The organism is Yoonia sp. KMU-150 (assembly GCF_056858355.1).
This window is the reverse complement of the sequence record NZ_JBXEQF010000001.1, coordinates 1247778-1358297: the sequence shown is the minus strand read 5'-3', so window position 1 is coordinate 1358297 and position 110520 is coordinate 1247778. Positions and strand designations below refer to the sequence as shown.

General features: G+C 63.0%; 121 protein-coding genes (2 of these 121 running past the window's edge). 54 read left to right on the top strand and 67 right to left on the bottom strand.

Annotation, left to right across the window (positions count from 1 at the left end; translation table 11 throughout):
* Positions 1-94, bottom strand: the beginning of a protein-coding gene (locus tag AC04PH_RS06620; RefSeq protein WP_483064952.1) for a GNAT family N-acetyltransferase. It extends 389 nt beyond the left edge of the window; 94 of the gene's 483 nt are visible here — the first part of the coding sequence; it begins with the start codon at positions 92-94; its stop codon lies off the left edge, out of view.
* Positions 95-175: 81 nt separating this feature from the next.
* Here AC04PH_RS06620 and AC04PH_RS06615 point away from each other — a divergent pair, with 81 nt between their 5' ends.
* Positions 176-367, top strand: coding sequence for a DUF6324 family protein (locus AC04PH_RS06615; protein ID WP_483064951.1), 192 nt, complete (start codon positions 176-178; stop codon positions 365-367).
* Positions 368-512: 145 nt separating this feature from the next.
* Here AC04PH_RS06615 and AC04PH_RS06610 read toward each other — a convergent pair whose 3' ends face one another.
* The gene (locus AC04PH_RS06610; protein WP_483066161.1) at positions 513-1010 is read right to left on the bottom strand and encodes a VOC family protein; all 498 of its coding nucleotides are present in this window, start codon (positions 1008-1010) and stop codon (positions 513-515) included.
* A gap of 91 nt (positions 1011-1101) precedes the next feature.
* A complete protein-coding gene (trpS, locus tag AC04PH_RS06605; RefSeq protein ID WP_483064950.1) occupies positions 1102-2121 on the bottom strand; it encodes a tryptophan--tRNA ligase in 1020 nt (339 codons plus the stop codon).
* A gap of 88 nt (positions 2122-2209) precedes the next feature.
* On the opposite strand from trpS, the gene AC04PH_RS06600 reads away from it, so the two are divergent.
* Entirely contained in the window at positions 2210-2905 is a 696-nt protein-coding gene (locus AC04PH_RS06600) for a rhomboid family intramembrane serine protease (RefSeq protein WP_483064949.1), read from the top strand.
* Here AC04PH_RS06600 and AC04PH_RS06595 read toward each other — a convergent pair.
* A complete protein-coding gene (locus AC04PH_RS06595) occupies positions 2899-3363 on the bottom strand; it encodes an MmcB family DNA repair protein (protein ID WP_483064948.1) in 465 nt (154 codons plus the stop codon). The two genes, AC04PH_RS06600 and AC04PH_RS06595, sit on opposite strands and share 7 nt — an antisense overlap.
* A gap of 201 nt (positions 3364-3564) precedes the next feature.
* Between AC04PH_RS06595 and AC04PH_RS06590 the strand changes: the two genes are divergently transcribed.
* Positions 3565-3705: a hypothetical protein gene (locus AC04PH_RS06590; protein WP_483064947.1), complete on the top strand. Its 141-nt coding sequence runs from the start codon at positions 3565-3567 to the stop codon at positions 3703-3705.
* 274 nt (positions 3706-3979) lie between these two features.
* Here AC04PH_RS06590 and AC04PH_RS06585 read toward each other — a convergent pair whose 3' ends face one another.
* The 7 genes from AC04PH_RS06585 to AC04PH_RS06555 form a co-directional block, all read right to left on the bottom strand.
* On the bottom strand, positions 3980-4264 hold the full coding sequence (locus tag AC04PH_RS06585; protein WP_483064946.1) for a hypothetical protein: 285 nt from the start codon (positions 4262-4264) through the stop codon (positions 3980-3982).
* A gap of 79 nt (positions 4265-4343) precedes the next feature.
* Positions 4344-4811, bottom strand: a complete 468-nt coding sequence (nusB, locus tag AC04PH_RS06580; RefSeq protein ID WP_483064945.1) for a transcription antitermination factor NusB — start codon at positions 4809-4811, stop codon at positions 4344-4346.
* Positions 4808-5341, bottom strand: a complete 534-nt coding sequence (locus AC04PH_RS06575) for a 6,7-dimethyl-8-ribityllumazine synthase (RefSeq protein WP_483064944.1) — start codon at positions 5339-5341, stop codon at positions 4808-4810. Before AC04PH_RS06575 ends, nusB begins: the two co-directional genes overlap by 4 nt.
* A complete protein-coding gene (gene ribB, locus AC04PH_RS06570) occupies positions 5341-6471 on the bottom strand; it encodes a 3,4-dihydroxy-2-butanone-4-phosphate synthase (RefSeq protein WP_483064943.1) in 1131 nt (376 codons plus the stop codon). Before ribB ends, AC04PH_RS06575 begins: the two co-directional genes overlap by 1 nt.
* Before the next feature lie 99 nt (positions 6472-6570).
* Positions 6571-7308 (bottom strand): hypothetical protein, encoded by a 738-nt coding sequence (locus tag AC04PH_RS06565; protein ID WP_483064942.1) that lies wholly within the window; start codon positions 7306-7308, stop codon positions 6571-6573.
* Positions 7309-7393: 85 nt separating this feature from the next.
* Complete coding sequence (locus AC04PH_RS06560; RefSeq protein ID WP_483064941.1) at positions 7394-7609, bottom strand: hypothetical protein; 216 nt, start codon at positions 7607-7609, stop codon at positions 7394-7396.
* Complete coding sequence (locus AC04PH_RS06555) at positions 7606-8211, bottom strand: riboflavin synthase (protein ID WP_483064940.1); 606 nt, start codon at positions 8209-8211, stop codon at positions 7606-7608. The genes AC04PH_RS06560 and AC04PH_RS06555 overlap by 4 nt, the downstream gene beginning before the upstream one ends.
* A 158-nt stretch (positions 8212-8369) precedes the next feature.
* Between AC04PH_RS06555 and AC04PH_RS06550 the strand changes: the two genes are divergently transcribed.
* Complete coding sequence (locus tag AC04PH_RS06550) at positions 8370-9656, top strand: capsule biosynthesis protein (protein ID WP_483064939.1); 1287 nt, start codon at positions 8370-8372, stop codon at positions 9654-9656.
* Here AC04PH_RS06550 and AC04PH_RS06545 read toward each other — a convergent pair.
* From AC04PH_RS06545 to AC04PH_RS06495, 11 genes are all read right to left on the bottom strand, one after another.
* Complete coding sequence (locus AC04PH_RS06545; protein WP_483064938.1) at positions 9653-10378, bottom strand: copper homeostasis protein CutC; 726 nt, start codon at positions 10376-10378, stop codon at positions 9653-9655. The two genes, AC04PH_RS06550 and AC04PH_RS06545, sit on opposite strands and share 4 nt — an antisense overlap.
* On the bottom strand, positions 10365-11504 hold the full coding sequence (gene nagA, locus AC04PH_RS06540) for an N-acetylglucosamine-6-phosphate deacetylase (protein WP_483064937.1): 1140 nt from the start codon (positions 11502-11504) through the stop codon (positions 10365-10367). The genes AC04PH_RS06545 and nagA overlap by 14 nt, the downstream gene beginning before the upstream one ends.
* A complete protein-coding gene (locus AC04PH_RS06535; RefSeq protein WP_483064936.1) occupies positions 11501-12730 on the bottom strand; it encodes a class II D-tagatose-bisphosphate aldolase non-catalytic subunit in 1230 nt (409 codons plus the stop codon). The genes nagA and AC04PH_RS06535 overlap by 4 nt, the downstream gene beginning before the upstream one ends.
* A complete protein-coding gene (locus tag AC04PH_RS06530) occupies positions 12723-13628 on the bottom strand; it encodes an ROK family protein (RefSeq protein WP_483064935.1) in 906 nt (301 codons plus the stop codon). The genes AC04PH_RS06535 and AC04PH_RS06530 overlap by 8 nt, the downstream gene beginning before the upstream one ends.
* Positions 13625-14677: an SIS domain-containing protein gene (locus AC04PH_RS06525; RefSeq protein ID WP_483064934.1), complete on the bottom strand. Its 1053-nt coding sequence runs from the start codon at positions 14675-14677 to the stop codon at positions 13625-13627. The genes AC04PH_RS06530 and AC04PH_RS06525 overlap by 4 nt, the downstream gene beginning before the upstream one ends.
* Entirely contained in the window at positions 14674-15678 is a 1005-nt protein-coding gene (locus AC04PH_RS06520; RefSeq protein ID WP_483064933.1) for an SIS domain-containing protein, read from the bottom strand. The genes AC04PH_RS06525 and AC04PH_RS06520 overlap by 4 nt, the downstream gene beginning before the upstream one ends.
* On the bottom strand, positions 15675-16811 hold the full coding sequence (locus tag AC04PH_RS06515; RefSeq protein WP_483064932.1) for a Gfo/Idh/MocA family protein: 1137 nt from the start codon (positions 16809-16811) through the stop codon (positions 15675-15677). The genes AC04PH_RS06520 and AC04PH_RS06515 overlap by 4 nt, the downstream gene beginning before the upstream one ends.
* On the bottom strand, positions 16808-17908 hold the full coding sequence (locus AC04PH_RS06510; protein ID WP_483064931.1) for an ABC transporter ATP-binding protein: 1101 nt from the start codon (positions 17906-17908) through the stop codon (positions 16808-16810). The genes AC04PH_RS06515 and AC04PH_RS06510 overlap by 4 nt, the downstream gene beginning before the upstream one ends.
* A gap of 84 nt (positions 17909-17992) precedes the next feature.
* The gene (locus AC04PH_RS06505) at positions 17993-19204 is read right to left on the bottom strand and encodes an ABC transporter substrate-binding protein (RefSeq protein WP_483064930.1); all 1212 of its coding nucleotides are present in this window, start codon (positions 19202-19204) and stop codon (positions 17993-17995) included.
* A gap of 26 nt (positions 19205-19230) precedes the next feature.
* Positions 19231-20073 (bottom strand): carbohydrate ABC transporter permease, encoded by an 843-nt coding sequence (locus AC04PH_RS06500; protein ID WP_483064929.1) that lies wholly within the window; start codon positions 20071-20073, stop codon positions 19231-19233.
* Positions 20070-21008, bottom strand: a complete 939-nt coding sequence (locus tag AC04PH_RS06495; RefSeq protein WP_483064928.1) for a carbohydrate ABC transporter permease — start codon at positions 21006-21008, stop codon at positions 20070-20072. The genes AC04PH_RS06500 and AC04PH_RS06495 overlap by 4 nt, the downstream gene beginning before the upstream one ends.
* Before the next feature lie 209 nt (positions 21009-21217).
* On the opposite strand from AC04PH_RS06495, the gene AC04PH_RS06490 reads away from it, so the two are divergent.
* The 4 genes from AC04PH_RS06490 to AC04PH_RS06475 all read left to right on the top strand — a co-directional run bounded on the left by AC04PH_RS06490 (position 21218) and on the right by AC04PH_RS06475 (position 27142).
* Positions 21218-21973, top strand: a complete 756-nt coding sequence (locus AC04PH_RS06490) for a GntR family transcriptional regulator (RefSeq protein ID WP_483064927.1) — start codon at positions 21218-21220, stop codon at positions 21971-21973.
* A 1-nt stretch (position 21974) separates the two neighbouring features.
* A complete protein-coding gene (locus AC04PH_RS06485) occupies positions 21975-23774 on the top strand; it encodes a beta-N-acetylhexosaminidase (protein ID WP_483064926.1) in 1800 nt (599 codons plus the stop codon).
* A 181-nt stretch (positions 23775-23955) separates the two neighbouring features.
* Complete coding sequence (locus AC04PH_RS06480) at positions 23956-25101, top strand: polysaccharide biosynthesis/export family protein (RefSeq protein WP_483064925.1); 1146 nt, start codon at positions 23956-23958, stop codon at positions 25099-25101.
* A 4-nt stretch (positions 25102-25105) separates the two neighbouring features.
* Positions 25106-27142, top strand: a complete 2037-nt coding sequence (locus tag AC04PH_RS06475; RefSeq protein WP_483064924.1) for a capsular polysaccharide biosynthesis protein — start codon at positions 25106-25108, stop codon at positions 27140-27142.
* Here AC04PH_RS06475 and ribD read toward each other — a convergent pair.
* Positions 27139-28224, bottom strand: coding sequence for a bifunctional diaminohydroxyphosphoribosylaminopyrimidine deaminase/5-amino-6-(5-phosphoribosylamino)uracil reductase RibD (gene ribD, locus AC04PH_RS06470; protein ID WP_483064923.1), 1086 nt, complete (start codon positions 28222-28224; stop codon positions 27139-27141). The genes AC04PH_RS06475 and ribD overlap by 4 nt on opposite strands.
* Positions 28221-28688: a transcriptional regulator NrdR gene (gene nrdR / locus AC04PH_RS06465; RefSeq protein WP_483064922.1), complete on the bottom strand. Its 468-nt coding sequence runs from the start codon at positions 28686-28688 to the stop codon at positions 28221-28223. Before nrdR ends, ribD begins: the two co-directional genes overlap by 4 nt.
* Positions 28689-28889: 201 nt before the next feature.
* Between nrdR and AC04PH_RS06460 the strand changes: the two genes are divergently transcribed.
* A complete protein-coding gene (locus AC04PH_RS06460) occupies positions 28890-30455 on the top strand; it encodes a tetratricopeptide repeat-containing sulfotransferase family protein (RefSeq protein ID WP_483064921.1) in 1566 nt (521 codons plus the stop codon).
* On the opposite strand, the gene AC04PH_RS06455 is transcribed toward AC04PH_RS06460, so the two are convergent.
* The 11 genes from AC04PH_RS06455 to AC04PH_RS06405 all read right to left on the bottom strand — a co-directional run bounded on the left by AC04PH_RS06455 (position 30433) and on the right by AC04PH_RS06405 (position 42126).
* A complete protein-coding gene (locus AC04PH_RS06455; RefSeq protein WP_483064920.1) occupies positions 30433-30846 on the bottom strand; it encodes a secondary thiamine-phosphate synthase enzyme YjbQ in 414 nt (137 codons plus the stop codon). The two genes, AC04PH_RS06460 and AC04PH_RS06455, sit on opposite strands and share 23 nt — an antisense overlap.
* A gap of 109 nt (positions 30847-30955) precedes the next feature.
* Positions 30956-31405, bottom strand: coding sequence for a hypothetical protein (locus AC04PH_RS06450; protein ID WP_483064919.1), 450 nt, complete (start codon positions 31403-31405; stop codon positions 30956-30958).
* 57 nt (positions 31406-31462) lie between these two features.
* Complete coding sequence (locus tag AC04PH_RS06445) at positions 31463-31744, bottom strand: HlyU family transcriptional regulator (protein ID WP_483064918.1); 282 nt, start codon at positions 31742-31744, stop codon at positions 31463-31465.
* A gap of 27 nt (positions 31745-31771) precedes the next feature.
* Entirely contained in the window at positions 31772-33754 is a 1983-nt protein-coding gene (gene rpoD / locus AC04PH_RS06440) for an RNA polymerase sigma factor RpoD (protein ID WP_483064917.1), read from the bottom strand.
* Positions 33755-33882: 128 nt separating this feature from the next.
* Positions 33883-35856: a DNA primase gene (gene dnaG / locus AC04PH_RS06435; protein ID WP_483064916.1), complete on the bottom strand. Its 1974-nt coding sequence runs from the start codon at positions 35854-35856 to the stop codon at positions 33883-33885.
* 179 nt (positions 35857-36035) lie between these two features.
* Positions 36036-36581: a sarcosine oxidase subunit gamma gene (locus tag AC04PH_RS06430; protein ID WP_483064915.1), complete on the bottom strand. Its 546-nt coding sequence runs from the start codon at positions 36579-36581 to the stop codon at positions 36036-36038.
* Complete coding sequence (locus tag AC04PH_RS06425) at positions 36574-39495, bottom strand: sarcosine oxidase subunit alpha family protein (protein ID WP_483064914.1); 2922 nt, start codon at positions 39493-39495, stop codon at positions 36574-36576. Before AC04PH_RS06425 ends, AC04PH_RS06430 begins: the two co-directional genes overlap by 8 nt.
* Positions 39492-39755, bottom strand: coding sequence for a sarcosine oxidase subunit delta (locus AC04PH_RS06420; protein ID WP_483064913.1), 264 nt, complete (start codon positions 39753-39755; stop codon positions 39492-39494). The genes AC04PH_RS06425 and AC04PH_RS06420 overlap by 4 nt, the downstream gene beginning before the upstream one ends.
* A gap of 3 nt (positions 39756-39758) precedes the next feature.
* On the bottom strand, positions 39759-40250 hold the full coding sequence (locus tag AC04PH_RS06415) for a hypothetical protein (RefSeq protein ID WP_483064912.1): 492 nt from the start codon (positions 40248-40250) through the stop codon (positions 39759-39761).
* Complete coding sequence (locus tag AC04PH_RS06410) at positions 40228-41481, bottom strand: sarcosine oxidase subunit beta family protein (RefSeq protein WP_483064911.1); 1254 nt, start codon at positions 41479-41481, stop codon at positions 40228-40230. Before AC04PH_RS06410 ends, AC04PH_RS06415 begins: the two co-directional genes overlap by 23 nt.
* A 132-nt stretch (positions 41482-41613) precedes the next feature.
* Positions 41614-42126 (bottom strand): YcxB family protein, encoded by a 513-nt coding sequence (locus AC04PH_RS06405; protein ID WP_483064910.1) that lies wholly within the window; start codon positions 42124-42126, stop codon positions 41614-41616.
* Between the two features lie 356 nt (positions 42127-42482).
* Between AC04PH_RS06405 and AC04PH_RS06400 the strand changes: the two genes are divergently transcribed.
* The 3 genes from AC04PH_RS06400 to AC04PH_RS06390 are packed head-to-tail and all read left to right on the top strand — an operon-like array spanning position 42483 to position 45120.
* Positions 42483-43985 (top strand): TadE/TadG family type IV pilus assembly protein, encoded by a 1503-nt coding sequence (locus tag AC04PH_RS06400; protein ID WP_483064909.1) that lies wholly within the window; start codon positions 42483-42485, stop codon positions 43983-43985.
* Positions 43982-44530 carry a TadE/TadG family type IV pilus assembly protein gene (locus AC04PH_RS06395; RefSeq protein WP_483064908.1) on the top strand — a complete coding sequence of 183 codons (549 nt, stop codon included), beginning with the start codon at positions 43982-43984 and terminating at the stop codon, positions 44528-44530. The genes AC04PH_RS06400 and AC04PH_RS06395 overlap by 4 nt, the downstream gene beginning before the upstream one ends.
* On the top strand, positions 44527-45120 hold the full coding sequence (locus tag AC04PH_RS06390) for a TadE/TadG family type IV pilus assembly protein (RefSeq protein ID WP_483064907.1): 594 nt from the start codon (positions 44527-44529) through the stop codon (positions 45118-45120). Before AC04PH_RS06395 ends, AC04PH_RS06390 begins: the two co-directional genes overlap by 4 nt.
* Before the next feature lie 84 nt (positions 45121-45204).
* Here AC04PH_RS06390 and AC04PH_RS06385 read toward each other — a convergent pair whose 3' ends face one another.
* A complete protein-coding gene (locus AC04PH_RS06385) occupies positions 45205-45693 on the bottom strand; it encodes a hypothetical protein (protein ID WP_483064906.1) in 489 nt (162 codons plus the stop codon).
* A 64-nt stretch (positions 45694-45757) separates the two neighbouring features.
* Entirely contained in the window at positions 45758-46702 is a 945-nt protein-coding gene (locus AC04PH_RS06380) for an NAD(P)-dependent oxidoreductase (protein WP_483064905.1), read from the bottom strand.
* A 144-nt stretch (positions 46703-46846) separates the two neighbouring features.
* Between AC04PH_RS06380 and AC04PH_RS06375 the strand changes: the two genes are divergently transcribed.
* On the top strand, positions 46847-47758 hold the full coding sequence (locus AC04PH_RS06375) for a pirin family protein (protein WP_483064904.1): 912 nt from the start codon (positions 46847-46849) through the stop codon (positions 47756-47758).
* Positions 47759-47850: 92 nt separating this feature from the next.
* Here AC04PH_RS06375 and AC04PH_RS06370 read toward each other — a convergent pair whose 3' ends face one another.
* Together AC04PH_RS06370 and AC04PH_RS06365 are read right to left on the bottom strand one after the other, a co-directional pair.
* Positions 47851-48084, bottom strand: a complete 234-nt coding sequence (locus tag AC04PH_RS06370) for a DUF2842 domain-containing protein (protein WP_483064903.1) — start codon at positions 48082-48084, stop codon at positions 47851-47853.
* A gap of 13 nt (positions 48085-48097) precedes the next feature.
* Positions 48098-49390 carry an adenylosuccinate synthase gene (locus AC04PH_RS06365; RefSeq protein WP_483064902.1) on the bottom strand — a complete coding sequence of 431 codons (1293 nt, stop codon included), beginning with the start codon at positions 49388-49390 and terminating at the stop codon, positions 48098-48100.
* A 142-nt stretch (positions 49391-49532) separates the two neighbouring features.
* On the opposite strand from AC04PH_RS06365, the gene AC04PH_RS06360 reads away from it, so the two are divergent.
* From AC04PH_RS06360 to AC04PH_RS06350, 3 genes are all read left to right on the top strand, one after another.
* On the top strand, positions 49533-49928 hold the full coding sequence (locus AC04PH_RS06360; protein WP_483066160.1) for a DUF6524 family protein: 396 nt from the start codon (positions 49533-49535) through the stop codon (positions 49926-49928).
* A 79-nt stretch (positions 49929-50007) separates the two neighbouring features.
* A complete protein-coding gene (gene secG / locus AC04PH_RS06355; RefSeq protein ID WP_483064901.1) occupies positions 50008-50367 on the top strand; it encodes a preprotein translocase subunit SecG in 360 nt (119 codons plus the stop codon).
* Positions 50368-50535: 168 nt separating this feature from the next.
* Positions 50536-52179, top strand: a complete 1644-nt coding sequence (locus tag AC04PH_RS06350; protein ID WP_483064900.1) for a CTP synthase — start codon at positions 50536-50538, stop codon at positions 52177-52179.
* A 59-nt stretch (positions 52180-52238) separates the two neighbouring features.
* On the opposite strand, the gene AC04PH_RS06345 is transcribed toward AC04PH_RS06350, so the two are convergent.
* The gene (locus AC04PH_RS06345) at positions 52239-52982 is read right to left on the bottom strand and encodes a MipA/OmpV family protein (RefSeq protein ID WP_483064899.1); all 744 of its coding nucleotides are present in this window, start codon (positions 52980-52982) and stop codon (positions 52239-52241) included.
* Positions 52983-53104: 122 nt separating this feature from the next.
* On the opposite strand from AC04PH_RS06345, the gene rlmJ reads away from it, so the two are divergent.
* The 15 genes from rlmJ to AC04PH_RS06270 all read left to right on the top strand — a co-directional run bounded on the left by rlmJ (position 53105) and on the right by AC04PH_RS06270 (position 66889).
* Positions 53105-53881: a 23S rRNA (adenine(2030)-N(6))-methyltransferase RlmJ gene (gene rlmJ, locus AC04PH_RS06340; protein ID WP_483064898.1), complete on the top strand. Its 777-nt coding sequence runs from the start codon at positions 53105-53107 to the stop codon at positions 53879-53881.
* A gap of 19 nt (positions 53882-53900) precedes the next feature.
* Positions 53901-54197, top strand: coding sequence for a DUF1330 domain-containing protein (locus AC04PH_RS06335; RefSeq protein WP_483064897.1), 297 nt, complete (start codon positions 53901-53903; stop codon positions 54195-54197).
* A 51-nt stretch (positions 54198-54248) separates the two neighbouring features.
* Complete coding sequence (locus tag AC04PH_RS06330; protein ID WP_483064896.1) at positions 54249-54683, top strand: tellurite resistance TerB family protein; 435 nt, start codon at positions 54249-54251, stop codon at positions 54681-54683.
* Positions 54680-55435 carry a PhnD/SsuA/transferrin family substrate-binding protein gene (locus AC04PH_RS06325; RefSeq protein ID WP_483064895.1) on the top strand — a complete coding sequence of 252 codons (756 nt, stop codon included), beginning with the start codon at positions 54680-54682 and terminating at the stop codon, positions 55433-55435. Before AC04PH_RS06330 ends, AC04PH_RS06325 begins: the two co-directional genes overlap by 4 nt.
* Positions 55436-55518: 83 nt before the next feature.
* Positions 55519-56295: an ABC transporter ATP-binding protein gene (locus AC04PH_RS06320; RefSeq protein ID WP_483064894.1), complete on the top strand. Its 777-nt coding sequence runs from the start codon at positions 55519-55521 to the stop codon at positions 56293-56295.
* 155 nt (positions 56296-56450) lie between these two features.
* Positions 56451-57041 carry a hypothetical protein gene (locus AC04PH_RS06315; RefSeq protein WP_483064893.1) on the top strand — a complete coding sequence of 197 codons (591 nt, stop codon included), beginning with the start codon at positions 56451-56453 and terminating at the stop codon, positions 57039-57041.
* Positions 57042-57175: 134 nt separating this feature from the next.
* On the top strand, positions 57176-57901 hold the full coding sequence (locus AC04PH_RS06310) for a transporter substrate-binding domain-containing protein (RefSeq protein WP_483064892.1): 726 nt from the start codon (positions 57176-57178) through the stop codon (positions 57899-57901).
* A gap of 74 nt (positions 57902-57975) precedes the next feature.
* On the top strand, positions 57976-58860 hold the full coding sequence (locus tag AC04PH_RS06305) for an ABC transporter permease (protein ID WP_483066159.1): 885 nt from the start codon (positions 57976-57978) through the stop codon (positions 58858-58860).
* A gap of 205 nt (positions 58861-59065) precedes the next feature.
* Complete coding sequence (locus tag AC04PH_RS06300; protein ID WP_483064891.1) at positions 59066-59872, top strand: ABC transporter permease; 807 nt, start codon at positions 59066-59068, stop codon at positions 59870-59872.
* A gap of 76 nt (positions 59873-59948) precedes the next feature.
* On the top strand, positions 59949-61280 hold the full coding sequence (locus AC04PH_RS06295) for a glutamine synthetase family protein (protein ID WP_483064890.1): 1332 nt from the start codon (positions 59949-59951) through the stop codon (positions 61278-61280).
* A 57-nt stretch (positions 61281-61337) separates the two neighbouring features.
* On the top strand, positions 61338-62021 hold the full coding sequence (locus tag AC04PH_RS06290; protein WP_483064889.1) for a type 1 glutamine amidotransferase: 684 nt from the start codon (positions 61338-61340) through the stop codon (positions 62019-62021).
* Positions 62018-63370 carry a glutamine synthetase family protein gene (locus tag AC04PH_RS06285; protein WP_483064888.1) on the top strand — a complete coding sequence of 451 codons (1353 nt, stop codon included), beginning with the start codon at positions 62018-62020 and terminating at the stop codon, positions 63368-63370. Before AC04PH_RS06290 ends, AC04PH_RS06285 begins: the two co-directional genes overlap by 4 nt.
* Before the next feature lies 1 nt (position 63371).
* Entirely contained in the window at positions 63372-64673 is a 1302-nt protein-coding gene (locus AC04PH_RS06280) for an NAD(P)/FAD-dependent oxidoreductase (protein WP_483064887.1), read from the top strand.
* An 81-nt stretch (positions 64674-64754) separates the two neighbouring features.
* On the top strand, positions 64755-65756 hold the full coding sequence (locus tag AC04PH_RS06275; RefSeq protein WP_483064886.1) for a hypothetical protein: 1002 nt from the start codon (positions 64755-64757) through the stop codon (positions 65754-65756).
* 119 nt (positions 65757-65875) lie between these two features.
* Positions 65876-66889: a hypothetical protein gene (locus AC04PH_RS06270; RefSeq protein WP_483064885.1), complete on the top strand. Its 1014-nt coding sequence runs from the start codon at positions 65876-65878 to the stop codon at positions 66887-66889.
* Between the two features lie 9 nt (positions 66890-66898).
* Here AC04PH_RS06270 and phaR read toward each other — a convergent pair whose 3' ends face one another.
* On the bottom strand, positions 66899-67453 hold the full coding sequence (phaR, locus tag AC04PH_RS06265) for a polyhydroxyalkanoate synthesis repressor PhaR (protein ID WP_483064884.1): 555 nt from the start codon (positions 67451-67453) through the stop codon (positions 66899-66901).
* 152 nt (positions 67454-67605) lie between these two features.
* Between phaR and AC04PH_RS06260 the strand changes: the two genes are divergently transcribed.
* Positions 67606-68640 carry an ester cyclase gene (locus tag AC04PH_RS06260; RefSeq protein WP_483064883.1) on the top strand — a complete coding sequence of 345 codons (1035 nt, stop codon included), beginning with the start codon at positions 67606-67608 and terminating at the stop codon, positions 68638-68640.
* A gap of 81 nt (positions 68641-68721) precedes the next feature.
* Here AC04PH_RS06260 and AC04PH_RS06255 read toward each other — a convergent pair whose 3' ends face one another.
* A complete protein-coding gene (locus tag AC04PH_RS06255) occupies positions 68722-69165 on the bottom strand; it encodes a phasin family protein (protein ID WP_483064882.1) in 444 nt (147 codons plus the stop codon).
* Positions 69166-69416: 251 nt separating this feature from the next.
* Between AC04PH_RS06255 and AC04PH_RS06250 the strand changes: the two genes are divergently transcribed.
* Positions 69417-69836: a GFA family protein gene (locus tag AC04PH_RS06250; RefSeq protein WP_483064881.1), complete on the top strand. Its 420-nt coding sequence runs from the start codon at positions 69417-69419 to the stop codon at positions 69834-69836.
* A gap of 7 nt (positions 69837-69843) precedes the next feature.
* Here the strand turns inward: AC04PH_RS06250 and AC04PH_RS06245 are convergent, their stop codons facing one another.
* A complete protein-coding gene (locus AC04PH_RS06245; RefSeq protein ID WP_483064880.1) occupies positions 69844-71649 on the bottom strand; it encodes a PHA/PHB synthase family protein in 1806 nt (601 codons plus the stop codon).
* A 74-nt stretch (positions 71650-71723) separates the two neighbouring features.
* Between AC04PH_RS06245 and phaZ the strand changes: the two genes are divergently transcribed.
* A complete protein-coding gene (gene phaZ / locus AC04PH_RS06240) occupies positions 71724-73046 on the top strand; it encodes a polyhydroxyalkanoate depolymerase (protein ID WP_483064879.1) in 1323 nt (440 codons plus the stop codon).
* A gap of 9 nt (positions 73047-73055) precedes the next feature.
* Here phaZ and AC04PH_RS06235 read toward each other — a convergent pair whose 3' ends face one another.
* The 7 genes from AC04PH_RS06235 to AC04PH_RS06205 all read right to left on the bottom strand — a co-directional run bounded on the left by AC04PH_RS06235 (position 73056) and on the right by AC04PH_RS06205 (position 79579).
* Positions 73056-73769: an alpha/beta fold hydrolase gene (locus AC04PH_RS06235; RefSeq protein ID WP_483064878.1), complete on the bottom strand. Its 714-nt coding sequence runs from the start codon at positions 73767-73769 to the stop codon at positions 73056-73058.
* Between the two features lie 93 nt (positions 73770-73862).
* Positions 73863-74717, bottom strand: coding sequence for an alpha/beta hydrolase (locus AC04PH_RS06230; protein ID WP_483064877.1), 855 nt, complete (start codon positions 74715-74717; stop codon positions 73863-73865).
* Complete coding sequence (locus tag AC04PH_RS06225; protein ID WP_483064876.1) at positions 74710-76047, bottom strand: MFS transporter; 1338 nt, start codon at positions 76045-76047, stop codon at positions 74710-74712. Before AC04PH_RS06225 ends, AC04PH_RS06230 begins: the two co-directional genes overlap by 8 nt.
* A 76-nt stretch (positions 76048-76123) precedes the next feature.
* Positions 76124-76879, bottom strand: a complete 756-nt coding sequence (locus AC04PH_RS06220) for an alpha/beta fold hydrolase (RefSeq protein WP_483064875.1) — start codon at positions 76877-76879, stop codon at positions 76124-76126.
* Positions 76876-78168, bottom strand: coding sequence for an MFS transporter (locus tag AC04PH_RS06215; RefSeq protein ID WP_483064874.1), 1293 nt, complete (start codon positions 78166-78168; stop codon positions 76876-76878). The genes AC04PH_RS06220 and AC04PH_RS06215 overlap by 4 nt, the downstream gene beginning before the upstream one ends.
* Before the next feature lie 50 nt (positions 78169-78218).
* A complete protein-coding gene (locus AC04PH_RS06210; protein WP_483064873.1) occupies positions 78219-78815 on the bottom strand; it encodes a hypothetical protein in 597 nt (198 codons plus the stop codon).
* Positions 78816-78949: 134 nt separating this feature from the next.
* Positions 78950-79579 (bottom strand): HupA family protein, encoded by a 630-nt coding sequence (locus AC04PH_RS06205; protein ID WP_483064872.1) that lies wholly within the window; start codon positions 79577-79579, stop codon positions 78950-78952.
* A gap of 183 nt (positions 79580-79762) precedes the next feature.
* On the opposite strand from AC04PH_RS06205, the gene thrS reads away from it, so the two are divergent.
* Positions 79763-81757, top strand: a complete 1995-nt coding sequence (gene thrS / locus AC04PH_RS06200; protein WP_483064871.1) for a threonine--tRNA ligase — start codon at positions 79763-79765, stop codon at positions 81755-81757.
* A 6-nt stretch (positions 81758-81763) separates the two neighbouring features.
* Here thrS and AC04PH_RS06195 read toward each other — a convergent pair whose 3' ends face one another.
* Positions 81764-82090 (bottom strand): arsenate reductase family protein, encoded by a 327-nt coding sequence (locus AC04PH_RS06195; protein WP_483064870.1) that lies wholly within the window; start codon positions 82088-82090, stop codon positions 81764-81766.
* Between the two features lie 127 nt (positions 82091-82217).
* Here AC04PH_RS06195 and AC04PH_RS06190 point away from each other — a divergent pair, with 127 nt between their 5' ends.
* Positions 82218-82424 (top strand): cold-shock protein, encoded by a 207-nt coding sequence (locus AC04PH_RS06190; RefSeq protein ID WP_483064869.1) that lies wholly within the window; start codon positions 82218-82220, stop codon positions 82422-82424.
* Positions 82425-82846: 422 nt separating this feature from the next.
* Positions 82847-83833, top strand: a complete 987-nt coding sequence (locus AC04PH_RS06185; protein WP_483064868.1) for a hypothetical protein — start codon at positions 82847-82849, stop codon at positions 83831-83833.
* Here AC04PH_RS06185 and thyX read toward each other — a convergent pair.
* On the bottom strand, positions 83823-84746 hold the full coding sequence (gene thyX / locus AC04PH_RS06180) for an FAD-dependent thymidylate synthase (protein WP_483064867.1): 924 nt from the start codon (positions 84744-84746) through the stop codon (positions 83823-83825). The two genes, AC04PH_RS06185 and thyX, sit on opposite strands and share 11 nt — an antisense overlap.
* A gap of 176 nt (positions 84747-84922) precedes the next feature.
* On the opposite strand from thyX, the gene AC04PH_RS06175 reads away from it, so the two are divergent.
* The 5 genes from AC04PH_RS06175 (at position 84923) to AC04PH_RS06155 (ending at position 89390) form a co-directional block, all read left to right on the top strand.
* Positions 84923-86053: a hypothetical protein gene (locus tag AC04PH_RS06175; RefSeq protein ID WP_483064866.1), complete on the top strand. Its 1131-nt coding sequence runs from the start codon at positions 84923-84925 to the stop codon at positions 86051-86053.
* 7 nt (positions 86054-86060) lie between these two features.
* Positions 86061-87458: a hypothetical protein gene (locus tag AC04PH_RS06170; protein ID WP_483064865.1), complete on the top strand. Its 1398-nt coding sequence runs from the start codon at positions 86061-86063 to the stop codon at positions 87456-87458.
* Between the two features lie 65 nt (positions 87459-87523).
* Positions 87524-87952, top strand: coding sequence for a VOC family protein (locus AC04PH_RS06165; RefSeq protein ID WP_483064864.1), 429 nt, complete (start codon positions 87524-87526; stop codon positions 87950-87952).
* A 5-nt stretch (positions 87953-87957) separates the two neighbouring features.
* Positions 87958-88668, top strand: a complete 711-nt coding sequence (locus AC04PH_RS06160) for a DUF1194 domain-containing protein (RefSeq protein WP_483064863.1) — start codon at positions 87958-87960, stop codon at positions 88666-88668.
* A complete protein-coding gene (locus AC04PH_RS06155; RefSeq protein WP_483064862.1) occupies positions 88665-89390 on the top strand; it encodes a DUF1194 domain-containing protein in 726 nt (241 codons plus the stop codon). Before AC04PH_RS06160 ends, AC04PH_RS06155 begins: the two co-directional genes overlap by 4 nt.
* On the opposite strand, the gene AC04PH_RS06150 is transcribed toward AC04PH_RS06155, so the two are convergent.
* From AC04PH_RS06150 to AC04PH_RS06140, 3 genes are all read right to left on the bottom strand, one after another.
* Positions 89384-89896 carry a MarR family winged helix-turn-helix transcriptional regulator gene (locus tag AC04PH_RS06150; protein WP_483064861.1) on the bottom strand — a complete coding sequence of 171 codons (513 nt, stop codon included), beginning with the start codon at positions 89894-89896 and terminating at the stop codon, positions 89384-89386. The two genes, AC04PH_RS06155 and AC04PH_RS06150, sit on opposite strands and share 7 nt — an antisense overlap.
* Before the next feature lie 97 nt (positions 89897-89993).
* Positions 89994-90263 carry an FAD assembly factor SdhE gene (locus AC04PH_RS06145; protein WP_483064860.1) on the bottom strand — a complete coding sequence of 90 codons (270 nt, stop codon included), beginning with the start codon at positions 90261-90263 and terminating at the stop codon, positions 89994-89996.
* Complete coding sequence (locus AC04PH_RS06140; RefSeq protein WP_483064859.1) at positions 90263-90652, bottom strand: helix-turn-helix domain-containing protein; 390 nt, start codon at positions 90650-90652, stop codon at positions 90263-90265. The genes AC04PH_RS06145 and AC04PH_RS06140 overlap by 1 nt, the downstream gene beginning before the upstream one ends.
* 80 nt (positions 90653-90732) lie before the next feature.
* Between AC04PH_RS06140 and AC04PH_RS06135 the strand changes: the two genes are divergently transcribed.
* Positions 90733-91935 carry a pyridoxal phosphate-dependent aminotransferase gene (locus tag AC04PH_RS06135; protein ID WP_483064858.1) on the top strand — a complete coding sequence of 401 codons (1203 nt, stop codon included), beginning with the start codon at positions 90733-90735 and terminating at the stop codon, positions 91933-91935.
* Positions 91936-92083: 148 nt separating this feature from the next.
* Positions 92084-92506, top strand: a complete 423-nt coding sequence (locus tag AC04PH_RS06130) for a hypothetical protein (RefSeq protein WP_483064857.1) — start codon at positions 92084-92086, stop codon at positions 92504-92506.
* Between the two features lie 68 nt (positions 92507-92574).
* Here AC04PH_RS06130 and AC04PH_RS06125 read toward each other — a convergent pair whose 3' ends face one another.
* Together AC04PH_RS06125 and AC04PH_RS06120 are read right to left on the bottom strand one after the other, a co-directional pair.
* Positions 92575-93168: a DedA family protein gene (locus AC04PH_RS06125; RefSeq protein WP_483064856.1), complete on the bottom strand. Its 594-nt coding sequence runs from the start codon at positions 93166-93168 to the stop codon at positions 92575-92577.
* A 14-nt stretch (positions 93169-93182) separates the two neighbouring features.
* Positions 93183-94565: an MATE family efflux transporter gene (locus AC04PH_RS06120; RefSeq protein ID WP_483064855.1), complete on the bottom strand. Its 1383-nt coding sequence runs from the start codon at positions 94563-94565 to the stop codon at positions 93183-93185.
* 110 nt (positions 94566-94675) lie between these two features.
* Between AC04PH_RS06120 and AC04PH_RS06115 the strand changes: the two genes are divergently transcribed.
* Entirely contained in the window at positions 94676-95323 is a 648-nt protein-coding gene (locus AC04PH_RS06115; RefSeq protein ID WP_483064854.1) for a DUF2461 domain-containing protein, read from the top strand.
* A 6-nt stretch (positions 95324-95329) separates the two neighbouring features.
* Here the strand turns inward: AC04PH_RS06115 and AC04PH_RS06110 are convergent, their stop codons facing one another.
* Positions 95330-96268, bottom strand: coding sequence for an isopenicillin N synthase family dioxygenase (locus AC04PH_RS06110; RefSeq protein ID WP_483064853.1), 939 nt, complete (start codon positions 96266-96268; stop codon positions 95330-95332).
* Between the two features lie 137 nt (positions 96269-96405).
* Between AC04PH_RS06110 and AC04PH_RS06105 the strand changes: the two genes are divergently transcribed.
* From AC04PH_RS06105 to AC04PH_RS06095, 3 genes are all read left to right on the top strand, one after another.
* Complete coding sequence (locus AC04PH_RS06105; RefSeq protein WP_483064852.1) at positions 96406-96957, top strand: GNAT family N-acetyltransferase; 552 nt, start codon at positions 96406-96408, stop codon at positions 96955-96957.
* 75 nt (positions 96958-97032) lie between these two features.
* Complete coding sequence (gene parE / locus AC04PH_RS06100) at positions 97033-98991, top strand: DNA topoisomerase IV subunit B (protein ID WP_483064851.1); 1959 nt, start codon at positions 97033-97035, stop codon at positions 98989-98991.
* Positions 98992-99969 carry a DUF4238 domain-containing protein gene (locus AC04PH_RS06095; protein WP_483064850.1) on the top strand — a complete coding sequence of 326 codons (978 nt, stop codon included), beginning with the start codon at positions 98992-98994 and terminating at the stop codon, positions 99967-99969.
* A gap of 12 nt (positions 99970-99981) precedes the next feature.
* Here AC04PH_RS06095 and AC04PH_RS06090 read toward each other — a convergent pair whose 3' ends face one another.
* Positions 99982-100197: a hypothetical protein gene (locus tag AC04PH_RS06090; RefSeq protein ID WP_483064849.1), complete on the bottom strand. Its 216-nt coding sequence runs from the start codon at positions 100195-100197 to the stop codon at positions 99982-99984.
* 116 nt (positions 100198-100313) lie between these two features.
* Between AC04PH_RS06090 and AC04PH_RS06085 the strand changes: the two genes are divergently transcribed.
* Positions 100314-100913 carry a hypothetical protein gene (locus tag AC04PH_RS06085; RefSeq protein WP_483064848.1) on the top strand — a complete coding sequence of 200 codons (600 nt, stop codon included), beginning with the start codon at positions 100314-100316 and terminating at the stop codon, positions 100911-100913.
* 39 nt (positions 100914-100952) lie between these two features.
* Here AC04PH_RS06085 and AC04PH_RS06080 read toward each other — a convergent pair whose 3' ends face one another.
* Together AC04PH_RS06080 and AC04PH_RS06075 are read right to left on the bottom strand one after the other, a co-directional pair.
* A complete protein-coding gene (locus AC04PH_RS06080; protein ID WP_483064847.1) occupies positions 100953-101732 on the bottom strand; it encodes a CE1 family esterase in 780 nt (259 codons plus the stop codon).
* A complete protein-coding gene (locus AC04PH_RS06075; RefSeq protein WP_483064846.1) occupies positions 101732-102376 on the bottom strand; it encodes a DUF3047 domain-containing protein in 645 nt (214 codons plus the stop codon). The genes AC04PH_RS06080 and AC04PH_RS06075 overlap by 1 nt, the downstream gene beginning before the upstream one ends.
* A 177-nt stretch (positions 102377-102553) precedes the next feature.
* On the opposite strand from AC04PH_RS06075, the gene AC04PH_RS06070 reads away from it, so the two are divergent.
* On the top strand, positions 102554-102988 hold the full coding sequence (locus AC04PH_RS06070) for a DMT family transporter (protein WP_483064845.1): 435 nt from the start codon (positions 102554-102556) through the stop codon (positions 102986-102988).
* Here the strand turns inward: AC04PH_RS06070 and AC04PH_RS06065 are convergent.
* The 5 genes from AC04PH_RS06065 to AC04PH_RS06045 form a co-directional block, all read right to left on the bottom strand.
* Complete coding sequence (locus tag AC04PH_RS06065; protein WP_483064844.1) at positions 102972-103958, bottom strand: Ldh family oxidoreductase; 987 nt, start codon at positions 103956-103958, stop codon at positions 102972-102974. The genes AC04PH_RS06070 and AC04PH_RS06065 overlap by 17 nt on opposite strands.
* 13 nt (positions 103959-103971) lie before the next feature.
* Complete coding sequence (locus AC04PH_RS06060) at positions 103972-104652, bottom strand: ABC transporter ATP-binding protein (RefSeq protein WP_483064843.1); 681 nt, start codon at positions 104650-104652, stop codon at positions 103972-103974.
* Positions 104645-105931, bottom strand: coding sequence for an ABC transporter permease (locus tag AC04PH_RS06055; RefSeq protein WP_483064842.1), 1287 nt, complete (start codon positions 105929-105931; stop codon positions 104645-104647). The genes AC04PH_RS06060 and AC04PH_RS06055 overlap by 8 nt, the downstream gene beginning before the upstream one ends.
* Before the next feature lie 125 nt (positions 105932-106056).
* Positions 106057-106764 carry a ThuA domain-containing protein gene (locus AC04PH_RS06050; protein WP_483064841.1) on the bottom strand — a complete coding sequence of 236 codons (708 nt, stop codon included), beginning with the start codon at positions 106762-106764 and terminating at the stop codon, positions 106057-106059.
* Positions 106761-107363 (bottom strand): DUF2937 family protein, encoded by a 603-nt coding sequence (locus AC04PH_RS06045; RefSeq protein WP_483064840.1) that lies wholly within the window; start codon positions 107361-107363, stop codon positions 106761-106763. The genes AC04PH_RS06050 and AC04PH_RS06045 overlap by 4 nt, the downstream gene beginning before the upstream one ends.
* Before the next feature lie 224 nt (positions 107364-107587).
* On the opposite strand from AC04PH_RS06045, the gene AC04PH_RS06040 reads away from it, so the two are divergent.
* From AC04PH_RS06040 to AC04PH_RS06030, 3 genes are read left to right on the top strand one after another with little or no spacing between them, the layout of a single operon-like run.
* Positions 107588-108037, top strand: a complete 450-nt coding sequence (locus tag AC04PH_RS06040; protein ID WP_483064839.1) for a hypothetical protein — start codon at positions 107588-107590, stop codon at positions 108035-108037.
* Between the two features lie 3 nt (positions 108038-108040).
* A complete protein-coding gene (locus AC04PH_RS06035) occupies positions 108041-108253 on the top strand; it encodes a helix-turn-helix transcriptional regulator (RefSeq protein ID WP_483064838.1) in 213 nt (70 codons plus the stop codon).
* Positions 108254-108280: 27 nt separating this feature from the next.
* Positions 108281-108934 carry a DUF2306 domain-containing protein gene (locus AC04PH_RS06030; protein ID WP_483064837.1) on the top strand — a complete coding sequence of 218 codons (654 nt, stop codon included), beginning with the start codon at positions 108281-108283 and terminating at the stop codon, positions 108932-108934.
* Here the strand turns inward: AC04PH_RS06030 and proS are convergent.
* Positions 108919-110256: a proline--tRNA ligase gene (proS, locus tag AC04PH_RS06025; protein ID WP_483064836.1), complete on the bottom strand. Its 1338-nt coding sequence runs from the start codon at positions 110254-110256 to the stop codon at positions 108919-108921. The genes AC04PH_RS06030 and proS overlap by 16 nt on opposite strands.
* Positions 110257-110448: 192 nt before the next feature.
* Here proS and AC04PH_RS06020 point away from each other — a divergent pair, with 192 nt between their 5' ends.
* A protein-coding gene (locus AC04PH_RS06020; protein WP_483064835.1) for an AI-2E family transporter crosses the window boundary here: on the top strand, positions 110449-110520 show its start. It continues 990 nt past the right edge of the window; only the first 72 of its 1062 coding nucleotides appear in the window; the start codon lies at positions 110449-110451; its stop codon lies beyond the right edge, outside the window.

Here is a 110520-nt window from a genome sequence, read left to right as displayed (position 1 = left end):
CGAATCCTTCGTCACGCGCGTAGAGCACCCTGTGCCGGTCGACCAGCCAGTCGGTATCGGATGGCATGAAGGGGCGCAGCGCGACGGATTGCATAGGGTTCGATACCGCCCGCAGACTTGCCAAACAAGCCTGCGCCGCGCTATCGACACGCACCAGCGCAAAGGAAACCGGACCATGGGTATCAACGACGAAAGCGACGTCACCGCCAACATGCAGATCGGTCCGACCGATCAGGGTATGGTCCGGCTGTTCGTAGAGGCGGACGGTTCCGAGATACCGATGGATTTCGAACCTGACGAAGCGCTGGAGATCGCCGAAGAGATCAAGGCCGCCGCCATGGCCGCGCGGGCGGTCAAGACACGCTGAATGCAAAACGCGCCCCGGGCAGTGCGGGGCGCGTTTCATGCAAGCCGGCAGCAGGCCAGGGTCACATGATGCGGATGATCGGGACAGGGGATCATCCCCCGCGCCGGGGTCACGCGGGCTGACCCCGGTATAGCGCCAAGAGGTGTCAGTTTTGTGACGTCTCTTGCGGATATGCGGCCAGAAGTGCTGCGACATCCAAACGGCGATTGACCATCGTCAGCGCGCCGCCCGCATCACGCGGCCAGTCGGCACCCGGGCGATCCACATAAAGTTCCACCCCGTTGCCGTCGGGATCGTCGAGATAGACCGCCTCCGACACGCCATGATCGGCGGCACCCGTCAGCGCATGCCCGGCCGCCAGCACGCGGTGCACTACAGCCGCCAGCGCCGCGCGGTCGGGGTAAAGGAACGCCGCGTGGAAAAGCCCGGTATGCCCCGGTGGGGGCGGTGTGCCGCCCAGACTGTCCCAGGTATTCAGCCCGATATGATGGTGATAGCCGCCCGCCCCCAGAAACGCGGCTTGGTCACCATGGCGCAGCGTCAGATCGAAACCCAGCACATCGCGGTAGAACCCGATTGCCCGGTCAAGGTCCGCCACACGCAGATGCACGTGCCCGACCATCGGCGTAGTGGATGAAGTCATCATGGCGAAATCCTTTCGCCACGAAGATAGGAAAACCCGCAGCCGCCACAAGTCACCCCCGCGCAGCCTTGCTGTGCGCGGATGCGCGGGGTCAGCCCCTTCGGAGCAGGCCCACGATGTCGTAGGTCTTGTGCAGGATGGGTTCGGCCAGCGCGCGCGCCTGATCGGCACCGTTCGCCAGCACCCGGTCGATCTCGGCGGGGTCGGCCATCAGTCGGGCCATTTCCTCACCCATGGGTCCAAGTTTCGCAACCGCCAGATCGGCCAAGGCGGGTTTGAACCGGCCCCAGCCTGCGCCCGCATATTCCGCGATCACGGCTTCCGGCGTCTCGTCGTTCAACGCAGCATAGATGTCGACCAGATTGCGCGCCTCCGGACGGTCCTTCAGGCCGTCCAGCGTGTCGGGCAAAGGCTCCGGGTCGGTCTTGGCTTTCTTGAATTTCTTCGCGATCAGGTCAGGACCATCGGTCATGTTGATCCGCTCCATGTCGCTCTCGCCCGATTTCGACATCTTTTTCGTCCCATCACGCAGATTCATCACGCGGGTCGCGGGGCCGTCGATCACGGGCGTGGTTTCGGGGAAGAAATCCACCTTGAAATCATGGTTGAACTTGTTCGCGATATCGCGCGTCAACTCCACATGCTGCTTCTGGTCCTCGCCCACCGGCACGTGGGTCGCGTGATAGAGAAGGATGTCGGCGGCCATCAGCGCCGGGTAGGCATAAAGACCAAGCGATACCTTTTCGGCGTTCGATCCGGCCTTGTCCTTGAACTGTGTCATGCGGTTCATCCACCCGACGCGGGCGACGCAGTTGAATATCCAGGCCAGTTCGGCGTGCTGGGCGACCTGGCTTTGGTTGAACAGGATCGAGGATGTGGGATCGAGACCGGCGGCCAGATAGCCCGCCGCCACCTCGCGCGTGGCGTTTGCCAGTTCCGCCGGGTCCTGCCAGACTGTGATCGCGTGCATATCGACGACGCAATAGACCGTTTCCATCTGCCCCTGCATCCCCACGAAACGCTTGATCGCGCCCAGATAATTGCCCAGCGTCAGCCCGCCCGACGGCTTGATCCCGGAAAACACGCGGGGGGTGAAGGTGGTCTGTGTCATGGCGCTGGCGTCCGCTCTGGTGATGTGCTTGAAACTCGCATACCCATGCCAGACAGGATGCGCAGTTTCAACAGGACTTGAGCCCGCCATGATCGACCCAGATGCTGGATTTGAACCGCCGGTGAATCCGCTGCCGCCCGTGATTATCCTTCTGACGCTTGTGATCGTCGTGGTCGAGGGCGCGATGTCTTTGGCCGAGGCGGGACTCATCGGCGGCGCGCGCGGGATCGGCTGGCGGTTGGCGGCCCTGCAGGACTACGGCTTTTCGCCGGTTGTACTGGAATGGATGATCGCGCGCAGCGACTACAGTTTCGATATCCTGCGGCGCTTCGTGACCTACGCCTTCGTACACGGGTCGTTCACGCAGGCGCTGTTTGCGGCTGCCCTGCTGCTGGCCTTGGGCAAGTTCGTGGGCGACGTGTTTCGCGCGCTGCCGACACTGATCGTCTTTTTCGGCACGACGGTCATCGGTGCGCTGGTTTTCGGCCTCGTCGCGGCGGACACATCGCCGCTCTACAGCGCGTTTACACCGGTTTACGGCATGATCGGGGCCTATACCTATGTGGTCTGGATGCAGCTGGGCGAGCGCGGCGAGAACCGCCTGCCCGCGTTCCGGCTGATCGGGTTTCTGCTTGGGTTGCAACTGCTGTTCGGCGTGATTTTCGGCAGCAACCAGATGTGGATCGCGGAGCTTGCTGGTTTCGTTGCGGGCTTTGCGCTTTCGCCGCTGTGCGCGCCGGGTGGTTGGACCGCACTTGTCGCGCGTCTGCGGCAGCGTCAGTAGGCCCCCGGCAAGACCAGCCCTGGGTCGCGCGCGGCCTGTGCACGCACCGCGGCATGACGCGCAAATTTCTGAATCATCACCTTGCGCCGCGCTGCTGCCAGTTTCGTTTCCGGCCCCATGCGGATGATTTCAGCGTCATAGCCATCAGCGATGATCAGGCCGGTTTCATCCGGGAGCAGGTCGGTCGGAAAATCGGTATCGACGGCCCAGAAAAACCGGTCGCACCATGCAAGATAGCCCTGCCATTTCGAATCCGACTGGAAATCGGCGCGGCTGGACTTGCACTCGACGATCCAGACCTCTCCCTTCGGGCCCAGCCCCATGACATCGACACGCAACCCGGATGTCGGCACCAGTTCCTCGACGCTGACAAAGTCATGGCTGCGCAGATGGCGCGACACGCCCCGCGCCAAAAGCTGGCCGGGCGTCAGAAGCGGAGGCTGGATATCGTCGGGCATGGAAAAATTGTGAACAATTCATGAACAAAAATCAAGACCGACATTGCGCCGATGCTCTGGGACGAGCCTGACCGCCGTTCAGACAACGCCCGGATTGTGGCGATTGCCGTTGCGCCACGTCACAATTGCTCATGGTTCGGCCATGATCTTGGCAATTTTGGTGCCGATTAACGGTGCAACGCATCACAATGGAGCTGCCCCATGTCCCTGCTTGCCACATTTCTGTCCGACGTGACGTTCATCGACGTCTGCGCGGCGCTTGTCACCGTCGCGGTGATCGAGCGGGCCCTGCTGCGCTTTGCCCCCGAAACCTGGCTTTCGGCCACCGGCCTGAACACCTGAATTCCTGCCTGCGGCCTTGCAAGCGGCGCCAAGGCGTCCTACCTCAAGCGGTGGCGGGCTTCTGCTCTTCTCGTGTCAGACGGGCTACATTCCAGTGGCCTTAAGCAAATCCGAGGGAGCTGGCTCTGTCCGGGCCCTGGTCCGGTTATCTGGCGCCCACCTGTATATACAGGTCCTCGGGAATAAGCCCCGAACGGTCGCTGCGGTTCCCGCCACTTAATCCACAGCCCAGCGCGGTCCGGTGCGTCAAACGCCGCATGCCAGCGCTAGCGTGTCAGAACGTCCCGCCCGATGCGGCGTCACTGCCCAGCGCATACATCACGCCAAGGATGGCACCCCCGACAAGCACGTGATCCCACGCGATATCGGCCCGGAACGGGGCGGATTGGTGCGACGGGGCGGTAACGAGACCGGACTGCGGCCCGACCGCCGTCAGCGGCGCATCCGCGATCACCACCGGCGGGACGACAGCAGGGTCGGACAATTGCGGCAACGGACCGTCCGCCCGCGCGTCTGACCCCACGAGTATCGCGCAACAAAAGCCGATCCTGAACCACATCGCTCACTTCCTTTCTGGAATGGATGCGACGGGTTTGAACGAAATGTCTGAGAATAGGGTTAAGCGGCCCGTGGTCCGATCAGAATTGATCCGGCTGCGCGGCGCGGGCCATGTGGTCGAGCACCGCGTTGACGAACTTCGGCTCTTTCCCGTCCGGAAAAAACGCTTCTGCTACGGACACAAATTCCACGATCACGACTTTCGGCGGCGTGTCCTTCATCATAAGCTCGGCCCCGGCTGCCCGGAACAGCGCACGCAGCGTGGGGTCGATGCGTGCGATCGGCCATTTCGCCACCAGCGCCTTGTCCGTCATCTGGTCGATGGCGGCCTGCTCGTCGACCGCCTTTTCCATCAGTGCACGAAAGGTTGCGGCATCGCCTTCCTGCATCTCCGCGCCCTCGTAGATCGCACCGAAGCGATGATCCTCGAATTCGCGCATGACCTGATCGACGGTTTGCGACGCGGCCTCCATCTGGAACAGCGCCTGCACGGCGTATAGCCGGGCCGCGGATTTCATCTTCCGCTTCTGATTGTTGGACAATGTCATGCAGTCGGGGTGCCTTTTTGCGCCAGCAGGATCTCGCTCGTGAATCCGACGCTCTTGTCGGGACGGCCCCACTTACGGGCGAGCGCGATCAGGTGCAAGGCCGCGGCAGCGGCCCCGCCACCCTTGTTCTGGTCTGCAGGGTCCGCACGCACAGCGGCCTGTTCATAGGTTTCGACCGTCAGGATACCGTTGCCGATACACAGCCCCTGCAGGCCGAGCAGTTGGATCGCGCGCGAACTGTCGTTGCAGACGGTGTCGTAATGTGTCGTCTCGCCCCGGATCACGCAGCCAAGGGCGACATAGCCGTCAAAATTGCTCATCCGGTTGGCGATGCCGATGGCGGTGGGAATTTCCAGCGCGCCGGGCACCTGCACGATGTCGTGTGTGGCCCCCGCCTTTTCGATCTCGGCCACGGCACCTGCAACCTGATGATCGGCGATGTCCTTGTAGTAGGGCGACGACACGATCAGCAGCTTCACCGGCCTGTCGAAGTCCGGCAGCGGCATGATGTGATGTGAGATACCTGCCATCAGCCAAGCTCCGATATCTTGCGGGTGCCGACGATGTCGAGGCCGTAGGCCTCCAGCCCGACCACCTTCGGCGTGGGCGAATTCGTCAGCAGGATCAGGTCCGACAGACCCAGCGACGACAGTATCTGCGCACCAAGCCCGTATTGGCGCAGGGTTTTGGGCGAGACCTCGTCCGTGACATCCAGTTTCATCGAGGTGTCGCGCAGCAGCACGACGACGCCGCGGCCCTCGGCGGCGACAGCCTTCATCGCGTCGCCAAACTCCGCAGCCCGCCCCGCAGGCCCGGTTCCGATCACGTCCAGCATCGGGTCCATCGCGTGCATCCGCACCAGCACCGGTTCCGGGGTCGAGATGTCACCTTTGGTCAGGACGATATGCTCGTCGCCGTGCGCCTCGTCGGTGTAAACCTTCATATCCCATTCGCCGCCGAACTCCGACGTGATGGTCTCGGTCGAGCGGACGCGCACCAAATTGTCGTGGCGGCGGCGGTAGGCGATCAGATCGCTGATGGTCCCGATCTTGAGGTTATGCAACTGCGCGAAAGCCACCAGATCGGGTAGCCGCGCCATTTCGCCGTCGTCCTTCATGATCTCGCAGATCACACCGGAGGGGTTGAGACCGGCAAGCCGCGAGATATCGACCGCAGCCTCCGTATGCCCCGCCCGGACCAGCACCCCACCGTCGCGGGCGCGCAGTGGGAACACGTGACCCGGCGTCGCGATATCCTGCGCGCCTTTGGTAGCGTCGATCGCGACGGACACGGTGCGCGCGCGGTCAGCGGCGGAGATGCCCGTCGTCACGCCTTCGCGCGCCTCGATGCTAACGGTAAAGGCAGTTTCGTGCCGCGAAGAGTTCTGCGACGCCATGAGAGAGAGGCCCAGCGCGTCGATCCGCTCTCCCGGAAGCGTCAGGCAGATCAACCCGCGGCCATGCGTGGCCATAAAGTTGATCGCATCGGGTGTGGCCATTTGTGCGGGGATCACAAGATCGCCCTCGTTCTCGCGATCCTCGTGATCGACCAGCACGAACATGCGGCCATTGCGGGCGTCGTCGATGATTTCCTCGATGCTGGAAATCGCATCCGACCAGTCCTGCTCCACAGGTCCCGGCGTTTCGAAAGTCGTGGTCATGGCGCATCCCGTGCTAGGTTGTCCGCCAGATAGCCCAGACGCGACGGGTTGAAAAGGCACTGATGCGGCAGGTGACATCGCGGTGCCGGAGCGGGCAGCCTAGTCAGGGCAGTTCGATGGCAAGACGGAAAAGCGGGTGGAACAGGTGACCCATTCCGCATCTGGTTCGTCAAAGCGGCGATAACGCACGACCTCCTCGACCCTGATTTTCTCGTTCGCGGGATCATCTGCCCAGTAGACGGTATAGGCCCGGAGCGGCAGGCCCAGTTCATCGTCGAACAAGAGCGTTTGCGCCCACGCCATCTTTCGCCCGACGGTCCCGTCGTTGTCCCGGAACAGGCGAATGAGCCACAGGTCCTCGTTTTCGGTGGGCAACGACAAATACCGCACGCAGCATTCCAGATCGATCCGGTAGGTGAAGTCGGCCGGCCAATCGGGCGACACCCATTCCTCGCGCCATTGCATGTGTTCCGCGCCCTCGGCCAGGGGGAACATGACACCCGTCACATCTGTCTGGATCGGTGTTTCGTAGACGGTAAAATCCGGCGTCTCCGACCTGATCTGATCGCGCGGGACGCTCAGCTTGCGGGTGGTCAGCGGCCAGGGATCATACACATCCGCAAGGCACTGCGTGTGACCATCCATGCATTCAATCTGCACGAAGCCCGCGTCACCCAGCGGCAGAAAGATCCAGCGCCCCCGCGTCTTTCCCTCTTGCGGTGCTGTGGGGAAATTGCGGACGAATTCCAGTTCCATCGGAAAGCGGTTCAGGTCCTGCGCGGCCAGTGGTGTGGCGCAGCACAATATGAGAATGGCACCCAAAAACTGCTTTATCATATGAAAACCCGAAAATGACATCGCCAAGAATAGAAGCCAGTCTTGTCGGGACAGCCCCTCGGGTCAAGTTCGATCGGCGGCTGGCTCAGGCAGAGAGCCAGGCGACCTGTGTTTTCGCGGCCTGCAAGGCCTGCGCATAGGACGGATAGACCTGCGGCAGTCGCTGCGACAGCTTGCGCCACGCGGCATCTGCATCGCGCGCGCATTCGCGGAAGGCAAAGCCTTCGTCCTCAGTCCGCAAGATATCGACGCAGCGATCCCCTGCCGCGGCTTCCAGTGAAACGACGACCTTGGCTTTCATGTGTCATACTCCCTCAGCCGCGCGACGTAGCGGGCCATCGTGTCGATTTCCAGATTGACGAAATCCGCGATCTTGACGTCACCCCAGGTCGTCGCCTGCTTGGTGTGCGGAATGATGTTGACGCCGAAGTCCGCACCATCGACATCGTTGACGGTCAACGACGTGCCGTTCAACGCCACCGAGCCCTTCGGTGCGATGAAGCGCGCCAATGCGTCCGGCGCGCGGAAGGTGAAACGGGTGCTGTCGCCCTCGTCAGCGATTGCGATCACCTCCGCCACACCGTCGACATGGCCCGACACGATATGCCCGCCCAACTCGTCCCCGACCTTGAGCGCGCGCTCGAGGTTCAGGCGCTTACCGACAGGCCAGTGATTGCGGCCGATATTCGTTGCGCCCACGCTTTCGGCCGAAATCTCGACGTCGAACCAGTTTTGCGGGGCGTCGCCCAGCGCGATCACCGTCAGGCACACGCCGTCACAGGCGATGGAGGCACCGATGTCGATGCCCACGATATCGTAGGCCGTGCCGATCCGCGCGCGCAGGTCGCCGCGCTGCTCGGTCTCCAGCACGCGACCGATATCGGTGATAATCCCTGTGAACATGCCCCCGCCTTATGGTCACAATGGTTAATAACGTGTTCATGTGCCTACCCTTTTGGGCATGACGACACAAGTTGCGGGCTAGGCAGTTCGCCTCATTTCTGCCAGATCGGGGTGATACAGACTGTTTCCACACGCCATCCCGCAGGTGACATGCCCCCGTGACCGATCCAACCGACCGCCATTTCCTGTTTCTGCAAGGCCCGCACGGCCCCTACTTTCACAAGTTGGGCAAGATGCTGCGCGCGGCGGGTGCAAAGGTCTGGCGAGTGGGGTTCAACGCGGGCGACCGGGCGTTCTGGTTCGGCAGCCCCGGGTATATCGCCTATCGTGGCAAGCCAGAGGATTGGGCCGATACCTTTACCGCACTGGTCAACGACCACGCCATCACCGACATCGTGCTTTACGGCGACACCCGGCCTATTCACGCGCAGGCAGTGACGTTGGCCAAGGCCGCCGGGCTGCGGGTGCATGTGTTCGAGGAAGGCTACATGCGACCCTATTGGGTGACATACGAGCGTGGCGGCACGAACGGCCATTCGCGGTTGATGGACATGACGATACAGGAGATGCAGCAGGCCCTTGCCATGTCGGACCTCGAAGTGCCGACACCGCCGTCACATTGGGGCGACATGCGTCATCACGTCTTTTACGGCGCGCTTTACCATTGGTTCGTGATGTTTCGAAACCGCGACTACCGCAACTTCGCCCGCCACCGCGAACTGCCTGTCGCGACCGAAGCCTGGCTTTACACCAAGCGGTTGCTGCTCATGCCCTTCATCGCGCTGGATCGGCGGATCGCCACGATGCGCATCCGCTTCGGCGGCTTTCCCTATCACCTCGTCCTGATGCAGCTGGAACATGACGCCAGTTTCCAGACGCATTCCCCCTTCACCCGGATGGAGGAATTCGTGGCCGTAGTGATGAAAGGTTTTGCCAAGGGCACGCCGCGTCATCATCATCTCGTCTTCAAGGCGCATCCGCTCGAAAACGGCCGGTCGCCCCTGCGCAAGATCATCCGCGATCTGGCGCGCAAACACGGCGTCGAAAAGCGGGTGCACTACGTCCGCGGCGGCAAGCTGGCGCAACTGCTCGACAATGCACGTACTGCGGTGACAGTGAATTCCACCGCCGGGCAACAGGTGCTGTGGCGCGGCATCCCGCTGAAGGTGTTCGGCGATGCCGTCTATTCCAAGCCGGAGTTCGTGTCCGAGCAGACCCTGCCGCAGTTCTTCGCCCAGCCGACACGCCCCAACAGCAAGGCCTATCGCGACTATCGCCGGTTCCTTTTGGAAACCAGCCAGATCCCCGGCGGTTTCTATGCCGCGCGCGGGCGGCGGCAGTTGCTCCGACAGGTCGTCGACATGATGCTGGCGGATGAAGACCCCTATGACGCGCTGAAAGCGGGGCGCACGCCGCCGCGCCAGCCGCTGCGGGTCGTGACCTAGGCCAACCGGTCGACCGCCGCGCGCATCCGCGCGACCTCTGCCCTGTCCGTGCGGCGGTGTTCGGTCCCGAACCCAAGTGCGGCCACCTGCCCGGTAGTCGGCGTCGCCGTGGCACAGGACGCGTGAAAGGCCCGGATGCCGGTTGCCGCCGCGATGGTCGCAATATTATCGCTGGTCACGCCGGACCCGGCCATAATCGTGATCCGGCCCGCCGCCACCGCTTGCATCCGGGCCAGCGTTTCGATTCCGTCAGGGGCCTTCGCTGCCCCGCCCGATGTCAGAATGCGGGCGAAACCGAGGTCGACAGCGACCTCGACCCCGGCAAACGGATCGTCGGTCACGTCGATGGCACGGTGCAGCGTGATCTCCAGACTGCTGGCGGCTGCGATCATCGCCTCAAGCGCCGGCACGTTCAGCGCCCCGTCCCGCACCGCCCCGATCACGACACCCTGCAATCCCACATCGCGCGCGGCGCGGATATCATCGCAAATCACCTGCAACTCGGCAGCGTCAAAGGTGAAATCGCCGGTGCGGGGGCGGATCAGGGCGTGGATGTTTTGCCCGCTGTCCCGCGCCGCCCGCATCAGTCCCGGCGTCGGCGTCAGCCCGCCCAGCGCCAACCCGCTGCAAAGCTCGATCCGATCCGCCAGCCCGTCACAGGCGGTCAGTCCGGCGACCGTGTCGATACAGACTTCCAGCGAGGCGGAACTACTCCGCAGCATCGATCTTTGTCTGCCCGCCAATCAGGTCGCCCAATGTGCCGGTCACGGCGAGCGCATCGTCGAGGATCAACAGATCGCTGATCGCCCGCCCGACAGGATTGGCAAGCTGCGGCTGTCCGATCACCGTTGCAGGCACGGTCACCGCCATTTTCAGGGCCTGCGCGGTGGACGCCCCCGCATGCGCGACCAGCCGTTGCACGCCCTGCGCCTGCGTCACATGGGCGCCCGCCAGATTGCCTTCGGAGTTGATCAGGCGCCCCTTTTTGAGGCGGACCGGGCGGCCATAAAGATCAAAGCTGTCCGGCCCGCCGATGGTCGCCATGGCGTCCGACACCAGAAATGCCCGGTCGGCATCGGCGGCGAGGGCAAGCGCAAGCCGCACCATGCGGTAGTCGACGTGATGCCCGTCGCAGATGATGCCGAAATGCACATCACCCCCAAGGATCGCGCCGACGGCACCCGGCGCGCGACTTTGCATCGGCGACATGGCGTTGAAAAGATGCGTACCGCATCGCGCACCCGCTGCGATTGCGGCCTCGACCGCATCCGCGCTGGCGTCGGTGTGACCCAACGACACGACCGTACCCATTGCGGCCAGATGTGCGATCTGATCGTTCGTCGTGTTCTCGGGGGCGACCGTGATCATCACAGGCACCCCGGTTTCACGCAGCCGTTGCACGGCGCTCATCGTGTAATCGTCCATCGGGCGGATGAACTGCGGATCGTGCGTGCCGCGTCGTGCGACCGCGATATGCGGACCCTCGATATGCAATCCGATCACGCCGGTATCGCCCCGTGCCGCAATCGCGGCGTTCACCGCCTGGTCCAGCACCTCCCTGCGATCCGTGATTACCGTGGGCATGACGGCCACCGTCCCGAACCGCCGATGCGCTGCAGCGATTGTCGCCATGCCTGCCTGTGTCGGGGTGGAGTTCAGTTGCACACCGCCGCCACCGTTCACCTGCAGATCGATATATCCCGGCGTGACCATTCCCGACACGGTGGTTGCATCAGGTCGGGCATCGGATAGATCGGCGACACGACCGTCCTCCAGCCGCAGGCTGACGTCGGTGACGATATCCTGCCCGTCGAACAGGCGCGCCGGTGTGATCCAGTGATCGGTCATGCGGCCTCGTCAAAGAAATAGGGGGCCAGTGCAAGCTCTATCTGCGCGTCGATCAGCCGCTGCACCTGTGGGCCGGGCAGGTCTTCGGCGCGGGCCAGCACGGCGGGCGCAAAGACCTCTGCCAGCCGGTCTTCGGGGATGGTCCGGTCAAACTCTGCGCGCAGTGCCGCGACAGCCGCTTGCGCTGCCGGATGCGGCCAGTAATAGCGGATACGATCCGCGAGGCCAAAGTGGCGCTGTCGATAGAGGGCATGCGCATCACCGTGGTAGTGACCCTGCCAGTGACCGGGTTCGGCGCACATGATCTGCTCCATCGTACGCTGCGACTCGCCCGGCTGGTCGCGCAATTCATCCAGCGCGTAAAGCGCCTGTCGGTAGGCGAAGGTCAGCGCCGGACCGACCTTTTGAAACGCGAAGCCAAGTGCGGCAAGCCGTGGGAAGGCCGCGTGTTTCTGGTAGTCAGTCGAATGCGCCTCAAAGCACACACCCGGATGGTCGGCCAGTGCGGAAAGAAACCCCGGATCGCGGTCCAGCGGCAGGTGGTGAACGGCGGTGGGGCTGAACTCCACCCCCGGCTGAACGACCAATCCACCGATCAGCGGCGCAAGCTCACCGAACGCAGCATCGTGCGCGGCCAGCGTGGCACGAGCTGCGGCGGCATCAGTCGGGGGGATGTCGCCATCCTCGTCGGCGCGTGCGCCTCCCGGGGGCGGCACCTCGGTGCCGACGACGAACAGCAGGTCAGCGGCCTCCTCCGCGCAGACCCGCGCAAGATCGGCGGAGCGGGCAGCGGTTTGGGCGTCGTCCAGTTGCGCCGCCTCGCCCACGCAGCCTTCGGAGCAGTCCAGATGAATCTTGCGGAAACCGGCGCGCACATAGTCACGCACCAAAACCCGCGCCTTGGCCATGGCGGTTTCCGCATCCTGCGCGCGCCAGGCCTGCGGCCCGAGGTGGTCACCGCCAAAGACGATGCAATCACGGTCGGCTTCCGCCTCGTCCGCCAGCCCGTGCACATAAGCGATGAAGCGATCCGGCGTGATCCCGGTATAGCCGCCGTCCTGATTGACCTGGTTCGAGGTCGCCTCGATCACGACATGCCGGTTCTGCCGCGCGGCCATGCGGATCGACGCGCGCAGCACGTCCGGTTGCGCGGAACAGACCGAGGGGATCGCCACGGCGGCCCCGGCCCGGTTCCGGGCGATGATGTCGCGCAATATCTCAGGCACCCTGTTGCTCCTGCCATGCGGCATAGGCGGCCCCGCGCGCGCCGCTGGTGTCCCCGCCCTGCGCCAACACGACAGGCGGCACGTCGAAGTCGCCGATCTGCGCGTGGCGTGCGGCGGCACAGATCGCACCGGTCACGCCTGTAATATGGCTCAAGCCGCCGCCCAGCACGATCAGATCTGGATCGGCGGTCAGGGTGAGGGTGTGGATCAACTCGCCGGTCAGAGCGCACCACGCCTGCCAGACCTGCGCCATATCATCGGACCTGCGCGCGGCGATTTCGGGCGGAGTGACCGTCTGCCCGGTCAGGTCGAGCGCCATGCGCTGCAACCCCGGCCCCGCGATAAAGGTTTCGATGCAGCCCATGCGCCCGCAGCCGCAGCGATGGACCGGCAGGTCATAAGCCGCGACGATATGCGCGGGGGCTGCAGTATGGCCGAACTCGCCGCCGGTCAGCGTCGGCCCCTGCAGGATACTGCCGTCAACCGCGATCCCGCCGCCGACCCCGGTGCCGATGATCAGCGCCATCACGGTGCGCTTGCCCTTGCCGGACCCAAAGACGGCTTCAGACAGTGCCAGCGCACGGCAATCGTTGACATAGGTAACGGGTAGGCCCGCCGCCGCACCAATGTCGGCGGGAAAGGGCTTGCCGGTGGCGGGCAGGTTCGCGGTCAGCGTCAGTCCGGTGGCCGGATTGAGCAGCCCCGCCGCCCCGATGCCCACGGGGATGGCGGTCGAGGTCTGCGCTGTCGCCCAGCCGATCTGCTCCGCTACCGCCGCGACCAGCGCATCGTAGGTGTCTGGTGTCGGTATGCGGTGCCGTCCAACCTCGCGCCAGTCGTCGTCGAACAATTGCACTTCGATCTTGGTGCCGCCGATATCGACCCCTGCCGCCGTCATCTCGCCACCGGATAGAGCGTCACGCCCGATACCACCCGACTGAGCGTCGCCTGCCCGGCGAAGGGGTCATCGACGTTGAGACCCAGCGCGTCAGCCCAGATCACGCCGCGCACCTGTGCGGCGGCGATACACAGCGGCGCGGCCCAAGCGGCCCCATAGGGCATCGCCACGTCGATATCGCCACCCGGCCCGATGGTTTCGACGCGGGCCGCTGGAAACTGATCGCGCAACTCTGCCGCAAGATCGGCATCGTAGCGGCTGGTCGGCGCATCAGGGCTTGTGAAGAGCGTGATCGCCGTGCCTTCGGTGACAAAGGACTTCGGCCCGTGCCGAAAGCCCAGCGTGCTGTCCCACAGCGCCGGGATCTGCCCGGCAGAGAGTTCCATGACCTTCAGCGCCGCTTCGCGCGCGGCAAAGGTCAGCGGTCCAGCGCCGGTATAGACGATCCGGTCGGGGGGCGGCGCATCGGCGAGTTTCGGCAAGAGGCTTTCCAATTGATCTGCCAACGCCAACAGCCGCGCTGGCACATCGCAGGGCACATCGAACAGCGCCAGCGCTGTCAGCAGCATGGTGGAAAAGCTCGACGTCATGGCGAAGCCCGCATCATGCGTGGTGTTCGGCAGCAGGATCACCTTCTGCGGCCCCGGCCCCCCGCGCGTGGCGAGCGCCCCATCCCGGTTGCAGGTGATATTGAGGCGCGGCGCTTCGGGGGCCAGTGCGTCGAGCGCGTCCAGCGTGCCGATGCTTTCCGTGCTGTTGCCCGACCGGCCAAAGCTGACAACCAGAGGTTTGACGTCACGCAGCCTATGCTGCGGCCTTGCCACGATATCAGTCGTCGGAACGGACCGGACACCGGGCAATTCGGCGGCGAGGATATCACCGATATAAGCGCTTGTTCCCGCCCCACAAAACCAGACCTCGTCAAAAGTCTGCGCCGCGATCCAGCCGCGCAGACCCGCCACATCGAGCGTGCCGCCCCATTCGCGCCAGATCGCAGGCTGCTGATGAATTTCGCGCCACGTGGCCCATTTGCCCAGATCGCCGCTCATGTCGTCTGTGTCACTTTCGACAAAGTTTCCGGCGCGTCGGGATTCAGGCCCAGCGCCAGCGCCGTATTCAAGATGATCGGATACATCACCGCCAGCAGCAAAGCGGCGGCGGCGGCAGGCGGCAGGTCGCCAAGTCCAAGGTCGGACGGGCGGATGCGCAGCACGTTGCAATCCACGCCCCGGAACCGCTCTTCCGCCTCGTCCAGACTGTCCTGAATATGCGCCGACCCGGTATCGAGCATCAGCACCATCAGCGGGTTCGTGGCCAGTTGCAGCGGGCCGTGAAGCACTTCCGAACTGGAATAGGCCTCGGCATGGATCGCACAGCATTCTTTAAGCTTGAGCGCGATTTCATGGGCGGCACCATAGCCCGTATCGCGCCCGATGACATAGACATGGCGCGCGCGCAGCAGGGCCGATTGAACCTGTGCCGCCTTCGGATGCGTGGCGGGCAGGTCAGTCAGGGCGCTGACGGCGTCCTGCACGCTCTTTGAATAGGATGGTTTCATCGCGGTCAGCAGCGCCATGCCTGCAGCGATGGACCCGATCACCGTCTTGGTCGCCGGGACGGCACGTTCCGGCCCCGCTCCAATCGGCACGGTCAGCGCAGCCTCCGCCTCGACCTTGCTGTCCGGCACATTGGTGATCGCGATGACTTGCACCCCACCTTTCGCAGCCCCCTTGGCCGATTGCACCAGATCGTCGCTGGCACCCGACTGGCTGACGACGATGGCCGCCATCCCGTCCATCGCCACGCCGTTGCCCAGCGAAAAGACCGACGGCGGGATAGAGGTGACCGGGACACCCAGTTCGCGCATGAATTCATAGGCCAGAACGTTGGCCGCCGCATCCGACGACCCGCGCGCGATGGTATAGATCGCGCGGGGTGATACTCCCTGCGGCAAGGTCACATCCTGCCCCACAGTCTTGCAGAACACGTCCAGCGCCTGCGCGGCTTCGGCGGCCATCAGTGCGCCCGGGGCTGTCGTATGATCGGTCATGCCCGCAACCCGTAGCTGTCGAATTCCGCCCAGGTTTCGGACAGGTCGACCATCTGACCACTGATCCGCGCCTCGTCCAGCGCCATCGCGGCGAGACCGGCCTCCAGCGCGTCGACCACCCCCACCGGCAGGCTGTCCGCCTCGCCGCGCAGGAAGGCCGCGATGTCGTCCACCATCATGTGATCCGCGCCGTAGTGGGCCGAGGCGCGGGCGCTGTCCATTTGCGTGTAATCGTGATCGGCCAGCACGGTGCCGTCCCGCGCTGTGGCCTTCAGGTTACCGCGCACGAAATCGCCCTCCGCCATGCCCAGCGCGCCCATGATGCAGAACCGCCGGTGTTCGTCAGGCACGTTCAGATTGGTGTGGAACGCCAGCGAAGCTCCGCTTTCGTAGTGCAGGATGGCGGTCTGATAGTCGATGATGTCACCGTCGGATTGAAACGGGTCGTCGACACTTTCCCAGACGCTTTTCTTGCGGTGCATGATCTCGTTCTCTGTGTTCGACGTGGGGGCGAACTTTGGCAGGAACGACTTGCGCCCGCCAAAGCTTGCCACCCGCATGGGCCGTGAGTGGGTTACCATGTTGTAGATGTCGATATCGTGGCAGCATTTTTCCAGCATGAAGCCACCCGACCATTTCACCATCCGCCGCCAGTCGCGCATGAAGAACGCGCCGTGATAGGGGCCGATATGTTCGTTCGCCTCCAGCGACACGATTGGGCCGAGTTGGTCCAGCACCGCGCGCAGATCGACCATGTGCTGGGAATAGCGCAACACGAGGCCGACCATCACACGGTCGGTACCGTGTTCGGTCAGCAGCGCCGCCAGCTCCATCGTCTCTGCCTTGGTCGTCACGACCGGTTTTTCGGTGAATATCCGCACGCCCGCCGCAAGACCTGCCTTGATATGTTCCAGATGAAAACTGTTGGGTGAGCCCACGAAGAACAGATCGGGCCGCGTCTCTACCAGCATCTGATCGACGCTGTCGAACCGCGGCGTGTCACTTCCGATCATGTCCAGATGCGTCGGTTGCGGATCGTAGAACCCCACGAAATCCACCTCTGGCATCGCCTGTTTCAGGATCGACAGCACATGCCCCGCGCGCAGCCCGATCCCTGCGGTGACGACCCTCATGCGACAAGCGCCGGTGCGGATTTGCGGCGCAGCACGTCGCCCGCCGCGTTGAAGACATGGCAATCCGCCGGTGCCACGCCCAGGGTGATCGCCTCGCCCTCGCGCACCGCCGCGTCACCGGGCAGCGACGCGCAAAAGCGGACATCTCCCCCCACCGTGCCATAGGTGATCGACGCACCACCGAGCCTTTCCAGCACCCGCACGTCCACCTGCATCCCGTCAGGCGCGAGCGTCACGTTTTCGGGCCGCACGCCAACCTCGATCCGGTCGCCCTTGGATACGGTCGCGGAGTCAACAGGCAGCGTCATCCGATGCCCCCCGGCCAGTTCCACAGCGATCCCGGTCGCATCGGTGTCCTGCACCCGCGCGGGGATCAGGTTCATGTTCGGCTGACCGATGAAGGACGCCACGAATTTCGTTTTCGGGTGATGGTACAGCTCCATCGGCGTGCCGAATTGTTCGACCCGCCCCGCGTTCAGCACGACGATCCGGTCGGCCATCGTCATCGCCTCGATCTGGTCGTGGGTCACGTAGATCATCGTCGCGTCCAGAGAGCGGTGCAGTTGGCTCAGTTCCACCCGCATATCGCCCCGCAGGGCTGCATCTAGGTTCGACAGCGGTTCGTCGAACAAGAATACCTTGGGATTGCGCACGATGGACCGCCCGATAGCGACCCGCTGGCGCTGCCCGCCGGACAGTTGCCCGGGCTTGAGTTGCAGTTTGTCGGTCAGTTGCAGGATATCGGCGGCGCGCTGCACACGCTTGTCCATATCCGCCTGCGCCATCCGCTGCACCCGCAGCGGGAAGGCGATGTTCTCGTAAACGCTCAGATGCGGATAAAGCGCATAGGACTGAAACACCATGGAAATGCCCCGATCGACGGGGTGCGCATGGCTCACATCGTCGCCACCAATCATGATCTGGCCGGCACTCGCCTCTTCCAGCCCGGCGATGATCCGCAGCAACGTGGACTTGCCGCAACCCGACGGACCGACGAAGACCACGAATTCCTTGTCTTCGATGGCGAGGCTGATGTCGTGCAGGACCTTGGCCGCGCCGAAGGATTTGCTGATGGAAAGAAGGTCGAGCGTGGCCATGGCGTCCGCGTCCTGTCGTTGATTAATTCGGAAAGTATGGGAACGGGCGGCGGCGCACCGCCACCCGCACCGGGAGGAACCCCGTTAAAGCGCGTCGTCCAGTTCTTCAGCCGCGATCGTCACCAGATTGTCGACGGTGTCGTCTTCGAGGATGATACCCTGCACCATGTTGGTGAAGACGGACTGCAACGATTTGAAATCCTCGACCAGCGGCTCTGGCCCGCCTGTCGAAATCGTCGCGGTGAAGTTCGGCCAGATACCGTCCTTATAGTAAAGATCGGTTTTGCCCATCGCTTCGTAATCCAGGATCGGCGTCAGGCCCCAGCTACTGTCGAGGTCATACTGACTGTCGCCCGAGGTGATCCGCTGCGCCAATTCATGCGCCAGATCCTCGTGACCAGATCCCTTGAAGACCACGATGCTGTCGGTGATCAGGATCGACCCGCTTTCGCCAGATGGCCCGGCAGGCACCGGTGCGACAAGCTGGTTGATGTCTTCGTTATGCTGGCCGTAACCCCATGGCCCCTGCACATACATCGCGATCTGGCCGTCGTTGAACAGGTCCTTCAACTGGTCACGCTCCCATGCGGTGGGGCCTTCCTGCGCCACGCTGACCAGCTTGCCGTAGAATTCCAGCGTCTCGCGGGTTTCCTGACTGTCGAGCCGGTTTTCGCCGGTGTCGGGGTCGATGACCACACCGCCGTTGGAATACAGGTAGTTGAGGAACTGGTGCATCGTGTTGTCGAAGTCTTTGCCGGCAAGGCCGACACCGGCAGAATCCGTGTTGTCCACGACACCCTGCGCCATGGCATACATCTCGTCCCATGTCTTGGGTGCCACGCACTCCTGACCGGACTCCTCGATGATGTCACAGTTGATATAAAGCGCCTTGGTCGAGAATGCGTGCGGATAGCCCCACTGCTGGCCCTCGATGGTGACGGTGTTCAGCACACCGTCCTGATACATCACGTCGTCCTGGATTTGCGCGGGCACGATCAGATCGTTGTTGGCCAGCTGGCGCAACGTCCGGCTGCCCATATAGGCGATGGAGGGCGGGTCGCCCGCGGCGGCGAGCGTCAGCGACTTGTCCTGACAGGTCCCCCATGGCACGGCTTCCAGATTGACGGTCACACCGTCGTGGTCGGCGATGAACTGGTCGACGACCGCCTGATCGGCATCGCGCACCTCGCCACCGCACATGATGAAATGCAACTCCTGCGCGTGGGCGTCGGCCATTGCCATGCTCGCCCCGCTGGACAGCAGCGCCGCCCCCAATGTCAGTTTCATGATATTCATTGTCTTCTCCCTTTGGTTTTGGTCGGTCATTCCTTGACCGCGCCGGCCGTCAGCCCCGCGACAAGGTATTTCTGCAAGAACAGGAAAATCAGCATCACCGGCAGGACACCCACAAGGGCAGCCGCCATCATCTGATTCCACGTCACATCCTGATAGCCGATGAATTCGAACAGCCCCGCTGGCAGCGGCTGCAATTCGCGCTGCTGGTTGAAGGTGATCGCGAAAAGGAACTGCTGGGCATAGGCACCGATGAACACGGCGACACCCACCACGATCAGCCCCGGCACCGCCAGCGGCAGCACCACGCGGCGCAGCGTGTACATCCGCGAAGCGCCATCGACGAAGGCCGCCTCTTCCAGTTCGCGCGGGATCTTCTCCAGATAGGACCGCAGCAGCCAGATACCGGTGGGGATCAGGAACGCCACGCCGGGCACGATCATCGCCCAATAGGTATTCAGCAGCCCCATGGTGCGCAGCACACGGTAAAGCGGGATCAGCAGCACAGCGCCGGTAAACATATTGACGCCCAGAAAGATGCCCAGCGTCAGGTTCTTGAACGGAAAGTCGATCCGCGCATAAGCGTAGGCGGCGGGGATCACGAAGATCATCGTCAGACCCGTCACCATCCCCGCGATGAAGATCGAATTCAGGATATAGCGCCCCAGCAGCGGCACCGTGACCCACATATCGCTGTAGGCCTGAAAGCTGAAATCGTCGGACCAGAACTGATAAGGGCTGCGAAACAGATGCTCCAGCGGGCGCAGGGACGCCATGAACATCTCGAAGAACGGCAGCAGGATGAAGATCAGGAACACCGTGATCGCCAGATAAATGCCGGCCATCTGCAGCTTTGTATAACGGTCCATCATTTCTTGCCGCTCCCGTAGTGCTTGTTCACCTTGTTCAGGAAGTAAAGGTAGATCAGGCTGAACGTGCCGAGCAGGATCACGATGACCACGGCCCTTGCAGAGCCTTCGCCGAATTTGAAGTTGCTGATGGCGGTCTTGTAGGTGTCCACGATCAGGGTCGTGGTGGCGTTTCGCGGCCCGCCTTCGGTCAGGATCCAGATGATCTCGAAGCTGTTGAAGGTGAAGATCGCGGACAGCAGCGACATCGACACGATCACCGGCATGATCTGTGGGATCGTGATACGACGGAACCGGTAGAACCGGCTCGCCCCGTCGACATATGCTGCCTCGTACAGATCACGCGGCACGCCCTGCATCGCGGCCAGAAAGAACAGCGTGACCATCGGCGTGCCGACCCAGACATCGGTGACGACAGCGGAATAAAAGGCCGATTGCTTGTGCGCGAGGAATTCGAACGGCCCGTCGGTGATACCCAACTGCATCATCGTGCCGGACAGTATCCCGAAGTACCCGTTATAGAGCCACAGCCAACCGATACAGCCGATGGCGATCGGGATCACCCAGGGCGGCATCACCAGCACCCGGAACAACCCGCGCCCCGGCACGGCGGCGTTCAACAAGGTCGCGCCGATCAAACCCAGCACCAGCTTCAGAGCGACCGACAGGAACATCCAGTAGAATGTGCGCACGATGGTGTCGTGAAACTTGCGGCTATCCATGAGGTCGGCGTAGTTGGCCAGCCCCACGTATTCCTCACCGCCCAGATCGGCCTCCATGAACGACAGACGGATCGTTTCGGCCAGCGGCCAAGCGACGATCACGGCGATGAACAGCATGGCAGGGCCGATCAAAAGCCAGCCGAAAACACTTTCCGGCAGGACCTTGCCGCGTGTCGCCGCATGCGTGTCGGCCGGTGTCTGCACCGCGTCTGTCATCTGTGTCCCCCCAAAGGACGGCGAGGTCGAATCGCCTGTCTGAACCCAGATTATCGCACCTGACTATTTTTACTACCAGTTTAATACCAAAATATTTGACTTGCGTAGACCACTTGTTTTATTGAGGATAAACTGCGCAAGATCGGCCAAAATTGGTATGGCTTTTTAAAATTGGTATTTCTTTCTGATACCATCACGAAAGGGCAGGCATGGGCGATCTTCCGACAGGGCTTGCAGACCAGACCTGGTTTTCACCGGGTCGCGGCGCGCGCTACAAACAACTCGCCCGGCATATCACCGGCCTCATCACCTCAGGTGATCTCGCCCCGGACGATCAGCTCGCCTCCGAACGCGAGATCGCGGAGCGCGCGGGCATCAGCCGCGTGACGGTCCGCAAGGCCATCGCCGAACTGGTCGCCGCCGGCATGATCGAACAACGGCACGGGGCAGGATCTTTCGTCAAGGGACCCGGAGAGCGGTTCGAACAATCGCTGTCGTCACTGGTGTCCTTCACCGAAAACCTGCAGGCGCGCGGTATCGCGTCGTCCAGCCGCGTCCTGCTCAAGGGCCTGTTCCGCCCGACCCCGACCGAGGCCACGACGCTGGGTATGTCACCGCATCATCAGGTCGCGCGTATCCACCGGCTGCGCAGCGGTGACGGCGTGCCGATGGCGCTCGAACATTCGTCGCTGCCCGAAGACATCCTGCCCCGGCCCGACAAGGTCGCCGTGTCGCTTTACGAGGTGCTGCGCGCCCGTGGCACCGCCCCCACCCGCGCGATCCAGCGGGTCTCGGCGGTCAATGCCACGGCGGATATGGCCGCGCATCTGCAACTGGCCGAAGGGGCCGCCGTGCTGCAGATCGAACGCACGGGCTATCTCGCCTCCGGGCGGCCGATCGAATTCACCAGCGGCATTTACCGCTCTGACATCTACGATTTCGTCTCCGAACTCAGACTGGACTGACATGCACTATGACTGCCGCATCGCGGATGACCTGCTGATCTGCACGATCACTTCCGACCGCGCCCTCGCCGCACCGGTGTTCTGTTTCTCGGGCATGGCCCCGCTGGCACCCGTCTCGGGTGGCGATCTGCGATATGACCTCGGTAGCTATATCGAGGTTATCCTGCCGGACCTGACCGCCGGTCAGCCGCACGAGGTGCAACTGCGCTATGGCAAGGGCTATCGCCCCGCCAACCGTGCATGGATGCCGCTCGGCCCGTATCTGCGCGTCGAAGGCGAGGTGATCCCCCTGCCACCGACACCGGCGGGCCGTCGCGCACAGGCACCGGACGAAGCCCCTGCGTGGACCGGACTTCCGCTGGTGCCACAACCCGAAAGCTGGGCACCGACAGACGAAACCCTCACCACCGAAGGATTTGTCATTACCGATCCCGCCTTTGCCGCCGTCGCCGATCTGGCCGACCGGCAGGGCATGGCGTTTCGTGGCGATCAACCGGTGCGCTTTGTCGACGCCGCCCTGCCCGACGATGCCTACGACATCACCATCGCACCCGATGGCATCACCGTCGCCACAGGCTCCGACGGTGGGCGCTTTTATGCCGGCATCACCCTGCTCCACCTGCTGCAACACGGGCCCCTGCCCTGTGGCCACCTGACCGACCGTCCCCGTTTCACATGGCGCGGGCAGCATCTGGATACCGCGCGGCACTACTACGCCCCCGAAACGATCCTCGCTTTGCTCGACCTTATGGGGCTGCTGAAGCTGAACCGGTATCATTGGCATTTCGCCGATGACGAGGCGTTCCGCATCGAAATCGACAGCGTGCCCGCGCTTTGGCAAAAGGCCGCGCAGCGCGGCGAAGGCCAGACGCTTCCCGGACTTTTCGCCGGCGCACCCGTGCAGGGCGGCACATATGACAAGGCGACCGTGCGCCGGATCATCGCGCACGCCAAGGCCCTCAACATCGAAATCCTGCCGGAGATCGAGGCACCGGCCCACGCGCTGGCCATCACGACGATCTTCTCCGACACCCGCGACCCCGACGACACCGGCACGGAGAAATCCGTTCAGGGCTACGCCCGCAACGCGCTGAACCCCGCGATGCCGCAGACCTGGGACATTCTGGAGAAAATCACCCGCGAGATCGGCGACCTCTTTCCTTTCGGTCACATCCACCTCGGCTGTGACGAACTCCCCGAAAACACGTGGATGGGCAGCCCCCGTGCCCGGGCGTTGATGGAAGAGCATGGGCTTGAGACCACAAAGGACCTGCAGGGCTGGACCATCGCGAAACTGGCCGCCATCGCCGCCGCCAATGGCCAGCGTACTGCCGCATGGGAAGAAGCCGCGCAAGGTTGCCAGGGCGGGATCGGAAACAACGCAATCCTGTTCAGTTGGACCGGGCAAGGCCCGGGCCTCGATGCGGCGCGTGCAGGCTATGACGTGGTGATGACCCCGGCGCAGCACCTTTACTTCGACATGGCCCATACCGCCGACCCCGACGACTGGGGTGCAAGCTGGGCCGCGTTTATCGACGTGCCCGACACCGTCGACTGGGATCCGGTGCCCGATCCGGCCCTTCGGGACCGCATCATCGGGGTGCAGGGCGCGTTCTGGTCCGAATTCACGACCCGCGATCACGAGATGTGGCCGATGCTGATGCCGCGCATGTTGGGGCTGGCGGCCATGGCATGGCAAACCGCGCCGCCTGCGCCCGCCGATATCATCGCGCTGGCGCAGTTCTACCGCGTGGCGCAGGACGGCATCGTCACCATCGGCCCGAATCCGCCCCGCATCTAGGCAAGCCGAATTCCACCGCCCCAAAACCTTGTGCCACGGCAGGCCAAGCGCGACATCGCGGCAACACCTATTGTCTCCAAAGCCGGAACAGCCCTGCCCGCTGCTGGCTTTTGCACACGGATTCTCGTAGCTTAAAAGAAAAACCCGAGGCAGAATAATAACAGGTCGAGGAGACCGAGCAGTGAAAACCCTGACATTACGTCTGGCAAAAGGCGTGGCACTTGTGGTGTCCCTTGGCCTTGTGGCCTCGTGCGGATTGCCGCGTTCCGGCCCCAACAAAGCTGAAATTTTCTCTGGCTCCGTCCTTGAGCAGGGCGACGCCTTTATCCTGACGGTCGATGACCGCGTGAATACGATTGCGTCGGTGACACCTTCGCTGGGCTTTGCGGCCGGTTTCCGCAACGCGGGCGAACTGGGGTCCGACACGATCAATGCGGGCGATGTCCTGGGGCTGACGATCTGGGAGAACGTGCAGGACGGTCTGCTTGTTCCCACCGGACAGAACGCGACCGTACTGGAAGAGGTGCAGGTCGATGGCTCCGGCTTTATCTTCGTCCCCTACGCGGGGCGCATCCGCGCGGCAGGCAATACGCCCGAAGGCATCCGCCGCATCATCAGTGAAAAACTGTCCGAACAGACGCCCGATCCCCAGGTGCAGGTCCGGCGTCTGGCCGGTGACGGCTCTACCGTCTCCATCGTCGGTTCCGTCGGCGCACAGGGCGTCTATCCAATCGAGCGGCCCACCCGCACGCTCGCCTCTATGCTGGCCGCGGCTGGCGGCGTGTCGATCCGCCCCGAAATCGCGCAAGTCACCGTGACGCGCGGCAATCACACCGGCTCGATCTGGTTCGAGGACCTCTACGACCATCCCGGCCACGACATCGCCCTGCGCGGCGGCGACCGGATTTTTGTCGAGGAGGACACGCGCACGTTCACGGCACTGGGCGCGACGGGCGCACAGGATCGCGTGCAGTTCGAAAGCCAGACCATTTCCGCGGTCGAGGCGATCGCCCAGGTTGGCGGCCTGAACAGCAACCTCGCCGATCCAACCGGCGTCTTCGTCTTCCGCAACGAGCCAGAGGCGATCGCGAACCAGCTGGTCGGGCGCAACGACCTGATCGGCACCCAGCGCATCGTCTATGTGCTGGACCTGACAAAGCCAAACGGCATCTTCATGGCCCGCGATTTCGCGATCCGCGACGGTGATACGGTTTACGTGACAGAGGCCCCGTTCACCGAGTTCAACAAGACCATCGCCGCGGCGACGGGATCGCTGGGCGCGGTCAACACGCTGACCACGGCAACCAACACGCTCACCGGCAACTGACCCCATGCCGCACGGCACGACACCGACCGCCGCGGGGGAAACCCTGCGGCGGCTCTACGTTTACAACGGCGGTTTTCTGACCAAGCGCCGGATCAGGCGCATCCTCACGCTGGCGGGCTACGACATTTCCATTGGCAAACCCGGCCCGGGCGATCTGATCGGCGTCTGGGGGCAAAGCCCGACCGCACCGCGTGGCGAAGCGGTAGCCAAGCGCACGGACACACCGGTGCTGCGGGTCGAGGATGCGTTTCTACGGTCAGTCCTCACCGGGCGCGACGGCGACGACCCGCTCGGCCTGCATATCGACACACGCGGCGTGCATTTCGACGCGGCGACGAAATCCGATCTGGAAGCCCTGCTGTCCGAACACCCGCTCGATGATACGGCCCTTCTGACCCGTGCGCGGGCCTGCATGGCGCGACTGCAACGCGCACATCTGTCCAAATACAACGCCTTTGATCCCGCCGCCCCTGCCCCCGATCCCGGCTATGTCCTGGTCATCGACCAGACCCGCGGCGATGCCTCGGTCAAGGCCAGCGGCGCGGACCTCAATACCTTTCGCGAAATGCTGTTCTGCGCGCAGGAGGATCACCCCGGCGCGCGCATCGTCATCAAGACCCACCCGGAAACGCGCGCGGGGCACCGTGGCGGTTATTTCACGCAGGCCGACTGCAACGACCGCATCACGCTGAACGACGACGCGCTTTCGCCCTACGCGCTCTTCGACGGGGCCATCGGCGTCTATACCGTGTCCTCGCAAATGGGGTTCGAGGCGATCCTGACCGGCCACAAACCGGTCGTCTTCGGCCAACCGTTCTATATGGGCTGGGGTCTGACGGATGATCGCAAACCGCTTGACCGGCGGCAACGCAAGCTGACCCGCGCGCAACTCTTCGCCGCAGCGATGATCCTTTACCCGACATGGTACGACCCCTACCGCGACCGGCTCTGCCCGCTCGAAGACGCCATCGCCACGCTGGAGGCACAGGCCCGCGCCTGGCGCGAGGATCACCGCGGCTGGGTCGCGGCGGGCATGAAATTGTGGAAGCGCAAGCCGCTACAGGCCGTGTTCGGCGCACACAAACCAGTCGTCTTTGCAGAAGGCGACGAGGCCATCGCGCGCGCGGAGCAGGGAGACAAACGCCTCATGGTCTGGGCAGGCAAGACCACACCCGCGCTCGACACAGCAGGTGCCGTACGGGTCGAGGATGGCTTCCTGCGATCCCGTGGTCTCGGCGCGGACCTGATCGCGCCGCTATCCTTGGTCTGCGACGATCTGGGCATCTACTACGATCCGTCGCGCGAAAGCAGGCTGGAACGCTGTATCGCCGCCGCCGTCGATCTGCCGCAGGACGCCCGCGACCGCGCCGAAAGGCTGATCGCCCGGCTGAACGACCTGCGGCTGTCGAAATACAACACCGGTTCCGCTGCGGTGGCCTCCGGCCTGCCGCGCGGACGCCGCATCCTTGTGCCGGGACAGGTCGAGGACGATGCGTCGATCCGATGCGGCACGGCCGAGGTTTCGACCAATGCGGACCTGTTGAAAGCCGCGCGTGCCGCGAATCCCGCCGCCGTCCTCATCTACAAACCGCACCCGGACGTCGAAGCCGGGTTGCGCACCGGGGCCGTACCCGACGCCGCCGAGATCGCCGATCTGGTCCTGACGGAAACCGACGCAATCGCGGCGCTGGATTTGGTCGATACGGTCTGGACCATGACCAGCACCATCGGGTTCGAGGCGCTGTTGCGCGGCAAGCAGGTCACCTGTCTGGGCAACCCGTTCTATGCCGGCTGGGGCCTGACCGACGACCGCGCGATGCCGGTGACGCGGCGCAGTGCAACGCCGGACCTTGTGGCGCTCGTCCATGCGGTGCTGATCGACTACCCGCGCTATTTCGACCCGAAAACCGGCCCGCCCTGCCCGGTCGAAATCGCGGTCGAACGGCTCGCATCCGGTGACATTCCGCGCCCGTCGCGGATCAATCGAGTGACGGCAAAACTACAGGGCATCTTCGCCAGCTACGCGCATTTCTGGCGTTAGGGCCGCACCCAGCGTTGCATGATATCCGCGCCGACCCGGCGTTCTTCAGCCAGGCGGAACCGGGGTGCGTCGGCCAGTTTGCCCAACCCCATCGCGGCAAGCGCCGGTGTGCCTTCGGCACCGATAACCAGCCCGGCATGGAAAACGACCAGGGCGTCCACCACCCCGGCAGCCAGAAGCGACGCCGCCAGACCGCCGCCGCCTTCGCAGAACACACGGGTCAGCCCCAGCTCTGCCAGCGCCTGCAGTATTGAAGGCACGTCGATCTGGCTTTGGCTGACGGCACATGGGATCGACACGGCACCCTGCGCCGCCCAGGCCGCGGCGTCGGCCTGCGGCCCGTGACAGAGCCAGACCGGGGTTGCGACGGCGGTGCGCGCCAGTTTGCCGTCGGTCGGCAAGGCGAGGTTGCGGGACACGACCACGCGCACCGGTTGCCGGTCGACACCCAACCCCCGCACGGTCAGCGACGGATCGTCCGCGCGCACCGTGCCCGCGCCCACCATCACCGCGTCATGCCGCGCCCGCATCATGTGCACGGCACGTCGCGCCTCGGGTCCGGTGATCCACTGGCTTTCGCCGCTGGCGGTGGCGATTCGACCGTCCAGCGTGCAGGCCAGCTTCAATGTCAGGAACGGGCGTTGCCGGGTCACACGACCAAAAAACCCGGCGTGATCGGCATTTGCCTGATCGGCCAGACAGCCAACATCCACGACGATTCCCGCGTCTTGCAGCATTTCGATGCCCTTGCCCGCGACACGCGGATCGGGGTCGGTGGTCGCCACGACCACGCGCGCGACACCAGCAGCGATCAGCGCCTCCGCACAGGGCGGTGTCTGTCCATGATGCGCACAGGGTTCCAGCGTGACATAGACCGTCGCCCCCTGCGCATCGCCCGCCTGCGCCAGCGCCACAGTTTCGGCATGCGGTCTGCCCCCATCCGCCGTCCAGCCGCGCCCGATGATCACACCATCGCGCACGATCACGCAACCGACCGCCGGGTTCGGCCAGACGCGCCCCATCCCGCGCCGGCCCAGCGACAGGGCCAGCGCCATGAAGCGCGCGTCGTCCGCGAGTGTCACGATTCCGATTTCTGGTCCGGCCGCAGTTCGGAGACGAATTTGTCGAAGTCATCGGCCGCCTGGAAATTCTTGTAGACGCTGGCGAACCGCACATAGGCCACGGTATCGATCCGCGCGAGGCTTTCCATCACGATCTCGCCGATGGTCGTGGATTTGATGTCGGTCTCGCCCATGCTTTCCAGTCGCCGCACGATGCCGGAAATCATCTGGTCCATCCGCTCCGGCTCTACCGGGCGTTTCTGCAGCGAAATGCGGATCGAACGTTCCAGCTTGTCACGGTCGAAATCCTCGCGCCGGCCGTTCGATTTGATCACCACCAGATCGCGCAGCTGCACGCGCTCGTAAGTGGTAAAGCGTCCGCCGCAGGCCGGGCAGAACCGCCGCCGCCGGATGGCGACGTGATCTTCGGCCGGACGGCTGTCTTTCACCTGGGTATCGACGTTTCCGCAAAAGGGGCAACGCATGTCCTGTCCTCGTCTCTTGTCCTGTCGTGGGTATTGGGTCCCACTTATCCACAGACACTATAGGCATCCCGCTAGACTTTGGGTAGCCATGAAAACCGCCCCCAAGATACTGGGGCCGTCGATGTGGCGCGGCTGCCATGGCCGTTGCGGGCGATCGGCAGGCGTGATTAGTGGTGGGGTGACGCAGACAGGGGCACGATCATGTTGGACAAGGCAGACGCGCTGGCCCGCAGCGGCAAGATCGCACAGGCCGCCACCCTCTACGACGCACAACTGAAAGCCAAACCGCGTAATGTCACCGTGCTGCAGGCCGCAATCCGGTTTCACAACCGCTACAGCCGCAAATTCCGCGCCGCGGTGCCGCTGGTCCAGAGCCTCGTCGCGCTGCGCCCGAAACTGGCAGCGGCTCACGCGCTGGCAGCCGAAACCTACTGCAACTGCGCCCGCCCCTTTCTGGCCCGTCCCCATGCGGAAAAGGCGGTCGAACTGGCCCCCGACGATCCCGATTGCCTGTTCATCGCCGCCGTGACCGCCATGGCCGTCAACCGATTTGACGAGGCGATGGGCCACCTCGACACCGCGCTGACACTGCGCCCGGACCACAAGCCGTCGCGCCTGCAGCGGGGCCGCGCCCTACGTAACATGGGCGATCTGGACGCGGCCTCTGCCGTGGCCAGTGATCTGCTGACGGAAAACCCCGACGACCTGAACGCGCTTGAGCTTTACTTCGGCACGACGAAGATCACCGAAGACGATCCGCTGTTCGTCGATCTGCGCGACCGTGTCCTGCCCGCCTGCGCCCGTGCGAGCGGTGCGGTCCACGCCACGGCGCTGCACATGACGGGCAAGGCGCAGACCGATCAGGGCGACCATATCGCGGCCTTTCGCAGCTTCGCCGCCGCGAAAAGGGCCCGCCCCGCACAGCACGACGCTGGGGCCTACGCGCAATTCGTCAGCGCCCAGATCAACCGCGTCACCGCCGATGCCTTCACCGCCCCCGCCAACCCGTCGCGCCAGCCGATCCTGATCGTGGGGATGCCACGCAGCGGGTCGACGCTGCTGGAGCAGATTCTGTCGGGCCATAGCCAGATCGCGAGCGCAGGCGAAAGCCCCAGCCTGAACGTGATCGTGCAGGATATCGGCGTGCGCCGTCACGACGGGGCCGCCCTTGCGCAAGCGATCCGACATATCCCCGAAGATGCCGTGACCCGCCTCTCTGCCCGCTACCTCGCTGAAATCGCACAACCGGACGCCACGCCTCATATCATCGACAAATCCCTGCATAATTTCGAACTGCTGGGCTTTTTCGCCCGCCTGTTCCCCAAGGCCCCGATCCTGCACATGACGCGCGATCCGCTGGACACCTGCGTGTCCTGCTACATGCAGCCGCTGTCGGGCTGGCATGGCTATACCCGCGAACTGACGACGCTGGGGCGTTACTATCTGCAGTACCGGCAGCTGATGGATCACTGGGCGGCGGTTCTGCCTAATCCGATGATGACCGTATCCTACGAGGCGCTGGTGGACGATGCCGCCACGACCGCGCGACAGGTCACTGAATTCCTCGATTTGCCATGGGAAGAGGGCTGCCTGAATTTCCAGACCACGCAAAACACCAGCGCCACGCTCTCCAACTGGCAGGTGCGCCAGCCGATCCACCGCGGTGCGATCGCGCGCTGGCAAAGGTACGACACTGAAATCGGACCGCTGAAAGACGCGCTCGCGCCACTTTATCCGGACGGATTTACGGCGACAGATGCAGAATGACGTTGCGACTGTGCGGTTTGTCACGATGTTCGAAAAGGTAAATTCCCTGCCAGGTTCCCAGCAACATCCGTCCGTTTGCAACAGGAATCGACAACTGCACCGGCAACATCGCCGCCTTGATATGCGCCGGCATATCGTCCGGCCCTTCGTAGGTGTGCGTCAGATAGGCCATCGACGGGTCGGTCGTCGGTGGGACTAGCCGGGCAAAGAAATTCTGGAGATCGGTCTGCACCTCCGGGTCCGCATTTTCCTGAACCAGCAACGAGCAGGAGGTGTGCTGCACAAAGAGCGTGAGCAGCCCGCTGCCCTGCCCGTCCAGCGCATCCGCCACCTGCCGCGTGAATTCATAAAGACCGGGGCCACGTGTGGGGATCGTCAGGCGCTGCTGCATGGTTGCAGCCTACTCTGCCAAACCAGCGATCACGACCGGTTTTTCGCACGTCACGCGACCAAGCCCGGCCAAATGGTCCAGCGGAACGGCACGCTCGCGCGACCGCGAACTACCGCGACAGCAGATCGGTCCAGGGAAAGACCGCCGATCCGCGATCACACACCAGCGTCGCGATCTGCGCCTCTTTCTGGAACACGTTGATCCCGCCGGTCACCGGATCGCGTGTGTCGCCCTCTACCGCTGCCGAACGGTCGATGCTGCCGTAAACCTCGTAAGAGACACCGCCGTTGTTGAAAATGATGCTCTCGTGGATCGAGCTTCCGACGCCGGGCCATGGAAAGTACTGCAACTGTCCGACAGGCACGGTCAGCGCCAGTTCCGGCTGCCCGCCGCGCGGCCCGAAGGCATATGAGGCGACCTGCCCATCCGTGCAGGCGTCGACGGCCTTTGCCCCATCCTGAAAGGTACAGGACATGAACACGGTCTGGCCCGGTGGGCAGGCGGCAGCAAGCGGTGTGGCAAGACTGGCAACAAACAGGACCGACAGTTTCTGGCGCATCGGAACCTCCGGCGAATGCGATGATGTCGCCATCACATAGCACATTCCGCACGGCAGCTAGCGGAAAAGTGCAGCACCCTGCTCGTCGATCATCTGCTTGGCCTTGCGGACGGAGGCCGCGATCACCTCGTCTCGGTCGGCCCAGGTATCGGCGCGCACCATGTGATGTTCGCGCGTTTCGCCATCCACTTCGCCGGTGATGACCGCGCCGATGCGATAGCCACCGGGTTGTTTTTCGGGCATCGGCGTGATGCCGAAACCCTTGTAGTCCTCCGCCGGTTCGTCCGGCGTGGCATCTGCTTTCGATTTACCGCCAAAGAGGCGCGACAAAAGTGACATGGCAACCTCTTCCGGGCGCGGCCCCGGTTATTGATCCAGGAACGACCGTAGCTTACGCGACCGGCTGGGATGCTTGAGCTTGCGCAGCGCTTTCGCCTCGATCTGGCGGATGCGTTCGCGTGTCACGCTGAACTGCTGACCGACTTCTTCAAGCGTGTGATCGGTGTTCATGCCGATGCCGAAACGCATCCGCAAGACACGTTCCTCGCGCGGGGTCAGTGACGCCAGAACTCGCGTGGTGGTTTCCTTGAGGTTTTCCTGAATGGCGCTGTCCAGCGGCAGGATCGCGTTCTTGTCCTCGATGAAATCGCCAAGCTGGCTGTCTTCCTCATCGCCGATGGGCGTTTCAAGACTGATCGGCTCCTTGGCGATCTTCATCACCTTGCGGACCTTTTCCAGCGGCATCTGCAGCTTTTCGGCCAGTTCTTCCGGCGTCGGCTCGCGGCCGATCTCGTGCAGCATCTGGCGACCGGTGCGGACCAGCTTGTTGATCGTCTCGATCATATGCACCGGAATTCGGATCGTGCGGGCCTGATCGGCGATGGAGCGGGTGATCGCCTGCCGAATCCACCATGTCGCATAGGTCGAGAATTTATAGCCCCGGCGGTATTCGAATTTATCGACCGCCTTCATCAGGCCAATGTTACCTTCCTGAATAAGATCAAGGAATTGCAAGCCACGGTTTGTGTATTTCTTGGCGATGGAAATCACCAGACGCAGGTTCGCCTCGACCATCTCCTTCTTGGCCTGACGCGCCTCTTTCTCGCCTTTCTGGACCTGCTGGACGATGCGGCGGAATTCGTTGATGTCCACGCCGACATATTGGCCGACCTGCGCCATATCACCGCGCAACTCGTTGATCTTGTCTGTCGACCGCTCTATCAGCGCCTGCCAGCCGCGCCCGGACTTGCCGCCCATGTCTTCCAGCCAGTTGGGGTCAAGCTCGCGCCCGCGATAGGCGTCGATGAACTCCCGGCGGTTGATGCGCGCCTGATCCGCCAGTTTCACCATGCTGGAATCGATCTGCATGATACGGCGGTTGATCCCGTAGAGCTGGTCGATCAGCGCCTCGATGCGATTGTTGTGCAGATGCAGGGAATTCACCATCTCCACGATCTGCGACCGCAAAAGCTGGTATTCACCCTCGGATTTCTTGGAAAAGCTGTCGTCCTCGTTCAGCGTCGCGGACATGCGTGCGTCCTGCATCTCGCTCAACTCTGCGAAGTCGTGAGCGATCACCTCCAGCGTTTCCAGCACGCGCGGCTTCAGTGCGGCTTCCATCGCGGCCAGGGACATATTGGCCTGATCGTCGTCATCCTCGTCGTCGTCCTTGCTGATCGGATTGCCGTCGGCGTCAAGCTCCTGCTTTTCTTCCTTCGCCTCGCCCTTGTCCGCGCCCGCCGCCGGGGAAGTCACCGCGACGGTCTCGTCGTCGTCATCACCCAGCTGGTTGCCGAAGGTCGTCTCAAGGTCGATCACGTCGCGCAGCAGGATATCCTCTGACAGCAATTCGTCGCGCCAGATGGTGATCGCCTGAAACGTCAACGGGCTTTCGCACAGCCCCAGGATCATCGTGTTGCGTCCGGCCTCGATCCGCTTGGCGATGGCGATCTCGCCCTCGCGGCTCAGCAGTTCGACGCTGCCCATCTCGCGCAGATACATGCGCACGGGGTCGTCGGTGCGGTCCAGCTTTTCGTTGTCGGACCCGGCCAGCGTGATCTCGCGATTGCCGCCGGTCGTGGTGAGTTCCTTGGAGGTGTTGTCCTCGACCTCCTCGCTTTCCTCTTCCTCGGTGACCTGGATGCCCATTTCCGACAGCATCGACATCACGTCCTCGATCTGGTCGGAGGACACCTGATCGGGGGGTAGCACCGCATTCAACTGATCGTAGGTGATATAGCCACGCTCGCGCGCGTCGGCGATCATCTTCTTGACGGCGGCCTGGCTCATGTCGAGCGAGGCATCGTCCTGATCGCTGTCCTTACGGTCATCGTTGTCTTTGGCGGCCATAAAATGATCCTTCGGCTGTGCCCGGCCACGGCCAGACTGATTCGGATGATTCGCGTGAAACCGAATCAATCCCTCCAACGGATGATTCGCAACCACTTGAGCGTTGTTTTGTGCGGTCTGTTGCAGGACTAGCCGCCCTGATCCGCACCGTTCTTCTTCACATTGATCCGCCTGAGCATGTCCTCGAATGCCCCGCGCTCGTCCTTGTTCAGCTTGGCGCCGTTCTCTGCCGTCTCGAAATCGACGGTATCGTCACGCTCCCGTCTGACGGATGTATCTATGGCGGCGGCGGCTTTTGCCAAGCGCCAGGTCACACTTTCGTCCGCGACCGGGTCCTGCGTGTCTTCCATGCCGTCACTGACCTCGCGGTCATAGGTGCGGCGCGCGTTCAGACGGGTCAGCTCCTGGCTCAGGCACAGACGCGCGATTTCGATGTCACCGGCACGCAGAACCGTCGGTGTGATGGCGACGTGGGTATGTGCCCGCAGCTTTTCAAGTGGGTCACGGCCAAGGGCTGCAGACACGTCTGCCGACAGGGTCGCGCTGTGGATATGGTGCAGGATCGCGTCGCGCAGGGCGGCGTGGTCGGGGTCGCGGCAGTCCATGCGTTCAAGCCCCGCCTCGAACTCTTCGGCCACGGCGGGGGTGGACAGGACGGTCGCCAGGATGACCGCCTCGCGCAGGTGATCCTCGCTGGCCGCCCCCGCCCCGAGAGCGGATTGTTTGTTGCTGGGCACCGGCGACAGGCTGCGCTGCCAGGGTTGCTGATTGCGGGCCCAGGGCTGCCGGGTGCCACCGGCCCGTGTCGCGGCCTGACGGCGCGGATTGAACAAGGCCCAGCGCATTTCCTTGATCGCGGCACCGTAGTGATTGCGGATCGACGGGTCTGCGATCAGCTTGATCTTTTCGCGCAATGTCTTGTCCAGCGCCGCCTTGCGCTCCGGGCTGTCGAACGTCTTGCCCGCCGTCTCGCGCTGCCACAAAAGCTGCACCATCGGGATCGCCTGATCCAGCAGGTCCTGCATCGCCGCAGCCCCCTTGGCGCGCAGCAGATCGTCCGGGTCCATGCCCTCGGGCATCAGCGCGAACCGCAGCGATTGCCCCGCCTCCAGCAGCGGCAGCGCGATGTCGATCACCCGCATCGCCGCGCGCAGACCCGCCGTATCCCCGTCCAGCGCGATGATCGGCTCGGGCGCGATCCGCCACAGCAGCCGCAGCTGATCCTCGGTGATCGCAGTGCCCAACGGGGCCACCGTTGCGCCGAACCCGGCCTCGGACAGGGCGATCACGTCCATGTAGCCTTCGGCCACGATCAGCGGCTTGCCCTTGCCTGCCGCCTCGCGCGCCTGCTGGTGGTTGTAAAGACTGCGCCCCTTGTCGAAGAGCGGGGTTTCGGGCGAGTTGAGATACTTCGCCCGCGCATCCGCCGCCATCGCGCGGCCGCCAAGCCCGATGGCGCGGCCGCGCGCGTCGCGGATCGGAAAGATGATGCGCCCGCGGAACCGGTCATAGGGGCTGCCGCCACGGTCGCTTTCGGCGGCAAGTCCCGCCTCGATCACCAGCTTCGGATCGACGCCCTTGCCCGTCAGATGCGCCATGATCCCGCCGTTGTCCGGCGCGTAACCGATGTCCCAGCGCGCCTGCGCCTCCGGCCCCAGCCCGCGGGTTTCCAGATAATCGCGCGCGGCCCCGGCGGCGGCGGTCTGCAACTGCAACCTGTGCCACTGCACCGCCTGCTCCATCACATCGGCGAGCAGCGTCCGCCTGTCGGCCTTCTCCTGTGCCTGCGGATCGCGGGCGGGCATCGTCATCCCCGCCTCGCCGGCCAGAATCTGCACCGCCTCCATGAAGCCCACGTTCTCGGTCTCACGCACAAAGGTGATCGCGTCACCCTTCGCGTGGCATCCGAAACAGTAGTAGAATCCCTTGCGGTCATCGACGTGGAAGCTGGCGGATTTTTCCTGATGGAACGGGCATGACGCCCAGAGATCGCCCTTGCCCTGATTGGATTTGCGCGGGTCCCACATGACCTTGCGGCCCACCACCTGTCCCAAAGACAGGCGGGTGCGCAATTCGTCCAGAAATCCGGGGGGCAAGCTCATACGCGCATTATCCGCCCCCGACGCCCGAGAGTCGAGATCATCCGAACAGCACCAAACCGATCTTCCGTGGGCACGCAGCGCCGCGCCTACGCATCACTTTGCCCCAAATACTCAAAAAGGCGGGGGCGGCGCAGCCGCCCCCGCCCCGGGCGACGTGCAACGCACGGCGCAAACCCTTGTCAGCCCAGTGCATCCCGCGCCGCGACCCCGCGCATCGCCGTATCAAGCTCGTGCACCAGCGTGCCTGCCATGGACCGCATCGCCATGATCTCGAAACCCTCTGCCACCCGCGTGACGCTCACCGTCATGTGTCCCAGCAAGGTCCGCGCCGTGGCCCCTTCGGGGAAGTACGCGGGTCGCAGGTCGACCGGCACCAGCCGTGCCAGCACATCCACCGCCGCATCGCCGGTCAGCCGCACGATGGCCCAGCTGTCCGACTGATCGGTCAGGGCGGCGCCTTTGATGCGCACAGGCTGCGGCCCGCAGACCAGCGCCATGCCCATCCCGGCCCAGATCGCGCGTGCCTCACCGCTCGCCACCGTCGTGTTGGGCGCGGGAAACGCGACCCCGACCGCCTTTTCCAGCGCCGCAGAAACGGCATCGTCCTGCCCGGCCAGCGGGGCCACGCTGGTGATGTGCGGATAGGTCACCTCTTCCAGCCGCACCCCGCCATGGATCATCGGCAACAGGTCCGCGCAGGCGGTTTTTGCAATCAGTTCAACCACGCACGCGCCCTCCATCCGGGTCGAAAAATACCGGGTCGCAGACCGTCACCCGCGCGTCGACCCCGCGCAGATGATCCCGCAGCACGATCTCCTCGCCGTGCCGGTCCCGACCGCGCACCAGAAAGCCGAGGGCAATATGGCTGTCCAGCGTCGGCGACCAGCAGACAGAGGACACGTGCCCGTGACTGTTCTCTCTGGTATGGTCGGCCTGTGCGGCGAACAAATGCGCCCCCGCCGTCAGCGCGGTCTCCGCGTCGACGGCCCGCAGCCCGACCAGTTGCGCCCGCTCCGGTGCGTTCAGGCCCGGCCTGCGTCCGGCGCCTTGCCCGATGCAGTCCTTCTTGCCGCTGACCATGCCCGCCATCCCCAGATCGAAGGCCGTGACCCGGCCGTCCATTTCGGCATGGGTCAGGAACCCCTTCTCGATGCGCAGCACGTTCAGCGCCTCCATCCCGTAGGCCCCGCCGCCCAGCGCCTCGGCCTGCGCTACAAGTAACCGGAACAGGCTGTCGCCATAGCGCGACGGCACCGCCAGCTCATAGGCCAGTTCACCCGAGAACGAGATGCGAAACAGACGTCCGGCAACGCCCAGAACGTCGACATCGCGGCAGCCCATGAACGGCAACTCGCCAGGCCCGATATCCGAAAGCCCCAGCCCTGCCAGCAGCGCGCGGGATTGCGGCCCGGCGACGGCGAACTGCGCCCATTGCTCGGTGACGGATACGAGCTGCACGTCCCAATCCGGGCGCAGGCCCTGCCGCACGAATTCCAGATGCTTCATCACGTTGCCCGCCGCAGCGGTCGTGGTCGTCATGACATAATGGTCCGGCGCGATGCAGGCCGTCGTGCCGTCGTCCATCACCGTGCCGTCCTCGCGCAGCATGAGGCCATAGCGCACCTTGCCAGGTTTCAACGTCGAGAACGTGTTAGCATAGACGAAGTCCAGAAAAGCACCAGCGTCCGGCCCCTGAATGTCGATCTTGCCCAGGGTTGACACGTCGCAGATGCCGACCGCATCGCGGACATAGCCGACCTCGCGGTTGCAACTGTCCAGCCATGTCGTCTCGCCGGGGTGCGGGAAATAGCTCGGCCGATACCACAGCCCTGCCTCGATCATCGGCGCGCCCCGCGCGACCGTCGCCGCATGCGACGTGGTCTTGCGTTCTGGTGCAAAGCCTTTGCCCTGCGATCCCGCGCCCATCGCGGCGATCGGCACCGGCACGAACGGTGGGCGATAAGTCGTCGTGCCGGTTTCGGGGATACCCCGCCCGGTCACGTCCGCCAGCACCGCAAGTGCCGCCACGTTGGAAGATTTCCCCTGATCCGGCGCCATGCCTTGCGTGGTGTAGCGTTTCATATGCTCGACCGAGCGGAAGTTCTCCTGCGCGGCCAGCGTGATGTCCTTCACATGCACGTCGTTCTGGAAATCCAGCCACTTGCGCCCGTCGCCATCGACCATCCAGAGCGGAGAAATCGCATAGGGCGTGGTATCGGCAGTGGGCAGATTGTGCTTCTTCGTTTTCACACCAATTGATTTTAGAGCATTTTCAGTAAGTTGCACCGCGTCCTTCATGCAGTCATGTGTGTCGAACACGCCGTTGCAGGCCCCGGCGGCGGAGAGCCCCGGCACCGCGTTATCGACAGGCACGAAAGATGCAATCTTTTCATTCCATTGCGGTCTGCCGTTCATGTGACAGGTGAGGTGCACGGTCGGGTTCCAGCCACCAGAGACAGCCAGACAGTCCGCCGCGATAACCCGATCTTCACCCTTGTGGCGCACGGTCACGGACGTCAGACCATGCCGCCCCCTTGTCTGAACGACGACCCCGCCCGCGATCACCGGGAAATCGCCCGCGACTTCGGTATCGGGGCGGCTGTCGACCAGCGCCGCCACGGTCACGCCCGCCGCCGCGAGGTCCAGCGCCGTCCGGTGTGCATCGTCGTTGTTGCCGAACACGACCACCTTTTCGCCCGGGGCCACGCCCCAGCGGTTCACGTAGGCACGCACCGCGCCAGCCATCATGATGCCGGGGCGGTCGTTGTTCGGGAAAGCGATCGGCCGCTCCAGCGCACCGGCGCAAAGCACCGCGCGCTTCGCCGCGATCCGCCAGAAGCAGTTGCGCGGCAGATCGGGCCTGCGCGGCAGATGTTCCGCCACCTGTTCCAGCGCGCCGAAGGTACCCTGATCATATGCCCCGGTCACGGTGGTGCGGGTCATCAAGCGCACGTTGGGCATGGCGCGCAGGGTGTCGACGGTCGTCGCGACCCAATCGGCGGCAGGCGCGCCGTCGATCTTTTCACGCTCCACCAGCAGCCGCCCGCCCATGGCGGCGTCTTCCTCGCATAGGATCACGTCCGCCCCGGCGCGGCCCGCCACCAGCGCCGCGGTCAGGCCCGCCGGGCCGCTGCCGATCACCAGCACATCGCAGAATGCGAACGCCTTTTCATATGCGTCGGTATTGTGCTGCCCGCTGAGCGCACCCAGCCCTGCCGCACGCCGGATCGCGGGTTCGTAGAGTTTTTCCCAGAACCCGCGCGGCCACATGAATGTCTTGTAGTAGAACCCGGCCCCCAGAAACGGTGCTGCGGCATCGTTCACGGCCATGACGTCGTGTTTCAGGCTCGGCCACGCGTTCTGGCTGAAAGCCTGCAACCCTTCGAACACCTCCTGCGTCGTCGCGCGGATGTTCGGTTCCGCCTCTGCCCCGGTGCCGATGGTGACCAGCGCGTTCTGTTCCTCCGACCCTGCGGTCATGATGCCGCGTGGCCGGTGGTATTTGAACGACCGCGCGACGAGTTTGACGCCATTCGCAATCAGTGCAGCGGCAAGCGTTTCGCCCGGCACGGCGGTGAACGCCTTGCCGTCGAAAGTGAAATTGACGCTGGCATCACGGTCACGCCCGGCGATCCTCATGACGCGACCTCTTTGGCGAGTTTTGTCGCCTCTATGGCGTGGGTCACGGTGTTGCGCGTCACGACGATCCACGCGCCGCAACCCGCCTCGTGCTGCCAGAGGTCGCGGGTGGTGCCCGCCGGGTTGTCGCGGTTGTGCAGATAGTCGTCCCATGCAGCGAGGTCCGCGTCCGCCGCCGGACGCGACAGCGCCACCGCATCGCCCTTGTAGTAGAATTCGCGGCGGTCCCTTTCACCGCAGATCGGGCAAGTGATCCGCATCGCTCAGCGCATCCCTTCGCAAACGGACATCGGCGCGGCGTTCAGACGGTAGGACACCTCCTGCCCCGAAACCTCTGCCAGATCGGCACGCCCGCCGCAGCCTTCGGTATCGCCGACCGTGAGGTAGTTGGTGCGCAGGACGAGCAAATCCTTGCTCTGGCGGGGGATTTCGAAATAGCCGCCGTCGCAGTCGACCGAACAGGTCGGAAATTGCGCCGCGACATAACAGGTCAATCCCTGCGTCAGTTGCTGACCGGCCACCGCCGTGCCTGCGACGTGGCCCTGATGCGACATTTGCACATCGAGAGAGGCGAAGACTTCATCGAAGCCCGCATCCTCGAAAATGAGCAGTCGCATCTTCGAGACGACCTGCGCGGGGTTCGCCGCCAGATGGGCATCGCTGTAGGTCCGTTCATAGCAGCCCGGATCGGGCATTTCCGCATGGGCTGTCGTCGCCAGACACAGCGCCAGACTAGTGAAGATTATGTTGCGCACCGGTTCCCTCCTCATCCATCAAACCACGCCCCGTGGCGAAACGGTCCAGCCGGTAGCGCGCGGCGGGCGCGTGGTGTTCGCCCGTCGCCATCAGATGCGCGAAGCTGTAGCCCGACCCCGGCACCGCCTTGAACCCGCCGTAGCACCAGCCGCAATTCAGAAAGAGCCCCTCTGTCGGGGTCTTGTCGATGATCGGGCTGCCGTCGGGCGTCATGTCCATGATCCCGCCCCAGGAGCGCAGCACCCGCGCCTTGCCGATCATCGGCATCAGCGTCATGGCGGCATCCATCACGTGCTCCTTCATCGGCAGGTTGCCGCGCGCGGCGTAGGAGGCGTAAAAATCCAGATCGCCGCCGAACACGAGGCCACCCTTGTCGGATTGGCTGATATAGAAATGCCCCATGCCAAAGCTGACCACGTGGTCGATTATCGGCTTCAGCCCTTCGGTGACGAAAGCCTGCAAAACGTGGCTTTCCACCGGCAGGCGCATCCCGGCCATCGCGGCGACCTGGCCGGAGCGTCCGGCGACGACCATGCCGACCTTGCCCGCCTTGATCGCGCCGCGTGTCGTCTGCACGCCGGTGACGCGGCCATTTTCGATGTCGATGCCCGTGACCTCGCAATTCTGGATCAGGTCGACGCCGCGGCTGTCAGCGCCGCGGGCATAGCCCCAAGCGACCGCATCGTGGCGCGCGGTGCCGCCGCGCGGGTGGTAGAGCCCGCCATAGATCGGAAAGCGGGTGTTTTCGAAATCCAGATAGGGCAGATGATCGCGCACACCGTCCCGGTCCAGCAGTATCGCGTCATCGCCTTGGTTGATCATCGCGTTGCCGCGCCGCACGAAGGCGTCGCGCTGCCCGTCGGAATGGAACAGGTTGATGATACCGCGCTGCGAATGCATGACGTTGTAGTTCAGGTCCTGTTCCATCGTTTCCCAGAGCTTCAGGGAATGGGAGTAGAATTCAGAGTTACCGGGCAGAAAGTAGTTCGCACGCACGATGGTGGTGTTGCGCCCGACGTTGCCGCCGCCCAGATAGCCTTTTTCCAGCACGGCGATGTTCGTCATGCCATGGTTTTTGGCCAGGTGATAGGCTGTCGAAAGGCCGTGCCCGCCGCCGCCGATGATGATCGCGTCGTACTGCGGTTTGGGATCGGGGTCGCGCCAGGCCGGTGTCCAGCCTTTCTGGCCGAACAGCCCTTCCTTGATCACTCTGAAGCCGGAATACCGCATCTGCCCGCTTTCGCCCGCCCGAATCTGCCCTGTCCAGACAATACTATGCCGTGTCGCGGTGGCAGGACATCCCCGACACGCGATGTCGCTTACGGGCGTTCCCGCGGACAGACCGCCCGGTGCCTTGCGTTGTCAAAGCAACCGCCCGCGCAGCATTTTCAGATGTCCCGCCACCAGCCCCTCGACCTGCAGGCGGGTCGCGGGATCGGGGAAAGCGGCGAGCGGTATGACGGAAAAGCTGCGCTGGTCGTGCAGCAGGAACAGGTAGTCCCGGGTAATGGCGTAGTGGCGGAAGTGCGACCACGGCACGTGATTGTCGCCTTCGGCAGAGGTGACGCCGACACCGTCGTCGGAAAAATGCGCGGTGATCGGCGCGGTGTATTTGACGGCCTGACGGTAGTAGCGCCGCCAGACCCTTTCGCGCGCCAGATCCATCGCGACGATGACCGCCGCGCCAGCCAGCCCGACCCACGGCCAGACACCCGGCACGCCCTGCCAGATCACGAAGAGGGACGCCGCAGCGACGAGGCCCGCAACGATCAGATTGCCGGTGCGCCCGATGGCGCGATGCGCCCAAAGCTGCCCGCAGGCCTGCATGAACGCGGCCTCGTCCAGCGTATATTGAACCGAAATCCGTGAGGTCATCAGCAGACCGAACCCGTTCTACCAGATCAATGCAAGCCTGAATTGCCCGGTGCGTGGCGCCCGTGCCGAAATGGTTAACGCTGCGGTGCGCGTGGCGTGGCATCGTTTCCCGCGAATCGACGTCCGGGCCTTGAAACGCAAGCCATGCCGCGAACTGCCCCTGGGTAAACGACCGTTTCGGCCCAGTGCACAATCGGGTGCAGGCGGGGCGAATTATGGCGCGATCGCCCCGTTATCGCACGTCGGTTGCGCGGTTTTCGCCCAAATTTGGCCATAGGCAAATGATCTACGTGCCGATGGAGCAATGCGTTCAAGGGCCGGTTTCGTGGCGCGCAGGGCAGAAATGGAAGTGAAAAATGGACAAGACACACAAGCTTTCCGGGACCACACGGCATCCGATACGCAGACTGATGCGCCGGTTCGGACGGGACGAGCATGGCAGCATGATCGTATTTTCGCTGTTTCTGCTTGTGATGATGCTGATCCTGGGCGGCATGGCCGTGGACTTCATGCGCTTTGAATCGCGCCGCTCGATGTTGCAGGGCGTGTCCGACCGCGCCGCACTGGCGGCGGCGAACCTGCGCAACTCGTCCGACGAGGCAGGATCCAAGGCGATTGCCGTGGACTATTTCGTCAAGGCCGGTCTCGACCAGTATCTGGTCGGAGAGCCGAGCGTGTCGGATCAGGACAACTACCGCAGCGTCGAATTGCAGGCGAAGATGGAGCTGAACACCTTCTTCCTGAAACTTGTCGGCATCGACGAGCTTGACGCCAACAGCCGGTCGCGCGCCATCGAAGGCGTGGGCAACGTGGAAATCTCGCTGGTGGTCGACATTTCGGGATCGATGAAAGAGCTGATCCACGACGAAGACGGCAACGAGCTGACGGACACGAAAATGGACGCGCTGCAGGAGGCCGCCAAGGCCTTTACCGCGGCCGTGCTCGATCCGCAGTACGCAGGCAAGATTTCCCTGTCGCTGGTGCCGTATTCGGCCCATGTCAACGCCGGTCCGACGCTGTTCAACCGCCTGCCCAACAAGGTGCACCTGCACGACTTTTCCTATTGCGTCGAGTTTCCCGATGCGCACTTCGGTTCGGCCGCTCTCGACACCACCCACACGTTCGAGCAGGCGCAGCACTTCCAGTATTATGATCGCGGCGACGGGGCCGACCCGATCAGCAACCCGGTCTGCCCCCGCTATTCGCAGGAGCACATCATCTTCGTGTCCGAGAATAAGGCCAACATCGACGCCCAGATCGATCTGCTGGAGCCGCGCAACAGTACATCCATCTTTTTCGGGCTGAAGTGGGGTGTTGCCCTGCTCGACCCCTCGACACGGACGCTCGTCGCCGGTGGCCAGGAAGGCGCGTTCACCGGACGCCCCGCGAATTACCCGAGCGCGACGAACCCGGATTCGCGGACCGAGAAGTTCATCGTGCTGATGACGGACGGCGACAACCAGTGGAGCCACCGGCTCGACCCCGATTTCTATGATACGCCAAACGAAATCCAGCACTGGGAGTATTACAATCTCGACAACTGGACGAGCAACTACGCCACCGACACAACCCGCAGCGACTGGGCGAGCGTGCGCTACACCGCTCCCAAGTACGAAAACCTCTATGGGATCACCGGCGACAGCGACGGCGACCTGCTGACGCGGAACCTGTGCACGGCGGCCAAGGACGCAGGCATCACGATCTTCGCCATCGCGTTCGAGGCGACGGAGGCCGGCGAGGACCTGATGTCGACCTGCGCGTCGTCGCCAAGCCATTATTTCAATGCAAGCGGATCAGAGCTGACGGCCATCTTCGAGGCCATCGCAAGCCAGATCACAGACCTGAGGTTGACACTATGACCAAGTTGCTGCGCCCCTTGCGGCGTGCCCTGCGCCGCTTTGCACGATCCGAAGACGGCAACGGCACGATCGAGTTCGTGATGATGCTGCCGCTGTGCATCATGATCGTCTTCTCGACCTACGAGACAGGCATCCTGTCGACCCGGCAGGTGATGCTGGAACGCGGGCTGGACGTGGTCGTGCGCCGTGTGCGGATCGGGGCGATTCCCGAACCCAAGCACGACGACCTGAAAGCCGCGATCTGCGAAGAGGCCCTCGTGATCCCGGACTGTTTGAACCAGGTCCGGCTGGAAATGGTGATCCGCGACCCGCGCGCCTGGCAGGACATGAAAGACCAGCCCGATTGCGTCGACCGGGTGCAGCAGGGTGAACCGCTGATCAACTTTACCACCGGCGGCAACAACCAGTTGATGATCCTGCGGGTCTGCGCGCTTTACGACCCGGTGATGCCGAACACGGTCATCGGATCGTCGATCCCGAAAGAAAGCGAAGGCGCCTATGCGCTCACCGCCACCTCGTCCTTTGTGATGGAGCCGTTCCAATGAAGCTGACGCAACAGATCGCCGCGGCCCTGCGCCGCCTGCGCCGCGACGAAGGCGGCAGTGTGACCGTCGAGATGATCTTCATGGTGCCATTGCTGTGCTGGTGCCTGCTGTCCACGATCTCTTATTTCCACGCCTATCGGTCGGAGCATGTGGCGACGAAGGCCGCGACGACTCTGGCGGATATGGTCAGCCGCGAGACGGAATATATCACGCCGTCCTATCTGAACGGGATGCGCGGGATGCTGAAATTCCTGACCATGTCGGACACCACGCCCGATTACCGCCTGACGGTGATCACCTGGGATGAGGACGAGAACAAATACAAGGTCCGCTGGTCGCGCGAGCGGGGCGACCGCCCGATCCTCAAGACACGCGATCTGCCCGGGATCAGTGATCAGCTACCGATCCTGCAGGATGGCCAGCGCGCGGTCATCGTCGAAACCTGGACCGACTATGTGCCGAAGTATGAGTACAACCTGGGTCTGCGCGAGTTCGAATTCGACAGTTTCATCGTCGTCACGCCGCGCTTTTCCACGCAGCTTTGCTTTGCGCCGACAGCCGACACGGACCCCGACGACGCCAAGTGCTAGACCGGAAAACCGGGTCAGACATGCAATGCCCCGTGGCCCGACCGGTCGCGGGGCATTGCCGTTCCGCCCTGGGGATGGCGGCGATCAGGTGTCGTCACGGGTGGCCAGCCTCAGCGCGATCTGTTCGGCCATGAATTTCGTCTGACCGGCGGCGGTCACGCCCCCCACACCCACGAAGCGCCCGAAACGCCACCACAGCCCCGGCGCCCAGCCGCGCTGCTGCTTGTTGTTCAGCACCAGCATGAACCCGTTCGACGGCTTGAAGGCGAAGGCCCCGCGATCAACCTTTCTGATGTCGTCCATACGGGCCAGTACAAGGCCGTCGCTGTCGCGGATGTCATCGGCGGTCAGGTGGATTTCCTTGCGTGTCGCGCGGCGCAGCCTGTCGCCGATGATCACGACGCCGACGCCAAGCACGAAGAGCAGCGGGGTCAGGACCACCTTGAACGGCGGCAAAAGTGCCACGTAGATCACAAGCGCGCCCAGCAGGAACAGGACGCCGCAGGCAAATCCCCGCCGCACCGATGATGCGGATACCGTGGCATAGATGCCGTCTTCGTCTGGATTGAACATGCGGCCTGCCCCTTTCGCGCACCGCTTTAAGGCGGTTCCGCGTCCGGTGCCAGCGGCAAAGCGGTCAGGATGGTGGGACAACCTCATATCCGGGTGCCTCGGGTTCGTCGTCGATCATCTCGGACGGAAAGCCGGGGGCGGTGATGTCGAGACCCGTCGCCTCTTCCAGACGGCGGATGATGTCATCGGATTGCGCGCGCGGGCCGTAGCGGGCGATGCCGTCGTCCATGATCGACACCATGAGCGGGCTGATTTCAAGCGGGACGTCATGGCGTTCGGCGATAGTCTGGAACAGGCCGATGTCCTTTTTCACAAGGTCCATGGTGAAGTTGATGTCGCGGCAGCCGTTCAGGATCATCTGGCTTTCGGTTTCGTGCACGAAACTTGTGCCTGAGCTGATCTTGATCGCCTCGTAGGTGGTGGCCAGATCGAGACCCGCCGCCTTCATCGTGACCAGCGCCTCACAGAGCGTCAGCAGATTGGCGGTGGCTAGATAGTTGGTCATCACCTTCAGCGTGCTGGCGGTGCCGATGGGACCGGTATGCAGCACGCGGCGGCCAAGCGTGGTCAGCAACGGCAGGACGCGGTCGAACGTCGCGCGGTCGCAGCCCGCGAAAATGCTGATGTTGCCGGTATCGGCGCGGTGACAGCCGCCGGAAACAGGACATTCCACCGCCGCGCCGCCGCTGGTTTCGACGAGTTTCGCCAGTTTGGCGACCTCGGCGGCGTCTGTCGTGGACATCTCCATCCAGATCTTGCCCGCGCGGACCTTCGGCAGCATCTGCAGCACCACGTCCTCGCAGGCGGCAGGACTGGGCAGACATGTGATCACCACATCGCAATCGCGCATCAGTTGCGCGGGATCGGTGCCGGAGGTCGCGCCGCGTGTGACGAAACCGCTGACCAGCGCCGGATCGAGGTCGTGGACACTAAGTTGATGCCCGTTGCGTAGCAGGCTGCCAGCCAGCTTGCCGCCGACGTTGCCAAGGCCGATGAAACCGATGTGCATGGATGACCCTCCGTTTTCGACAGGTTGGCCGGGATGTCGGGTGCGATCTGGTCCGTTTCCGACATAACCTGTGCAGGGACGCACAAGCCTGCTGCTTGTCGCGCGGTCAGGCGATCCTTATCTGGACTGCAAAGGAGACATATCATGTCCATCAGACCCACATTGGAAACACGGCAGGCCATTCCCACGATGGAAGGGGCCGGCGTGAAACTGCACCGTGCGTTCGGGTTCCAGTATCCGTCGGAACTGGACCCGTTCCTGCTGTTCGACGATTTCCGCAACGAGCGGCCCGAGGATTACGCCAAGGGTTTCCCATGGCACCCGCACCGCGGGATCGAAACGATCACCTATGTGCTCGACGGGACGGTGGCTCACGCGGACAGCTTGGGCAACACCGGCGATCTGAACGCGGGTGACGTGCAGTGGATGACTGCCGGGTCGGGCATCCTGCATCAGGAAATGCCGCGCGGAAACGCGCAGGGGCAGATGCACGGGTTCCAGCTTTGGGCGAATTTGCCGGGGTCGATGAAGATGACGGCACCGCGCTATCAGGACGTGGAGGCAAAGGATATTCCAACGGTCGTGGACGATGACGGCACGTCGGTGCGGGTGATCGTCGGTGACTTCTGGGGCAAGAAAGGCCCTGTGGACGGGATCGCGGCGGACCCGCAGTATCTGGATATTTCGGTGCCTGCGGGTGTGCGCAAAACGTTCAAGGTGGATACCTATCGCCGTGCCTTTGCCTATGTCTTTGCGGGTGCGGGCCGGTTCACGGATGCGGCGGCACCGGCAGGAATTCTGCTGGAAAAAGAGGTGCTTGGGGAAGAGGTCAACATTCGCGACATGTCGGGCGACCGGACGCTGGTGCGCTTTGGCACCGGTGACGAGGTGACGGTGCAGGCGGGCGAGGACGGTATCCGGTTCCTGTTGATTTCCGGTGCGCCGATCGAGGAACCCGTGGCCTGGCACGGCCCCATCGTGATGAACACGCAGGCCGAGTTGCGGCAGGCGATGATGGATCTCAACAACGGGACATTCATCAAGCCCGCGCATTGACGCCCGTGCGTTAACGACTACCCGAAAACGACAGTGCACGCCCCGTACACTGGGCGTGCACTGCACGTGCACCGGCAAAACGGTTAACGGGTTCAGCGCTGGTCCGGGTCGGCCTGGCCGATACCCTTGAAGATCGCTTTCAACGGGAAGGCCCAGAGCACACCGAGTGCGATGTAAATTCCCAGTTCGACCCAGATCGACGGCTTCGCTGTCGGATCGGGGTAGAGCCAGTTCAGAATCGTCACCGCCATGACGATGTAGAGCGGCAGGCCGAAGATCAGGACCACCAGCGCCCAGCGTTTGCGTGCCTTGTAACTGAGCGCCATGCGATGCCTTCCCCTAATCCGCGAACGGGTCGGTGACGAGGATGGTATCGTCGCGTTCCGGTGACGTGGACAGTAGCGCGACAGGGCAGTCGATCAACTCTTCCACCCGGCGCACGTATTTGATCGCCGCCGCCGGCAGATCGGCCCAGGATCGCGCCCCTTCGGTGCTTTCCGACCAGCCGGGCATTTCCTCGTAGATCGGTTTGCACCGCGCCTGCTGATCGGCGGCGGTCGGCAGGTAATCGAGCGTGGTGCCGTCCAGATCGTAGCCGGTGCAGATTTTCAGCGTCTCGAAACCGTCGAGCACGTCGAGTTTCGTCAGCGCGATGCCGGTGACGCCGGAGGTCACGCAGGTCTGCCGCACGAGGGCCGCATCGAACCAGCCGCAGCGCCGCTTGCGGCCGGTGGTCGTGCCGAATTCGTGGCCACGTTCGCCGAGACGCTGACCGTCTTCGTCGTGCAGTTCGGTCGGGAAGGGGCCTTCGCCGACGCGGGTGGTGTAGGCCTTCACGATGCCCAGCACGAATTCGATGGCCCCCGGCCCCATGCCGGTGCCCGCCGCCGCCTGCCCCGCGATCACGTTCGACGATGTGACGAAAGGATAGGTGCCGAAGTCGATGTCGAGCAACGCGCCCTGCGCGCCTTCGAACAGAATACGTTTGCCCGCCTTGCGCTTTTCGTTCAGCACCTTCCAGACGGGGGCCGCGTATGCCAGCACCTGCGGCGCGATTTCGCGCAGGTCGGCCAGCAGCGCGTCACGGTCGATGGGGTCAAGGCCCAGCCCGTTGCGCAGCGCATTGTGATGGATCAGCGCGCGGTCGACCCGCAGTTCCAGCGTGGCGTCATCGGCCAGGTCGGCGACGCGGATCACCCGGCGACCGACCTTGTCTTCGTAGCACGGGCCGATGCCGCGCCCGGTCGTGCCGATCTTGGCGACGGAATTCTGACCTTCGCGAGCGCGGTCCAGCTCGCCATGGAACGGCATGATCAGCGGCGTGTTTTCGGCGACCATCAGTGTCTCCGGCGTGATCGTGACCCCCTGCCCGCGCAGCGTTTCGATTTCGCGCATCAGGTGCCAGGGGTCGAGCACGACGCCGTTGCCGATGACGCTGAGCTTGCCACCGCGCACGACGCCGGAGGGCAGCGCGTGCAGTTTATAGACCTCTTCCCCGATCACCAGCGTGTGGCCCGCGTTGTGACCACCCTGGAACCGGGCGATGACATCGGCGCGTTCGGAGAGCCAGTCGACGATCTTGCCCTTGCCCTCGTCGCCCCATTGCGCGCCTACGACCACTACGTTTGCCATGACTGTGCGTCCTTGCTGGAATTGCCCGGGCCTCTATAGCGATGCGCGCATCGCGGCGAAACCGCAAAACACGCAAGCGGTGGGTGGACAGAGGCGTGCCGATCTTGGCATGGTCGCGCCGAAATCGAACCGGAGCGATACCATGGGCTTTCTGATCCGCTGGGCGTTTGCATTTGTCCTGCTGGCCGCGACCTATAACCCGACCGACTGGAATTTCGTGCGGTGGAGCATGGCGAATTACGAGACCCAACTGCCGCTGACGGTGCTGTTCGGGCTGGTGCTGGCGGTGGGCTACATCATCTATCTGCGCGCGACGCTGCGGTCCATCGGCATGTTCGGGATGCTGCTGGTGCTGGCGGTGGCGGGCACGATCCTGTGGGTGCTGTGGGATCAGGGGCTGATCGACCTGACCGACCCCACGTTCAACACCTGGCTGGCACTTGCCGTGCTGTCGGTGGTGCTGGCCATCGGGCTGTCGTGGTCGATCGTGCGGCGGCGCCTCTCGGGACAGGCCGATGTGGACGACGTGGACCAATGACAATCGCGCAACAGGGGTTGCGGCAGGACCGATCAGCTTTTAGATACCACCCGTTCGCCTATGCCCCGAAAGGCCACCTATGGAAAACGTCGTTCTCGTCATTCATCTGATCCTTGCCCTGAGCCTGATCGGCGCAGTGTTGATGCAGCGGTCGGAGGGCGGCGGCCTTGGGATCGGCGGCGGTGGCGGCGGTGCGGGTGCAAGCCGCCCGGCGCAGTCCGCCATGGGCAAGTTCACCTGGCTGCTGGCGATCGCCTTTATCGCGACGTCCATCGCGTTGACGCTGATCGCGGCGGAACAGTCGGCCGGTGCGTCGGTGCTGGACCGGCTGGGCGATCTGCCCGCGGCGGAAGACAGCGACGACACGGTGCCGGACCTTGGCAGCGATCTGCTGCCGCCGTCGGGCGACGATGCGCCGCTTGTGCCATCGGGCAACTAAGGCCCTTTGATACCACAAGGTTTTGCCCGCGTGTTGGCGCAGGCAACATCATCTTGCGCTTGCGGGTTGCGCGGGATGGCCGAATCCGGCTATTCTTGAACCCCGTGATGGTGCGAATTTTCGGGTTCGGATTTCCACAATTCTTTGGACACGCGCGGGGGCAGCCTGATGGCACGATTTATCTTCATTACCGGTGGTGTGGTGTCATCCCTTGGCAAGGGGCTGGCCTCTGCGGCACTGGGCGCTTTGCTGCAGGCGCGCGGATTTTCGGTGCGGCTGCGCAAGCTCGACCCCTATCTGAACGTCGATCCCGGCACGATGTCGCCGTTCGAGCACGGCGAGGTTTTCGTGACCGACGATGGGGCGGAGACCGATCTCGACCTTGGCCATTACGAACGCTTCACTGGCGTGCCCGCCCGCAAGACCGATTCCGTGTCGTCGGGCCGGATCTATTCCAACGTGCTGGAGAAGGAGCGCCGGGGCGACTACCTGGGCAAGACTATCCAGGTGGTGCCGCATGTGACCAACGAGATCAAGGATTTCATCCGCATCGGCGAGGACGAGGTCGATTTCATGCTGTGCGAGATCGGCGGCACCGTCGGCGACATCGAAGGGCTGCCGTTCTTCGAGGCGATCCGCCAGTTTTCACACGACAAGCCGCGCGGGCAGTGCATTTTCATGCATCTGACCTTGCTGCCTTATCTCAAGGCATCGGGCGAGTTGAAGACGAAGCCCACGCAGCATTCGGTCAAGGAATTGCAATCCATCGGCCTGTCGCCGGACGTGCTGGTCTGCCGGTCCGAACAGCCGATCCCGGAGCGGGAGTTGGAAAAAATCGCGCTGTTCTGCAACGTGCGCAAGAACTGCGTGGTGCCGGCCTATGACCTGAAGTCGATCTACGAGGCGCCGCTGGCCTATCACGCGCAGGGTTTGGATCAGGCGGTGCTGGATGCCTTCGAAATCTCGCCCGCACCGATGCCCAAGCTCGATATGTGGCACGACGTCTATGACCGTATCCACAACCCCGAAGGCGAGGTGAAGATCGCCATCGTGGGGAAATATGTGCAGTTGGAGGACGCGTATAAATCCATCGCCGAGGCGCTGACGCATGGCGGCATGGCGAACCGGGTGAAGGTGAAGATCGAATGGGTCGATGCCGAGGTCTTCGATCAGGGCGACGCGGCTCCGCATCTGCAGGGGTTCCACGCGATCCTCGTACCCGGCGGGTTCGGCGAGCGCGGCACCGAGGGCAAGATCAAGGCGGCGCAATTCGCCCGTGAACGCAAGGTGCCTTATCTGGGGATTTGCCTCGGCATGCAGATGGCGGTGATCGAGGCGGCGCGCAACGTGGCGGGGCTGAAATCGGCGGGGTCCGAGGAGTTCGACCACGAGGCCGGGAAAAAGCGGTTCGAGCCGGTGGTCTATCACCTCAAGGAGTGGGTGCAGGGCAACCATTCGGTCACACGCAAGGCCGACGACGACAAGGGCGGCACGATGCGGCTGGGCGCCTATTCGGCCACGTTGAGCGAAGGATCGAACGTGGCGGCGGTATACGGTGCCACACAGATCGAGGAGCGACACCGGCACCGCTATGAGGTCGATATCAAGTACCGCGAAAAGCTGGAGGAACAGGGCCTGTGCTTTTCCGGCATGTCGCCGGACGGCAAATTGCCCGAAATCGTGGAGTGGAAAGACCACCCCTGGTTCATCGGAGTGCAGTTTCACCCGGAATTGAAGTCGAAACCCTTTGCGCCGCATCCCCTGTTCGACGGGTTCGTGCGCGCGGCGGTGGAGAATTCACGGCTCGTCTGACGCGCGCGAATTTTCGCGAAAATTCGTGACAGGCAAATTTTCGCGAAAATTTGGGCTGCCTAGAAGTCGAAGGAGACGTTGCGCGTGAGCACGATCCCGACGGACAGCTGATCGTCGGACACCGTGATCGGGCTGGCGGCGGCATCCTCACGCAGCAGGTCGTAACGCACCGTCCCCACGACGCCCCAGTCATCGTTGAATTGATAGGTCGCCGACGCCTCCAGCCCGCTGCTGATCACGCCGCCGCCGGCGTCGAACGCCGTGAAGTTGCTGTTGAGCGCCTCGGCCGCGGACACACCGAAATAGGTCTGGGCATAGTCGTCGGAGCCCAGCAGAACGCGGGGGCCTGCGGCCAGCGTCAATTCGCGCGTCGGCCGGTAGTAGGCGTCCGCCCCGATTTCCGCGACAAAGGATTCATGCCCCATGACGCCATAACGCACGTCGCCGTAGATATAATAATCCTCGGCCGCGTAGTGCAGACCGCCGCCCAGTTCGACGGTCGCGTCGATATCGGCGAGACCCGCCAGTTCGGGGTAGTCGTCAGCCGTGCGCGGCCCGATGTAGCGGAAGCCGCCGTGATAGCCGAAACCGAGGGTGTCGCCACCCTCCCCGATCGAAAGACCGCCAAAGCGCAGGCGTTCCAGTGAAAAGCTGCCCGTAGGACCCAGAACCATTTCGTCGGAGCCGAAGTAGCCCGGCGCGGACAGCGCCCCGGCGCCCACGGTAAATTCGACACCATTGGACTGCGCAACCGTCAGTTGCGGCGACAGGCACAGAGCCAGAGCGAGGCAGATGCGGTTCATGACGTTCGATCCACGTGAGTCGTTCCCTTCACAGATAACCCAACCCGCTGTAAAAGCAATGCCTTGGCCCAATGGCACGGACAGGTTACCGATATTGTGATCATCAAAGGGGCAAATGGTTTATGCTGTCTTATCAACACGCCTATCACGCCGGAAATATGGCGGATGTGCACAAACACGGTGCCTTGTGTTGGGCGCTGGATTACATGACGCAAAAGCCCAAGCCGCTGACCTATCTGGAGACGCACGCGGGTCGCGCGCTTTACGATCTGGAGGGGGCGGAGGCGGCAAAAACCGGCGAGGCCGCGCAGGGCATTGCGCTCGCCGAAAACTGGTTCGCCCCCGATCACCCCTACCCTGCCGCACTGGCCGCGGTGCGCGCGGCACATGGTCCCGCGGCCTATCCCGGGTCCCCCCTGCTGGCGGCGCAGGTTTTGCGCAGCGCCGATCCGATCGTTCTGGCGGAACTGCACCCGCAGGAACACGCGGCACTGACGCAGGCTATGGCGGGGCACGGTGCGATCTGCGATCATCGCGACGGCTGGGAAATGGCGCTGTCGCGCTGCCCGCCTGATCCGCGGCGCGGGTTTCTGCTGATCGACCCGTCGTTCGAGGTGAAATCGGATTATCAGACCATCCCCGACGTGATCGCCAAGCTGCACCGCAAATGGCCGGTGGGCGTCATCATGCTGTGGTACCCCGTTCTGACGGATGCCCCGCATCTACCGATGTCACGGGCGCTGGAGCGCGCCATTCCGAACGGGCTGCGCCACGAGGTCCGGTTCCCGCCCGCGCGTCCCGGTCACCGGATGGTGGGGTCGGGATTGTTCTGCGTGAACGCGCCTTATGGTCTGGCCGACGAACTGGCGCGCCTCGCATGGAAATTCGCCTCATTTTGACCCATAGAAAGGAAATGTCATGCCAAAAGGATACTGGATCGGCCATGTCACCGTCGACGATGTAGAGGCCTATGGCGCCTATCGCGCGGCCAATGCCGCCGTCTTCGCGGCTTATGGTGCCGAATTCCTCGTGCGCGGCGGTGCGCGCGAGGATGTCGAAGGCACGGCGCGACCGCGCACCGTGGTCATCGCATTCCCCAGCTTTCAGGCGGCGAAAGACTGCTATCATTCGCCGGAGTATCAGGCCGCCAAGGCGCTGCGCGATCCGGTCTCGACCGGCGATCTGGTGATCGTGGAAGGTTACGACGGCGCGTAAGCCGCGCGTCGGGGGTTTCCGGGGCGGGCCGTCCGCCCTATATCCCAACCCATGTTTGGTGATTTCCTCCGGCGTCTGACCGCCCCCGACCCAGAGCCCCTGCCCGAAACCGATGCCCGGCTGGCGCTGGGTGCGCTGCTGGTGCGGCTGGCGCGCGCTGATGGCGACTATGCCACGGCCGAGCGCGAAACCATCGCGCAGGTGCTGGCGCGGCGTTATGGCCTGACCGACCCCGAAGCCCTGCTGCGCGAGTGTGAGGCGTTCGAGGCCGAGGCACCGGACACCGTGCGCTTTACCCGCGCGATCAAGGATGCGGTGGATTACGACAATCGCCTGTCGGTGATCGCGGCGATGTGGGAAGTCGTGCTGGCCGACGGCACCCGCGAAGCGGAGGAGGACAGCCTGATGCGGCTCGTCGCTTCGCTTCTGGGGGTCACCGATCAGGACAGCCACGCGGCGCGGATGAAAGTCGCCCGGGACGGATGATCGCCAGTTTTCCGATGTATGACCGGCCGGCGACGCACGCCGGCTACGATGCACTGTGGGCGCTGATCCGGGACGGGTTGCGCGCGCGGGGCGTGGCCGCGCCGGAGCACCTGACCCGTGACATGCCGCATATGGAGACGTGGGCGCGGGACGATCTGGTGCTGGGTCAGATTTGCAATCTGCCGCTGCGGGCGCGGTTTGCCGAAAAGGTGACGGTGATCGGGGCTGCGGACTACGGGCTGGAGGGGTGTCCGCCGGGATTTTACCGGTCGCATGTGATCGTGCGGGCGGCGGATGGGCCAAAGACCGTTGAGGAGGCTTTCGCCCGGCGGTTTGCGGTCAACGATGTGCTGTCGCAATCTGGCTTCGGCGCGGCGCATGCCTGGGCCGCGACCTGGGGGCACGATCTGGTGCCTGCGCTTGAAACCGGCGCGCATGCCGCGAGCCTCGCCGCCGTGGCCGAGGGCCGCGCGGATTGCGCCACCATCGACGCGCAGACCTGGCGGCATCTGCTGGTGGACGATCCATTGGCGGCGAAAGTGCGCGTCATCGGCCATACGCCGCCGTCACCGGGCATGAGTTTCATCACCGCCGGACAGACCGACCTCGCCCCCTACTTTGCAGCGATCGCCGATGCGATTGCCGCCCTGCCTGCAGAGCATCGCACCGCAACCGGGCTGCGCGGAATTATCGCGCTGGATGCCGCGGCCTATGACCTGCCGATCCCGGCGCTATCGCAGCAAGCGGGCTGACCACGCGTCATTTTGCGCGAATCCGTTGCGCCCGCTGCGAAAATAGGCGTTACTGCGGGCTGACAAGAAGGAACTGTACCCCCGTGACCACAGCCGCCCCGGTGATCGAAATCCGCGATCTTCACAAGTCCTACGGGGCGCTGGAGGTGCTCAAGGGCGTGAACATCGCGGCCCCGGCGGGGCATGTGGTATCGCTGATCGGGTCGTCGGGGTCGGGGAAATCCACGCTTTTGCGCTGCGCGAACCTGCTGGAGGACAGCCAGCAGGGTGACGTACTGTTCTGCGGCGAGCCGGTGTCGTGGAAAGGAAGCGGGCATCACCGCCGTCCGGGCGACCGCGCGCAGCTGATCCGTATTCGCACGAACCTGTCGATGGTGTTCCAGCAGTTCAACCTTTGGGCGCATATGACGATCCTGCAGAACGTGATGGAAGCGCCTTTGACGGTGCTGAAACGCGACCCGGCCGAGGTCGAGGCGGCAGGGCGCAAGTATCTCGACAAGGTCGGGATCGGCGACAAATGCGACGTCTATCCGGCGCAGCTTTCGGGCGGACAGCAGCAGCGCGCCGCCATCGCGCGCGCGCTGTGCATGGAGCCCAAGGCGCTGCTGTTCGACGAGCCGACATCCGCGCTCGACCCGGAGCTGGAGCAGGAAGTCGTGAAGGTGATCAAGGACCTGGCCGCCGAGGGGCGCACCATGCTGATCGTCACCCACGACATGCGGCTGGCCGCCGACGTAAGTGACCACGTCGTGTTCCTGCACAAGGGCCGCATCGAAGAAGAAGGCGCGCCGGACACCCTGTTTGGCAGCCCCAAGACGGAACGCCTGCAAGGCTTTCTGTCGGCGACCGCGCCGGCCTAAACCTGACCCGCTGTCAGTTTCTCCTTGCCTCTACGTCAATTGCTGGAGATAAAAATCAGACTTTAGGGACAAGGAATATCATGGTCAGAACCGGATTTTTTGCAGGCGTCTGTACCGCGCTCATGGGATGTGGCGGCTCTGGCGGGGGTGATGTGATGACAGGGCCACCTGCCGGGTGCGGTGGCAGTGGCAGCTTTGCCAATCTGAAATGCGCCAAGGAAGATGCCTTTGACAACACCCCGTTCCTGAACCTGATGAACGGACCGGACCTGGCGACCAGCGCAGAGGTGCTGGCCGGTGGCAATGCTGTTTATCGCGGCGTGATCGCGCTTGATCGTGGTCAGTCGGTCATCCCCGCCACCACTGCAGAACAGTTGATCGCCAATGCAGACTGGATGGGCGAGATCCGCTTTGCTGTCGATTTCACCGGGCGCAGCACTGGTGAGGCGATCCCGCTGACAGGGCAAGCCAGCCAATTTGTCGACAGCGATGATGCGGCTGTGACCGGCAATCTCACACTGTCGAACGGGTTTGTGACTGTCAGCGCCGACCCCATCGGCACAGCCATGAACGCGCAGGTTGACGGCACACTACAGCCTGCTGTGGGCGGCGCGCTGGTGGTGAATGCAGGCACGCTCTACGGCTTCGGCGTGAATGACGGCACGGCGCTGGCGGGTCGGATCGGCAGCAATCTGTCGGCCACTGGTGATAGCCAATTCGATTCGTCCTTTTACGCAGAACGCTAGCGCTGACCCCGCGTCAACCTAGCGGGGTGCGTAGTTGCAAGCGCAATTCCCCTTGCGTTTCAACGCATTTCGCATAACCCTCTGCCGGTCAATCGCGCCCTGCTTTGTGCGCGACTACCAACGGGAGAAAACTGATGAAAAACCTGATCCTTTCCACGGCCGCACTGGCCCTGACCGCCGGTATGGCGATGGCCGACGGGCATTCCGTCGTGCGCATGGGCACCGAGGGTGCGTATCCTCCGTACAACTTCCTCAACGACGCCGGTGAAGTCGACGGCTTCGAGCGCGAGCTGGGCGACGAGCTGTGCGCCCGCGCCGAACTGACCTGCGAGTGGGTCACGAACGAGTGGGACAGCATCATCCCCAACCTCGTTTCCGGCAACTACGACGTGATCATGGCGGGCATGTCGATCACCGACGAGCGTGACGAGGTCATCGACTTTTCCGACCCTTACACGCAGCCCGACCCTTCGGCGTTTTTGGCCCTATCGGCGGAAGCCGATCTTGAGGGCGGCGTGATCGCGGCGCAGTCCGGCACGATCCAGGCCAGCCATGTCGCCTCGATGGGAGCGACGCTGCTGGAATTCGCGACACCTGACGAAACCGTCGCAGCCGTCAAGAACGGCGAGGCCGATGCGGTTCTGGCCGACAAGGCGTTCCTCGAGCCGATCGCAGAAGCCGACGCCGAAGTCATGATCGTGGGCGAGGATGTGCTGCTTGGCGGCGGGATCGGCCTTGGCCTACGCGAGAGCGATGCCGAACTGCGCGAGAAATTCACCGCGGCGATCCAGTCGATGAAGGCCGACGGGTCGCTGAACGACCTGATCACCAAGTGGCTGCCGGGTTCGGCCACATTCTAGGCTGACACGGTGCGCCCCGGTCCCAACAGACCGGGGCGCATTTCCTTTGTATATTTCGCCAGAGGCCCAAGCCGATTTTCAGCTATTGTGCAGATCCCGCATCCCTTGAAGGGCTAAGATGGCTTTCGTGCTACCTGACCACGGGCAAGCACATGAACCTCTATTATTCGCTGGGTACCGTCCTGCTGCTGCTGGCGATCACGGCACCCACGGCGCTGGCCTTCGGGTTCGGTGGGGCGGCTGCCGCGCGCAGTGGCTTTGCCCCGCTGCGCTGGTTCGGCAAGACCTATATCGCCATCGTGCGCGGCGTGCCGGACATCGCGTTTTTCCTGTTCTTCGTGATCGCGCTGGATCAGGCGTTCGAATACGTCCGCCACCGGATCAAATGCCCCGACTGGTCCGAGCCCGTGCGGCAGGGCAATGACTTTGTCGTCTGTTCCGCCGCGAAACTGCCGCTGGGCAATGCGCCACAGTGGATCCACGAGACCTATGGTTTCTTTCTTGCGGTTCTGACCTTCGCCATCGTCTTCGGCGCATTTGCCGCCAACGTGCTGTTCGGCGCAATGCGGGCCGTGCCGCGCGGTCAGATCGAGACCGGAGAAGCCTATGGCATGTCGCAGCGCCAGACGTTCTGGCGCATCCTCGTGCCGCAGATGTGGGTCTATGCCCTGCCCGGCCTGTCGAACCTGTGGATGGTGCTGATCAAGGCCACGCCCTTGCTGTTCCTGCTGGGAGTGGAGGACATCGTCTACTGGTCGCGCGAATTGGGCGGATCGAAGACACCACAGTTCACCGACTATCCGCACCCGGACTGGCGGATGTGGTATTTCTTTGGATTGCTGGTGTTTTACCTGTGTTTCACGCGGGTGTCGGAGGTCGTGCTGGACCGGATCATGGCGCGGCTGACACGCGGTCAGGCGACGGCAGCTGGTGAAGCACAGCGAAAGGCGGCGGCGTGATGGAACATTCAGGATATATGTGCCGCCTGTATCAGACCGGGGACTTGCCCGGCAGAGCCGGGCCACGCCCGACCTCCCCCCGGAGGGCGTGTTTGCAACGGCGCGGCACTAAAACCCGCCCGCAATCCGCAAGGTCAGATCCCTCCTGCCACGGTTCGACGCCCTCTAGGTCGGGCGTGGCCCATTGCAGTCTGGCGTTTACAACATGAGTTGTATCGAAACCATCATGGACTACGGGTTGCGGTCCATCGGGATTGGTGAGCGGCTTTTGCCCCGCTCCGATTTCACGCTGTGCCAGCAGTTCACGCTGATCGGATCGGGCATGATCTGGAACATCTATTTCGGCCTGCTGGCGCTGGTGATCGGCTTCGTGCTGGCCGTGACGGTGGCGATGGGCAAGGCCTCCGGCAATCGCTGGCTGCGCAAGCCTGCGGAGTGGTTCATCTTCGTGCTGCGCGGCTCGCCGCTCTTCATCCAGTTCTTTTTTGCCTACTTCCTGTTCCTGTCGCTCAAGGGAGTCTACCCGGTGTTCAGTCCGCTGACCTCGGCCACGTTCGGCGCATTGATCGTGCTGATCCTGAACACCGCCGCCTATTCCGGCGAAATCTTCTATGGTGCGCTGCAGTCGATCCCCAAGGGTGACACGGAAGCCGCCGACGCCTATGGCCTGTCGGGCTGGGCGCGGTTCAAACGGGTGATCTGGCCCACGATGCTGCGGCTGGGCTGGCCCGCCTATACCAACGAGGCGATCTTTCTGTTCCACGCCACCACACTGGTCTATTTCGCGGGGTTCCCGGCGTTCCAGCAGAAGGGCGACGCGCTCTATTACGCCAGCTACTTTGCCGACAAGACCTTCAACCCCTTCATCCCCTACCCCATTCTGGCGGGATATTTCATTCTGCTGACACTGGTGGTGATCGCGGTTTTCGGGGTGATCAACGCGCGGCTGAACCGGCACTTGCCGCAGGACAGGCGGCCACGGCTGCGCTTTCGCCCGCAGCTGATCCGCTAGTTCGTGATGGATTGCTTTTGGCCCCGCTTGGGCGCATAGGACATCGCAAGAAACCCCATTTGCAGGCGCCTGTCCGATGAGCTGGCTCGATGATCGTCCCGAAATCCGAAACGTGCGCTGCGGTGCCGCCGATCTGAACGGTCAGGCGCGCGGCAAACGGGTGCCACGCCGTTTTGCGGAGAAGCTGGAAACCGGCGGCACCCGGTTTCCGCTATCGGTGCTGAGCCTCGATATCTGGGGCGAGGATATCGACGACAGCCCGATGGTGTTCGAGACCGGCGATGCCGACGGCGTGCTGATGCCGACCGAGCGGGGCTATGTCCCGATGCCGTGGCTCGATCACCCGTCGGCGCTGCTGCCGGTCTGGATGTTCTACGAGGACGGGACCGCCTACCCCGGCGATCCGCGTCAGGCACTGGCGCGGGTCGTGGAACGGTTTGCCGCAAAGGGGCTGACACCTGTGGTCGCTACCGAGATGGAGTTCTACCTCGTCGACGATTCCGGGCGCGAGATCAGGCAGCCGCGCAGTCCGCGCTCCGGCAAGCGGCGGCCCGGCGCGGAGATCCTGTCGCTGCGGGCGCTGGATGCCTTCGACGATTTCTTCAACGATCTTTACGATGCCTGCGACGCGATGGACATTCCGGCGGAGGCCGCGATTTCCGAAGGCGGGCTGGGGCAGTTCGAGGTGAACCTGGAGCATGTGGCAGATGCACTGAAAGCGGCGGACGATGCGTGGTTCTTCAAGATGCTGGTGCGCGGGCTGGCGCGCAAGCACGGGATGGCGGCGAGCTTCATGGCCAAGCCCTATCCCGAACATGCCGGTAACGGGCTGCACACGCATTTTTCCGTGCTCGACGCGGATGGTCGCAACATCATGGACAACGGCACGTTCGAAGGGTCGGACATGCTGCGCCATGCGATCGCGGGGTGCCTGAAAGGGATATCGGAGCTGGCGCTGGTGTTTGCCCCGCACGGCAATTCATTCGACCGGATGGTGCCGGACAGCCATGCGCCCACCGCGATCTGCTGGGCCTACGACAACCGCACCGCGTCTGTCCGGGTGCCGGGCGGCAGCTTTGCCGCGCGCCGGGTGGAACACCGTGTGGCCGGTGGCGACGTGAACCCCTATCTGTTCCTTGCCGCGGTGCTGGGGTCCGCCCTGATCGGGATCGAGGACGCGCTGATCCCGCCGAAACCAATTTCGGGCAATGCCTATGATCAGGAGATCAAGCAGATCCCCGACACATGGGCCGGGGCGATCGACGCCTTCGAGGCCAGCGCGATGGCGAAACGCATCTTCGATCCACTGCTGATCCAGAACTTCGTGCTGACCAAGCGGCAGGAACTGCACTACTTTGAACAGCTGACACCGGACGAGCAGCTGGACCTCTATCTCGACACCGTCTGACTTGCCCCGCGTCGCGGGCAGGCTTACGCTTTGGCGCACATCCCATCAGGTGACAAAATGAAAATCGGAATTCTGCAATGTGGCCATGCGCCGGACGAGCTGCGCCCGGACCTGGGCGACTTCTCTGATCTGTTCGAAAAACTGCTGGCCGGTCAGGGGTTCGAATTTGCGGTCTATAATGTCGTGGACATGCATTTCCCCGGCGACGTGCGCGATTGCGACGGCTGGCTGATCACGGGGTCAAAGCACGGGGCCTATGAAGATCACCCGTTCATCCCCCCGCTGGAAGCCCTGATACGCGACATCTTTGCCGCCGATGTGCCGATGGTCGGCATCTGTTTCGGTCACCAGATCATCGCGCAGGCGCTGGGGGGCAAGGTCGAGAAATTCGAACGCGGCTGGTCGGTCGGGCGGCGCGAGTACGACTGGATGGGTGAACGGCTGTCACTGAACGCTTGGCATCAGGACCAGGTGACGGTCCGGCCCGACGGTGCGACCGTCTGCGCACACAACGATTTCTGCGAAAACGCGGCGCTGGTCTATGGCAAGCGGGCGTTTACGATCCAGCCGCACCCCGAGTTCGAGAACGATTTCACCGCCGGTCTTGCCGCCTATCGCGGGCCGGGCGTGGTGCCCGACGACCTGCTGGAGACGGTGCGGGGCAACCTGTCGAAACCCATCGACAACAAGCGCATCGCCGAGCAGATCGGGCAGTTCTTCAAGGCGCGGGAGGTCGCATGACCTGGACCGACAGCATACCCGAAGCGGCGCTGACCTATCTGGAAAACAATCGTCTGGACGAGATCGAATGCGTGATCGCCGATCTGCCGGGCATCGCGCGCGGCAAGGCCGTGCCTGCCGCGAAATGGGAAAAGCAGGCGCATTTTCATCTGCCCAATTCCATCTTTTTCCAGACCATCACCGGCGACTGGGGCGAGGCCGCGGGCCCGGGTGGGTTTACCGAGCCGGACATGATCCTGCGACCGGACCTGTCGACCGCGACAGCCGCACCCTGGGCCGCAGATGGGACGTTGCAGGTGATCCACGATGCCTACAACCAGAAGGGCGAACCCGTCGGCTATGCGCCGCGCAACGTGCTCAAGCGGGTGGTGGCGCTTTACGAGGCGCAGGGCTGGACGCCCGTCGTCGCCCCGGAAATGGAGTTCTATCTGGTCGGGCGCAACACCGATCCCGCAAAGCCGATCGAGCCGATGATGGGCCGCACAGGACGCCCCGCCGCCGGGCGGCAGGCCTATTCGATGACAGCGGTGGACGATTACGGCCCGGTAATCGACGACATCTATGAGTTCGCCGAAATCCAGGGGTTCGAGATCGACGGCATCACGCAGGAAGGCGGCGCGGGGCAGCTCGAAATCAACCTGCGCCACGGCGACCCGGTGAAGCTGGCCGACGAGGTCTTCTATTTCAAACGCCTGATCCGCGAGGCGGCGCTGCGGCACGATTGTTTCGCCACCTTCATGGCCAAGCCGATCGCGGGCGAACCGGGCAGTGCGATGCACGTGCACCATTCGGTGATCGACGCCAAGGGCCGCAATATCTTTACCGGCAAGGGTGGCGGCGAGACGGATGCGTTTTTCCACTTTATCGGTGGGCTGCAGGAGCACATGCCCAGCGTCATCGGGGTGATCGCGCCCTACGTGAACAGCTTTCGCCGCTACGTGAAGGACTTTGCCGCACCGATCAATCTTGAGTGGGGTCGTGACAACCGTACCACCGGCATCCGTATTCCGATATCATCGCCCGATGCGCGCCGGATCGAAAACCGGCTGGCAGGCATGGATTGCAACCCGTATCTGTGCATCGCTGCTTCGCTGGCCTGCGGGTATCTGGGGCTGATGAACGAAATCCGGCCCGACAAACGCTACACCGGAGAGGCCTATGACGCGGAGCCCGACATTCCGCAAAGCCCCTACGAGGCGATGGAGCTTTTCGACAACGCCAAGGCCATGCATGCGGTGCTGGGCGAGGATTTCGCCCGCGTCTTTTCCATCGTCAAGCGCACTGAGTACAGTGAATTCCTGCAGGTGATCAGCCCGTGGGAGCGCGAGCACCTGTTGCTGAACGTCTGAGATGAACCCGCTTTTCCGCAACGACAGCCCCGGCCAGTATCCCGACAGCTGGTATGTCGCGTCGACCGACCTGCCGGATGAACGCGCGGCACTCCGCGGCAGCGTCACCGCCGACGTCTGCATTGTCGGCGCGGGTTATACCGGGCTGACGGCGGCGCTGCATCTGGCCCGCAAGGGGTTGTCGGTCGTCGTGCTGGAGGCGCATCGCGCGGGGTTCGGCGCATCGGGGCGCAACGGCGGGCAGGTCGGATCGGGCTACAATGCGTCGATGCGCAAGATTGCCCGGCAGATCGGCACCGACAATGCGCGCGCGGTCTGGGACATGGCAGAGGAGGCCAAGCAGGACATCCGCGATTTCAGCGATACGACGCCGGACATCCGCTTTACGCCCGGTGTGGCGCACGGGGCCTATTCCGCAGCAGAGGTCCGGGCGGAACACGACGAGGCGGCCTATCTGCGCGATACCCATGGCTACGATCAGGTCGACCGTCTTGACCGGGATGAGATGCGTGCGCTGGTCAAGACAGACAGCTATCATGGCGGTATTCTGGACCGCGGTGCCGGGCACATCCACCCACTGCGCTATGCCGTGGCGCTGGCACAGCAGGCAGAGGCGGCGGGTGCCGTCATTCACGAACGCAGCGCGGTTCATCACATCAGTGAGGGCGACCCCGCCACCGTGCAGACCGATCACGGGCGTGTGCTGGCCCGCCATGTCATACTGGCCGGCAACGGGTACCTGCCCAACATCAATGCCAGGGTCACGCAGCGGGTCATGCCGATCAATAGCTTCATCTGTGCCACGGCACCCCTGGGGGACCGGGCGGCAGAGGTTCTGGCGCGCGACATTGCCGTCGCCGACAGCAAATTCGTCGTCAACTATTACCGCATGTCCGAGGATAATCGGTTCCTGTTCGGCGGGCGCGAAAGCTATTCCATCGGCTATCCCCGCGACATTTCCACCGCGCTGATCCAGCGGATGACGGCGCTGTTTCCGCAACTGGAGGGCGTCGGGATCGATTACGTCTGGGGCGGCACGCTGGGGATCACCATGTCGCGGTTGCCTGCGGTGCAGCGTGTCGCACCGAACATGCTGTCGGCGGCCGGCTTTTCGGGGCACGGGGTCGCCCTGTCGGGCTTTGCCGGCAAGGTCATGGCAGAGGCGATTGCCGGTCAGGCGGGCCGGTTCGATACCCTGTCGCTGCTGCCCACACCTGCGTTTCCGGGTGGCGGGGCGTTCCGCGCTCCGCTGCTGACGCTGGCGATGACATGGTACGCGATGCGCGACCGGCTGGGGATCTGACGCGCCCTTCCCCCGCGACGTGGGGATGGACCGATAACGCTGCATCCTGCATTCTGGCGCAACACATGCTAGGAGACGCCGATGACATCCGCAAAGTTAACTTTCGCAACACTGGCCGCCGGCCTGACCCCGATACTGGCAGAGGCGCAGGCCCGCGGGTATTCCTGCAACGGCGGTGATCTGAACGTCCAGTACAGCGACGCAGTGACGACGACGGAATGGGCGCTGGTGGTCGGGCTCGACCCCGCGGCGCGGCCCGATTTCGGGCACTACGTGTTCCAGAAACCAGACGGAAGTTATGTCTGGGCGCGGACGTCGGAGATGCGGAAGATGTGTCGCGAAAAGCAGGCCTGCTTTGGTGGCAGCGCATCGGCTGTGGGCCTCGTCGCGGCCCCGCTTGTGCGGGTCGGCCCGGACGGCAATCTGGAACCCTGCACCGATGACGAACCGGCGCGCGAGTTGACGGTGACGAATTGCCTGCCAGACGGCACGCTGACGACAGAGACAGTGATGAGTGACGATCTTGGATCGCTGAACGCGCTGGGACTGGGCACGCCGCCGTCGCCCGCGCATAACATCTTTCGCGACAAGGACGGTGTCAGCTACTGGAGCGTGCTGGACGCAGGCGAGTCCGCGGTGATGTGTGTTCCGGAAGAGCCGGAGGAGGCGACCGGTGGTGCATTGCTGAACGACGGGTTGTGGGAGGTGACGTTTCGCGACAGCACCGCCGACGACTGCCCGCCGCAGGCCGTGGCGCAGGGAGAACAGCTTGGCCGCAGCCTGATGCGCAACCCGCGGGTGTCATGGGGCGATCCACCGCACCCAAGCGACATGCTGCCGGATGCGGCGCAGGGCAATCCCTGGCAGGGGTCCCACGGAACGTGGCAGGTCCGCGCGGTGGAGCAGGACAACGGGCCGATCAAGGTGACGGTCGATTATGGTTTCGCTGTCATCGACCCCGACCACATCCAGATCGACGGGCACCTGCAATTCCTGATGGATACGGCGATGGCGCGGATCGCGGGGTTTGGCGGCAACTGCCAGTATCACGTGACATTCGACGCACGGCGCACCGGTGAATAGGCAACCATCGCAGTGTCGGCCCCGCCCGGGCAGGGAGACGGACCGCATGCGCCAGACAATATCAGTTCATTCCGTGGAGAAGGTTTTTGACGCCAGTTGATTTCGGCAAGGTGAAACGCGTGTTCTTGAGTGCAGCGGTCGTGGCCGCAATTCTTCCGCAATCGGTTCTGGCACAGGCCAGGACCTATTCCTGCGACAAGGGCGAAGTCACCGTTCGGTCCAGCGAACAGTTGACGCAGACTGAATGGGAGATCGTCGTCGGTGGCGTGCGCCCCGGCTTCAGCCATCACGTCTTCCGCAATCCGGACGGCACCTATTCCTGGCAGCGACAAGCCGAAATGCGCTCGATCTGCCGCAAGGCGCAGGCCTGTGTCCCTGGACCGGCGGCCAACCCGCTGGGCCTTGCGATTGCACCGATGATCCGCATCGGCCCCGACGGCGAGATCGAAGCCTGCACAGAACCTGACCCGCCACGCAGCGTCAATGTAATCGCCTGCCAGCCCGATGGCGGCTCGGAGATTTCCGTGCTGCAAAGTGACGATTTCGCGGCGTTTGACGCGCTCGGCCTGTCCGGTCCGCCGTCCAGCGAATACGATCTGCTGCGGGACAGCGAAGGCCGCGCCTATTGGACCATTTTGCAGCCTGGTGACAAGGACGCGCTTTGCGCCCCCGAAGAGCAGCCAGACGATCCTCCGGAAGACGATCCCGCCGATGGCGATCCGGTCCAGCCCCTGGCATCGGCGGGTGACGGCCCGCTGGTGAACGGTGTCTGGACGATGAACACCGACAGCATCACCTTTTCAGAGGAATGCAGCCCGGAAATCATCAGCACCACGCGGCCGCAGTTCGATGCCATGACCCGCACCATGACCATCACATGGCCCACCCCGTTCACGATCGACCCGATGTTCCCCGCCCGTCAGGTGCAGGGCACGTGGGAAGACCGCGGCGGCGGAAACTGGAACCTTGAGATGGTCCGGCAGGAGGTCGACGGCCAACTTATGGCCCTGGTAAACATGAACGCGCAGATCCAAAGCCCCGAGCGCATCACATGGGTGCAGGATGCGCAAATCCGCATCATGGACTATTGCCAGTTTGTCGGACGGGGCGAATTTGTCAGGAACGGCGGCTAAGCCCGCGTTTTACTTACCCATCTTCGACAGTTTGTCCTGCATCGCCTTCAACTGGGCCTTGATCTCGTCCAGATCGTCGTTGTCCGTATCGGCGGCCGCCTTTGATGCGGAGGTCGTCGCGCCGCCCATCATGCCCCCGGTCATGGCTTTCATGAACGCCTCCTGCTGGGCGCGCATCGCGTCGAAACCGGGCATGTTCGCCATCGGGTTCATCGAGGTCATGTTTTCCATCGCCTTTGACTGGCCGTCGCGCAACATCTCGAAGCTGGCGGCGAGGAACTGCGGCACGACGCTGGACGCTTGGGAGGTATAGCTGCGCACCAGATCGGTCAGGATATCGACGCCCAGCACGCTTTCGCCGCGGCTTTCGTGTTCTGCGATGATCTGCAGCAGATATTGCCGGGTCAGGTCGTCGCCGGATTTCAGATCGACGATCTGCACCTCGCGGCCCTCGCGGATGAAGGTCGCGATATCCTCCAGCGTCACATAGTCGCTGGTCTCAGTATTGTAGAGACGACGGCTGGCATAGCGTTTGATCAAGAGCGGTTTGTCGGTAGCGGCCACGGTCTGTCCCTCCCAAGACATTTTGCAGTGCAGAGAAGCCTATGCTGCATCTGAAAAAAAAGAAAGCGCAATGCGGGACGGGCGGCGACCGGTCTTGTCTTTCGCGCGCGATTTGCGCAGCGTCTGCCGCGAGCCGCAAGATGGAGCCATAGATGTCCCCCGCAGCAATCAAGGCCGTGATCGCCCCCTACCGGACCGCCATGGCCAGTTATGAAACCGCCGAAGTGAGCCATGCGCTGGCCGACAGTTTCGCGCCCGCTGCGCAACTGCTGATGTGCCACCCGTTCGGGGAGCTGAGCGGCGCGGAGGCGTTTCAGACCACCTGCCTTGCGCCACTGCATGCCGCGATACCCGATCTGGAACGCCGCGACATGATCGTCATGGCGGGCACGACGCCGCAGGGCCAGGACTGGATCGGTACCATGGGCAACTACATGGGCACGATGACGGGCGATTTTCTGGGCATCCCGCCGACGGGCGGGTTGGTGCACATGCGCTATCACGAATTTTTTCAGGTCGTGGACGGCAAGATCGCGCAGATGCAAGCGATCTGGGACCTGCCGGAATTGATGATGCAGGCCGGTGCATGGCCGATGGCACCACAACTGGGGGCGTATCTGTGCACGCCCGCCCCTATGTCGCAGGACGGGCTGACCGTTTCGGGTGATGGGCAGGTCGCCGTCGATCAGGTGATCGCCATGCTGACCGACCTTTGCAAACACCCCGCCGACCCGGACCCCGCGGTCATGCGGCTGGAGCATTACTGGCACCCCCGGTTCAACTGGTACGGACCTGCGGGGATCGGAACGGCGCGGGGTATTTCCGGTTTCCGCAACTGGCACCAGATCCCATTCCTGCGCGGGATGCCCGACCGCAAGCTGGACGCGATGGGCGATCTGATGTCGCATTGGGTCGGCGAGGGCGATTACGCCTGCGAGACCGGCTGGCCCAACATGCGGCTGACGCTATCGGGCGACGGCTGGATGGGGATTGCGCCCTCGGACAAGGAAGTGCTGCTGCGCAGCCTGGATTTCTGGCGGCTGGAAGACGGCCTGATCCGCGAAAACTGGGTATTGGTCGATCTGCTGGACCTTTATGCGCAGATTGGCGTCGACGTGCTGGGCCGGGTGGCGGAGTTCAACAAGCGGCGCAACATCGGGCGGATCACGATACCCGGCGGTATGTAGACAAAAAAACGGCGCGCACCGGAGTGCGCGCCGCCTGAAACGTACGGACCTCTAGGGAGGATCAGCCCGGTAACTTCGGACTTACTTCGCGGCTGCTTTTTTCGCAGTGGCGGTCATCTCGTTGGTGGCTTTCTTTGCGGCGGCGGTCATGTCCTCGGACATATCCTTACCAGCAGCCATCATCAGTTCCAGCGTCTGCGTCTGCACCTTCTTCGCGATCTCGGCGAAAGCGGACATATGCTCTGCAGCGGCTTCAGCATTGGCGGATGCGAAATCCGTCATGGCTTTTGCGTAGTCGGCAGGCTCTGCCTTGGCTTTGGACATATCCTGCAGCTTGGTCAGGGTGTCCTGTGCCCACTTGGCGGACAGGTCGGTCGACTTTCCAGCGGCGTCGATCGCGACGGCGGACATTTTCTCGGCCAGAGTGGTCTGGGATTTGAAAGCGTCGTCGAATGCTTTGGTGTCGACGGGGAATGCGCCCATCATGTCTTTGAAGACGGCGGTGAAATCTTGTGTCTTAGCCATTGTCATACCCTTTCAGGTTTCTGTGTGATGCGGGGGGAGGACCCGCGCTTTTCGTTCTGATCTCTATCTACATGCTGCAGTGCGGCATTTCAAGTGATTTTCTGCACTGCAGCATAAATTTTTGCGCCCGCACAAAATCAATGACTTAGCGTAAATCTTGTCGCACGCAGGCGTATTATTCCCGCCAATACCCCTTGTTTTGCGGGGCCTTGTGGCGAATTATGGCCCGGCGACATAACGGGAGGATGACGATGCCGGACGTAAGACACACGGGGCAATGCCACTGCGGTGCGGTCCGATTCGAGACAATCCTGACAGGTGGATTGGACGCACCCCGGCGCTGCACCTGCTCCTTTTGCGCGATGCGCGGTGCTGTTGCATTTACCGCCCCGCGTGATCAGTTTCACATTACCCAAGGTGCTGCGGCGCTGACGCTCTATCAGTTCAATACAATGACAGCCGAGCATTACTTTTGCTCGACCTGCGGTATCTACACCCATCACCGCCGTCGGTCGAACCCGGATGAAATCGGCGTCAATGCCGCCTGTCTCGACGGCGTGAGCCCGTTCGATTTCGCGGAAGTCTGGGTTCACGAGGGGCAGCGCCATCCGAACGACGACCCGGACGCGCCGGAATATGCGGGCGTGTTGCGTTTTACGCGCACGCCCTAGCGGCGGATCAGTCCGGCCCCTGCCCTTTCACGTATTTGCCGGGTGCGGGTGCCAGTGGCGGATGGCTCGTGCTGCCGGGGGTGCGCGCGGCGACTTTCTTACCGGATTTCTTCGACAGCCATTTGTCCCAGCGCGGCCACCACGATCCGTCATGCCGGTCGGCGGCGGTCTGCCAGTCTTCCGGCGGCAGGTCCATATCCGCATTCGTATAGTGGCCGTATTTGTTCTTGGTCGGCGGATTGACGATGCCCGCGATGTGACCGCTTTCAGACAGGATGAACGTCTTGTCCTTCGATCCCATCTGCTGAATGCCGCGATAGCTGCTTTTCCACGCGGCGATGTGGTCGGTCTCGCAGGCGATGGCGCAGACCGGGACCTTGACCTCTGACAGTTTGACGGTCGTGTCGGCGATGGGAAAACCGGTCGTCGCAAGCTGGTCGCCCTGACACAGCCCGCGCAGGTATTCGACGGACATTTTTGCAGGCAGGTTCGTCCCGTCGCCGTTCCAGTAAAGGAGATCGAAGGCGGGCGGCGTCTTGCCCAGCATGTAGCTGTTGATCGCAGGGCCATAGATCAGGTCGCGCGAGCGCAGGAAACTGAAGGTGCGCGACATATAGAACGACGACAGGATGCCTGCGTCCTTCACCTCTGCCTCGATCCCGTCGACGAAATCGTCATCGAGGAACACGCCGACCTCTCCGCGGTCGGAAAAATCGGTGAGCGTGGTGAAGAAAGTGGCAGCGTTGACGGACTTGTCTTTGCGCTGCGCCATCAACGCCAGCGTGATCGACAGGGTGGTGCCTGCGATGCAGTAGCCCACGGCGTTGATCTTCTTGACGCCGCAGATGTCCTTGACCTGCCCTATGGCGTCCAGGAAGCCGTCCTCGACGTAATCCGTCATCGCGGTATCGCGATAGGCCGGTGTGGGGTTCACCCAGGACACGATGAACACGGTATAGCCCTGATCGACGGCCCATTTGATCAGGCTGTTCTGCGGTTTCAGGTCGAGGATATAGAACTTGTTGATCCAGGGCGGGAAAATCACCAGCGGGATTTCATGCACCTTGTCCGTCGTGGGCGCGTACTGGATCAACTCGTACATATGGTTGCGATAGACGACCTCACCCGGGGTGGTGCCAAGGTTTTTGCCGACCTCGAAAGCAGTCTTGTCGGCCAACGTGACGACCAGTTCGCCGTCGTTCGCCTCAAGGTCCGCGATCATGTTCTCAAGGCCGCGCACGAGGCTTTCACCTTCGGTCTCGGCCGCGAGTGTCAGCGCCTCGGGATTGGTGGCGAGGAAATTGGCCGGGCTGAACATATCGACTATCTGCTGGCCGAAGAATTCCAGCCGCCGCTTTTCACCTGCATCCATCGTGTCGATGTCGGCGATGGCGGTCTGCACCGCCTCTGCGTTCATCAGATACTGCTGTTTGATGTAGTTGAAATAGGGGTTCGTTTCCCACATTTCGTGGCTGAACCGGCGATCCTTTGGGGTGTCGTCGGCGGGGGGCGTCAGATTGCCCTGCGCCAGCGCGTGCTGCGCCTCGACGAAATGTTTGACCGATTTGCTCCAGAATCCCAGCTGATGCTCGATGATCTTGCCGGGGTTTTTCATCATTTCGGTCATGTAGGCCGATGCTGCCGTTGCATAAAGATCGGGCGACGGGCCCTGCAAGGACGGCGGAACCTGCTTTTTCTGCGCCATCGCCGCCAGCAGGCGTTGGGTCAGTTCCTCGATACGGGCCAGATTTTCCTCTAGTTTGGTCACATTCTGACCAGATGTTGTGGCGGAGATTGAATCATCGGTTGTCATGGCTATCTATGCCCCCTACCGTGCACCTGCAGCATTTGTCAGGTGACAACGCGCAGACGCAGGAGTGTGTTCGGATGAAGTATATGATGACGTACGACATGATGGAAGGTATGCGGAACACCAACCAGTGGCTGGGTGCCACCGCACGTGCCTTTGCGTCCTATCCTGTCATGTCGATGACCACCAACCCTGCGATCGACTGGCTGAAAGCCTGGGGCGAAGTGACAGAGCGCACGTTCAGCCGGATGGTGGTGAAACCGGATTGGAACATCCCGCCCGTCAAGGGGGCGACGGGGCGCGACTATCCCGTCGTCATCGAAACCGTGATCGAGCGGCCATTCGGCGATCTGATCCATTTCACCATCCCCGGCCGCGATCCATCCAAGCGCCGGGTGCTTCTGGTGGCGCCGATGTCGGGACACTATGCCACGCTGCTGCGCAAGACCGTGATCAGCCTGCTGCCCGACTGCGACGTCTTCATCACCGACTGGCACAATGCGCGCGACATTCCGGTCAGCGCGGGCAAATTCGACGTCGAGGACTACACCCGCTATCTGGTCGATTTCATGCGCGAACTGGGGAGTGATCTGCATGTGATCGCAGTCTGCCAGCCCGCGCCGCTGACGCTGGCCGCCACCGCCTATCTGGCCGAAGAGGACCCCGACGCGCAGCCCAAGACGTTGACGTTGATCGGCGGCCCGATCGACCCGGACGCCGCGGCGACGGATGTGACCGATTTTGGCCGTAGGGTGACGATGGGCCAGCTGGAACAGACGATGATCCAGCGCGTGGGCTTCAAATACGACGGCGTCGGGCGCATGGTCTACCCCGGGCTTTTGCAGCTTGCGTCCTTCATTTCGATGAACGGCGAGACGCACGCCAATGCCTTCCGTGACCAGATCATCCGCACCGCCAAGGGCGAGGCGTCCGAGCACGACAAGCACAATGCATTCTACGACGAATATCTGGCCGTGATGGACATGCCGGCGGAGTTCTACCTGTCGACGGTCGAACGTGTCTTCAAGGACCGCGATATTGCGCGCAATGATTTCACCGTCGACGGCCACAAGGTCGATATCGGCAAGATCACCACCGTTGCGGTGAAGATCGTGGAGGGCGAGAAAGACGACATTTCCGCGCCGGGTCAGTGCCTTGCCGCGCTCGACCTGTTGACCGGTCTGCCCGACAGCAAGAAGGCGGCACATCTTGAGCCGGGTGCCGGTCACTATGGCATTTTCGCGGGCGGCAGCTGGCGTAAGAACATCCGCCCGCTGGTGCTGGAGTTCATCGACGCCAACAGCGACACCGCCAAGTCGGCCGCAAAGCCCAAGCTCAGGGCTGTGTCTTCGAAAAAAGAAGGCGATATTCCCGACGGGTTGGAAGACGTCGCCGTCTGACCTGGCGCGCTAGCGCAGGACGAAGGGTTCCGCCATCCAGCTTTGCAGGATCGCAGTGCTGCGGTCGGGGCGTTCCAGCGTGGGCAGGTGGGCCGCGTCGGGCAGGATTTCAAGCGTGGCGTAGGGGATCATCCCGGCCATGAATTCGTGGCGGCGCACGGTGTTCATGACGTCGTGTTCGCCGCACATCACCAGTGCGGGCACCTTGATCTTGCGCAGGATATCCTGCTGATCGCGCCTGCGCTGGAGGGCGCGCGCCTGCTTGACGTAGGCGGTCGGCCCCAGCCCATGCGCCATGTCCTGCACCAGCGCCGCGACCTCGCCCCGGTTGGCGCATGGGCCAAGTTTGTCCGGGGCCAGTTCGTGACTGATCACGTCGTTCATCCGCCCGGCCCGCGCGGCGATGACCAGCGGTTCGCGGTTGGCTGACACATCGGGTGTATCCGCCTGCGGGTTGGTCGCGATCAGCGCGATGCGCAGGATCCGCTGGGGGGCGCGGCGGAACAGTTCCATGGCGATCATGCCGCCCATGCCCATCCCGGCCAACGCGAATTTGGGTGGCGCATCATCCAAGACCGCCGATGCAATCTCCTCGATCCGCTCGCCATGCCGGGTGGCCACGAACTGCACGGAATGCTGCGCGGAAATCGCCGCGATCTGGGGTGCAAAGACCCGGGCATCGCACAGAATGGGCGGAATGAGGATCAGGGTTTCGCGGGTCATGCGGGTTTGCCTTGCTTGCCCGCCGCGATACCACAGGCGGGCGGGTTTGGGCCCTTCTAGGCCCTGCCCCGCGCCACCCGCAAGGCCCACCCGTCAGATTGTGGCGACCCAGTCGACAATCCGCCGAACCAGCGGGCCGGTCTGGCCGGGGCTGAAGATGTCACCGGCCATGATGTGCCCCATGGGGTCGTCGTCGGGTGTCTGGATCAGCGGGACATGGCTCACCGGGCCGCCCCAGCGCGCCATTGTCTTTTTGATCGCCTTGGCGTCGACGACCTGATCGTTTTCGTTCACGGCCAGCAGAGTCGGCGTCGTAATCTTTTCCAGTGGTGCCGCGCGGGCGGCACGCACGGCCTCGCCCATCGGGTGGGCGGCGATGCTGGGATAGGTGGTCGTCCAGTATTGCGCGTGCTCAGGACTGATAACGTCAAAGCGGCGAGTCGGCCCGGCGAGCAGATGCCCCCAATGGCGCGAATAGGGCGCGTCGAGCAAAGCCTGTGCCGCGCGGTGGGCCAGCCCGTAGTTCGGGGACACCTGCACCAGCCCTTTCATTTTAGCGCCGTCGACCAAGGCAAGCGCCGCGAGCGTGCAGCCGGTGGAACATCCGATCACCAGCGTCTCGCGGCCCAGCGCCGCGCCGATGTCCAGCGCCTCTTCCACATCCGCGCGCCAGTCGGCGAACCGGGCCTGCGCCATTGCATCGCCATCCTGACCATGCCCGGTCAGGCGTGTGAAAAAGAGATTGGCGCCAAGTTCATCGGCGACACGATCAGGCAAGGGGCGCAACTCGCCACAGGAGGCGGAAAACCCGTGCAGGAACACGACCGATATATCCGTCCGGGCGCGGTCACCGGCCCAGACGATCTGTTTCTCGCAGCCGGGGCGCAGGCGCGGCACCTTTGCTTCTGCCGCGCGCAAATCGTCGTCGAGTGTAGTCAGGTCAGGCATTCAGGCGGCGCACCATGGGTTGATAGAGGCCTATCAGACCTAATGCGGAGAAAAGCAGAATTCCAGCGGGGACCAGCGTGATCGTGGATTGCAGGGTCGCCAGCGCGGTATCGGTCTGTGCGATGACCTCGCCACGGCTTTCGCGCCACCCGGCCTGGCTCAGGATCAGTCCAAGCAGCGCCGGGGCCAGCGCGTTGGCGAGCTTCTGACCGAAGAGCCAGAGCGCGGAAAACGCGCCCTCGATGGCGATGCCGGTCTCGCGGCGTGTGATGTCCATCAGGTCGGGGTAGATCGCCCATGGGATCTGCTGGTAGGCGCCGTTGGTCATCCCCGCCAACACGAAAAGCCCGGCCAGCAGGGTCACATCGACGGAGGGCAGCGCACGGTAGAGGCCGTAGAGTAGCACCGCGTAAAGGCACAGGCCCAGCACAAGTGCGGCCACCTTTCCCAGCCGGTTGGACAAGAGGACCCAGATCGCCTGCGACAGGATCGAGCCGACGACAAAGGCCGCGAACATAAGGCTGAGCGTGGTCAAGGCGCGCGCGGCACCTGACAAGGCCGTTTCGCCACTATCCACGATCAGGTAGATCGCCGCGAAGGGCAGACCTGCCGTGATCAGCGCGATGGCCAATGTCATGACGCCATAAAGCACGGTCAGCACCACAAATGGGCGGTTCGCCAGCACCAGCCCGAACATCGCCCCGAACCCGACTGGCGCGGGCGTGGCGATCCGCGGCGCGTTGCGCGTGGCATAAAGCGACAGCCAGACCGCACCGACGATCAGCGGCGTCACGGCAAGGGCGGCCTTGGCATAGCCCATACCCTGCGCCAGCCCCGGGATCAGCGCACCGCCGACGAGGATGCCGACGCTCGCGAAGGCCATGCGCCAGCCGGTCATGGCAGAACGTTCCTGCGGGTCCTGCGTGATCTCGCCCGCCTGCGCGCCGTAGGGTATGGCGATCATGGTGAAGCCGATGGTGGCGAGGATGAAGAAGCCGGTGACCCAGATCAGCAGCCCGATCTGGGCCATGTCCTGCGGCACGGCGAAGAGCGCCACGACGGCCCCCGCCATGACGACCGCGCCCACCGCCATCCAAGGCGCGCGACGGCCCCAGCGGCTGTGCGTGCGGTCGCTGAAATAGCCGATCAGCGGATCGGTGACCATGTCGAACACCAGCACCGCGGTCGTGACCAGACCCGCAATACCCACCGGCACGCCCAGCACGGATGTCAGAAACGCGAGAATCAGCAGTTGCTTGATCACCACGAAGACCACGATCCCCATGTCGGCCAGCCCCCAGCCCGCCTTTTGTGCCGTCGTCAGCGCCATTTCCGTCCCCTCCCAAGGCCAATGTCGCGCGACCCTAGGGCCGCACGATCAATGCACAAAGCGTGACGTGGCGTTGTCAGCGGACCATCACGTCCAGAATGCTGTCGGTGATGAGGCTCAGGCAGGTATCGTCGGAGAACCGGTGGTCGGCACCGTCCACCAGCGTCAGGCGCATGTCCGGGCTATCGGCATGGTCGAGCAGGCGCAGCGCGACGCTCATGTCGACATCCGCATCCGCCGTGCCTTGCAGGAACCGCACAGGAAATGGCAGCGGTAATGGGTGGCGCAGGACCAGCCTGTCCCAGCCTTCCGTGATCAGCCGACGGGTGATGATATAGGGATCGCCGTAATCGGACGGCAACGCCACTTGCCCCTCGTTTTCCAGTTGCTGCCGCTGGGCTGCGTCGAAGCCCGCCCACATGCTGTCTTCGGTGAAATCGGGGGCTGCGGCGATAGTGACGAGACCGGCGATCCGCTCCGGCTGGTCGCGGGCCAGCAGCAGGGAAATCCAGCCGCCCATGCTGGAACCCACGAGGATCAGCGGGCCGGACAGAAGGTCGATGATCGCCGCCGCGTCCTCGAACCAGTCACCGATGGTGCCGTCGGTGAACGCCCCATCGCTTTCCCCGTGCCCGGAATAGTCGAAGCGCAGAAACGCCTGCCCGCGTTCCTTTGCCCAGCGTTCCAGATGCACCGCCTTCGTGCCCTGCATGTCGGATTTGAAGCCGCCCAGAAATACGACCGCCGGGCCTGTTCCATCGGTCAGATGATAGGCGAGCCGCCGCCCCTGCGGCGTCATGAAAGTGGGTGTCATATCGGTCTTGTCGGTCATGATTGTTGCACCTCGTCCAATTCCCACGCCAGATATGCGCCGACCAGACACAACACCGCCATCGCACCGATGGCAAGCGGCACGGACCATGCGGCGACTAGGGCAAAACCTGCCCCACCGCCGATAATGAACAGACCAACCACGGTGTTGGACACGGCGGTGTAGGCGGCCCGGTCGTCCGCGCCCGCCATATCGACGAGGTGGGTCGAGCGGCCCTGCCGGACGCCGTGGTAGGCAATCATCAGGCCGAAGAGGACGACGGGCATCACCCACGTCATGCCGGCAAGGTCAAACGCCGCGACCGCAAGTGCCGCACAAAGCGACGCTGCCCCGGCGAGACCCGCATAGATCAGGACCCGGCGCGACGAGGTGTCCGACAGCCGTCCCCAGACGAAAGAGGAAACCAACGCGGCCAGCGAGGAGGCCAGAACCAGAAGCCCCAGCTGATCGAGGCCCTCGGCATCGGCCCCCGTGAGCATGACGAGATAGGGCGGGGCGAGTGCCGTGCCGACGAGGCAGGCGCGGGCCGCGATGAAGCGGGCCAGTTGCGGCCGGTCGCGCAGCAGCCGCAATTGGGACAGCCCCGCACCAGCCTCGCTTTCGCCGCGCTCTTGCACCTCGTCCAGCGTGGCGAAAAGCAGCCCTGCGCCGATCCAGCACAGTGCCGCCAGCACGAGCGCGCCGACCACGAGGTCAAATCGCGGGAGGACGCCGGTCAACAAGACCGCCGCGAACACAATCACCGCCGCTGCCGAGACCGAGCTTGCCAGGCCGGTCACGGTTCCGCGGCGCTTGCGCCCGACGGTTTTGCCGAGCACGTCCTTGTAGCTGACCGAACAGACCGAGCGCGCCAGCGCCAGCACGGCGAGCAGCGCCACGATCGTCGTACCCGCTGCCGCGCCCTGCATCGTGAGGGCCGCCAGCGCGATGGCGGCGACGCAAATCCCCTCGACGATGGCTCCGCCTGCCCAGGCCCATTTGCGTTGCCGCATCCGGTGGATCGGCGCGGCGGTCAGCAACTGGGGCAGCAGGGCACCCGCTTCGCGCACCGGCACCAGCAGACCACCCCAGAGCGCGCCCGCCGACAGATGCGTCAGCAACCAGCTGAGCACCAGTTTGGGGTCGACCAGCCCGTCGGCGATCTTGGACAGGGTCAGGCTGACGGCGTGGCGCAGGAAATTGCGGGGCTCGGCCGCTTGTGCTGTCTCTGACATCGTGTCATCGGCGGAAGTGGTGTCGACCACGGCGTCGAAAACGGCCTTGGCGGGTATCTCGGGTGTCTTGCTCATCACGCGACTGCATCACAGCCGTGGGGTCACCGCAAGATGCAGGCTCTCGGTTACGGGGTCTGTGCGGCCACGGCCTGACCGAAGACTTCCGTCGTCACACCCGCCAGCGACACCTGTCCGTTGACGCCTGCATCGAGGAATTGACCCGACAGGCCGCGAAAGCCGCCGACCATCGACACATCGTAGGATCGCGCGGTACCCGTCGCCTGCAGATCGCCGGTCAGACGCGCCAGCAGCGCGGGCGGGCCGACGGTGGTGACGGCACCTTCGACGATCGTCAGTTGGCCATCGTAGGATGCGCCGCCCTCGCCCACGAAATCCCTTGCCCGTCCGGTCGCGGTACCGCCCGCGTCGATATCCAGAGAGAGGTCCAGCGTTCCCGCGACGGCCTCGGCATCATCCGTGTTGACGATCAGAACACCGAGATAGTCGACGCTGCCGGGCAGAAACGCGCCGGCCTGTGTCGGGGGTGCCGTGTCGGCCAGGATACCGATGTCCGCGATGCGGCCGATGCCATCCTGAAAGGAGGTGAGCCGCGTCGGATCGGAATCATCCTCGATATCCATCGGCGTACTGGTGCCACCGCAGGCAGACAATGCGCAACAAACAGCGATGCCGCAGGTGGTCGGGAATTTCCATGCTGCCATCGTGTGTCCTCTATTGCCGGTCAGGCACCTGACGATACGGAGAAGTTGGTTAACGACAGGTAAATTCCGACCGGGAACCCGTCGGGGCTGTAGCATTTGCGGGCCGGGCCATCGTACCGGCCCGCAAAGCGGTATCAGTCGCGCAGACCTTCGGTGAAGAGACCGCCGACAACAGTTTCACGTCCGGTTGCGCGGGATTCTCCGACGCTGACGGACGTAAGCGCGTCTGCATTGGGGCCCAGCAATTCCGAGCCGACAATTCCAAGGTCGTATTGCGCGGTTTCGCCCGAAACTTTGACGAGTTCTCCGACCACAACGCCAAGCACCGGATCAAAGATGAAGGACCCGTCGATTGCGGTCGCCGACCGCGCGAGCAGTTGTTCCGCCACATCTTCGTTTTCGACATTGATACCGGCCACGTCGATTTCGAAAAAGTTGTCGGCTGTCCCCGACACCGTATCGGTCGCGAAATTGGCCGTCACCGTCGACTCACCAAGCGCCGCGAAAGTCGGTGTGGGGTCGGCCTCCAAATTTGCTCCTGCCGCGTATTCTACAGCGACCGCGATACCGGAATAGGTGACGCTTCCTGTCGTAGGAATATTTGCCTCCGGCGTATCGTTGAGCATTTCGGTCGTGTCCGAGACACGTTCACCGATGGCACGCAGATCATCGAACGCCGCATTGCCGTTGCTGGTGCTGGACCCGCCGCAGGCCGCGAGGGCAAGGATGGCGGGGAGTGAGAGATACTTTATCGAAACGTTCATTTTGTAGTCCTTCCTGAAAATGTAGCGCCACCGTAGCGACGGTCGGGCGCAGGTCAACGCAAACCGGAGCGCCCCTGATATAGCGGCAGTGCGCTTGACACCTGCCGCACCCTCGCCCAGAAGACCTGCACATAACTTGCAACCGGGCGTTCCGTGGGCGCCAAACCGACGAGGAGCCTGCAGATGGCCCAGATTTCCCTGACATTTCCCGACGGCAACGCACGCCAGTACGACGCCGGTATCACCGCCGCCGATGTCGCTTCCGATATTTCCAGCAGCCTGCGCAAGAAAGCGATCAGCGCCAACGTGAACGGACAGCACTGGGACCTGCAGTGGCCGATCGATGCCGACAGCAGCATCGCCATCAACACGATGAAGGACGAGGAACCGGCGCTCGAACTGGTGCGCCACGACCTTGCGCACATCATGGCGCGCGCGGTCCAGGAGATCTGGCCGGACGTGCAAGTGACCATCGGGCCGGTGATCAAGGATGGCTGGTACTACGACTTCGACCGCAAGGAGCCGTTCGTGCCCGAGGACCTCGCGCTGATCGAAAAGAAGATGAAAGAGATCATCAACAAGCGCGACGAAGTCCGCACGGAAATCTGGGACCGCGACCGCGCGATCCAGCATTACCAGGATAAGGGCGAGCCTTACAAATTGGAGTTGATCGAGGCGATTCCCGGTGACGAGCCGCTGCGCATGTATTGGCACGGCGACTGGCAGGATCTGTGCCGTGGGCCGCATCTGCAGAACACCGGCCAGGTGCCGGGTGACGCCTTCAAGCTGATGAACATCGCCGGGGCCTATTGGCGCGGCGACAGCGACCGGCCCATGCTGCAACGCATCTACGGTGCCGCCTTCACGAACAAGGAAGGGCTGAAGGCCCACCTGCACCGGCTGGAAGAAGCCGCCAAACGCGATCACCGCAAGCTGGGTCGCGAGATGGACCTGTTCCACATGCAGGAAGAAGCCCCCGGTCAGGTGTTCTGGCACCCCAACGGCTGGACGATCTACACCGAACTGCAGGATTTCGTGCGCCGCAAGCAACGCGCGGGCGGCTATGTGGAGGTCAACACCCCGCAGGTCGTCGACCACAAGCTGTGGGAGAAATCGGGCCACTGGGAGAAGTTTCAGGAAAGCATGTTCATCGTCGAAGTGGACGAGAGCCGCACCGAGGATGGCGACAACGCGCAGAATTTCGACGAGCGCGTGAACGACCCCAAGCACACGCGGGTCAATGCGCTGAAACCGATGAACTGCCCGTGCCACGTGCAGATTTTCAATCAGGGCCTGAAATCCTATCGCGACCTGCCGCTGCGGATGGCAGAGTTCGGGTCCTGCGCGCGCTACGAGCCTTCGGGCGCGCTGCACGGGATCATGCGGGTGCGCGGGTTCACGCAGGATGACGGGCATATCTTCTGCCGCGAGGATCAGATCGAAAGCGAGACGGCGGTCTATATCGACTTTCTATCGTCGATGTACCGCGACCTTGGCTTTACGGAGTTCAAGGTGAAATTCTCCGACCGCCCGGAAAAGCGGGCCGGCACGGACGAGACGTGGGACAAGGCCGAGGCCGCCCTGTTGTCGGCCACGCGCGCAGCGGGAATCGAACCCGAGATGAACCCCGGCGAGGGCGCGTTCTATGGCCCCAAGCTGGAGTTTGTGCTGACCGACGCGATCGGTCGCGACTGGCAGTGCGGCACGCATCAGGTGGATTTCGTCCTGCCGGACAGGCTCGATGCCGATTACGTGGGCGAGGACGGCAACAAGCACCGTCCGGTCATGCTGCACCGCGCGACGCTGGGGTCGTTTGAGCGGTTCATCGGTATCCTGATCGAGGAACACGCAGGCAAACTGCCGTTCTGGCTGGCACCGCGGCAGGTCGTCGTGGCCTCGATCATTTCGGACGCCGATGACTACGTTAACGAGGTCGTGACCGCGCTGAAAAAGGCGGGCATCCGGGCCGAGGCGGACACGCGCAACGAAAAGATCAACTACAAGGTCCGCGAACATTCCCACGGCAAGGTGCCCGCGATCCTGGCCATCGGCGCGCGCGAGGTCGAGGACCGGACGGTGAACCTGCGCAGGCTGGGCGAAAAGCAGACGCAGGTGGTGCCGCTCGATCAGGTCGTGGCGGATTTGAAGGTCGAGGCGACGCCGCCCGATTTGCGCTAGGCGTGGTCAGCCGTCCAGCCAGACGGCCTGCGCCTGCTTGTCCCAGCCAATCGTCCACTGACCATCCGCGATCACCGGGCGTTTCATCAGCGTGGGGTGTGCGGCGAGCAGCGTCGCCGCATCCTGCGCCTTTTCCGCATCCGACAGCCCGCGCCATGTGGTCGACGCGCGGTTGATCGCGCGGTCGGGGAACCGTGTCGCAATGGCCGCGATATCCTCCGCCCCCAGCCCGTCGGCGCGCACGTCGATCACCTCCGGATCGTGGCCCGCCGCGCGCAGAGATTTCAGCGCCTTGCGGCACGTATCGCATGTTTTCAGACCGAAAAACCGCATATCGCCTCTTCTTTCAGCACAGCGCGCGTGTGGAACCATCCGCCGCCCGCATCGTTTGTCTTTTCGAAGATCGCACTAAAACTAGGTGCAGACCAGCGGTTTGCACGACACGAAACGGAGAATTCCCATGCCCACCGGCACAGTCAAATGGTTCAACACGTCCAAAGGCTTCGGCTTCATAGCACCCGATGAGGGGGGCGCGGATGTCTTCGTGCATATCTCCGCGGTGGAACAATCCGGCCTGACCGGCCTCGCCGATGACGAGAAGGTGACCTACGACCTGATCGACGGGCGTGATGGCCGGAAGATGGCGGGGAATATTTCTATCAACTAACGGCGTCGATAACCTTGTCTGAAAATAAGATTTTTCGTTTTTTATCAATCATTTGACCCGTATCGGGCATCAATTGCTATGATGGAGACTTTCTTGGCGTTACGCTCAATTTTAATTCACATTAATGCCTAGACAACCATCAACACAAAGTTAATTTGGACCTCCTCCTAGAATTTCTTGAAGAATCGTGCAAGATCATAAAAGTTCTTAGCTCGGAGTAGAGATTTTGAGAAAGTCGCAACGGCATATAGTATTCTTTTTTTTGATATTGCTACTGATCTGCTGCGCGATGTTCATAGTCGGTGAATTTCTCGGCCCCACCGCCAGAGATGCTATCGTTCCAATAGCTGCAGATGGCTTCAAGACAACGTTAGGTGCGGTAATTGGTGCGCTAACAGTATTTGCGGGGGTCGGAAGGGGAGATGGTTGATCTTGGAAAACTAGGACTTACATTTGCGCTCTCATTGGCTGCCTCACCCTGTATGGCACAGGACACAAGCGCCGCATTTGAACGAGTGATGATTTGTGCGCTGGGTGCCGGTATCAGTGTTGATGCTGATTTGGAGGGTTCATTAGAAACGATTTTTGATGGTGATCAAACTCAGGGTTCCGCAGAGGTAGAGATTGGCGCTTTGGAGTTTCTCAGTCTATTCCCCGAAGTTGAACGTATTGTGGCTTATAGAATTTATCAAGAATGTATATTAGGGAACGAGAACCGAAGCGACGCAACAGAGAAAAATATTGTTCAAAGAGTCTCTCTCGGAATGTCTGAAGAATTTATACGTCAAGAATTTGGAGTGCCAACTACTTCATCCTGTGGAATGGCGATTTATAGCTCTGGAGAAGAGAAATTGTCTCTCCAATATAGCGATGGCCAAGTATCTGCTTTTTCGCTGACAATTGGCAGAAATGGCATTCCAGAAGGCCAGTATGAGACCAGCGCGCTTGAAGCAGGGACCGGAACATTTGCTAGCATCTATTCGGTGCTAACTGACAGCTATTTCTTGCCATGCGGCTTTGATGGAAACGTCGGCAATAGAGGAGGTTATTTCGGAATAGAATGCAGCACAATTGGGCTAGACGGTGCTTCTACGATGCACCAACATTTTCGAATAAGCTCGCATATAAAGTATCTGTACGGATTCTCTTATGGCGAAGACGAGACGAAACACGTACATGAACTCATAGATGGTGACGCTGCCGAATATCGTTACTATCGCCTTGCAAACAGTCCCATGTATGAAATTGTAAGAGAAATAAATCTTGACAGTGTATGGGGTCGGGGCAATCAACTAACTACGATAACAAGTCAACCAGCTTTTGATGAGCTTGAAGATGAGTGGCTTGGGGCTTTTGGCGACATTTCGCCAAATGAGATCATTGTAGGTAATTTCGATCCTAGGTGTTAACAATCTCCTCAAACTCCCGCCATTCCCCCTTGCTCATCCCGCTCGTTTCCTGCGTGACCGTCTCGCCTTTCAGCATCCTCCGCAGGCACTCCAGGCCCTTGGCCGACAGCACCGCGCCGCCCATGCGGTAGTCCTCGAACGCCGCGTAGGCGGCTGGGACCCAGTCGGCGACGACCTTGCAGATCGCGTCGGCATAGACGCGGATTTCGTATTGGGCGTGGGCGTCCGCGCGCAGGCGCAGAAAGTGGAAAAGGTTATGCAGGTCCACCTTCCAGTACCACTGCGTGTAGATGTTGGCGGGCAGGTTCATACGGGCCAGTTCGCGGGCCAGGCCCTGCTTGCCGCCCTCCTGATCGGAGGTGTCGGTGATCATCTCCTCGTAGTGATCATAGGCGCGCGCGGCGTCGCCCTTGAGGATCTCCAGCACGCGGGCGGATTCAGCTTCCGTTAACGCCTCTCCCCTCCCCTGATTGTTGACGACCGATTGCGCCGCCAGATGGGAGGGTTCGGGGATGTAGAACTCACGATCGAGAATCGAATACCGGGCGGAATATTCGTTCACGTTTGCCGTCCGATGACGAATCCACTGCCGTGCAACAAAAACCGGCAGCTTCACGTGCAGTTTTATTTCGCACATCTCGAAGGGTGTGGAATGCCAGTGCCGCATCAAGTAGCGGATCAGCCCGGCATCGTTCTGCACGGATTTGGTACCCTTGCCGTAAGACACGCGCGCCGCCTGACAGATCGCGGCATCGTCGCCCATGTAGTCGATGACCCGGATAAATCCATGATCCAGAACGTCATAGGCGCGGTAGAGGTGCTCCTCCATACCCGGGGAAACCGCCCGCAGGGTCGGCTGCGGATTGCCGCGCAGCGCGTCGATTTCGGCCTGTTGGTCGGCGGTGATCGGCATCGTTTTCTCCTTTGGGCATGCGAGTCGTCGTTTACTATATCTTGAGGGTTGTGATCTAAAAACCTCGATATCGCGTAAAATATGGTGCGTTTGGAACCTGTGGCACATTGACTCCCCGCGACACGTTAAGGATGATCCGGCAAAACAAACCAACAGATAATTGTACAGGCCCCGTCATGATCCGAATGTCTGCTCCGCTTCTTCTCATCCTGTCACTGGCCGCGTGCGGCGACGGTCAGCCGTTCACCTTCGACGAGACCGGCAACGGCGGCACGACCGGCGACAATGGCGGCGGCGGCACCGATGGTGGAACCAACGGCGGCACGACCGGCGGCAGCACCGCGGACGCCGCGGGTGGCAACAACCCCGACGGAAACACCGGCGCCACGGATTCGCTCAACACCGGCACCGTGCGCCCACCGCAAAGCCAGGATCTGATCGCGCGGGGCGACATCATCCGCGCGGAAGCGGCAGGCGACAGCACGACCAACGGTCGCGTATCTGCCGTGCAGTACAACGCGACCAACGATACGTTCATCGTCGACGGGCTCGGATTCGACGGTGAAAACACCTATTCGCGCGGCGACCCGATCTCGCAGCTGGCCTCTTTCCAGGTTTACGAGGCGGATGTCGTCGCGCCCGACTTCCTGACCGGCAACGCCATCGACCAGGTGCGCCCCTTCCGCGCCATCTACGGGGTGAGCAACAACAGCCTCGACAGCGGTGAGCCGCGGACCTCTTTCGCGATTGTCCGCACCGGCGATTTCACGGGTTTCGGGTTCGGCGGCTACCTTTACGAGCGTAACGGAAACGTGGTGCTCCCATCGACCGGTCAGGCCATCTTCACCGGCGATTATGCAGGCGTGCGCGTGTTCTCGGGCCGAAGCGGGATGGAACTGACGCAGGGCGACATGGAAATCGCCATCGACTTCCGCGACTTCAACGACAACAACGCCGTGCGTGGCGCGGTGACGAACCGGCAGGCGTTCAACATCGACGGCTCCCCGGTCGCACTGGGTGGAGAAGGCGGGCTGATCCTGCCGCGCCTGCCCTTCTCGATCACCGTCGGCGGCACCGATATCCAGCCGAACGGCGAATTCAGCGGCCGCGTCGCCAACTCGGTCCTGTCGGACACCGGATCGCGCGTGACCTACGAGGAAGGCAACTATTACGCGGTGCTGTCCGGCGATACGACCGATCCCGCCGACGGTGGCGAGATTGTCGGTGTGCTTGTGGTGGAATCGCTCGATCCGCGCTATCAGGAGGTTACTGCTCAGGAAACTGGGGGCTTTATCGTTTACCGCTGAGGGCACAATGACATTTTCCAAAGGCGCGATTTTCGCACTCGGGCTGTTGGCGACACCGCTGACAGCCCAAAATATTCAGATTACACCCAACGACCTTTTTGCAATTTCCGTGCAGGCGCTGCGCGACGGTAACGCCGCCGCTGCCGCGCAGGGGGCGGATGCGCTGCTTACACGCAATCCCGGCGATGTCGCATCGCTGATCCTGCGGGCCGAGACGGCCATTGTACTGCAGGATTATCCGACAGCTGTTAGCCAGGCGCGGCGCGCATTCTTTGCGGCAGAAGGTCGCGAGCCGACCTTTGCCGCGGCGCGGCTCGTGGCGCTCGCCCATGCCCAACAGGGCAACGACACACGCGCACAGATCTGGCTGCGGCTGGCCCGGCAATATTCGCCGAATGCAGAGGCCGCGAATGCCGTCGCGGAGGATTACCAGTTCCTGCGCAACCGCAATCCGTGGTCGACCAGCCTGCGCTTCGGCGTGACGCCAACCAGCAACGTCAACAACGGGAGCGCAAGCCGGACAACCCAGCCGACGGAGTTGCTGCAGGCACTCAATACCTTTTTCGGTCGCGACCCGAATGCACCTGCCGAACTCAGCGGGGACGCCCGTGCCCTGTCGGGTTTCGAGATCAGCGGTGGCGTGAACACCGCCTACCGGCTGAACGTGACCGATACGAGCGCGACGTTCCTGACCGCCAACCTCAATTACCGGACCTACCGGCTGAGCGAAGACGCCCGCGACCAAGCCCCCGATGCGGAAGGGTCCGACTATGCCGACGGCACGCTGTCGTTCGGAGTGACCCATCGCTTTATCGGGCGGCCCGGCGATTTGCCGACCTCGCTCAGCTTTCAGGTCGGGCAAACCTGGTATGCCGGCGACCCCTATACCCGTTCCGCGACACTGACCGGGTCGCAGGACTTTGCGTTCGGGCCGAACGACAGGGTGAACGTGGGCGTCACGCTGCAGCGCACCATCGGATTGCAGGATCAGGCCCCAATCAACAGTTTCGGCGTGACCGGAACCTGGACACACGCCTTTGCCTGGGGCGACAGTGCGCAGTTCAGCCTGGGCGTGCGTGAAAGCGACTCCGAAACGCTGGACTCGGATTACACATCGTTGCGAATCTCGGGTGACTATTCGCTGGCCGAGCCGATCTTCGGTCTGAACCTCGGTTTCGGGCTGGAACTCGAGGATCGCCGTTATGACGATTCGCGTTTCGACGTCGGTTTCAACGAACGGGTCGACCAATCAGCGACCGCCCGTCTGCGCGCCGTCGTCACGCAGGTCGAGTATTTCGGTTTCCAGCCCGTCATCACGCTGGAGGCGACGCGGCAGGAGTCGACCATCGACCTGTTCGACCGGGAATATACCCGTCTGGGGTTCGATCTGCAGTCATCGTTCTGACGTCGTCTCTTGGCCCGCCTGCTCGCGCGCCCTAGGTTGCGAAGCAGCATGTGAAAGGACAGGACATGACACTGAAATATCTGCACACGATGGTCCGGGTCAAAGACCTAGAAAAATCAATGGCGTTCTACGAATTGCTGGGCCTGAAAGAGACCAAGCGCTTCGACAACGAGGGTGGCCGGTTCACGCTCGTCTTCATAGCGGCCCCCGGTGACGAGGATTGCCCGATCGAACTGACCTATAACTGGGACGGCGACGACGGGTTGCCGGACGACAGCCGCCATTTCGGGCATCTCGCCTATCGGACCGACGATATCTATGCGCTATGCCAGAAACTGATGGACAACGGCGTGACGATCAACCGGCCGCCCCGCGACGGGCATATGGCCTTTGTCCGTTCGCCCGACAACGTGTCGATCGAACTGCTGCAGAAGGGTGACGATCTGCCGAAGACCGAACCCTGGGCCAGCATGGAAAACACGGGCCACTGGTAACGCGCGTGCGGCTCCTGCCGCTTCTGGCGATGCTTGCGGTGCATCTTGCGGGGGCAGCCGATGCGTGTCGGCTCGCCCTCGCGCTTGGCATGGATGTGTCCAACTCGGTCGATGACGACGAATACGCGCTCCAGCGGGGGGGTCTTGCCCGGGCGTTGCTCGATCCGGATGTACGCGACGCCTTCCTGATCTCGCCGGATCCCGTGCATCTGATGATTTTCGAATGGAGCGGTCAGTACAACCAGCGCGTGGTCGTGGACTGGCAGCCTGTCGCAAATGCTGAAGACCTGTACCGGATCGCCGCACGCGTGGCCGAAACCGAACGCAGTGCGCGGGATTTTCCGACCGCCATGGGCTATGCCCTTGGTTTTGCGGCAACGAAAATGCGCGAGGTGCCGCAGTGCACCTATCGCACCATCGACATGGCGGGCGACGGCAAGAACAATCACGGGTTCGGCCCGGCCGAGGCCTATGCTGCCTTTCCCTTTGACGGCATCGTGGTCAACGGCCTTGTGATCGACGCGGGCAGCTTTGCCGGGGCCGATGGGCTGATTCCCTTCTACCGGGATGAGGTCATTCGCGGGGCCGGTGCGTTTCTGGAGATCGCGAGTTCCTTTACGGATTTCGAGGATGCGATGCGGCGCAAGCTGCTGCGGGAATTGCTGGCGCAGGCCATCGGCAAGGCAGCACCGGCCCCGCGCCCGCATCAGGGATGATGAGGTTGGTCGGTCTTTTGGCGCTGCTTTGCGCCGGGCCGGCACAGGGGGCCTGTCGACATGCGCTTGCCTTGGGACTCGATGTTTCAAGCTCTGTCGACGCGCAGGAATATCGGCTCCAGCATGACGGGCTTGCCGCAGCACTGGAGAGCGATGCGGTGCAACAGGTCCTGTTCGCCAATGGCGGCGCACCGGTCGCGATCGCTGTTTACGAATGGAGCGGGCCACGGGACCAACGCCTGATCCTCGACTGGACCACCCTCGACACGCAGCCCGCGCTGGCGGAGGCGACCGCTGCCTTGCGCGCGGCCCGGCGTGTCGAGGCCGATCCGACGACAGCCATCGGGTCCGCAATGATCTTCGGGTTCGATCTGCTGGCGGACCGTCCCGATTGCTGGCGGCGCACCCTGGACCTTGCGGGCGACGGCGAGACCAATACAGGACCAAGGCCACAGGACATCACACCGGATATGGGTCCGGCGGGCGTGGTCGTGAACGGCCTTGTCATCGCGACCAGCGCCGGAGCTCACGACCGCAGACAGGCCGAGATCAAGGAGTTATCATCCTACTACCACACGCGTGTGATCAGGGGACCGGATGCGTTTGTGGAGGCGGCACTCGGCTATCAGGATTTCGCTGCCGCGATGGAGCGCAAGTTGCTACGCGAACTGACGAGCCTTGCCCTAAGCGACGCCGGTGCGACGACGATCCGGGGTCAGTAGATATAGCGTATCTGCTCTGTCCAATAGCGTTCGACCCGCCGCAAGGCCGTGTTGATATCGTCGATACCGCGCTGGTCCAGCACGCCACCTTCCGTCAGGCCGTTTGCGTGGGTCGCGAAAAGTTTTGCCACGATCAGCCTGATCTGGCGGCCCTTTTCCGTCAGGCGGACGCGCACCGACCGGCGGTCGATCTCGCTGCGCTGGTGGTGCATGTAGCCGTTGTCGACTAGTTTCTTGAGGTTGTAGCTGACGTTGGACCCTTGATAATAGCCGCGGGTTTTCAGCTCCCCGGCGGTGACCTCGTTCGTGCCGACATTGAACAGCAACAGCCCCTGCACCGGCGAAATCTCCTGCACGCCGACCCGCTCGAATTCGTCCTTGATCACGTCGAGCAGCAACCGGTGCAGCCGTTCCACCAGCGTCAGCCCGTCAAGGTAGCTGGCCATGAACGCCGTCGAATGCGGCACGACCGGCACATCCTCGGTCAACGCTTTGTGAATGCTCATCCGTGTCTCCATCCTTTTCTGGAGACGGAAAATGGCGTGCAAGAAAGAATTTTCGGTTAATGGAACACCGGATTTCCGCAAGCGGGCCGAAGGGATGTCAGGCGGGGCGCGTCAGCCCCTGCGCGATGGCGCGAATATCCTGCATCATGGCACCGTAGCGCGGCGGCGTCGGTGCCTGCCCGATGATCCAGCCATAGATATCGTGGTCGTTCTCGGCCAGAAGCGTATCGTAAAGGTCGAGGCCGGAATCATCCAGCGCAGCCAGATGTGCCTCGGCATAGGCTTTCAGGATCAGGTCCATTTCCTTGATACCCCGCCTGATCGACCGCATGTAAAGCCGCTTGATACGAGTCTCGCGCGGCTCCATCACTGCGTCCTGATGGCCTGTCGCAGGCGCTTTTCCAACTGCCCGAGTTTCACGCCGGACCGCGCGATCCCGGCGCGCAGATCGCGCAGTTCCTGCAGCATCTCTGCCATGTCGGGCGCAAGTTCCGTGCTCTCTTCCTCCAGATCGGGGCCACGCCCCACACCCGTCAGCAGCCAGCGCAGGCTGACGCCCAGAAGCCCCGCAAGAATGCTCAGGCGGTTCGCGCGCGGCTCCTTGCGGTCGTTTTCCCAGGCCATCAGAATGTCCGTCTTCACGCCCAGCCTGCGGGACAGTTCCTCCTGCGACAGCCCGGCGGCCTCGCGGGCTGCGGACAGCCTGTCGCCTAGGGTTGCGTTGTCTTCGCTGTACCAGTTCGTCTCGTCGGTCATCTTGATATCCTTGTCGCTTGCGTCAGGGCCAGAGGGCACCCTATGACATGCGAGACAGGTTTTGACCACAGGAGCGCCCGATGACCTTCTTGTCTGCGACACTCGACCGCGTAAAGCCGTCGCCCACGATCGCCGTGACCACAAAGGCGCAGGAGATGAAGGCAGCCGGGCATGACGTGATCGCGCTCGGCGCGGGCGAGCCGGATTTCGACACACCGCAGAACATCAAGGATGCGGCTGTTCAGGCGATTGCCGAGGGCAAGACGAAATACACCGCTGTCGACGGAATACCGGAGCTCAAGCAGGCCGTCTGCGCCAAGTTCAAACGCGACAACGATCTGGATTACTCTCCTGCACAAGTCACCGTCGGCACCGGCGGCAAACAGGTGCTCTACAATGCCTTCATGGCGACGCTGAACCCCGGCGACGAGGTCGTGATCCCCGCCCCCTATTGGGTCAGCTACCCCGATATGGTGCTCCTGGGCGGTGGTGTGCCTGTGTTCGTCGAAGGGGTGATGGAACAGGGCTACAAGATCACCGCAGATCAGCTCGAGGCGGCGATCACGCCGAACACGAAGTGGTTTCTTTTCAACTCGCCCTCCAACCCCACCGGCGCGGGGTATAGCTGGGACGAGTTGAAAGCCCTGACCGACGTTCTGCTGCGTCATCCCCATGTTTGGGTGATGACGGACGATATGTACGAACATCTCGCCTACGGCGATTTCAAGTTCTGTACCCCCGCACAGGTCGAACCGCAGCTGTATGACCGCACGCTGACGGTGAACGGCGTGTCCAAGGCCTATGCCATGACCGGCTGGCGGATCGGTTATGCCGCCGGGCCGGAGGTCCTGATCCGGGCGATGCGCAAGGTGCAGTCGCAGTCCACGTCGAACCCCTGTTCGGTCAGCCAGTGGGCGGCGGTGGAGGCGCTGGAGGGCACACAAGATTTCCTGGCCCCGAACAACGATCTCTTCGTCACCCGCCGCGATCTGGTCGTCGAGATGCTGAACCGCGCCCCCGGCATCACCTGCCCCACGCCCGAAGGGGCGTTCTACGTCTATCCCTCCATCGCGGGCTGCATCGGCAAGACGAGTGCGGGCGGCGCGGCGATCACCGATGACGAGGCTTTCGCCACCGCGTTGCTGGAGGAAACCGGCGTCGCGGTCGTCTTCGGCGCGGCCTTCGGCCTGTCGCCCAACTTCCGCGTGAGCTACGCCACATCGAACGAAGCGCTCCGCGAGGCCTGCACCCGGATCATCACGTTCTGCGAGGGGCTGACCTGAGCCGCCAAAGTGTCATCGAAACTTTGGTCGCAAATCCTCCGCAGAGGATTTGGCGGCGTGCCGATTTCGACGTATTGCAGCCATAAAACCGGTCTGGTCTCGCTGTTAACGGACTGCTACCGTTGCCGCAAAACCGTACAGGGGCATAATGGGCGCTGATCTACCAGACTACTATTTCCGCATCCGCGAGAACGGGGCGGCGGTGTTCCGCGTGGACACCGAGAACCGCCAGCGGCGGATCGAGATGGATCAGGTCGCCGTCGTCAACGTCCGCAACGGCGAGGTCAAGCCGCACGGCGACCGCACCCTGACCGACGAAGACATCGACGCGATCCAGACCTGGCTGAACGAGCGTGTGGCGCTGCTCGCGCGCCGCGACATCGACGACATCCACAGGGCGGTCGACCACCTGAACCTGACGACGCAATGGGTGCAGTCGAAGGCGACGGAAGAGGAACTGGACGAGGTCACCGACACGCTTTTGCTGGCGATGCACGATCTGCGCACGGTGCTGGTGCGAAAGAAGGCCGACAGGCTGCTCAAGGGCGAAGACACAGGCACCGGGACCTAGGGCGGAGTGTCACCCGGCAAAGCGGTCCGGGCGCTAACTTTCGTACCCATGGCGTTACGGCCTGCGCCTCAGCCTTTCCACGTAAAAAGCCGCCAGACGTAAAGCACCACGATCCCCGCCAAAAGCACATTGACGACAGCGTCGACCACGCCGGCCACCGCATCGTAGTTGGCCTGCAGGACATAGCCTGCCGCAAGCAACACGAGCGTCCAAATCAGGGTCCCCGCCCCCGTGAGCGCCAGAAACCGCCAGAGCGGCATTCCTGCAAGCCCCGCGGGGATCGAAATGACCGTGCGCAACCCGGGCACGAGACGCGCCAGAAAGACGGCCCAGCCCGCATGGCGGTCAAACCAGGCAAATCCACGCTCGACCTCGCTGCGTGACAGTGTCAGCCAGCGGCCGTGCCGGTCGACGAGCGCCAGCACCCTGTCCCGCCCCAGCACGACGCCTGCGTGATACCACAACAGCGCCCCGGCGAGCGTTCCGGCCAGCGCCGCCATCGTCACGGCGACCACACCCAGCCGCCCGTCCGCGACCAGATATCCGGCCAGCGGCAGGATGAGTTCCGACGGGATCGGCGGAAACACGTTCTCGACCAGCATCAGCAGCGCGATGCCCCACGCACCCCAGGCCGCAATCGTTTCGGTGATGAAATCGAACATCGCTTCGCCGTAAATTACACGTGTCGTCCGATATAGACCGACCGCCACCAGAACCGCCAGAACAGCAGCACCGCCGCAATCAACAGGCCGACGACAAGACCCAGCCACAAGCCGCTGCCGCCCATCCCCAGCGGAAACGCCAGCAGATAGGCCACGGGCATCCCGATCACCCAATAGCTGACCGTCGCCATGATCATCGGAACCGTCGTATCGAGCACTCCGCGCAGCAGCCCCAGCGCCATCACCTGCAACGCATCGACCACCTGAAACAGGCCGGCAAGAAACAGCAGGACGACACCGACACGGATCAGATTTGCGCGTTCCGGTTCATCCGGGTCGATGAAAAGCCCGATCAGGAATTCGGGGAATGTCCAGAAAGCCGCCATTGTCAGAAGCGCAAAGATGGCCGACATCACGATTGCGACCGCGCCGCCCCGGCGCAGCGCCACCTCGTCCCGCCGCCCCAATGCACGGCCCGCGCGCACGGTGGCGGCCTGCGACAGGGCCAGATGCACCATGAACGTCAGGCTTGCCAGCTGGATCGCGATGCCGTGGGCGGCCAGCTCGATCTTGCCGATCCAGCCCATCATGACCGCCGTGGCCGAAAACAGCCCGCCCTCGGCCAGCGACGTCAGCCCGATAGGCCACCCCAGCATGAACACCCGGCGCAGGTATTCGCCATCGGGTTTCCGGAAATTCTGCAACAGTCGGAATTGCGGCAGAACCCGCAGCGCATAGGCCATCAGGATCGCCACCGTCAGCATATTGCCCAGCAACGATGCGATGGCCGCCCCGCGAATGCCCAGTTCCGGCATCCCCAAGTTACCGAAAATCAGCGCGTAGTTCAGCAGCGCGTTCAGAAGCGCCACACCGATGGTCGCCAGCAGGATCGCCGCAGTCTTTTCGAGCGCCACGAGAAAGGACTTCATCGTCATGACGATCAGCGCGGGGATCATCTGCCAGGCCGCGATCAGCAGGTAATCGTGGGCGGCCGCCGCGACCTCCGGCTCTTGCCCGATCCACAGCAGGATATCCTCGGACCACATGAACGGAATGGTGAAAACGGCACCGTAGATGATCGACAGCCACAGCCCCATGCGCGTGACACGGCGCACCTGCTGGTCGTCGCCATCTTCCGCCGCGGCCGCGACCATCGGCGTCACGGCCGTCGCAAAGCCGGACCCGACGATGAAGGTCACGAAAAACAGCGTCGTGGCGATGGTGGCCGCCGCAAGTGCGGTCACGTCGTACCACCCCAGCATAATAGTGTCGGTCATGTGGATCGCGAATTGCGCCAGATTGCTCAGCACAAGGGGCAAACCCAGTTTCACGATGGCACGGCCATGCGTTGCATAGCCCTGCACGGGCGGCTGCGGTATGGCGGGTGTCGTTGTCATTGGCCCGGTCTAGGCCCGTTAAGAAGCCGGGTCCAGCGCGATTTGCCAAGCTGCCTGTGCGGTGACAAGATGCGGAAATCGACAGTCGCGCAGACGCGAAAGGCCCGTCCATGACGCATTATCAGACGCTGATCGCGGATGCCCGCCGGTTCTACACCGCGCTGTCTGCCGAAAACACCCGCGACTGGTGGCAGGTGAACCGGGGCACCTACGACACCCGGCTCAAGCCGGGCGCACTGTCGCTGTTGGATGAAGTTGCGCCCGCACTGTCCGATCTGGCCGGCGCGCCGGTGACCGGCAAGCTGTTCCGCCCGCACCGCGACGTGCGGTTCTCCAAGGACAAGACGCCCTATAACACGCACCTGCACATGATGTGGGCCATCGAAGGCGACGCGCCGCAGATGCCGGTTTTCTTTTTCGGGATCGGGCTGGATTACGTCACCGCCGGGGTCGGCATGATGAGGTTCGACAAGCCGGTTCTGGAAAACTGGCGCAAGTTCGTCGATCTGGACACGGCGCGTATTCAGGGCATCGTACAAAACGTTGAGGCGGCGGACTTTTCGCTGGGTGAACCCGCGTTGAAACGGGTGCCCGCCGGCTATGACAAGGACCACCCGGCAGGCGACCTCTTGCGGATGAAAGGCGTGGTCGCGCGGAAAGAACTGACCGAGGCCACGACCCTGCCCGACGATCTTGTCGCGGCCTTCCGGGACGGTTGGCCGATCAACGCCCTGCTGATCCAGATCGCCGAGGCGTAAGGCGGCTCAGGTGCCGGTGGCGCGGAATTTCTCCATCAGATACGGGCCGGATCTGACCGGCGCATAGGTATCCGATCCGTCGAGCGGTGCGATCACCGCATCCCAATCGGGCTGGTGAAAGAACGCGAGGCTTTGCCGCGCGGGCTGGTCCGGTTTCGCCACCACGCGGTGCAGCGTGCTGACCCAGCGGTCGGCGGTCCAGCGCGCCATCAGGTCGCCGATGTTGATGACGAACGCACCCTCGGGCGTCGGAACGTCGATCCAGGCGTCGCCCCGCGCGATCTGCAAGCCGCTGGACCCGGGCTGCGGCAACAGGATCGTGAGCGACCCATAGTCGGTATGCGCGCCCGCCCGTTGCTGCCCTGCCGCCGCCGCACCTGCGGTTGCGGGATAGTGCAGCGCCCTCAGGGCCGAAATCGGATGCCCGATGAACGGCGCGAAGTGATCTTCGGGCAAATCCAACGCCGCGGCGAAGGCCACCATGATCCGCGCCGCCAGATCCTCCATCGCCGCGTAATAGGCGCGCCAGGCGTCCTGAAACCCCGGCAGATCAGGCCAGGGAGTCGGCACGTAGCAAAACGCCAGCGCGTCGGGGTCGGTGACGTGCCCGGGCACGCTGCCGGGGCCACCGTTGAAGCTCTCTTTCAGATCGGGCGGCGTCTCGACACCTTTCGAACGGGCGAGCGCCTCTGTCTCCGGTCCGAGATAGCCGTAGGGGTAGCCCTTGCGCGGCGGGGCCGAGGCCTGCTTGCGGTCGGCCGGTTGCGCAAAGAACGCGCCAACATGCGCCCATTGATCCGAGATGACGCGCGACGGCACCCCGTGACCGGTCAGCACCAGAAAGCCGGTTTCGCGGCAGATGCGGTCGACCTTGGCCGCTTCGGCCCGGCGGGCGGCGCCGGTGGCCGCCTCGAACGTGACAAGATCGAACCGGGGAAATGACATCGGGGCTTACTTCCACAAGGGGAGGGATGGTCGGGGCGCCGCGTTTCACGGCTGCCTTCACCTTAGATTTGCCATAAATACCAAGTAAACCCTTATCCGACTTTCGGGTCGCCACGTGCCATTGATCGAGTGCAACCATGTTTCCACCGGGTTTCAATCCGCAACCCACCCTGCTGGGTGACGCGGTCCAGCTGCGCCCCCTGCGCGTCGAGGACTACGACGCGCTGACCGTCGCCGCTGCCGATCCGGAGACATGGGCCGGACATCCGGCAAAGGAGCGTTACCGCGAGGAAGTCTTTCAGCCCTATTTCCGGTTTCTGCTGAACGCCGGCGGCACCCTGACGATCCGCGACACGAAGACACTCGCCGCTATCGGATGCTCGCGCTACTACGCCGCGCCCGACAACCCGTCAGGGGTGTCGATCGGGTTCACGTTTCTGCATCACGCCTTCTGGGGCGGGACAGTGAATTTTGCGGTCAAGCGTCTGATGCTGGACCATGCCTTCAAATCGTCCGACACGGTCTGGTTCCACATCGACCCGACCAACATCCGCTCGCAAAAGGCCACGCAGAAGCTGGGGGCGGTGCTGTCCTACCGCGCCGATCTTGCGCTGACCAATGCCACCGCCGACTGGCTGGTGTTCAAGCTCACGAAATCCGACTGGGCGGTGCGGCGCATGCGGGCGTAGTTGTCCACAGCAACGCCATTGCCCCGCCTGCCCCCGCCACATATTGTGCTGCCAAACAAAAGATGAGCAGCACCTATGGCCGACGACCTCCTGTCCGGGACAGAAACCACCGACTACAATGCCGACAGCATCGAGGTGCTGGAGGGGCTGGAACCTGTCCGCAAGCGCCCCGGCATGTATATCGGCGGCACCGACGAACGCGCCCTGCACCATCTGGTGGCCGAAGTGCTGGACAACTCGATGGACGAGGCCGTCGCGGGCCACGCCAACCGGATCGAGGTGGAACTGCACGCCGACTATGCCATTACGATCCGCGACAACGGGCGCGGCATCCCCATCGACCCGCACCCGAAATTCCCCGACAAATCAGCACTTGAGGTGATCCTGTGCACCCTGCACGCGGGCGGCAAGTTTTCCGGCAAGGCCTACCAGACATCCGGCGGTCTGCACGGGGTCGGCGCATCCGTCGTCAATGCCCTGTCCGACAGCATGGTGGTGCAGGTCGCGCGCAACAAGGAGCTGTTCGAGCAACGCTTTTCCCGCGGCATTCCGCTGGGGCCGGTGGAAAAGGTGGGCGCGGCCCCGAACCGGCGCGGCACGACCGTCACCTTCCATGCCGACGACCAGATTTTCGGCTCTCACCGGTTCAAGCCCGCGCGGCTGTTCAAGTCCATCCGGTCCAAGGCGTATCTCTTCTCAGGCGTCGAAATCCGCTGGAAATCCGAAATCGATGATGGCGAGACGCCGACAGAGGCCACGTTCCACTTCCCCGGCGGTCTGGCCGACTACCTGAACGAAACGCTGGGCACAGCGACGACATATGCCGACAGACCCTTTGCCGGCACCGTGGACTTCAAGGAGAAGTTCGGTGCCCCCGGAAAGGTCGAATGGGCGATCAACTGGACGCCGGTGCGCGACGGCTTCATCCAGTCCTACTGCAACACCGTGCCCACGCCAGAGGGCGGCACCCATGTCGCGGGTTTCTGGGCCGCGATCCTGAAGGGCGTGAAGGCTTATGGCGAGTTGGCGGGCAACAAGAAGGCCGCGCAGATCACCCGCGAGGACATCCTGTCGGGCGGCTGCGCGCTGGTGTCCTGCTTCATCGCCGAACCCGCTTTCGTGGGCCAGACCAAGGACCGGTTGTCGACCGAAGCGGCGGCGAAGATGACCGAAGGAGCCGTGCGCGACCACTTCGACAACTGGCTGGCGGCGGATACGAAATCCGCCGGTGCGATCCTCGATTTTCTGGTGCTGCGGACCGAGGAACGCCAGCGTCGCCGTCAGGAAAAGGAAACCGCCCGCAAATCCGCGACGAAGAAGCTGCGCCTGCCCGGCAAGCTGACCGATTGCACCAGCAAGGATCGCGCGGGCACTGAACTCTTCATCGTGGAGGGCGACTCCGCCGGTGGCTCCGGCAAGGGCGCGCGCAACCGGGTCAATCAGGCGCTGCTGCCGCTCAAGGGCAAGATCCTGAACGTGCTGGGTGCTGCATCCGGCAAGCTGAACACCAACGCCGAGATCAACGACCTCTGCGAGGCGCTGGGCGTCGGCATGGGCACGAAATTCAACCTCGACGATCTGCGCTACGACAAGATCATCATCATGACCGACGCCGACGTGGACGGCGCGCATATCGCGTCGCTGCTGATGACGTTCTTCTTTACCCAGATGCGCCCGATGATCGACGCGGGTCACCTCTATCTCGCCTGCCCGCCGCTCTACCGCCTGACGCAGGGCGCGCGGCGGGTCTATGTGGCGGACGACGCAGAAAAAGAGGCCGTGCTGGCAAAGGGCCTCGGCGGCAAGGGCAAGATCGACGTGCAACGCTTCAAGGGCCTGGGCGAGATGGACGCCAAGGACCTGAAGGAAACCACGATGGACCCCGCGACCCGCAAGCTGATCCGCGTGACCATCGGCGACGAGGTGCCGGGCGAAACCGGCGATCTTGTGGAGCGCCTGATGGGCAAGAAACCGGAGCTGCGGTTTCAATACATCCAGGAGAACGCGCGGTTTGTGGAGGAGTTGGATGTTTGAATGACTGAAGAGAAAAAGAAACGTCACCACTATGTGCCAGTAGCCTATTTGTCTTGTTTTTCAGGGCAAGATGACAAACTTTGGATTTACAGAAAAACTGACGGAAAAATACTTCACCAGCTACCTAAGAACACCGGATTTCGTCGATACTATTATTCTCAACCCCTTCCGGAGGGAGGGCAAGATAACAACGCGTTAGAAAATCTCTTTAGCAGCATTGAAAACAGATGGCCTTCAGTCGTCGAAGGACTTCGAAATGATATAGATCGCAATTCAGTTCTTGAACCGCTAATCAAGTTCATGGCTATGCAATTTGCCAGAGTTCCGGCAACTCGAGATTACGTCGAGGCCACTTTGGCGAAAATGGTATGGGTGCATGGCGAACAGATGCGCTTAGACGGAAGGCTTCCTGATCCACCGACGGGTTATCCAGACATTTGGAAGAACGTCCAAGTGTCAATAGATCCCCATAAATCAATTCATGCAATGGCGGAGATTACCAAAGGGTTTGGCCAACTTGTTGACGTTCTTGGCTTTATAGTTCTGAGAAATAAGACAGAAATTCCTTTCATCACTAGCGATAATCCGGTCATTTGGTTCAATCCGACAAAGAAGTTCGAAGATATTGAGCCGTATAAGATACAACTGAATGGACCAATCCATTTTATTTTTCCAGTATCACCGGATTTATTGATTATTGGCAGCCCAGACGCCAAAAGAGACTTTGCACACTTTGGCTTCTTGGATGGCAGACCTTTGACGGAACAAATTGTGTTTCAAATAAATGAGACTATTGCTCGCTTCGCTTACGAAGCATTCTTTTCACCAATTCAAGGCTGGGACAGCATGCTCACGGAATACAGAGATCACTCTCCTGTTTTCGCAAGTAGTGGACTGCCCCTCTCTGATGGACTGATGATCAACGCACATCGAAAATTTGGAAAAATTAAGCCAAAGCCGCGCTGGAACAAAAGATAAATGGAAATCGCGTCAGCGATTGATCACACCCCGCAACCGCCCCACGCCGAACCCATGCCCGCCGTCGAATGCGCAGAACGTGAGGCTCTGGCCCGTGTCATTCCGCCGCCATTCGCAGGTCATATCCCCGACCGTCGCGCGCACATCACCCGCAAACCCGCCATAACCCACATACATCGCCAGCGCCGCCAACCGGCGCAGGGTGCCCAAGCCAACACCCAACCCCATGCAAAATCCCACCACCCATCTTGCTGTTGTCCTCTGACGCCCTCATTCGCTAGTCTCGCCCTCATGCGCAGTTCTTTTGCGCTCTTCGAACCATTGCAACGACAGGATTACAAACCATGACTTACCTGAAACTGACGACTTGCGCCGCTGGCATCGCAGCCCTCTCCGCCTGTGGCGGCACGACCACCTCCATCGTTCCGATGAATTTCAGCACGACCCCCTACGCCACGCACGACCAGACCGAACTGGACTTCATCGCCGCCGGGGCGCGCAGCGGCGGCACGCTGCCAAACGTGATCGCGACGGCAGGTGCCGCGAGTTTCACCGGCTACGTCGAACTGGAAACCCAGGTCAGCGGACAGAGTCCGACCGATATCGCCGGGCGGCTCGATCTTGGTGTCTCTTTCGCCAACGACACATTTGCAGGCAGCGTGACCGAGATTTCCGGGCGTGACGGTTCGCGCTATGCGGGCACCTTCGACGTTACGGGCGGGACGATCACGCGCAGTGCGATGGCCTCGCCCGCCGTCAGCGCCAGCCTCGACGGATCGGTGACAGACATGCAGGGCGACACCGTGGTCGTCGATGCCGCGATGAACGGTGGTTTCACCGGGGTGAACGGCGAGTATATCGACGGGCTGGTCACCGGGACCGTGACGACCAACGGTATGGTCAGCACAATCGGCGACGGGGATTTCACCGTCGAGCAGAACTAGCGAACGGCAAACCGGTGTAGGGTGGGGTATCGCCCCACCCTACGGCATGTAATCGAGGGCCGCCCGCAACCGCCCGACGCCGAACCCATGCCCGCCGTCGAAGGTGCAGAATGTGAGGCTCTGGCCCGTATCGTTGCGACGGGTTTCGCAGGTCATGTCGACGACCGTCGCGCGCGTCTCGCCCGTGAACCCGCCGTAGCCCGCATACATCGACAGTGCCTCCAACACGTCGCCCTGCCGCTCCGCGCCAATCGCGCGACCGGCCAAAGGCACCGTCCTGTCCGCCGTGCCGTGGATGTGCACCACGTTGGCGGGCGGGGTGTCGCAGGTTTCCGGCACGGGGTCCCAGAAGGTGCCGGACATCGGCACGAAGAGTGTGAACAGGTCAGACCGGTGGCAGATCAGGTTCCACGTCAGCATGCCGCCCGCGGAAAATCCTGTCATGACGGATCGGCTCCGGTCGATGCCGAAACGGGCCTCCGCGTCGGTCAACACCGCTGCGACATAGGCGAACTCGGCCTCACCGGTCGCACCCGGGTTGCGCGGACGGCCCGGCAGTTGCCAACTGCCCTCCACCCCCTGCAGCGCCAGATAGGCCATGCCGTTTTCGTGCGCGAGCCTGCGCAGAGCACCGTTGCGCATCGCCCCCGCCGCCGTACCGCGATAGCCGTGGGCATAGACCAGCACGCCGGGGGTCCCGACACCTTCAGGCACCGCGATGCGATAGGCGCGGTCACCCACCACGCAATCGCTGTCCGGCCCGCAGGCCTGCGCGGCAAGCGGTGCGCAGATCAGCGCAAGGGTCGCCAGCCAGCGCATCAGTTCAGCACGACGTTGCTCATGGTGGCGGCGATCATGGTTTCGGTATCGTCGCTGTCGCCCGACACCGCCAGACCGACCAGCGCGCCCGGCTCCCCGTCGAAGGCGGCGGAATAATCAGCCGCCAGATCGACACTTTCGGAATGTGTCCCGGTGCCGGCCTGCCGCAACGCAATGTTCATGCCCTGCCCCTCCAGATAGGGCGACGGAAAACTCGCGCCGACCTCGTGATCGCCGCCCCAAGTGTAAAGCAGCACGCGCACGTCATCGTCACCCAGCAACTCGCGGATGCCGTCTTCCGGCGTGATGGCTTCGGCCTTTTCCTGCGGCAGGAACACGAAATAGAACGACAGATTGCGGTCGTCGCCGCCCTTCACGCTCAGGTCCGTCGGGGGCACGGATGTCTCGACCGACCAGTCCCAAGTCGCAGCCGTGGCCCCCCATTCGCTTTCCGGCAGACGGGTGTAGGCGATGCTGACCGTCCCGTTCGACGTCATGGTCAGGGTCTCTGCAAAGTCATAGTCGTTGGAAGAGAAAAGCGAGATCCGCTGCTCTTCCCAGCCGGAAGAAAACGAAACCGGGCCGGCTGCGGCGCTGGTTGCCAAAAGAGCCGTGGTAATGGCGGTGGCGCGAAAAAGGGTCATTCGTGGTCTCCTGTCGTATCAAGTTTGGGTAATCACGTAACAGGCGTGCCACCGGTTTCACATCACAACGGCGTTGATCACGGGATCGTCAGGTTTCGTCCCGGCGCAAAGACCGGGCTTTGCATCGGCGCGAGCCCCGGCCTACCGTTCGTGCAAACCCACGAAAGGTGCAAACCCATGACACATCACCACTTCATCATGCTGGCGGCGGGGTTCGGCGTGCCGATGCTGGCGGCGCTTAATGCCGCATTGGGGCGCACCATCGGATCGCCTGCCGCTGCTGCCACAATCCTGTTTCTGGTCGCATTGGCTACAGCGGCAGGTGTCGCGCTGTTCACAAGCGCCGGGGCCTTCGCGCGGCTGGCAACGGCGCCTTGGCACCTGTTTCTGGGGGGCGTGCTGATCGCGTTCTACGTGCTGTCGATCACCTGGATCGCGCCCGTGATCGGCGTCGGCAACGCGGTGTTTCTGGTGCTGCTGGGGCAGTTGATCGCGGCGGCGCTGATCGACCATTTCGGGTTGTTCGGATCGCTCCCCGCCCCGATAAGCCTGACGCGCGCTGCGGGCATCGCGATGATGGCGCTGGGGGTGTTCGTCACGCAGAAGGTGTAGCCAGCCGTTCCACCAGTGCCCAGAGCGCGTCCGGCACGTCGATCTTCGCCAGTTCCATACGATCCGCGCCGGGGATACGCGCGCCTTCCTGCGCCGCCACTGCCTCTGCCACGCGGGCGAAACGGGCGGTGAAGTGATCGCCGTGGGTGCCCGGGTCCAACAGGATATAGAACTGGCCGAGGTCATGCGGCTTGCCGTCGGGCAGCTTCAACCCGGATACATCCAGCGAATTGACCGATCCGGTCATGCCCGCCGCCAGCAGTTCCGCCATCAGGCCGAAGCCCCAGCCCTTGTACCCGCCCGCACTGACCAGCGCACCCTTTAGCGCGGCCTCCGGGTCTGTGGTGGGCTGGCCATCTGCGTCCACGGCCCAGCCCAGCGGGATCGGCTCGCCCGCCGCCTTGGCCATCGTGATCTTGCCGAGGGCGACGGCGGAGGTCGAGAAATCGAAGTGCAGCGCCGGTTTCGGATCGCCCGGCACGGTCATGGCGATGGGGTTGGTGCCGATCACGGCTGCGTTGCCGCCCGGCGGAGCCACGACCGGCGATGCGTTGGTGAACCCGATCCCGACCAGGCCCCTTGCCGCGATCTGTTCGGTGAAGAACCCCAGCGACGTGCAGGTATGGGCATGGGCCACGGACAGGGTGGCGACACCGTTTTCGCGGGCGGCAGTGATCGCATCCGCCAGACCGGCGGCAAACGCGGGCTGGGCAAAGCCGAACCGCGCATCCGCCATCACCGATCCGGGGCGCGGGCGGCTGACCTGCGGCGTGACCGTGCCATTCACACGTCCCGACGCCAGCTGTGTGCAGTAGCTTTCCAGATAGTAGAGACCGCAAATGACGTTGCCGGTTTCCTCTGCCCGGGCGACGGCGCGGGCGACGTGACCGGCCTGGTCTTCCCCAGCACCGTGGGCCAGCAAGGCGGCCTTGGCGGCGTCGAAAATCTCGGCAGGTGTCTTCGTCGGCATATCGCGATCCTTCTCAGGCGGGGGAAAGGCGGCCCTGATCCATGCGCACGGTGCGGTCCATCCGGGCGGCCAGTTCCAGGTTGTGGGTGGCGATGACCGCGGCCAGCCCGGTGCTGCGCACCAGGTCCATCAACGCATCGAACACCCTGTCGGAGGTTTCGGGATCGAGGTTGCCCGTGGGTTCATCGGCCAAAAGCAATGACGGCTTGTTCGCCAAGGCGCGGCAGAAGGCGACCCGCTGCTGTTCCCCGCCCGACAATGCCGCCGGGCGATGCTTGGCGCGGGGTGCCACGCCCACGGTGTCGAGCAAGTCCATTGCGTGCGTTGTCGCCGCCTTTTCGCCGATACCGTTGGCCAGTTGCGGCAGCACGATGTTTTCCAGCGCGGTGAATTCCGGCAGCAGGTGGTGGAACTGATAGATGAACCCGACCTCGCCACGCCGCACCGCCGTGCGCTTGCGATCCGACAGGTCGGTCATGTCGGTGCCGTTGATCGTGACAGTGCCCCCATCGGGCGTGTCCAGCAGCCCTGCGATATGCAGCAGTGTCGATTTGCCCGCGCCCGAGGGGGCCACCAGCGCCACGACCTCGCCCTTGGCCGCGACCAGATCGGCCCCCTGCAGGACGGTGACAGCGTTTGGCTTGCCCTGATTGTAGCTTTTGGTGATTGCGGACAGCGCCAGCACGTCATTCATAGCGCAGCGCCTCCACCGGGTTCATGCGGGCGGCCCGGCGCGCGGGGAAGATCGTGACGACCCACGACAGCCCCAGCGCCAGCGTGACGGAGGAGATCACGTCCGCCAGCCGCAATTCGGCCGGCAGTTGATAGATGCCCCGGATCGACGGATCCCAGACGCCACCGCCGCCCAGATAGTTCACGAAACTGAAAATCTGGTCGATGTAGATTGCGAACAGGCAGCCGAGGATCACGCCGAATATCGTGCCGATGGTCCCGATCCCCGCGCCGCAGATAAAGAATATCCGCAGGATCGACCCTTCGGTCAGCCCCATGGTGCGCAGGATGCCAATGTCGCGGCCCTTGTTCTTCACCAGCATGATCAGGCCGGAAATGATGTTCATCGACGCGATCAGCACCAGGATCGACAGGATCACGAACATCACGTTGTCCTCGATCGCCAGCGCGCGCAGAAAGGCGCCCGCACTGTCGCGCCATGTCCAGATGTAGCCGCCTGCCCCGGTCGCCTCCAGTATGCGGTCGGTATAGCTGTCGATCTCGTCGGGGATTTCGACGAAGACCTCGATCTCGGTTGCCACGCCGTCGCGGTTGAAAAACGTCTGCGCCTCCGAAATCGGCAGATAGGCGCGGATCTTGTCGATGTCATAGCGCCCGGCAGTGAAGATATAGACCACGTCATAGGCGTTCACCCGCGGGGTTGTCCCCATCGCGGTGCGCGCGCCGTTGGGCGAGATGATCTTGATCCGGTCTCCGATGCCCACGTTCAATTCGCGGGCAAGGCCCGATCCGATGGCGATGCCCTTTTCGAAATCGGCGATGTCACCCAGCGATTCATCGGGTTGCGCAATACGCGGAATGGTCAGCAGGTCGTCATAGGCGATGCCGTAAACATCGACGGCGGCATTCGCGTTGCCGCGGTTGCCCATCACCTGCCCGCGCACAAGCGGTGCTGCGCGGGTCACCCCCTCGATCTCGCGCAGATCGGCGGCCAGGTCCTCGTAACCGCTGATCAGCTGTGTGAACTGGCCGGACCCTTCGACAACTTCCGTCTGGCGATAGACCGCGACATGGGCATTCGCCCCCAGAATCGTATCGACGAATTCCGCGCGAAAGCCCGACCGCACAGCCAGCGTCGCGATCAGGGCGAAGACGGCGAGCGTGACACCAATCAGCGAAATCCAGGTCATGATGCTGACCCCGCCCTCGGCGCGTTTGGCGCGGATATAGCGCCAGGCGATCATCCATTCGAATTTCGAAAACGGTGCCGTGCTGGCCATGGGGGATGTCCTGTTCAACTGCCGCGCAAGGTGGGCTGTCGCGCTCCAATGGTCAAGCCGGCGCGCGGGGTCAAGGCGGGTGCCTCCGGCGGGAGTATTTCGGGCAAGATAATACCGGCGATCCGTTACCAGTGATTGCCCGGCGTCTGCAACGCGGCAAGCGAACGGCCCTGCGCCTCGGCCTTGCCCTCCGCCGCCCAGATCACCCCACGGCGCAGCATCTCGTGCGCGGGGCCGTGGTCGATCACGTCGGGCTGGTGGCCGAGGGCGTTGTAATACACCCGACCAAGGCCCCAACTGCGTGTCCAGACAACGGGCATATCAACCGCGCCGTTGGGGCTGTGATACCATGTCACGACGTCGGTGCGGGTCGTGGCCAGCACCGTGTTCGCGGGGTCGGTGTGCAGATAGTATTGCTCCGTCTCCACGTCGAAATCCGGCAATCCCGTAACCAGTGGATCATCCGACGTAATAGTCACGCGGTGTCTCACCCCGTCGCCGCCGGGGTGGGCCACCCAGTTGCCCCCCGTCATGAACTGCCACAGCGGGACATTGCGGAACGCATCGCACATGCCGCCGTGGCACCCGGCGAGACCGGTGCCGTGGGCCACCGCCTCGGACACGTTGGTGGCAGCCTCGCGGCTGATGTCGGACATCGTCCAGACCGGGATGATGACGTCATAAGTTTTCAGCTTGTCGGGATCGTCGAAACAGGCGGTGCTGTCGGTCACATCCGAGGTACCGCCCGCGCCCGTCACGATATCGCGGAAAATTCCGGCGACCTGTTCGGGCGCGTGGCCGTCCCAGCCGCCCCATGTGATCAGGGCTTTCATCGTCTCGTCTCTCCCATCAATCGCGGTTGCGGGCGCGCAGGGTCCACCTGGGCGGGCCGCCGCAGTTGCGGCTCAAAACGGTCCGCGCGTGGAGATGTGGCCACGCGAGTCGGTGCATCACCGCGCCGGAACGGCAGTTTCAACAGGCCGAGCAGCGCCAACAGCCCGAGCCATCCGCCGCCGAAACCTGCCGCACCCGCCGCCATACCCGCCGTGCTGAGCGGTATCGCCGGGACGAAATCGGACCAGGTGTTCGTGAAGGTCTCCGTATCGGCCAGCCGGTGCGGCATCAGCATCCGCTGCATCGGGGACGCTGCGCGCAGGGCCTCCAGATGATCGGACAGGACGGTGTGCCGGGCAAAGGTGCGGCGCATGTCGCGTGCGCGGGCGTCCAGAAATGCGGTGCCGGTCATCTCTTCCAGCGCCTGCCCGCGGGTCAGCCCCGCCTCCAGCGCGGAATTGTCGAAGTCGGCCACGACATCCGACAGCGCGTCGACCTGACCGGCCAGTCGCTGCGTGTATTGCTGGGCGAACTCGGGGTATTGCGACAGGACAGCCGCACCGCAAAGCCCGCCAGCCAAGGCAATTGTTTTCAACATCTCGAAGACCTGCTCGTCTCGTTGTTTTGACGGTGATTAGCAGATCGGCAGATTCGGGGAAAGCACGCGCCCCGCGGTCGCGTCTGCGGAGGGCGCAGTGTTGCATTCGGCTGAATATACCGGGAAACACTTCAATGAATGTGTTAAGTTTACTTAACACATAGTATTATATATCTTACACTAAGTATAGCAAACACGACACGCGATTCGAAAGGAAACCCGCTATGGAGTACGAAGAGCGCAACGCCTGGGCCGCCATCATTTCGGGCGTCATCACCTTTGTCATCTTCGGCAGACCGATCTGGCGGCAGACGGCGGACGGTATCTATTCCGCCGTCGATGGCCTGTCCGTCTGGGCCTGGGATGTGATCTGGCTGATCGGGGGCGGGATCGGCGTGACCATCGTCGTCATGTTGGCGTTCCAGATCCTCTATGCCATCGTGACCGGCACGCCGAAACCGGAGTTCATCACCGACGAACGCGACACGGCGCTTAGCCGGCGCGGCGCGCAGATCACCCTGTTCGTCATCAGCACCGCGTTCCTTGTGGCGATTGCCATATTGGCCTGGGGCTGGTCCGGTCTGGCCGCGCTGAACACCATCCTGATCGGTATGGCGCTGGGGGCGTTCTCGTCGGATTTCTACCGCATCGCCGTCTATCGGCTGGGCCTCTGATCCATGGCAAAGCTGAAGGTCACCAATCAGATCAGGCGCTGCCGCTTCGACGCGGATGAAATGACGCAAAAGGCACTGGCCGAAAGGGTCGGCGTCACGCGCCAGACGATCATCGCGATCGAAAACGCGCGCTATTCGCCGACCCTCGAACTGGCTTTCCAGATCGCGGAAGTATTCGGAAAGCCACTGGAAGACGTCTTCACTTACGAGCCTTAAACCGAAATAAACACAAGGAATTTCAACATGGAACGACGTTCTGTGAACAGAATAGCCGTGCCCGCCGCCCTCTATTTTCTCAGCGGCCTGACGATCATGCTGGCGCTTGTGCAGGCGGTGCAGATCCCGTTGGGCGCACTACCCCCCGAAAGCGCCCGCCTTGCAACGGCACCCTACAGCCATTTCCTGCATGTGGTCGGCGGTGTCCTGTTCGGCGTGATCGGACCGCTGCAGTTCTACCGTGCCATGGCAAACAGGTTCGGACGCCTACACCGAGTGCTGGGCCGCGTTTTCGTGCTGGCAGGCGCAGGGCTGGCGTTCAGTTCCCTTAGCCTGCTGTGGCATTTCCCGGACGGCGCTTCGGCGCTGGTCAGCACAGCCCGGTTGCTGTTCGGAGTCGCGCTCGGCGTTGCCCTCGCCATCGCCATGGCCGCGATCCGCGCACGGGAATTCCCGCGCCACCGCGACTGGATGATCCGCTCCTATGCCATCGGAATGGGCGCGACGCTGGTATCCATCGTTTTTCTACCGATCTTCCTGATCACCGGGCAACCGCCCATGGGCCTGCTGTCGGACCTTGCCTTCATCGGGTCCTGGCTGGCCTGCATCGGCTTTGCCGAGTGGCTGATCCGCCGGTTGCACCACAAAGCGCATCCGGCGACCGGTCACAGGTTGGCGTAGATGCCCTTGATCTTCGTGATCGCATCGGCGGCGGGCATCTCTTCGCTCTCGCCGGTGCGGCGCGACGTGACCTCGACCACCCCGTTCTTGATCCCGCGCGGCCCGACGGTAATCCGCCACGGCAGGCCGATCATGTCCATCGTCGCGAACTTGGCGCCGGCCCGCTCGTCGCGGTCATCGTAGAGCGGGTCCAGCCCGGCGGCGGTGAATTGTTTGTAAAGGTCCGCACAAGCCGCGTCGCAGGCGTCATCACCGGTCCGCATGTTCAGAATACCGACATGGAAGGGCGTGACCCCCTCGGGCCAGATGATGCCCTTGTCGTCGTGGCTCGCCTCGATAATCGCGCCCAGCAGGCGCGACACGCCGATCCCGTGGGACCCCATGTGCACCGCCTTTTTGCCGCCTTCGCCATCGTCGACCAAAGCGCCCAGCGCGTCGGAATACTTCGTACCGAAATAAAATATCTGCCCCACCTCGATCCCGCGGGCGGTGCGGCGGCGCTCTTCGGGCACCTGATCGAACAAGGCCGCGTCGTGCGTTTCGTCGGTGCGGGCGTATTTGCTGGTGAACTCCTCCATCACCGCGGCACAGGCCGCGTGATCGTCATAGTCGATGTCGCGATTACCCAACTTCAGATCGGTCACGGCGCTGTCATAGAACACCTCCGACTCGCCGGTTTCCGCCAGCACCAGAAATTCGTGCGTGTCGTCGCCGCCGATGGGGCCACTGTCGGCCCGCATCGGGATCGCCGTCAGCCCCATCCGCTCGTAGGTGCGCAGGTAGCTCACCAGATGGCGGTTGTAGGCGTGCAGCGCGTCTTCCTTGGTCAGATCGAAGTTGTAGCCGTCCTTCATGTAGAATTCCCGGCCCCGCATGACCCCGAAGCGCGGGCGCACCTCGTCACGGAACTTCCACTGGATCTGATACATGGTCAGCGGCAGGTCCTTGTAGGACGTGACGTTGGCGCGGAAAATATCGGTGATCAGCTCCTCCGCCGTGGGGGTATAGAGCATGTCGCGCCCGCCGCGATCCTTGATGCGCAGCATCTCTTCGCCATAGGCGTCGTAACGCCCGCTTTCGCGCCAAAGATCCGCGGACTGGATCGTGGGCATCAGCATCGCATGATGCCCGGCGCGCGCCTGTTCCTCGTGCACGATGGTCTCGATCTTCTTGAGAACCTTGTAGCCCAGCGGCAGCCAGGAATAGATACCGGCGCTGGCCTGTTTGATCATGCCCGCCTGCAACATGTAGCGGTGCGACACGATCTGCGCCTCGCGAGGCACTTCCTTCAGAACGGGCAGAAAATAACGGCTCAGGCGCATGGGACGGACTTTCGGTTCGGGCGGGGCCGCATCAGGGGCGGATCGCACAGGTTTCGCTTGGTTTAGGGCGCATGGCGAAGCGTGGCAAGAGGGGCCGCCGCCCGTGCCGCCGCGCAGGATACCGCCGCACGAGCCTTGCGCCCCACCCGCCCGTTTGGCATGTGTAGCTGACGTGTGCAGGGGTATCTGACAATGGCGTATTCCGTTTCTCAACAGGCAAAATACTGGGGCATCGCGGCACTTGTCGTGTTTTTTATGCTCTGG

Coding starts and splice junctions, on each gene's coding strand:
- nrdR (WP_483064922.1), bottom strand. CDS start 28,688: ATGCGTTGCCCCTTTTGCGGAAACGTCGATACCCAGGTGAAAGACAGC.
- AC04PH_RS06110 (WP_483064853.1), bottom strand. CDS start 96,268: ATGTCATTTCCCCGGTTCGATCTTGTCACGTTCGAGGCGGCCACCGGC.
- AC04PH_RS06530 (WP_483064935.1), bottom strand. CDS start 13,628: ATGACGGCGGCAGGGGTCGATATCGGCGGCACCAAGATCGAAGTGCAA.
- AC04PH_RS06070 (WP_483064845.1), top strand. CDS start 102,554: ATGACACATCACCACTTCATCATGCTGGCGGCGGGGTTCGGCGTGCCG.
- trpS (WP_483064950.1), bottom strand. CDS start 2,121: ATGACACAGACCACCTTCACCCCCCGCGTGTTTTCCGGGATCAAGCCG.
- AC04PH_RS06140 (WP_483064859.1), bottom strand. CDS start 90,652: ATGACCGACGAGACGAACTGGTACAGCGAAGACAACGCAACCCTAGGC.
- AC04PH_RS06035 (WP_483064838.1), top strand. CDS start 108,041: ATGGCAAAGCTGAAGGTCACCAATCAGATCAGGCGCTGCCGCTTCGAC.
- AC04PH_RS06490 (WP_483064927.1), top strand. CDS start 21,218: ATGGGCGATCTTCCGACAGGGCTTGCAGACCAGACCTGGTTTTCACCG.
- secG (WP_483064901.1), top strand. CDS start 50,008: ATGGAAAACGTCGTTCTCGTCATTCATCTGATCCTTGCCCTGAGCCTG.
- AC04PH_RS06250 (WP_483064881.1), top strand. CDS start 69,417: ATGCCGGACGTAAGACACACGGGGCAATGCCACTGCGGTGCGGTCCGA.
- AC04PH_RS06460 (WP_483064921.1), top strand. CDS start 28,890: ATGTTGGACAAGGCAGACGCGCTGGCCCGCAGCGGCAAGATCGCACAG.
- AC04PH_RS06390 (WP_483064907.1), top strand. CDS start 44,527: ATGAAGCTGACGCAACAGATCGCCGCGGCCCTGCGCCGCCTGCGCCGC.
- AC04PH_RS06445 (WP_483064918.1), bottom strand. CDS start 31,744: ATGTCACTTTTGTCGCGCCTCTTTGGCGGTAAATCGAAAGCAGATGCC.
- AC04PH_RS06090 (WP_483064849.1), bottom strand. CDS start 100,197: ATGGGGTTGGGTGTTGGCTTGGGCACCCTGCGCCGGTTGGCGGCGCTG.
- AC04PH_RS06185 (WP_483064868.1), top strand. CDS start 82,847: ATGGTTGATCTTGGAAAACTAGGACTTACATTTGCGCTCTCATTGGCT.
- AC04PH_RS06045 (WP_483064840.1), bottom strand. CDS start 107,363: ATGTTGAAAACAATTGCCTTGGCTGGCGGGCTTTGCGGTGCGGCTGTC.
- AC04PH_RS06365 (WP_483064902.1), bottom strand. CDS start 49,390: ATGGCAAACGTAGTGGTCGTAGGCGCGCAATGGGGCGACGAGGGCAAG.
- AC04PH_RS06450 (WP_483064919.1), bottom strand. CDS start 31,405: ATGCGCCAGAAACTGTCGGTCCTGTTTGTTGCCAGTCTTGCCACACCG.
- ribB (WP_483064943.1), bottom strand. CDS start 6,471: ATGACCACGACTTTCGAAACGCCGGGACCTGTGGAGCAGGACTGGTCG.
- AC04PH_RS06080 (WP_483064847.1), bottom strand. CDS start 101,732: ATGCGCTGGCTGGCGACCCTTGCGCTGATCTGCGCACCGCTTGCCGCG.
- AC04PH_RS06285 (WP_483064888.1), top strand. CDS start 62,018: ATGACCTGGACCGACAGCATACCCGAAGCGGCGCTGACCTATCTGGAA.
- AC04PH_RS06560 (WP_483064941.1), bottom strand. CDS start 7,609: ATGAAAGCCAAGGTCGTCGTTTCACTGGAAGCCGCGGCAGGGGATCGC.
- thyX (WP_483064867.1), bottom strand. CDS start 84,746: ATGCCGATCACCGCCGACCAACAGGCCGAAATCGACGCGCTGCGCGGC.
- AC04PH_RS06275 (WP_483064886.1), top strand. CDS start 64,755: ATGACATCCGCAAAGTTAACTTTCGCAACACTGGCCGCCGGCCTGACC.
- AC04PH_RS06290 (WP_483064889.1), top strand. CDS start 61,338: ATGAAAATCGGAATTCTGCAATGTGGCCATGCGCCGGACGAGCTGCGC.
- AC04PH_RS06565 (WP_483064942.1), bottom strand. CDS start 7,308: ATGATAAAGCAGTTTTTGGGTGCCATTCTCATATTGTGCTGCGCCACA.
- AC04PH_RS06610 (WP_483066161.1), bottom strand. CDS start 1,010: ATGACTTCATCCACTACGCCGATGGTCGGGCACGTGCATCTGCGTGTG.
- AC04PH_RS06125 (WP_483064856.1), bottom strand. CDS start 93,168: ATGTTCGATTTCATCACCGAAACGATTGCGGCCTGGGGTGCGTGGGGC.
- AC04PH_RS06590 (WP_483064947.1), top strand. CDS start 3,565: ATGTCCCTGCTTGCCACATTTCTGTCCGACGTGACGTTCATCGACGTC.
- AC04PH_RS06370 (WP_483064903.1), bottom strand. CDS start 48,084: ATGGCGCTCAGTTACAAGGCACGCAAACGCTGGGCGCTGGTGGTCCTG.
- parE (WP_483064851.1), top strand. CDS start 97,033: ATGGCCGACGACCTCCTGTCCGGGACAGAAACCACCGACTACAATGCC.
- proS (WP_483064836.1), bottom strand. CDS start 110,256: ATGCGCCTGAGCCGTTATTTTCTGCCCGTTCTGAAGGAAGTGCCTCGC.
- AC04PH_RS06300 (WP_483064891.1), top strand. CDS start 59,066: ATGAGTTGTATCGAAACCATCATGGACTACGGGTTGCGGTCCATCGGG.
- AC04PH_RS06220 (WP_483064875.1), bottom strand. CDS start 76,879: ATGACCGACAAGACCGATATGACACCCACTTTCATGACGCCGCAGGGG.
- rpoD (WP_483064917.1), bottom strand. CDS start 33,754: ATGGCCGCCAAAGACAACGATGACCGTAAGGACAGCGATCAGGACGAT.
- AC04PH_RS06585 (WP_483064946.1), bottom strand. CDS start 4,264: ATGTGGTTCAGGATCGGCTTTTGTTGCGCGATACTCGTGGGGTCAGAC.
- AC04PH_RS06120 (WP_483064855.1), bottom strand. CDS start 94,565: ATGACAACGACACCCGCCATACCGCAGCCGCCCGTGCAGGGCTATGCA.
- AC04PH_RS06280 (WP_483064887.1), top strand. CDS start 63,372: ATGAACCCGCTTTTCCGCAACGACAGCCCCGGCCAGTATCCCGACAGC.
- phaZ (WP_483064879.1), top strand. CDS start 71,724: ATGAAGTATATGATGACGTACGACATGATGGAAGGTATGCGGAACACC.
- AC04PH_RS06190 (WP_483064869.1), top strand. CDS start 82,218: ATGCCCACCGGCACAGTCAAATGGTTCAACACGTCCAAAGGCTTCGGC.
- AC04PH_RS06130 (WP_483064857.1), top strand. CDS start 92,084: ATGGGCGCTGATCTACCAGACTACTATTTCCGCATCCGCGAGAACGGG.
- AC04PH_RS06385 (WP_483064906.1), bottom strand. CDS start 45,693: ATGTTCAATCCAGACGAAGACGGCATCTATGCCACGGTATCCGCATCA.
- AC04PH_RS06195 (WP_483064870.1), bottom strand. CDS start 82,090: ATGCGGTTTTTCGGTCTGAAAACATGCGATACGTGCCGCAAGGCGCTG.
- AC04PH_RS06595 (WP_483064948.1), bottom strand. CDS start 3,363: ATGCCCGACGATATCCAGCCTCCGCTTCTGACGCCCGGCCAGCTTTTG.
- AC04PH_RS06050 (WP_483064841.1), bottom strand. CDS start 106,764: ATGAAAGCCCTGATCACATGGGGCGGCTGGGACGGCCACGCGCCCGAA.
- AC04PH_RS06115 (WP_483064854.1), top strand. CDS start 94,676: ATGACGCATTATCAGACGCTGATCGCGGATGCCCGCCGGTTCTACACC.
- AC04PH_RS06175 (WP_483064866.1), top strand. CDS start 84,923: ATGATCCGAATGTCTGCTCCGCTTCTTCTCATCCTGTCACTGGCCGCG.
- AC04PH_RS06335 (WP_483064897.1), top strand. CDS start 53,901: ATGCCAAAAGGATACTGGATCGGCCATGTCACCGTCGACGATGTAGAG.
- AC04PH_RS06295 (WP_483064890.1), top strand. CDS start 59,949: ATGAGCTGGCTCGATGATCGTCCCGAAATCCGAAACGTGCGCTGCGGT.
- nusB (WP_483064945.1), bottom strand. CDS start 4,811: ATGACATTGTCCAACAATCAGAAGCGGAAGATGAAATCCGCGGCCCGG.
- AC04PH_RS06515 (WP_483064932.1), bottom strand. CDS start 16,811: ATGAGGGTCGTCACCGCAGGGATCGGGCTGCGCGCGGGGCATGTGCTG.
- dnaG (WP_483064916.1), bottom strand. CDS start 35,856: ATGAGCTTGCCCCCCGGATTTCTGGACGAATTGCGCACCCGCCTGTCT.
- AC04PH_RS06520 (WP_483064933.1), bottom strand. CDS start 15,678: ATGACCGATCATACGACAGCCCCGGGCGCACTGATGGCCGCCGAAGCC.
- AC04PH_RS06555 (WP_483064940.1), bottom strand. CDS start 8,211: ATGTTCACAGGGATTATCACCGATATCGGTCGCGTGCTGGAGACCGAG.
- AC04PH_RS06350 (WP_483064900.1), top strand. CDS start 50,536: ATGGCACGATTTATCTTCATTACCGGTGGTGTGGTGTCATCCCTTGGC.
- nagA (WP_483064937.1), bottom strand. CDS start 11,504: ATGACCGATCACTGGATCACACCGGCGCGCCTGTTCGACGGGCAGGAT.
- AC04PH_RS06150 (WP_483064861.1), bottom strand. CDS start 89,896: ATGAGCATTCACAAAGCGTTGACCGAGGATGTGCCGGTCGTGCCGCAT.
- AC04PH_RS06600 (WP_483064949.1), top strand. CDS start 2,210: ATGATCGACCCAGATGCTGGATTTGAACCGCCGGTGAATCCGCTGCCG.
- AC04PH_RS06225 (WP_483064876.1), bottom strand. CDS start 76,047: ATGGCGCTGACGACGGCACAAAAGGCGGGCTGGGGGCTGGCCGACATG.
- AC04PH_RS06230 (WP_483064877.1), bottom strand. CDS start 74,717: ATGCCTGACCTGACTACACTCGACGACGATTTGCGCGCGGCAGAAGCA.
- AC04PH_RS06165 (WP_483064864.1), top strand. CDS start 87,524: ATGACACTGAAATATCTGCACACGATGGTCCGGGTCAAAGACCTAGAA.
- AC04PH_RS06255 (WP_483064882.1), bottom strand. CDS start 69,165: ATGGCTAAGACACAAGATTTCACCGCCGTCTTCAAAGACATGATGGGC.
- AC04PH_RS06145 (WP_483064860.1), bottom strand. CDS start 90,263: ATGGAGCCGCGCGAGACTCGTATCAAGCGGCTTTACATGCGGTCGATC.
- AC04PH_RS06495 (WP_483064928.1), bottom strand. CDS start 21,008: ATGACAGACGCGGTGCAGACACCGGCCGACACGCATGCGGCGACACGC.
- AC04PH_RS06105 (WP_483064852.1), top strand. CDS start 96,406: ATGTTTCCACCGGGTTTCAATCCGCAACCCACCCTGCTGGGTGACGCG.
- AC04PH_RS06315 (WP_483064893.1), top strand. CDS start 56,451: ATGACAGGGCCACCTGCCGGGTGCGGTGGCAGTGGCAGCTTTGCCAAT.
- AC04PH_RS06525 (WP_483064934.1), bottom strand. CDS start 14,677: ATGAGCGGCGATCTGGGCAAATGGGCCACGTGGCGCGAAATTCATCAG.
- AC04PH_RS06245 (WP_483064880.1), bottom strand. CDS start 71,649: ATGACAACCGATGATTCAATCTCCGCCACAACATCTGGTCAGAATGTG.
- AC04PH_RS06075 (WP_483064846.1), bottom strand. CDS start 102,376: ATGACCCTTTTTCGCGCCACCGCCATTACCACGGCTCTTTTGGCAACC.
- AC04PH_RS06330 (WP_483064896.1), top strand. CDS start 54,249: ATGTTTGGTGATTTCCTCCGGCGTCTGACCGCCCCCGACCCAGAGCCC.
- AC04PH_RS06575 (WP_483064944.1), bottom strand. CDS start 5,341: ATGGCAGGTATCTCACATCACATCATGCCGCTGCCGGACTTCGACAGG.
- AC04PH_RS06485 (WP_483064926.1), top strand. CDS start 21,975: ATGCACTATGACTGCCGCATCGCGGATGACCTGCTGATCTGCACGATC.
- AC04PH_RS06380 (WP_483064905.1), bottom strand. CDS start 46,702: ATGCACATCGGTTTCATCGGCCTTGGCAACGTCGGCGGCAAGCTGGCT.
- AC04PH_RS06310 (WP_483064892.1), top strand. CDS start 57,176: ATGAAAAACCTGATCCTTTCCACGGCCGCACTGGCCCTGACCGCCGGT.
- AC04PH_RS06410 (WP_483064911.1), bottom strand. CDS start 41,481: ATGCGGTATTCCGGCTTCAGAGTGATCAAGGAAGGGCTGTTCGGCCAG.
- AC04PH_RS06235 (WP_483064878.1), bottom strand. CDS start 73,769: ATGACCCGCGAAACCCTGATCCTCATTCCGCCCATTCTGTGCGATGCC.
- AC04PH_RS06395 (WP_483064908.1), top strand. CDS start 43,982: ATGACCAAGTTGCTGCGCCCCTTGCGGCGTGCCCTGCGCCGCTTTGCA.
- AC04PH_RS06500 (WP_483064929.1), bottom strand. CDS start 20,073: ATGATGGACCGTTATACAAAGCTGCAGATGGCCGGCATTTATCTGGCG.
- AC04PH_RS06360 (WP_483066160.1), top strand. CDS start 49,533: ATGGGCTTTCTGATCCGCTGGGCGTTTGCATTTGTCCTGCTGGCCGCG.
- AC04PH_RS06425 (WP_483064914.1), bottom strand. CDS start 39,495: ATGAGGATCGCCGGGCGTGACCGTGATGCCAGCGTCAATTTCACTTTC.
- AC04PH_RS06345 (WP_483064899.1), bottom strand. CDS start 52,982: ATGAACCGCATCTGCCTCGCTCTGGCTCTGTGCCTGTCGCCGCAACTG.
- AC04PH_RS06085 (WP_483064848.1), top strand. CDS start 100,314: ATGACTTACCTGAAACTGACGACTTGCGCCGCTGGCATCGCAGCCCTC.
- AC04PH_RS06405 (WP_483064910.1), bottom strand. CDS start 42,126: ATGACCTCACGGATTTCGGTTCAATATACGCTGGACGAGGCCGCGTTC.
- AC04PH_RS06505 (WP_483064930.1), bottom strand. CDS start 19,204: ATGAATATCATGAAACTGACATTGGGGGCGGCGCTGCTGTCCAGCGGG.
- AC04PH_RS06510 (WP_483064931.1), bottom strand. CDS start 17,908: ATGGCCACGCTCGACCTTCTTTCCATCAGCAAATCCTTCGGCGCGGCC.
- AC04PH_RS06095 (WP_483064850.1), top strand. CDS start 98,992: ATGACTGAAGAGAAAAAGAAACGTCACCACTATGTGCCAGTAGCCTAT.
- AC04PH_RS06065 (WP_483064844.1), bottom strand. CDS start 103,958: ATGCCGACGAAGACACCTGCCGAGATTTTCGACGCCGCCAAGGCCGCC.
- AC04PH_RS06475 (WP_483064924.1), top strand. CDS start 25,106: ATGCCGCACGGCACGACACCGACCGCCGCGGGGGAAACCCTGCGGCGG.
- AC04PH_RS06055 (WP_483064842.1), bottom strand. CDS start 105,931: ATGGCCAGCACGGCACCGTTTTCGAAATTCGAATGGATGATCGCCTGG.
- AC04PH_RS06375 (WP_483064904.1), top strand. CDS start 46,847: ATGTCCATCAGACCCACATTGGAAACACGGCAGGCCATTCCCACGATG.
- AC04PH_RS06135 (WP_483064858.1), top strand. CDS start 90,733: ATGACCTTCTTGTCTGCGACACTCGACCGCGTAAAGCCGTCGCCCACG.
- thrS (WP_483064871.1), top strand. CDS start 79,763: ATGGCCCAGATTTCCCTGACATTTCCCGACGGCAACGCACGCCAGTAC.
- AC04PH_RS06545 (WP_483064938.1), bottom strand. CDS start 10,378: ATGCTGCGGAGTAGTTCCGCCTCGCTGGAAGTCTGTATCGACACGGTC.
- AC04PH_RS06030 (WP_483064837.1), top strand. CDS start 108,281: ATGGAACGACGTTCTGTGAACAGAATAGCCGTGCCCGCCGCCCTCTAT.
- AC04PH_RS06260 (WP_483064883.1), top strand. CDS start 67,606: ATGTCCCCCGCAGCAATCAAGGCCGTGATCGCCCCCTACCGGACCGCC.
- AC04PH_RS06400 (WP_483064909.1), top strand. CDS start 42,483: ATGGACAAGACACACAAGCTTTCCGGGACCACACGGCATCCGATACGC.
- AC04PH_RS06060 (WP_483064843.1), bottom strand. CDS start 104,652: ATGAATGACGTGCTGGCGCTGTCCGCAATCACCAAAAGCTACAATCAG.
- AC04PH_RS06325 (WP_483064895.1), top strand. CDS start 54,680: ATGATCGCCAGTTTTCCGATGTATGACCGGCCGGCGACGCACGCCGGC.
- AC04PH_RS06210 (WP_483064873.1), bottom strand. CDS start 78,815: ATGGCAGCATGGAAATTCCCGACCACCTGCGGCATCGCTGTTTGTTGC.
- AC04PH_RS06455 (WP_483064920.1), bottom strand. CDS start 30,846: ATGCAGCAGCGCCTGACGATCCCCACACGTGGCCCCGGTCTTTATGAA.
- AC04PH_RS06420 (WP_483064913.1), bottom strand. CDS start 39,755: ATGCGGATCACTTGCCCGATCTGCGGTGAAAGGGACCGCCGCGAATTC.
- AC04PH_RS06040 (WP_483064839.1), top strand. CDS start 107,588: ATGGAGTACGAAGAGCGCAACGCCTGGGCCGCCATCATTTCGGGCGTC.
- rlmJ (WP_483064898.1), top strand. CDS start 53,105: ATGCTGTCTTATCAACACGCCTATCACGCCGGAAATATGGCGGATGTG.
- AC04PH_RS06155 (WP_483064862.1), top strand. CDS start 88,665: ATGATGAGGTTGGTCGGTCTTTTGGCGCTGCTTTGCGCCGGGCCGGCA.
- AC04PH_RS06215 (WP_483064874.1), bottom strand. CDS start 78,168: ATGAGCAAGACACCCGAGATACCCGCCAAGGCCGTTTTCGACGCCGTG.
- AC04PH_RS06205 (WP_483064872.1), bottom strand. CDS start 79,579: ATGAACGTTTCGATAAAGTATCTCTCACTCCCCGCCATCCTTGCCCTC.
- AC04PH_RS06170 (WP_483064865.1), top strand. CDS start 86,061: ATGACATTTTCCAAAGGCGCGATTTTCGCACTCGGGCTGTTGGCGACA.
- AC04PH_RS06615 (WP_483064951.1), top strand. CDS start 176: ATGGGTATCAACGACGAAAGCGACGTCACCGCCAACATGCAGATCGGT.